The 115,343-nt window shown below is 48.4% G+C and carries 51 protein-coding genes (2 of these 51 cut by a window edge); 49 read left to right on the top strand and 2 right to left on the bottom strand.

Annotated elements, in window-relative coordinates:
* From AC2CGA_RS02650 to mutL, 35 genes are all read left to right on the top strand, one after another.
* Positions 1–1,056: the 3' portion of a M16 family metallopeptidase gene (locus AC2CGA_RS02650; RefSeq protein WP_003154178.1), read on the top strand. The gene continues 180 nt to the left of window position 1, outside the view; 1,056 of the gene's 1,236 nt are visible here — the last part of the coding sequence; the start codon falls outside the window, past its left edge; its stop codon occupies positions 1,054–1,056.
* A 78-nt stretch (positions 1,057–1,134) separates the two neighbouring features.
* Positions 1,135–1,392 carry a YlmC/YmxH family sporulation protein gene (locus AC2CGA_RS02645; RefSeq protein WP_003154176.1) on the top strand — a complete coding sequence of 86 codons (258 nt, stop codon included), beginning with the start codon at positions 1,135–1,137 and terminating at the stop codon, positions 1,390–1,392.
* 156 nt (positions 1,393–1,548) lie between these two features.
* The gene (gene dpaA, locus AC2CGA_RS02640; RefSeq protein ID WP_003154173.1) at positions 1,549–2,439 is read left to right on the top strand and encodes a dipicolinic acid synthetase subunit A; all 891 of its coding nucleotides are present in this window, start codon (positions 1,549–1,551) and stop codon (positions 2,437–2,439) included.
* A 2-nt stretch (positions 2,440–2,441) separates the two neighbouring features.
* Positions 2,442–3,032, top strand: coding sequence for a dipicolinate synthase subunit B (dpaB, locus tag AC2CGA_RS02635; RefSeq protein ID WP_003154171.1), 591 nt, complete (start codon positions 2,442–2,444; stop codon positions 3,030–3,032).
* A 134-nt stretch (positions 3,033–3,166) separates the two neighbouring features.
* Complete coding sequence (gene asd, locus AC2CGA_RS02630; protein WP_003154169.1) at positions 3,167–4,207, top strand: aspartate-semialdehyde dehydrogenase; 1,041 nt, start codon at positions 3,167–3,169, stop codon at positions 4,205–4,207.
* Between the two features lie 88 nt (positions 4,208–4,295).
* Complete coding sequence (gene dapG, locus AC2CGA_RS02625) at positions 4,296–5,510, top strand: aspartate kinase (RefSeq protein ID WP_003154168.1); 1,215 nt, start codon at positions 4,296–4,298, stop codon at positions 5,508–5,510.
* A gap of 30 nt (positions 5,511–5,540) precedes the next feature.
* The gene (gene dapA, locus AC2CGA_RS02620; RefSeq protein WP_003154166.1) at positions 5,541–6,410 is read left to right on the top strand and encodes a 4-hydroxy-tetrahydrodipicolinate synthase; all 870 of its coding nucleotides are present in this window, start codon (positions 5,541–5,543) and stop codon (positions 6,408–6,410) included.
* 178 nt (positions 6,411–6,588) lie between these two features.
* Positions 6,589–8,256 (top strand): ribonuclease J2, encoded by a 1,668-nt coding sequence (gene rnjB, locus AC2CGA_RS02615; protein WP_003154163.1) that lies wholly within the window; start codon positions 6,589–6,591, stop codon positions 8,254–8,256.
* 115 nt (positions 8,257–8,371) lie between these two features.
* Positions 8,372–9,109 carry a ClpP family protease gene (locus AC2CGA_RS02610; protein ID WP_003154162.1) on the top strand — a complete coding sequence of 246 codons (738 nt, stop codon included), beginning with the start codon at positions 8,372–8,374 and terminating at the stop codon, positions 9,107–9,109.
* Entirely contained in the window at positions 9,106–9,315 is a 210-nt protein-coding gene (locus AC2CGA_RS02605; protein WP_003154161.1) for a YlzJ-like family protein, read from the top strand. The genes AC2CGA_RS02610 and AC2CGA_RS02605 overlap by 4 nt, the downstream gene beginning before the upstream one ends.
* Before the next feature lie 134 nt (positions 9,316–9,449).
* Positions 9,450–11,810 carry an FtsK/SpoIIIE family DNA translocase gene (locus tag AC2CGA_RS02600; protein WP_015388225.1) on the top strand — a complete coding sequence of 787 codons (2,361 nt, stop codon included), beginning with the start codon at positions 9,450–9,452 and terminating at the stop codon, positions 11,808–11,810.
* A gap of 124 nt (positions 11,811–11,934) precedes the next feature.
* Positions 11,935–12,660 carry a GntR family transcriptional regulator gene (locus AC2CGA_RS02595; protein ID WP_003154159.1) on the top strand — a complete coding sequence of 242 codons (726 nt, stop codon included), beginning with the start codon at positions 11,935–11,937 and terminating at the stop codon, positions 12,658–12,660.
* 111 nt (positions 12,661–12,771) lie between these two features.
* On the top strand, positions 12,772–14,001 hold the full coding sequence (gene bcbE, locus AC2CGA_RS02590; protein WP_003154158.1) for a bacillibactin exporter BcbE: 1,230 nt from the start codon (positions 12,772–12,774) through the stop codon (positions 13,999–14,001).
* A 106-nt stretch (positions 14,002–14,107) separates the two neighbouring features.
* Positions 14,108–14,563 (top strand): MarR family winged helix-turn-helix transcriptional regulator, encoded by a 456-nt coding sequence (locus AC2CGA_RS02585; RefSeq protein WP_060657304.1) that lies wholly within the window; start codon positions 14,108–14,110, stop codon positions 14,561–14,563.
* Positions 14,563–17,682, top strand: coding sequence for an MMPL family transporter (locus tag AC2CGA_RS02580; RefSeq protein ID WP_484480119.1), 3,120 nt, complete (start codon positions 14,563–14,565; stop codon positions 17,680–17,682). The genes AC2CGA_RS02585 and AC2CGA_RS02580 overlap by 1 nt, the downstream gene beginning before the upstream one ends.
* Before the next feature lie 151 nt (positions 17,683–17,833).
* A complete protein-coding gene (gene yfmF, locus AC2CGA_RS02575) occupies positions 17,834–19,114 on the top strand; it encodes an EF-P 5-aminopentanol modification-associated protein YfmF (RefSeq protein WP_014305019.1) in 1,281 nt (426 codons plus the stop codon).
* Positions 19,111–20,397 (top strand): EF-P 5-aminopentanol modification-associated protein YfmH, encoded by a 1,287-nt coding sequence (gene yfmH / locus AC2CGA_RS02570; RefSeq protein ID WP_003154152.1) that lies wholly within the window; start codon positions 19,111–19,113, stop codon positions 20,395–20,397. Before yfmF ends, yfmH begins: the two co-directional genes overlap by 4 nt.
* A gap of 58 nt (positions 20,398–20,455) precedes the next feature.
* The gene (ymfI, locus tag AC2CGA_RS02565; RefSeq protein WP_014305021.1) at positions 20,456–21,184 is read left to right on the top strand and encodes an elongation factor P 5-aminopentanone reductase; all 729 of its coding nucleotides are present in this window, start codon (positions 20,456–20,458) and stop codon (positions 21,182–21,184) included.
* 75 nt (positions 21,185–21,259) lie between these two features.
* On the top strand, positions 21,260–21,517 hold the full coding sequence (locus AC2CGA_RS02560; RefSeq protein ID WP_003154150.1) for a DUF3243 domain-containing protein: 258 nt from the start codon (positions 21,260–21,262) through the stop codon (positions 21,515–21,517).
* A gap of 127 nt (positions 21,518–21,644) precedes the next feature.
* Positions 21,645–22,436 (top strand): DUF3388 domain-containing protein, encoded by a 792-nt coding sequence (locus AC2CGA_RS02555; RefSeq protein WP_003154149.1) that lies wholly within the window; start codon positions 21,645–21,647, stop codon positions 22,434–22,436.
* Between the two features lie 18 nt (positions 22,437–22,454).
* Positions 22,455–23,354: a helix-turn-helix domain-containing protein gene (locus AC2CGA_RS02550; protein ID WP_014305022.1), complete on the top strand. Its 900-nt coding sequence runs from the start codon at positions 22,455–22,457 to the stop codon at positions 23,352–23,354.
* A gap of 74 nt (positions 23,355–23,428) precedes the next feature.
* Positions 23,429–24,010, top strand: a complete 582-nt coding sequence (gene pgsA, locus AC2CGA_RS02545; protein ID WP_003154147.1) for a CDP-diacylglycerol--glycerol-3-phosphate 3-phosphatidyltransferase — start codon at positions 23,429–23,431, stop codon at positions 24,008–24,010.
* Between the two features lie 17 nt (positions 24,011–24,027).
* Positions 24,028–25,278: a competence/damage-inducible protein A gene (locus AC2CGA_RS02540; RefSeq protein WP_052585947.1), complete on the top strand. Its 1,251-nt coding sequence runs from the start codon at positions 24,028–24,030 to the stop codon at positions 25,276–25,278.
* Between the two features lie 170 nt (positions 25,279–25,448).
* The gene (recA, locus tag AC2CGA_RS02535; RefSeq protein ID WP_003154145.1) at positions 25,449–26,492 is read left to right on the top strand and encodes a recombinase RecA; all 1,044 of its coding nucleotides are present in this window, start codon (positions 25,449–25,451) and stop codon (positions 26,490–26,492) included.
* Positions 26,493–26,660: 168 nt separating this feature from the next.
* Entirely contained in the window at positions 26,661–27,842 is a 1,182-nt protein-coding gene (locus tag AC2CGA_RS02530; protein WP_003154142.1) for a serine hydrolase domain-containing protein, read from the top strand.
* A gap of 292 nt (positions 27,843–28,134) precedes the next feature.
* On the top strand, positions 28,135–29,694 hold the full coding sequence (rny, locus tag AC2CGA_RS02525) for a ribonuclease Y (RefSeq protein WP_003154140.1): 1,560 nt from the start codon (positions 28,135–28,137) through the stop codon (positions 29,692–29,694).
* A gap of 60 nt (positions 29,695–29,754) precedes the next feature.
* The gene (locus tag AC2CGA_RS02520; RefSeq protein ID WP_139885279.1) at positions 29,755–30,549 is read left to right on the top strand and encodes a TIGR00282 family metallophosphoesterase; all 795 of its coding nucleotides are present in this window, start codon (positions 29,755–29,757) and stop codon (positions 30,547–30,549) included.
* A 199-nt stretch (positions 30,550–30,748) separates the two neighbouring features.
* Positions 30,749–31,009, top strand: a complete 261-nt coding sequence (spoVS, locus tag AC2CGA_RS02515; RefSeq protein WP_003154135.1) for a stage V sporulation protein SpoVS — start codon at positions 30,749–30,751, stop codon at positions 31,007–31,009.
* Between the two features lie 258 nt (positions 31,010–31,267).
* On the top strand, positions 31,268–32,314 hold the full coding sequence (gene tdh, locus AC2CGA_RS02510) for an L-threonine 3-dehydrogenase (RefSeq protein WP_024085310.1): 1,047 nt from the start codon (positions 31,268–31,270) through the stop codon (positions 32,312–32,314).
* A 12-nt stretch (positions 32,315–32,326) separates the two neighbouring features.
* Complete coding sequence (locus AC2CGA_RS02505; RefSeq protein WP_088037143.1) at positions 32,327–33,505, top strand: glycine C-acetyltransferase; 1,179 nt, start codon at positions 32,327–32,329, stop codon at positions 33,503–33,505.
* Positions 33,506–33,647: 142 nt separating this feature from the next.
* The gene (miaB, locus tag AC2CGA_RS02500) at positions 33,648–35,177 is read left to right on the top strand and encodes a tRNA (N6-isopentenyl adenosine(37)-C2)-methylthiotransferase MiaB (protein ID WP_003154116.1); all 1,530 of its coding nucleotides are present in this window, start codon (positions 33,648–33,650) and stop codon (positions 35,175–35,177) included.
* 2 nt (positions 35,178–35,179) lie between these two features.
* Positions 35,180–35,611, top strand: a complete 432-nt coding sequence (ricA, locus tag AC2CGA_RS02495; protein WP_003154113.1) for a regulatory iron-sulfur-containing complex subunit RicA — start codon at positions 35,180–35,182, stop codon at positions 35,609–35,611.
* A gap of 252 nt (positions 35,612–35,863) precedes the next feature.
* Entirely contained in the window at positions 35,864–36,409 is a 546-nt protein-coding gene (cotE, locus tag AC2CGA_RS02490) for an outer spore coat protein CotE (RefSeq protein ID WP_003154111.1), read from the top strand.
* 118 nt (positions 36,410–36,527) lie between these two features.
* Complete coding sequence (gene mutS / locus AC2CGA_RS02485; RefSeq protein WP_003154108.1) at positions 36,528–39,113, top strand: DNA mismatch repair protein MutS; 2,586 nt, start codon at positions 36,528–36,530, stop codon at positions 39,111–39,113.
* A gap of 15 nt (positions 39,114–39,128) precedes the next feature.
* Entirely contained in the window at positions 39,129–41,006 is a 1,878-nt protein-coding gene (gene mutL / locus AC2CGA_RS02480; protein ID WP_003154106.1) for a DNA mismatch repair endonuclease MutL, read from the top strand.
* 463 nt (positions 41,007–41,469) lie between these two features.
* On the opposite strand, the gene AC2CGA_RS02475 is transcribed toward mutL, so the two are convergent.
* A complete protein-coding gene (locus AC2CGA_RS02475) occupies positions 41,470–41,679 on the bottom strand; it encodes a hypothetical protein (protein ID WP_003154104.1) in 210 nt (69 codons plus the stop codon).
* 1,070 nt (positions 41,680–42,749) lie between these two features.
* Here AC2CGA_RS02475 and AC2CGA_RS02470 point away from each other — a divergent pair.
* From AC2CGA_RS02470 to AC2CGA_RS02410, 13 genes are all read left to right on the top strand, one after another.
* The gene (locus tag AC2CGA_RS02470; protein ID WP_003154103.1) at positions 42,750–43,427 is read left to right on the top strand and encodes an MBL fold metallo-hydrolase; all 678 of its coding nucleotides are present in this window, start codon (positions 42,750–42,752) and stop codon (positions 43,425–43,427) included.
* A gap of 314 nt (positions 43,428–43,741) precedes the next feature.
* Complete coding sequence (gene fabD, locus AC2CGA_RS02465) at positions 43,742–44,611, top strand: ACP S-malonyltransferase (protein ID WP_043867142.1); 870 nt, start codon at positions 43,742–43,744, stop codon at positions 44,609–44,611.
* A 136-nt stretch (positions 44,612–44,747) separates the two neighbouring features.
* Entirely contained in the window at positions 44,748–45,722 is a 975-nt protein-coding gene (locus AC2CGA_RS02460; RefSeq protein ID WP_003154101.1) for an acyltransferase domain-containing protein, read from the top strand.
* Position 45,723: 1 nt separating this feature from the next.
* On the top strand, positions 45,724–47,964 hold the full coding sequence (gene fabD, locus AC2CGA_RS02455) for an ACP S-malonyltransferase (protein WP_044053217.1): 2,241 nt from the start codon (positions 45,724–45,726) through the stop codon (positions 47,962–47,964).
* A 65-nt stretch (positions 47,965–48,029) separates the two neighbouring features.
* Positions 48,030–48,278: an acyl carrier protein gene (locus AC2CGA_RS02450; RefSeq protein ID WP_003154099.1), complete on the top strand. Its 249-nt coding sequence runs from the start codon at positions 48,030–48,032 to the stop codon at positions 48,276–48,278.
* A 51-nt stretch (positions 48,279–48,329) separates the two neighbouring features.
* Positions 48,330–49,592, top strand: a complete 1,263-nt coding sequence (locus AC2CGA_RS02445; RefSeq protein ID WP_003154098.1) for a hydroxymethylglutaryl-CoA synthase family protein — start codon at positions 48,330–48,332, stop codon at positions 49,590–49,592.
* The gene (locus tag AC2CGA_RS02440) at positions 49,589–50,362 is read left to right on the top strand and encodes an enoyl-CoA hydratase/isomerase (protein ID WP_024085319.1); all 774 of its coding nucleotides are present in this window, start codon (positions 49,589–49,591) and stop codon (positions 50,360–50,362) included. The genes AC2CGA_RS02445 and AC2CGA_RS02440 overlap by 4 nt, the downstream gene beginning before the upstream one ends.
* A gap of 9 nt (positions 50,363–50,371) precedes the next feature.
* Positions 50,372–51,121, top strand: a complete 750-nt coding sequence (locus AC2CGA_RS02435; protein WP_003154094.1) for a polyketide synthase — start codon at positions 50,372–50,374, stop codon at positions 51,119–51,121.
* 39 nt (positions 51,122–51,160) lie between these two features.
* Positions 51,161–65,827, top strand: coding sequence for an amino acid adenylation domain-containing protein (locus AC2CGA_RS02430; protein WP_484480118.1), 14,667 nt, complete (start codon positions 51,161–51,163; stop codon positions 65,825–65,827).
* Between the two features lies 1 nt (position 65,828).
* Complete coding sequence (locus AC2CGA_RS02425; RefSeq protein WP_484480117.1) at positions 65,829–79,253, top strand: SDR family NAD(P)-dependent oxidoreductase; 13,425 nt, start codon at positions 65,829–65,831, stop codon at positions 79,251–79,253.
* Between the two features lie 17 nt (positions 79,254–79,270).
* Entirely contained in the window at positions 79,271–89,815 is a 10,545-nt protein-coding gene (locus AC2CGA_RS02420; protein WP_484480116.1) for a type I polyketide synthase, read from the top strand.
* A complete protein-coding gene (locus AC2CGA_RS02415; RefSeq protein WP_484480115.1) occupies positions 89,805–106,103 on the top strand; it encodes an amino acid adenylation domain-containing protein in 16,299 nt (5,432 codons plus the stop codon). The genes AC2CGA_RS02420 and AC2CGA_RS02415 overlap by 11 nt, the downstream gene beginning before the upstream one ends.
* 13 nt (positions 106,104–106,116) lie before the next feature.
* Entirely contained in the window at positions 106,117–113,574 is a 7,458-nt protein-coding gene (locus tag AC2CGA_RS02410) for a beta-ketoacyl synthase N-terminal-like domain-containing protein (protein ID WP_484480114.1), read from the top strand.
* Positions 113,575–113,707: 133 nt separating this feature from the next.
* Here the strand turns inward: AC2CGA_RS02410 and AC2CGA_RS02405 are convergent, their stop codons facing one another.
* Positions 113,708–114,919 carry a cytochrome P450 family protein gene (locus AC2CGA_RS02405; RefSeq protein WP_484480113.1) on the bottom strand — a complete coding sequence of 404 codons (1,212 nt, stop codon included), beginning with the start codon at positions 114,917–114,919 and terminating at the stop codon, positions 113,708–113,710.
* A 288-nt stretch (positions 114,920–115,207) separates the two neighbouring features.
* Here AC2CGA_RS02405 and AC2CGA_RS02400 point away from each other — a divergent pair, with 288 nt between their 5' ends.
* Positions 115,208–115,343: the start of a NucA/NucB deoxyribonuclease domain-containing protein gene (locus AC2CGA_RS02400; RefSeq protein WP_003154085.1), read on the top strand. Its footprint extends 299 nt past the window's final position; only the first 136 of its 435 coding nucleotides appear in the window; the start codon lies at positions 115,208–115,210; its stop codon lies beyond the right edge, outside the window.

Genomic DNA, 115,343 nt, shown 5'->3' with positions numbered 1-115,343 from the left:
GCACGTGAAATCGCAGAATCCTTCGATCGGATAGGCGGCCAAGTGAATGCCTTCACTTCAAAAGAATATACGTGCTATTACGCCAAAGTGCTGGATGAGCATGCAAACTACGCACTTGATGTGCTGGCTGATATGTTCTTTCATTCTGCTTTTGACGAAGATGAGCTCAAAAAAGAAAAGAACGTCGTATATGAAGAAATCAAAATGTATGAAGACGCACCGGATGACATTGTCCACGATCTGCTGAGCAAAGCGACATACGGCAATCATTCGCTCGGATACCCGATTCTCGGGACGGAGGAAACGCTTTCGTCGTTTAACGGCGATTCTCTCAGACAGCATATGGATGACTTTTACACGCCGGACCGCGTCGTCATTTCTGTCGCCGGAAATGTAACGGAACAATTCATTAAAGACGTGGAGAAATGGTTCGGTACATACGAAGCGAAGGGCAAAGCAAGCGGCATCAGCGAGCCTGAGTTTCATTATGAAAAGCTGACGAGAAAAAAAGACACCGAACAGGCGCATCTCTGTCTCGGTTTCAAAGGCCTGAAAGTCGGAGATCCGGACATTTACGATTTGATCGTCTTAAACAACGTGCTTGGCGGAAGCATGAGCAGCCGTCTTTTCCAGGATGTGCGCGAAGATAAAGGACTGGCCTATTCTGTATACAGCTATCACAGTTCCTATGAAGACAGCGGTATGCTGACGATTTACGGAGGCACCGGCGCGAATCAGCTCGGACTTCTGTCTGAAACCATTCAGGAAACGTTATCGGTTCTAAAACGTGACGGTATCACCCCGAAAGAGCTGGAAAACAGCAAAGAGCAAATGAAGGGGAGCTTAATGCTCAGCTTAGAAAGCACAAACAGCAAAATGAGCCGGAACGGGAAAAATGAACTCCTGCTCGGAAAGCATAAGACTATGGATGAAATTATCGCTGAATTAAATGCGGTCAGCCTGGAAAGCGTCAACGGCCTCAGCCGCCGCTTATTTACGGATGATTACGCACTATCGCTCATCAGCCCGACCGGCAATATACCGGCCTCGTCTTAAGCTGCAAAGCAGTCTGCCTCTGTACGGGGCAGGCATTTTTTTTTGCTCCGGGTCATATAGTACAAGGGGGTGGCTATCATGAGGCTCAGTGAACTGTCAGGTAAAGAAATTGTGGACATTAAACGGGCAGAGCGGCTCGGCGTGCTCGGCCAGACCGATTTGGAAATTAATGAACAGGACGGACAAATTACCGCGCTGTTGATACCGACGGTAAAATGGTTCGGACTGCGAAAACAAGGCCACGACATCCGCGTCCCCTGGAACCATATCCAAAAAATCGGGTCAGACATGATCATTTTAGACGTTCCGGGGGAGATCACGCCTCCCGAAGAGTAGATCTTATTCATTTTTTGCAAGCACCGGCTCATACAGCCGGTGCTTTTTTTATGAAAAAGACGCTGTACATTCACCGCCCTTTCTCTTTGCACATACGATGAAGAGGAGGATGACACTTAAAGGATCCAGTAACTGTAAAGAAGGTGAACGTTTCAGATGTTAACCGGATTAACAATTGCGATCATTGGCGGTGACGCAAGACAGCTTGAGATTATAAGAAAGCTGACAGAACAGCATGCCGATATTTATCTTGCAGGGTTTGACCAATTGGATGACGGTTTTACAGGAACCGTCAAATGCAAAATTGATGAGATTCCCTTTCAAAAAATAGACAGTATCATCCTGCCTGTATCGGCAACGACCGGAGAAGGCGTTGTTTCCACGGTTTTTTCAAATGAAGAAGTGGTATTAAAGCAGAGCTATCTTGAGCGGACACCGGAGCATTGCGTCATTTATTCAGGCATTTCCAATGCATATCTTGAGGGGATCGCCAGCGAAGCCGGCCGTAAGCTTGTGAAATTATTTGAGCGGGACGACATCGCGATATTCAACTCGATTCCCACTGTTGAAGGAACAATCATGATGGCGATTCAGCATACGGATTATACCATTCACGGATCAAATGTCGCCGTTCTCGGCATGGGGCGCACCGGTATGACGATCGCCCGGACGTTTGCAGCGTTAGGGGCGAAAGTAAAAGTGGGCGCGCGGAGTTCGGCTCATTTAGCCCGTATATCGGAAATGGGGCTTTCTCCTTTTCAACTTGAAGAGCTTACTGATCATGTAAATGATATTGATATCTGCATTAACACCGTACCGAGCTTGATTCTGAATCAAAGCGTTTTATCGCGCATGACGCCGAAGACCTTGATTTTGGATTTAGCATCCCGTCCGGGCGGAACGGATTTCAAATATGCTGAAAAACAAGGCATTAAAGCGCTGCTTGCTCCGGGTCTTCCGGGAATTGTGGCCCCGAAAACAGCCGGACAGATTATTGCGAACGTATTGAGCAAGCTTTTGGCAGACTTAAAGAAAGAGGGGAAATAACCATGTCTCTGAAAGGGAAAAGAATTGGATTCGGATTAACCGGCTCGCATTGCACATATGAGGAAGTGTTTCCGCAAATAGAGGCGCTTATCAGTCAAGGAGCTGAAGTCCGGCCGGTCGTGACATCAACCGTTCAATCGACCGATACCCGCTTTGGGGAGGGGGGAGATTGGGTCAGAAAAATTGAAGAAACAACAGGCTTTGAGGCGATTGATTCCATCGTAAAAGCGGAGCCACTCGGGCCGAAACTTCCGCTCGACTGCATGGTCATCGCCCCTTTAACCGGAAATTCAATGAGCAAACTCGCAAATGCGATGACCGACAGCCCCGTCCTTATGGCTGCGAAAGCCACGATCCGCAACGGCCGCCCGGTCGTGCTCGGAATTTCAACAAATGACGGACTCGGTTTAAACGGAACGAATTTGATGAGGCTGATGTCCGCAAAAAACATATATTTCATCCCGTTCGGCCAGGATGACCACGTGAAAAAACCGACATCGCTCGTCGCCAGAATGGATCTCCTTCCGATTACGGTAGAAAAAGCTCTTTTGCACCAGCAGGTTCAGCCGGTGCTCGTACACCATCATGAATAAAAAATCATGATGACAGAAAATCATTCCGGAATAAAAAAATTCGGTCAATCCGTGACTATTCTATGGTAAAATAAAACGTAAAATGCAAAGTCAATTCAACAAATGATGCTTAATTGGCGGAAGGAGTTTTACAGATGGGAAGAGGATTACACGTAGCAGTTGTCGGAGCGACGGGAGCCGTAGGACAGCAAATGCTGAAAACACTGGAAGACAGAAACTTTGAAATCGAAACACTCACACTACTATCCTCAAAGCGTTCTGCTGGTACGAAAGTAACGTTTAAAGGCGAAGAATATACAGTGCAGGAAGCTGTTCCTGAAAGCTTCGAAGGCGTTCATATCGCGTTATTCAGCGCCGGCGGAAGCGTATCACAAAGCTTGGCGCCTGAGGCTGTAAAACGGGGAGCCATCGTGATTGACAATACGAGCGCATTCCGTATGGACGAAAATACACCGCTCGTGGTGCCTGAGGTGAACGAAGGTGATCTGCACAAACATAACGGCATTATCGCCAACCCTAACTGTTCAACGATTCAGATGGTGGCTGCGCTTGAACCGATCCGCAAAGCGTACGGTTTGAAAAAAGTCATTGTATCTACTTACCAAGCTGTGTCCGGAGCCGGCAATGAAGCGGCGAAAGAATTGTACAGCCAGACAAAGGCGATTTTAAACAATGAACCCGCAGAACCGTCCATTATGCCGGTTAAAGGCGACAAAAAGCATTATCAAATCGCATTTAACGCCATTCCGCAAATTGATAAATTCCAAGACAACGGCTATACGTTTGAGGAAATGAAAATGATTAATGAAACGAAAAAAATCATGCATATGCCGAAGCTGGAAGTGGCTGCGACATGTGTAAGACTGCCGATTGAAACAGGGCATTCAGAATCTGTTTACATTGAGCTTGACCGTGATGACGCAACCGTTGAAGATATTAAACAGCTTTTAAAAGAAGCTCCGGGTGTTACGCTTCAGGATGATCCGGCGGAGCAGCTTTACCCGATGCCTGCTGATTGCGTCGGCAAACGCGATGTATTTGTAGGAAGAATTCGGAAAGATTTGGACAGAGCAAACGGTTTTCATTTGTGGGTTGTTTCTGATAACCTGTTAAAAGGCGCCGCTTGGAACTCAGTTCAAATCGCGGAAAGCCTGCAAAAACTGAACCTCGTATAAAACAAACGTATTTTCTATAGGCGAACAGAAGAGAGTAAGGCTCTGCCTGCTCTCTTCTGTTACGTCAGACTAATTTGGAGTGAAAATAGTGAAGATCATTGTTCAAAAATTCGGCGGAACATCCGTAAAAGATGACAAAGGCCGCAAGCTTGCGCTAGCACACATAAAAGATGCCATAAGTGAAGGTTATAAGGTTGTCGTTGTCGTATCGGCGATGGGAAGAAAAGGAGACCCGTACGCGACAGATTCTTTAATCGGGCTCCTTTACGGCAGCCAGTCCGACATTTCTCCGAGAGAGCAGGATATGCTTCTGTCTTGCGGAGAAACGATTTCGTCCGTTGTTTTTTCCAGCATGCTGAAGGAAAACGGCATAAAAGCCGCAGCTTTAACAGGAGCTCAGGCCGGCTTTTTAACCAATGCCCAGCATACTGACGCCAAAATTATAGAAATGAAAACAGAGCGGCTTTTCGCTGCACTCGCCAGCCATGATGCCGTCGTTGTCGCAGGCTTTCAGGGAGCGACTGAAAAAGGCGACACGACGACGATCGGCAGAGGTGGAAGCGATACATCAGCGGCGGCGCTCGGCGCGGCGGTTGATGCTGAGTTTATCGACATTTTTACGGACGTGGAAGGTGTTATGACAGCCGATCCGAGAATCGTGGAAAATGCTAAGCCGCTTCCGAATGTCACATATACGGAAATCTGCAACCTTGCTTATCAAGGCGCGAAAGTCATTCATCCGCGCGCGGTGGAAATCGCCATGCAGGCAAAGGTGCCGATCCGCGTGCGCTCCACTTATTCAAAAGACAAAGGCACTTTGGTGACGTCCCATCATTCGTCTAACATCGGCAGCGATGTATTCGAACGGCTGATTACGGGGATCGCCCATGTGAAAGACGTGACGCAATTTAAGGTTCCCGCCAAAATGGGGCAATACAACGTTCAGACTGAAGTCTTTAAAGCAATGGCAAATGCCGGAATCAGTGTAGATTTCTTTAACATTACGCCGAGTGAAATCGTATATACCGTAGCCGGCAGTAAAACGGAAGCCGCGCGCAGCATTTTGGCTGAATTAGGATATGAGCCGACAGTGACGGAAAGCTGTGCGAAAGTGTCAGCGGTCGGCGCCGGAATAATGGGTGTTCCGGGTGTCACGTCAAAAATCGTCTCCGCACTTTCTGATAAAGGCATTCCGATTCTGCAATCTGCCGACAGCCATACGACGATCTGGGTGCTCGTTCATGAAAAAGATATGGTAACGGCCGTAAATGCGCTGCATGAAGTGTTTGAACTTTCAAAGTAAATGTGATTGAATCATGATGAGGTGAAAAAAATGAATGTCGGAAATATATCTACAGCGATGATTACCCCCTTTGACAGTAAAGGGAATGTAGACTTTCAAAAACTGTCTACATTAATCGACTATTTGTTGAAAAACGGCACGGATTCTTTAGTCGTCGCAGGCACGACCGGCGAATCCCCGACACTTTCAACGGAAGAAAAAATTGCACTCTTTGAATTTACAGTCAAAGAAGTGAACGGACGCGTGCCTGTTATTGCGGGTACGGGAAGCAACAATACGAAAGACTCCATTAAACTGACAAAAAAAGCTGAAGAAGCCGGCGTCGATTGCGTTATGCTTGTCACGCCGTATTATAATAAGCCTTCCCAAGAGGGGATGTACCGTCATTTTAAAGCCATAGCTGAAGAAACGTCTCTTCCTGTGATGCTTTACAACGTGCCGGGCAGAACGGTCGCTTCGCTTGCGCCGGAAACGGCCATCAGACTTGCGGAGATTCCGAATATCTCTGCGATTAAAGAAGCGAGCGGCGATCTTGATGCCATTACGAAAATCATTGCCGAAACACCGGAAGATTTTTACGTCTATTCAGGTGATGACGGGTTAACGCTTCCTATTCTTGCAGTCGGCGGAAGAGGAGTCGTGTCAGTGGCCAGCCATATTGTGGGTTCTGACATGCAGCAGATGATTAAAAACTATACGAACGGGCAGACGGCAACCGCGGCACTGATTCATCAGAAGCTTCTGCCGATCATGAAGGAGCTCTTTAAAGCGCCTAATCCGGCTCCGGTCAAAACGGCGCTGCAGCTGAAAGGCCTTGATGTCGGATCTGTGCGTCTTCCTCTTATCCCGCTGAATGAAGATGAACGTCTGAGCCTGAGCAGCGTCATCAGCGAACTGTAAGAAGAAATTTATACAGTTGAAATACGCGGTCATTCTCATTTTTATCGTGAGTTTGACCGTTTTGTATACATATTGGTTTTCCCTAAACCTTCCGCTTCTTCTTGTTTTCTAAAATTGATATCAGTTATAATAGGAACAAGTGATGATGGACGGGTATGAGACTAGGAGGATACAGATTTTGAAAAAGAAAAATACAGAAAACGTCAGAATTATCGCCCTTGGCGGCGTCGGAGAAATTGGGAAGAACCTATATGTCATTGAAATTGACTCAGACATATTTGTAGTGGATGCGGGGCTGATGCACCCTGAAAATGAAATGCTCGGTATTGATGTCGTCATTCCGGATATTTCCTACTTAGTAGAACGGGCTGACCGCGTGAAGGCCATCTTTCTGACACACGGGCACGATGAAAACATCGGGGGCGTCTTTTATTTATTGAACAAGCTGTCGGTGCCGGTATACGGGACGAAGCTTACGCTTGCATTACTGAGAGAAAAACTCAAGCAGTACGGGCATAATCGAAAAGCTGATTTACGTGAAGTTCACTCTAAATCAGTCATTACATTTGAATCAACGAAAGTATCGTTCTTTAAAACGATTCACAGTATTCCGGATTCAGTGGGAGTCAGCTTCAAAACATCACTTGGCTCTATTGTATGCACGGGAGACTTCAAATTTGACCAGACGCCTGCTTATCATCAATCATGTGATATTGGCGAAATTGCCAAAATCGGAAACAGCGGCGTGCTCGCCCTGCTTTCTGACAGCGCCAATGCGGAGCGCCCGGGGTATACTCCGTCAGAAGCATATGTAAGCGGTGAAATTTCCGATGCGATGAACAATTCAGAAAACCGTGTCATCATTGCTGTATTCGCGTCTAATATCAACCGGATTCAGCAAGTGATACAGGCTGCCGTCCAGAACGGACGCAAACTTGCAATCGCCGGAAAAAATCTGCAAAACGTGCTTCAGCTTGGACGCAAGCTCGGCTATATTGAAGCCGAAGATGAAATGTTTATTCCTGTGCAGGATGTGAAAAAATATCCGAAGCGGGACGTGGCAATTGTTACAGCCGGAAGCCATGGTGAGCCGCTGGCCGCTCTTACGCGAATGGCCAAGCAGGCGCACAAGCAGCTTAACATTGAAGAAGGAGACACGGTTGTCATTGCATCAACACCGATTCCGGGGCATGAATTGATATATTCCAAAACCGTCAACCTGCTTGCCCGCGCCGGCGCTCAAGTCATTTTCGCCCAAAAACGAGTGCATGTGTCCGGTCACGGTTCGCAGGAAGAATTGAAACTCATGCTTAATTTGCTGAAACCGAAATATTTAATTCCGGTTAACGGTGAATTCAGAATGCAAAAAGCGCATTCCAAAATCGCAGAAGAGATCGGCATGAAACGCAGCGACATTTTCTTGATTGAAAAAGGTGATGTCGTTGAATTCCGCGGCCAGAATGTGAAAATCGGGGATAAAGTCACATACGGAAACGTTCTGATTGACGGCCTCGGAGTCGGCGACATCGGCAACATCGTGCTGAGAGACCGCCGCTTATTGTCACAAGACGGCATTCTCATCGTCGTGATTTCACTCGATAAGCAGAAGAAGAACCTTGTTTCAGGCCCTGAGATCATTACGCGCGGTTTCGTGTATGTCAGAGAATCAGAGGGGTTAATTGTACAAGCTACTGAGCTCGTCCGCTCTATCGTGACTGAAGCGACGGAAACATCTGCCGTAGAATGGTCCACGCTGAAACAAGCAATGCGTGATGCGCTGAATCAATTCCTTTATGAAAAAACAAAACGCAAGCCGATGATCATTCCGATTATTATGGAAGTATAATGTATACAAAGCCGGAGCGCATGATGCTCCGGCTTTGTTTTTGTTCATGTCCCGGATGGAAATCATCATCTTTGTTCATAATACAAAGAGACATTCGGAAAGGGTGAAAGATAAAATGGATCATCGTATGGAAAACACCGAAGAACAGCAGCCCGAAAAATCAGATGCGAAAGACAGCATTATGAGCAAAATTCAGCAGCTGGGAGAGACATCTCTGCCGCAAATGTCCCAAGATACCAATATTCACTGCCTGACGATCATCGGCCAAATTGAGGGGCACGTACAGCTCCCGCCGCAAAATAAAACAACCAAATATGAACATGTCATTCCGCAAATCGTCGCCATTGAGCAAAATCCGAAAATCGAAGGACTTCTGATCATCTTAAACACCGTCGGAGGCGATGTGGAAGCGGGGCTTGCGATTGCGGAAATGCTCGCATCCTTATCAAAACCGACCGTCTCAATCGTACTCGGCGGGGGCCACTCCATAGGTGTGCCGATCGCCGTGTCATGTGATCATAGTTTTATCGCGGAGACAGCGACAATGACCATTCACCCCGTTCGGCTTACAGGTCTGGTTATCGGCGTTCCGCAAACGTTTGAATATCTGGATAAAATGCAGGAGCGGGTCGTCAACTTTGTGACCCATCATTCAAATATTTCCGAAGAAAAATTCAAAGAGCTGATGTTTTCAAAAGGAAACTTAACCAGGGACATCGGAACAAACGTAGTCGGCAAAGATGCGGCTGATTACGGATTAATTGATGCCGTGGGCGGCGTCGGACAGGCGATAAAAAAGCTGAATCAGCTGATTGAGGAACGAAAGGGCGAGGAAGGAAGGATGATTCAATGATCCTTTATACCGTCATGCCACAAGAAGTCGTTTACGGTCAGGATATAGAGCAAAGCGTGCATGAACAGGTAGATTACGCCGGCGTGCCGCTGCTGGTTGAGATGAAGGGAAATGAAGCTGAAGTCGTACAGATTTTAAGTACGAACCCGATGGATTTTCTGAATCCGGACATCGCTCCGGGACAAAAAATCAAGCTGAAAATCTAACCGGCATTCAGTCCGTTTCTCGGGGGCAAAATATGCTATAATAGGGGAATCCTACAGAAAAATGCAGCCGGCAAAAGGCTGCTTTTCTTCATGATGTATGATTTTACATTTTTTAACGCAGTAAGGTGATGAGTGTGGCAAAGAAAAAACGGAAATCTAAAAAGAAACAAGAGAGTAAGCTCAATCTAAAATACGAACTAAGCGGACTGCTCTGTGTTGCAATCTCGATTATTGCTGTTTTGCAGCTCGGCGTTGTGGGACAGACATTTGTGTACTTGTTCCGTTTTTTTGCCGGAGAGTGGTTTATTTTATGCTTAATTGCGCTCTTCCTTCTCGGAATTTCGCTGTTTTGGAAAAAGAAGAGTCCAAGCCTTTTAACGAGGAGAAAGGCAGGGTTGTACTGTATTATCGCCAGTATTTTGCTGCTGTCTCACGTGCAGCTCTTTAAAAATCTGTCTCATCACGGGTCGATTCGGTCGGCAAGTGTCATCGGCAACACGTGGGAGCTGTTTATGATTGACATGAAACAGCAGGCTGCTTCCCCTGATTTGGGCGGCGGCATGATCGGCGCGGTGCTGTTTGCAGCTTCCCACTTTTTATTTGCATCAACGGGTTCACAGATCATGGCGATCGTGCTGATCTTAATGGGACTGATTCTTGTAACGGGGCGTTCACTGCAGGAAACGCTCAAAAAGTGGACGAGCCCCGTCGGCCGGTTTATCCGCGGTCAATGGCAGGCATTTCTTGAGGATATGAAAACGGTCAGAACGAATATGTCTTCGCCGAAAACAAAAACCAAATCGGGCAAAAAACAAAAACGGGTTCAGAAGAAAAAAGAAATGCCTGAGCCCGAAGAAGAGGATGAGGAAATCATTTCGCCGATCATCCATTCAGAGCCGATTATTTCAAGCTTTTCAGACCGTCAGGAAGAACGCGTCGAACCGCTGATTCCGGAAAAAATGCAGGAGGCGGCGCAAACGGCAAAAGATGAGCCTTCCGGCGGCGTTCAAGACAGTGACGAAACGGCTGCGGCTCCGCCGATGACGTTTACAGAGCTTGAAAATAAAGATTATCAAATGCCTTCATTGGACATCCTGGCTGACCCGAAACATACCGGCCAGCAGACCGATAAGAAAAACATTTACGAGAATGCAAGAAAACTCGAACGGACTTTTCAAAGCTTCGGTGTAAAGGCGAAAGTGACCCAAGTTCATCTCGGCCCGGCGGTCACAAAATATGAGGTGTATCCGGACGTCGGGGTCAAAGTCAGTAAAATCGTGAATCTGAGCGATGACCTCGCGCTCGCGCTTGCCGCCAAGGATATCCGGATAGAAGCGCCGATTCCGGGCAAATCAGCAATCGGCATCGAGGTGCCCAATGCTGAAGTTGCGATGGTTTCGTTAAAAGAAGTGCTTGAATCCAAACTCAATGACAAGCCGGACGCGAAGCTTCTGATCGGCTTGGGACGAAATATTTCCGGGGAAGCCGTGCTTGCCGAACTGAACAAAATGCCCCACCTGCTCGTAGCGGGGGCAACGGGAAGCGGAAAAAGCGTCTGTGTCAACGGTATTATTACGAGCATTCTGATGAGGGCCAAACCGCATGAAGTGAAGATGATGATGATTGACCCGAAAATGGTTGAGCTGAATGTGTATAACGGCATTCCTCATCTGCTTGCGCCGGTCGTGACAGATCCGAAAAAGGCCTCGCAGGCTTTGAAAAAGGTCGTCAATGAGATGGAGCGCCGCTACGAGCTCTTCTCCCATACGGGTACGAGAAATATAGAAGGCTATAACGACCATATTAAGCGGTCAAATGCCGAAGAAGAAGTCAAGCAGCCTGAGCTGCCGTACATCGTCGTCATCGTTGACGAGCTTGCCGATCTGATGATGGTCGCTTCTTCCGACGTGGAAGATTCAATTACGAGACTTTCACAGATGGCGCGGGCGGCGGGAATTCATTTGATTATCGCGACTCAGCGGCCTTCAGTCGATGTCATTACCGGTGTTATTAAAGCCAATATTCCGTCAAGAATTGCCTTCAGTGTCTCATCTCAGACCGATTCACGGACAATTTTAGACATGGGCGGCGCTGAAAAGCTTCTGGGGCGCGGAGACATGCTGTTTCTGCCTGTAGGCGCAAATAAGCCGGTGCGTGTGCAAGGGGCATTCTTATCCGATGAAGAGGTTGAGCATGTCGTCGATCATGTCATTACGCAGCAAAAAGCGCAGTATCAAGAAGAGATGATTCCGGAAGAAGTGTCGGAAACACACAGTGAAGTAACGGATGATCTCTATGACGAAGCGGTCGATTTGATTATCGGCATGCAGACGGCATCAGTCTCCATGCTTCAAAGGCGGTTCAGAATCGGATATACGAGAGCTGCCCGTCTGATTGACGCAATGGAGGAACGGGGCGTCGTCGGGCCGTATGAAGGAAGCAAACCGAGGGAAGTACTATTATCTAAGGAACAATATGATGAGCTCTCTTCTTAAAAAGGAGAGAGTTTTCACTGAAAATGATATCACCAAAATCATTCCTATTTATTTTTTTATTAAAACATGATATAGTTGTCCCAATTGTTCAATAATTTATGAAAGTGGTTTACGGAGGGGAAACATGTCTACAAAAGCTGACAATCGTCACTTGTACCTAAAAGTGATTGAGCGAATCAAAGAGGATATACAAAACGGAATTTACACCGAAAAGGAAAAGCTTCCTTCTGAATTTGAGCTTTCAAAATCTATGGGTGTCAGCCGGGCAACTCTGCGTGAAGCTTTGCGTATCCTTGAAGAGGAGCATGTGATTATCAGAAGGCACGGTGTGGGCACTTTCGTCCATACAAAACCGCTGTTTCTTTCAGGTATTGAACAGCTCAACAGCGTGACGAAAATGATTCAGCAGGCGAACATGGTGCCGGGTACGATTTTTTTGTCGTCTCAGGTCATCACGCCGTCTGAGGAAGATATCGCTAGATTCCGGCTTGAGCCTGAGCAGGAGCTTTTTTATTTGGAACGCGTGAGAACGGCAAGCGGCACTCCGGTCGTTTACTGTTTAGATACGATTCCGATGCACATTCTGCCGAATTCTTTCTGTCATGAACAGGAATCTATTTTTGATCTTTTGGAAAAAAACTCCGGGTCTGTGATCAGCTATGCCGTTGCTGATATCGAACCGATCGGATATCACGATACGATTTCACCGGTTTTGGAGTGCGAGCCGGAGACGGCGCTTTTATTGCTGAAGCAAACCCACTATAATCAGAATGATGAACCTGTGCTGTATTCATTAAATTATTTCCGGGCTGATAAGTTCAGTTTTCATGTTGTAAGAAAACGTTTTTAAGACAGACGCGTCATGTGTCTGTTTTTTTATTTGCCGCTTCAATACATACTTTGTTTTCCGCAAGGCACAATAAAACAGGAAACAACCAAGTATAGTGAATGGGTGAATAAGTTGAGTAAGAAGAAAAATGGAACAAAAAATATCATTGCTCTGGCTTCTGTACCGCTCGTGATGACACTCGGGAATTCCATGCTGATTCCTGTGCTTCCGATGATTGAAAAGAAGCTGTCCATATCGTCTTTTCAAGTATCGTTAATTATAACGGTCTATTCGATTGTGGCGATTATTTGTATTCCGATTGCCGGATATTTGTCCGATAAATTCGGAAGAAAAAAGGTTCTTCTGCCTTGTCTTCTCATAGCCGGTGCGGGCGGAGCGCTTGCCGCGATAGCTTCCACCGCGTTCAAGCATCCTTATCCCATTATCTTGGCGGGGCGGGTGCTGCAGGGAATCGGTTCGGCAGGGGCGGCTCCTGTAGTGATGCCGTTTATCGGTGATTTATTCAAAGGGGATGATGAGCGGATTACCGCGGGGCTCGGCGACATTGAGACGTCAAACACGGCCGGGAAAGTATTAAGCCCGATTCTCGGGTCGCTCTTGGCTGCATGGTTTTGGTTTATGCCGTTTTGGTTCATTCCGTTTTTTTCGCTCATCAGTTTTTTTCTCGTATTGTTTTTGGTGGCAAAGCCGGAGAAACAAAAAGAAGCGCCTTCTATTTCCGAATTTGTGAAAAATGTCGGCCGCATATTTAAGCGTGACGGACGCTGGCTCTTTACGGTATTTATCATCGGCTGCGTGATTATGTTTTTGCTGTTCGGGGTTCTTTTTTATTTATCAGACTCACTGGAGAAGAAATACGGAATTGACGGTGTGGCTAAAGGAGCGCTTTTGGCAATCCCGCTTTTATTTCTATCCGTCAGTTCATATATATCAGGCAGAAAAATCGGGAAAGACCAAGGCAAAATGAAGTTCTGCATCGTTTTCGGAATGAGTGCCGTGACACTGTCGTTTATCGGCCTATGGTGGAATCACAGTTTTTATTTATTATTTATCTTTTTGTGTGTCAGCGGTATCGGTATCGGAATAGCATTACCGGCATTAGACGCTGTCATCACAGAAGGCGTAGACAACGAGGAATCGGGAACCATCACCTCATTTTATAACAGCATGCGGTTTATCGGAGTAGCGGCGGGACCGCCGATCTTTGCTGCCCTGATGTCAAATGCAGGCTGGCTGATTTTTATTTTATCCGCTTTTTGCGGCATTGTGTCTGTATTTTTAGCGCTGTTAAATATCTCATCACAAGCAAAAGAAAAAAAGGAATCATTAAAGACGGTGTAATCTGCACTGTCTTTTTTTATTTTATTTTGAAGATTGACATGATATCGTCAAGTCGTTATCCTTTTTAATAGTTAAACATTTTAACTATTGGAAGGAGGGGGAAAAGATGCATGAAGAAAAAGTAAAGCAGCTGATTCAGCGTTATTCCGATGTATACCTGCACGTCTTAAAAAAAATTGACAGCATTATCGCTGAAAAAGTGAACAAAGAGCTGACATTGGATCAATATTACATACTCCGCTATATTATGCTCAATCCGGATTGCAAATCAATTGAACTGGCCGCGGTGTGCCACGTCAACAAAAGCGCCATTACATCGATGACGAACCGCCTGTATGAAAAAGGCTACATCAATAGAGAACGCAGCCAAAGCGACCGCCGGAGCATACTTTTAAATGTCACGGAAAAGGGGACGGAAGTATTTCACCGTGTGGAGCGGCGGATTGAGGAACTCGTCCGTTCATATATTATGTATTTTGATGAAGACGAGGCGGAGATGTTCGTTAATACATATGAAAAATTATATCGATTGATGATGACAGAGGAGGGTCAGCAGACATAATGAAAAACATTATCCGAGCCCGCTGGATCATCGCCGCGGTATGGATCGCCGCAACGGTGATATTTATGCTTACAGCGCCTGATATGGCTGAATTGACACGGGAGAAAGGGCAGATTTCCGTACCGGACGGATATTCCTCTTCTTATGCCCATGAATTGCTTGATGAAATGTCTGATTCAGATGCACCGTCTTCTTCTGCCGTCATCGTATTTCACGAAAAAGGCTTAATGACAGACAAAAAAGATCGTCTGGAAGAAGCCGTCAGCACTTTGTCTGAACAGAAAAAAGCGCTTCAGATTAAAACGGTGACTTCATACTTCGGGGAGAAAAATGACGACATCAAAAAACAGCTGCTGTCAAAAGACAGACAAACGATGCTCGTTCAGCTGCAGCTTGATACATCCAAAAACGATATCCTCGAAATCAAAAATAAAATTGATAAAGAGCTGAAACCGTACGGCGTATCATACGGCATAACAGGCCAGTCGCTGATCGATGAAGATGTGTTAAAAAGCTCACAGGACGGATTGAAAAAGACTGAATATATAACGGTCGCTTTTATCCTGATCGTGCTGATCCTTGTATTCCGGTCAGTGGTCGCTCCGTTTGTGCCGCTTTTATCTGTATTGATATCTTATTTAGTCAGCCAGTCGATTGTCGCATTTTTAGTCGACCAGCTGAATTTTCCGCTCTCAACTTTTACGCAGATTTTCATGGTTGCGATTATGTTCGGAATCGGCACAGACTACTGCATTCTGCTTCTCAGCAGATTTAAAGAAGAACTGTCGCATGGCGCTGATATAAGAGAGGCGATCGTCGTCACCTACAAAACGGCCGGAAAGACAGTTTTGTACAGCGGCGGTGCGGTGCTGATCGGATTTGCCTGCATCGGATTTGCGACATTTAAGCTGTATCAGTCGGCAGCCGCCGTTGCGGTCGGTGTCGCGGTGCTGCTGCTTGCGCTCATGACGATCGTGCCGTTTTTTATGGCTTTTTTAGGAAAAAGACTGTTTTGGCCCGTTAAGGGTGATATTTCCCATCCTCAAAGCAAAGCTTGGGAAACGGCAGGGCGGTTTTCATTTAAAAGGCCGCTCATCAGTCTTGCAATCGTTGCGGTATTCACCGTCCCGCCTATCCTTCTTTACAAAGGATCGCTATCTTACAACAGCCTTGACGAAATCGGGGATAAATATGAATCCGTCCGCGCGTTTAATACGATTTCAGACGCATTCGGCCCGGGGGAGCTTCTTCCGGCCACAGTCGTCATCAAAAATGATGAGCCTCTAAATACCGAAAAACACCTGATTGATATCGAAAAAATCAGCAGAGAACTTGAAAAAACAGAGGGTGTAAAAACGGTCAGAAGCGCCACGCGCCCTGCCGGAAACGGATTGAATCAATTATTTGTCACAAATCAGGCAAAGCAGCTTCAAGAAGGGCTTGATAAAGGCAATACAGGACTTGAAAAAATCACGGACGGATTAGGGCATGCCGCAAAGTCGTTAGCTGATTCACAGCCGCAGATCGAAGAGTCGGGGAAAAGCGTCAATCAGCTTATTAACGGAACATTGTCTCTGAAATCCGGGCTTTCTGATATAGGCGAAAACCTGAATAAACTGCAGGCTGGCGTGAATGAGAATAAAGCCGGCGTCGCCCAGATGAGAAAGCAGATTGAAGAGCAAAAAAAAATGCTGACTTCACAGCTCAAACAAAACAGCGGTCTCGCTTCAGAAACGCAAAACGCTTTAAAATTGGTAAAAACCGTCCTGCCGATGAAAGATGAAGCCAGCAGACAGCTTGCCGATTTGAACAAGCAGCTTGCCCGGCTGCCGTTTGCAAAATTGGAAGCGTCAATACCGTCAGTCAAAACCGATCCCTCTTACAAAGAAATCAAATCGGCCTTTACGGGTGTACAGTCAGCCGTTTCCAAGGCAAACGCGGATGCAGAAGCGTTTTCTAAACAGGTCGACAGTCAAAAGGATCATCTGCAGCAAGCGGAAAAACAATTTGCCCGGCTGGCAGCCGCTCAAAAAAAGATCGACACTCAAATTAACGCAATGATCAACGGTCTGACCAGTATTGAAAACGGTCTGCAGCAAGTGTCAGACGGACAGGGGGCTCTGGCAGGACAAATGCCGCGCCTTGAATCGGCGGCAGGACAGCTCGCGGAGGGCCAGAAAAAAATGAAGAGCGGTCTCGGTGATTTTTCTTCCCGGCTCAGCGATCTTTCTTCAGGCCTTAACGATAGTGTAAAAGGGCTTAAGAAAGTATCAAGCGGCATGATGGGGGCGAATGATTACCTGGGTGAGCTTCACAAGGCCTCAGATAAAGAAATGACAGGCTGGTTTGTGCCGAAAGACGCGTTGACAAACAGTGATTTCACAAGCGTGTTTAATACGTACATGTCAGATGACAGAAAAACGACAGAATTGACCGTCGTTCTTTATAACAATCCTTATTCAAATACGGCCATTCAAGATATTCAAGCGATCAAAGCGAGCGTAAAAAGAGCCATTCCGAACACGGATCTGAAGAATGCCTCTTTCGGCGTTTCGGGAGTCTCCAGCATGAATGCCGATTTGAAAGAAATATCGGATTCAGACTTCAAACGGACGGCAATGTTTATGCTGGCGGGAATTTTTCTGATTCTCATCATAATGCTGCGCTCTCTTATTATGCCTGTTTATTTAGTGGCGTCGCTCGTACTGACGTATTTCGCATCCATCGGCGTGACGGAATACATCTTTACACACTTCTTCGGGTATCCGGGCGTAAACTGGGCCGTGCCGTTCTTCGGCTTTGTCATTTTGATGGCTCTTGGTGTGGATTATTCCATCTTTTTAATGGACCGCTTTAATGAGCTGAAAAAAGAAGGAACGGAACCCGCAATGATCAGCAGTATGAAAAATATGGGTTCCGTCATCATTTCTGCGGCGATTATTTTAGCGGGAACCTTTGCGGCCATGCTGCCGTCAGGCGTTCTTTCCTTATTACAGATTGCAACCGTGGTATTAACAGGCCTTCTCATGTACGCAATTGTCGTCCTTCCGTTTTTTGTACCGGTCATGGTGAAAATATTCGGAAGAGCCAACTGGTGGCCTTTCAATTTAAAAAAATAACGTTCAATGCCTCTGCCTGTTTTCGGGCAGAGGTTTTTTGTTTCCTTATAAATCCTCCAGTTGATATAATTACATCTGCGCACTCTTTTTTGCGAATCCTGAAATTTGGCCATAATACATACTATTAAAGAATGAACGAAGGAGGTTTCACATGACTTACGTAAATGAAATGAAGTCAAAGCACGGCGGGATCACCGCCCACATCGTAAAGACTGAGAAATTTAAAACCGTTTCGCTGACGTTTAAAATGCTGGCTCCTTTAACGAAAGAGCTCGTAACAAAAAGGGCGCTGTTTCCGCATGTGCTTCTGCGCGGAACAGAAAGCCGCCCGAAAACCGCTGATCTGCGTTCTTATTTTGATGAGCTGTACGGCACATCCGTTTCAGCTGATCTGACAAAAAAGGGAGAACGTCATGTCATTACGTTCAGACTTGAGATTCCTAACGAAAAGTATCTGAAGGACCGCACACCGTTATTGGAAAAAGGCCTTCAGCTTTTATCAGAGCTTGTCTTTTCGCCCGCTTTGGAAAACGGCGCCTTCCTGCCCCTTTATGTCACGCAGGAAAAACGGACGCTGAAACAGCGGATTCAAGCCGTATATGATGATAAGATGAGATATTCTAATCTGCGTCTCGTTCAGGAAATGTGCAAAAGCGAACCGTATGCCCTTCACGTCAACGGCGAGTTCGATGATGTCGAACACATTACACCGCAAGATTTGTATGAAGCCTATCAAAAAGCCATACGCGAAGATCAGCTGGACCTGTACGTCATCGGCGATGTTGATTCAGATCAGGTGAAAACGGCCGTTGATACGTATTTTAAAACGGAAGAACGGGAGCTGCAGCCTTTTGAAAGAAGCGCGGCGAATGAACAGCCCGATCCGAAGGAAGTCATTGATGAAGAGGACGTCAAGCAGGGCAAGCTGAATATCGGATTCCGGACCAATACGACATATACAGATCCGGATTATCCGGCATTGCAGGTGTTTAACGGGCTGTTCGGGGGTTTCTCTCATTCAAAGCTGTTTATAAATGTCCGTGAAAAAGCAAGCCTCGCCTATTATGCAGCCTCAAGGGTGGAAAGCTTCAAAGGGCTTTTGATGGTCATGTCGGGCATTGAGGTGAAAAATTATAAGCAGGCCGTCACCATTATCGAAGAACAATTTCAGGCTATGCAAAACGGTGACTTTTCAGAGGACGATATCGCCCAAACGAAAGCCGTTATTAAAAACCAAGTGTTAGAAACGATTGATACGGCATACGGCTTAGCGGAATTTCTGTATCAGCAGGCTTCAGCCCAAGTGGAAATACCGATCGAAACTTTCCTCGACAATATCGAGAAAGTGACAAAAGAGGACATTATCAATGTCGGAAAGAACATTAAGCTGGATACGACTTATTTCTTAAAAGGGACGGGGGGAGCATCTTGACTAAACCGATAAATTTCGAACAGCTTCAGGAAACGCTGTATCATGAAAAAATGGCAAACGGCCTTGATGTCTATGTGCTGCCGAAACAGGGTTTTAATAAAACATACGCCGTGTTTACGACAAAGTACGGTTCCATTGACAATCAATTCGTTCCTTTAAATAAGGAAGAAATGGTACACGTGCCTGACGGAATCGCGCATTTTCTGGAACATAAACTGTTTGAAAAAGCGGACGGCGACGTGTTTCAGGACTTCAGTAAGCAGGGGGCGTCGGCAAATGCCTTTACATCATTTACACGAACCGCTTATCTGTTCTCCAGCACTTCTAATGTAGAGAAAAACCTGGAAACACTCGTGGATTTTGTTCAGGATCCGTATTTCACGGAAAAATCAGTTGAAAAAGAAAAAGGCATCATCGGCCAGGAAATCAATATGTATGATGATAATCCGGATTGGCGGCTGTTTTTCGGCCTTATCGAAAATATGTATAAAGACCACCCTGTGAAAATTGACATTGCCGGAACGGTGGAGAGCATCTCTCATATTACGAAAGATCTGCTGTATGAGTGCTACGAAACGTTTTATCATCCGAGCAATATGCTGCTCTTTATCGTCGGTCCCGCAGATCCTGAAGCGATCATCAGCCAGGTGCGGAAAAACCAGGAGAAAAAGCCGTTTACAGACCAGCCTGAAATCAAACGTAAAGAGGTTCAGGAGCAGGAAGCGGTTTTCCGCCGGGAGCAGGAATTAAAAATGAACGTGCAAGGCTCAAAATGTCTTGTCGGTTTAAAGGCGAAAGACCCTTATAAAACGGGGCGGGAGCTGTTGAAGCACGAGCTCAGCATGAACCTCATGCTTGAATGTCTCTTCGGAAAAAGCTCACCGCATTACGGCAACTTGTACGATAAAGGCTACATTGATGAAACCTTCAGCTTTGATTACACGGCTGAATACGGATTCGGCTTTGCCTCTGTCGGAGGAGATACACCGGAGCCGGATAGGCTCGCTGACGAATTAAAACAGATGCTTCTTGATGCAGAATCAGCCGTGACTGCGGAAAAACTTGACCTTGCGAGAAAAAAGAAGATCGGGTCATTTTTAAAAGCGCTCAATTCACCTGAATACATCGCCAACCAATTCACACGCTACGCCTTTTTAGATATGAGTCTGTTTGATGTCGTAACCGTACTGGAGCAGATCACCCTGGAAGACGTAAAGCGGGTCATTAAAGAAGAAATATCAGAAGACAGGCTGACAGTCTGCAAAGTCGTGCCAAAATCATAACAAAACATCCCTCACGCCCTGAGGGATGTTTTTCTGGGGAAAGAAGGAGTATTGATTGATGAAACAGACAGCGCTCGTAACCGGAGCAAGCGGCGGAATCGGACAAAGTATAAGTGAAGTCCTCGCAAAAAACGGATATGACGTCCTTTTGCATTATCATTCTAATAAGGAAGCCGCAAACAGGCTTGCGGAAAGGCTGAGCGCATCATTCGGCGTAAAAGCCTCCGCTATCCAGGCTGATCTGTCCTCACCGGATGGCGCGGAGACACTCAGCCGTTCCGTTAAGCAGCCTGTGGACGCTCTGATATTAAACAGCGGCAAAAGTCATTTCGGCCTGATTACGGACGTTACGGATGACACGGCGCGGGAGATGGTGCAGCTGCATGTGACGAGTCCGTTTCTTTTGGCGCGTAATCTGGTGCCCGGCATGATCCGGAAAAAATGCGGGGGCATTGTCGCGATCGGTTCCGTCTGGGGAGAAACAGGTGCATCGTGCGAGGTATTATACAGCATGGTCAAAGGAGCGCAGCATTCGTTCGTCAAAGCGCTTGCCAAAGAGCTCGCTCCGAGCGGCGTCCGCGTGAATGCGGTCTCCCCGGGTGCCGTTGATACAAATATGCTTGATCAATTCACGTCTGATGAAAAAGAAGCGTTGGCAGAGGAAATTCCCGCGGGCCGGCTGGCAAAGCCGGAGGAAATCGCCGAAGCGGCGGCCTTTTTATTATCGGACAAGGCTTCCTATATTACGGGGCATATATTATCCGTAAACGGCGGCTGGCACTGCTGAAAAAAATGTGTGTATAGTTTGCATCTGCACGGACAAAATAATTTTGTAACAACAGATGAAATGGAGGAACCCAACATGTCAGTATTAGAAAACTGGGATAATTGGAAGAATTTCCTTGGCGACAGATTGAACTATGCGCAGGAAAAAGGGATGAGTGATGAAACGATCACTGACCTCGCGACAGAAATCGGCGGTTACCTTGCGAACGAAGTCGACTCGAAAAACCATCAGGAAAAAGTGCTTGCTGATCTTTGGAGCGTTGCTTCTGAAGATGAACAGCGCGCCATCGCAAATATGATGGTGAAGCTTGTTGAAAATAACAGCACTCATTAAGAGGGGGGATTTCTCCTCTCTTTTTTTATGTTTTCCTCTATAGAGCAACATTCTTCTTTCTAATTAGAGAAAAATGTTTTATGATAAAGGAAGGTAAAAATTTGCCACAATGGAGGGGGTATATCATTTGGCAAAGCTCGAATGGTATTTTGAATATGAAATTCAAGTGAACCGCCCCGGCCTGCTCGGGGATATTTCATCTCTTCTCGGGATGCTGTCAATTAATATTGTCACAATTAACGGTGTCGACCTTTCCAGAAGGGGAATGCTGCTCAGATGCCGGCATATAGATCAAATTAAACGATTGGAATCAATTTTAAAAACAATGGAGACCATTAAAGTAACGAAGCTGAGAGAACCGAGGCTTCGCGACCGTCTTGCAGTCCGCCACGGAAGATACATTCAGCGTGATGCCGATGACAAAAAAACCTTCCGTTTTGAAAGGGACGAGCTCGGTCTTCTGGTTGACTTTATGGCCGAGCTGTTTAAAAAAGAAGGGCACAAACTGATCGGAATCCGCGGAATGCCGAGGGTCGGAAAAACGGAGTCCATCGTTGCGTCAAGTGTTTGTGCCAGCAAAAGATGGCTTTTCGTATCATCAACGCTGCTAAAACAAACGATCCGGAGCCAGCTGGTTGCCGATGAATACAGCACGGAAAACGTGTTTATCCTCGACGGCATCGTTTCGACAAGACGGGGATCTGAGCGCCATCTTCAGCTCGTCAGTGAAATTATGCGGCTTCCGGCGACAAAGGTCGTGGAGCACCCCGATATTTTTGTTCAAAATTCGGAGTATACGCTCGATGATTTCGATTATATTATCGAACTCAGAAATGATCCTGACGAAGTCATTACATATGAACATGCAGAAGAACCGCAAATGTTTGACCAGACCGGTTTTTCAAGCTTTGATTTTTAATATTGGAAGGTGTTTGTTGTGACAGAATTAGCAATCCGGCTTAAAGAAGCCAGAGAGGAAAAAGGGATGTCATTGGATGAACTCCAGGCGGCGACGAAAATTCAGAAAAGATACTTAACCGCTCTGGAAGAAGGCAATTATGACGTCATTCCCGGCAATTTTTATGTGCGGGCGTTTATCAAGCAGTACGCTGAAGCTGTCGGGCTTGATTCAGATCAGTTATTTGAAGAATATAAAAAAGACATCCCTAACACGTACCATGACGATGTGTCGGAAAAAATCTCCGGTCTCGCCATGCAAAGGGAGCTTCCTAAGTCCGCTTCAAAGGCGGCGGAATGGCTTCCGACCGTCCTTGTCGTCATCGGTGTCATTATCGTCATCGCGATCATTTATGCGATTATTCAGTTCGGAATGAGCAAATCCGGGCAGACAGACGGAGATAAGACCGTCACCCAAAGTGAGAGCAAGTATGAGATTCCTAAGGATTCTGCGCTGAAAAACGACGGCAATACAAACGACGAAGCGCAATCTGACAGCAAAAAAGACAAAAAAGACACAAAAGCGTCAGAGCAGAAAAAGAAAGAAAAAAGCAGTGAAAAGACGGAGATCAAAGCGGCCGGAACGGAAGGCTCGGCTTCTTCATACAACGTCTCCGGGGCAGATAAGTATAAGCTTGAACTGATTGCTTCTGACAGCGCGTGGATCCGCGTCCGTGATGACAGCGGCGGTTCTTTAAAAGAAGGAACCCTGCAAAAAGGCGAAACCTTTAAAAAAGACGTCACGGATCAAAAGCAGATTGAAATCCGCACGGGCTATGCCCCTAACCTGAAAATTAAAATCAACGGAGAGGTTCTGTCCTATGAACTCAATCCGCATGATGTGATGGCGCAGACCATCACAATCAAGATGAAAAAATAAAAGGGGAAAAAGTCATCTGAACGATTAAGATGACTTTTTCTTCACGTCCGAGTACATATTATTGGAGGGGCTTTATGTTTAACTTACCGAATAAAATCACACTGGCAAGAATCGCTTTAATTCCTGTATTTATGATTATCATGCTTGTTCCTTTTCATTGGGGCAGCGTTCATATAGGGGATGAATCGATTCCGGTCGCGCATCTTACGGGAGCTGTTTTGTTCATTATCGCATCAACGACTGACTGGGTGGATGGCTACTACGCCAGAAAACTGAACCTCGTGACAAACTTCGGGAAATTTTTAGATCCGCTGGCTGACAAACTGCTGGTGTCCGCGGCATTAATTACGCTTGTGCAATTTGACCTTGCGCCGGCGTGGATGGTCATCATCATCATCAGCCGCGAATTTGCCGTAACGGGATTAAGACTTGTGCTGGCGGGAACGGGGGAAGTTGTAGCCGCCAATATGCTGGGGAAAATTAAAACATGGGCCCAGATCATCGCTGTTGCCGCGCTTTTGCTGCATAATCTTCCGTTTGAGCTCGTTTCTTTCCCGTTCGGCGATATCGCTTTATGGGTGGCCGTGCTCTTCACAGTCATTTCCGGCTGGGATTATTTTGCGAAGAACTGGGATGCGTTAAAAACATCTAACTAAGGAAGAAGGACTTAAAGATGGAAATAGCAAAAAAAGCAGAAATCATTGCGGTCGGCTCGGAGCTTCTGCTCGGCCAGATCGCCAATACGAACGCGCAGTTTATCAGTAAAGAGCTGGCGGAAATCGGTGTAAACGTGTTTTACCATACCGCTGTCGGTGACAATCCGGAGCGGCTTAAGCAAGTCATCCGCATTGCCGAAGAGCGCTCAGACCTGATTATTTTTTCAGGCGGTCTCGGACCGACCAAGGACGATTTGACGAAAGAAACCATTGCAAACACACTGGGGCGCCCGCTCGTTCTGAATGACGAAGCGTTCCGGTCGATCGAAGAATATTTCGCGAAAACAAAACGGACCATGTCGCCGAATAACCGCAAACAGGCGCTCGTCATTGAGGGCTCGGACGTTTTGGCGAATCATTTCGGTATGGCACCGGGAATGCTTGCAGAGCACGGCTCAAGGCTTTATATGCTGCTTCCCGGGCCGCCGAGCGAGCTGCGTCCGATGTTTGAAAATGAAGCGAAACCGCTGCTTCTTAAAAAGCTTGGTTCTAATGAGAAAATCGTTTCAACCGTGCTGCGGTTTTTCGGAATCGGTGAATCCCAGCTTGAAGCTGATTTAGAAGATATCATTGACGCGCAGACGAATCCGACGATTGCGCCGCTTGCTGCTGACGGCGAGGTCACGCTGCGTTTAACGGCGAAACATGCTGACGAAAAAGAAACAGAACGGCTTTTAAAAGAAACGGAAGCCGCCATTTTAGAACGTGTCGGTGAATTTTTCTACGGATATGATGATACGTCCCTGGTGAAGGAGCTTTCAAAAGCATGCAGACAAAACAAAATCACGATTTCTTCTGCCGAAAGCTTTACAGGCGGCCTGTTTTCAGAGTGGGTGACTGATTTAAGCGGTGCGTCTCAACTATTTGCAGGAGGCGTTGTCTGCTATTCCGACAGCGTGAAACAGCATGTGCTCGGCGTGAAAGCTGAGACGCTCGCAGAAAGCGGAGCGGTCAGCAAAGAGTGTGCGAAAGAGCTTGCAGCCGGTGTGAGAAAGCTGACCGGAAGCGATATCGGCATCAGCTTTACCGGGGTCGCGGGTCCCGACCCGCAGGAAGGGCATGCGCCGGGCCGCGTCTTTATCGGCATATCAACGGAAGGAAAAGAAGAGGTGCACGAATTTCACTTTGCCGGCTCAAGAACCGGAATCAGAAAGCGCGCCGCTAAATACGGCTGCCATCTCATTTTAAAAATGCTGGATCAAAAATAAAGTTTTAAAGAGCTTTTTTCTCTGATTTTTAAGTTTTATAAGGGAAATTATGCTCTTTTGCAGAAAAGCGAACGCGGAAAAAATCCGAATATGCGTTCGCTTTTTTCTTGGCAAATGCCAATAAACAAGGTATAGTATATGTAGTGGCAAGATAAAGGAGGAAAAAATAAATGAGTGATCGTCAGGCAGCCTTAGATATGGCTCTTAAGCAAATAGAAAAACAATTCGGCAAAGGTTCCATCATGAAGCTCGGAGAAAAAACGGATACAAGAATTTCAACGGTGCCAAGCGGCTCCCTTGCACTTGATACCGCTCTCGGAATAGGCGGATACCCGCGCGGACGGATTATTGAAGTATACGGACCTGAAAGTTCAGGTAAAACGACTGTAGCGCTTCACGCAATCGCTGAGGTTCAGGAAAAAGGCGGACAGGCAGCATTTATTGATGCTGAGCATGCTCTTGATCCTGTTTACGCGCAAAAGCTCGGTGTCAATATCGAAGAGCTTCTGCTTTCTCAGCCGGATACGGGAGAGCAGGCGCTTGAGATTGCTGAAGCGCTGGTGCGAAGCGGAGCTGTTGATATCGTAGTCGTTGACTCTGTTGCGGCGCTTGTTCCAAAAGCTGAAATTGAAGGTGACATGGGTGATTCACACGTCGGTTTACAGGCGCGTCTTATGTCTCAGGCGCTCCGTAAGCTTTCCGGCGCTATCAATAAATCTAAAACAATCGCAATCTTTATTAACCAGATTCGTGAAAAAGTCGGCGTTATGTTCGGAAATCCGGAGACGACACCGGGCGGCCGCGCGCTGAAATTCTATTCTTCCGTGCGTCTTGAAGTGCGCCGTGCCGAGCAATTAAAGCAGGGCAACGACGTGATGGGGAATAAAACGAGAATTAAAGTCGTAAAAAACAAAGTCGCTCCTCCGTTCCGTACGGCTGAAGTGGACATTATGTACGGTGAAGGAATCTCCAAAGAAGGGGAAATCATCGACCTTGGAACTGAACTGGATATCGTGCAAAAAAGCGGTTCGTGGTATTCTTATGAAGAAGAACGCCTCGGTCAGGGCCGTGAAAACGCCAAGCAGTTCTTAAAAGAAAATAAAGACATCATGCTGATGATTCAGGAACAAATCCGTGAATATTACGGTTTAGACAATAACGGTGTAACGGACAAAGCGGAAGAAGTTCAGGAAGAGATGGAATTAGAAGAATAAAAACACGATCAAAAGAGCGGAATAAGCAATTTCCGCTCTTTTTTTTTGTATGTTTCAAAAAAACACTGGCTGTGCGGAAAATTTTATCTGGAATGTTACAACTTTTTTCACCCTTCACTCGTCTAACATCATGGCGAAAGTTGAAATTATATCTGAGGAGGAAAAAAGATGACGAGCCCCCGCCGCACAAGAATAAATAAAAAAAGAAAGAAGAAGCTGATGAAAACGGGAGGGCTGTTTCTTTTTCTGCTGCTTGTCACTGTTTTTATTATGATCTGGACCGTCACAGCGCATCATCGGGAGAAGGAATCCGTTAAAAACGCTCCCGCCGCTCAATCTGATACTTCAAAAGACCAGACTCAACAGAAAAAAGAAAAGACGCAAAAAGAGAAAACACCTAAATCAATCGATCACAATAAACAGATCAGCAATTACTTGCAACAGATCGGGTTCAGCGGCACAGCAATGATCGTAAAAGATGGAAAAGTTGTGCTGAAAAAAGGCTTTGGCTATGCAGACCGAAAACAAAAAATTAAAAACAATCCGGAGACATCATATTATATCGGTTCTTCACAAAAAGCGTTAATCGCGACGGCTGTCCTGCAGCTTGAAGAAAAAGGGCTGCTGCAGACGAGTGACCCCGTCAGTACATACTTGCCGAATTTTCCTAACGGCACGCGCATCACATTGAAAAACCTGCTCAATCATACGTCCGGCATAAACGGGCATATTGAGGGTCGGGGACCGATTTCTCCAATTGATTTAATCAAGGATATAGAATACCGCGGAATTAAAAGGCAGCCCGGGGTTTGGGATTACAGGGATTCCAACTATTCAGTGCTTGCTTATATCGTATCTCAGGTCAGCGGGGAGTCTTATGAACAATATATAAAAGAACACGTGTTCAAACCGGCCGGAATGAAGCACGCCGGATTTTACAAAACATTTGCTGAAGCCAAATATCCTGCCGTCGGCTACAAAGTCGATGAGAGCGGCAGTCTTGTAACGCCGCACCTTTTGGACTTATCGCAGCTTTACGGGGCGGGCGACATGTATATGAGCGCTGAAGATCTTTATAAATTTGATAAAGCGATCGTAAACGGCACGCTCCTTTCAAAAGAAAGCTTCACAAAAATGTTTACAGCAGGAAGCAGTGCCGCTTACGGGATGGGGTTTTACATTGATCCGGGCAGCTATTCCAATCACGGTGTTATGCCCGGTTACAACATTTTAAACAGTTTCAGCCATTCGGCAAGCAAATATGTCATATTACTGTCAAACATTCAGAATAACGCCAAATTAGGACAGGTAAACAATAGAATTTACCAATTGCTTAACCAGGCGGACTGACAGAGCCGTCATTCACGAAAAGCGGATGAAGGTATGGTATGATATATACATGGGCGGCGATCCGAGCTGAAGGCGAATCGTTAAGCTGGCAAGCTTGACAAGTATTTCCGACACAATTACAATGAAGTTGTAACATTTGTTTTTTTAACATGATTGTTAAACCATTTAAACTTGACAAGGGCATGAGAGACTCATTCCCTGTGAAGGTTCTGTATGTTGAGAAAATCAGACAATGTACATGCCGGCACTTATTTAAGCAAAAACCAAGTTCATAGCAAGAGGAGGTGAAAGTATGACCCCAATGACGGTTCTCATCTCCATTTTGCTGACTCTGCTCGGTTTAGTTGTTGGCTACTATGTTCGTAAAACCATTGCCGAAGCAAAGATTGCGGGCGCACGCGGTGCTGCCGAGCAAATCCTTGAAGATGCAAAGCGTGATGCTGAAGCACTGAAAAAAGAAGCTCTGCTTGAAGCAAAGGACGAAATCCATACACTTCGAATAGATGCTGAACAGGAAGTTCGTGAAAGACGAAATGAGCTTCAAAAACAAGAAAACCGTTTACTTCAAAAAGAAGAAAATCTTGACCGTAAACATGAAGGAATTGATAAACGGGAAGCGATGTTGGAGAAGAAAGATCATTCTCTGAATGAACGACAACAACATATTGAAGAGATGGAAAGCAAAGTGGATGAGATGATTCGTATGCAGCAGTCAGAACTCGAACGCATTTCGAGCCTGACACGGGATGAAGCGAAACAAATCATTCTTGACCGGGTTGAAAATGAGCTTTCACATGACATCGCCATCATGACAAAAGAAACCGAAAACCGTGCGAAAGAAGAGGCAGATAAAAAGGCGAAAAACATTCTGTCGCTTGCTTTGCAGCGCTGTGCAGCAGATCATGTTGCCGAAACGACGGTATCGGTCGTCAATCTTCCGAATGATGAGATGAAAGGACGTATCATCGGCCGTGAAGGGCGTAATATTCGTACGCTTGAAACGCTTACAGGTATTGACCTGATTATTGATGACACACCTGAAGCAGTCATTCTTTCCGGATTTGATCCGATCAGACGGGAGACGGCAAGAATCGCTCTTGATAAACTCGTTCAGGATGGCCGTATTCATCCGGCGCGAATTGAAGAAATGGTTGAAAAATCCCGCCGTGAGGTTGATGACTATATCCGGGAAATGGGTGAGCAGACGACGTTTGAAGTCGGCGTTCACGGACTTCACCCGGATCTGATCAAGATCCTCGGCCGGTTGAAATTCCGTACAAGCTACGGGCAGAATGTACTGAAACATTCTATGGAAGTTGCGTTTTTAGCCGGTTTAATGGCTTCCGAGCTTGGAGAAGATGCAAAGCTTGCCAAGCGGGCCGGTCTTCTGCATGACATCGGAAAAGCAATTGACCATGAAGTGGAAGGAAGCCACGTGGAAATCGGAGTGGAGCTTGCGACCAAATATAAAGAGCATCCAGTCGTCATTAACAGTATTGCGTCACACCACGGAGACGAAGAGCCGACTTCCATTATCGCCGTTCTGGTCGCTGCCGCTGATGCACTGTCAGCCGCAAGACCGGGCGCGAGAAGTGAAACGCTCGAAAACTATATCCGCAGACTTGAAAAGCTTGAAGAAATCTCCGAGTCTTACGAAGGTGTTGAAAAATCATTTGCGATTCAGGCCGGCCGTGAAGTTCGCATCATGGTGAAGCCGGACTCCATTAATGATTTAGAAGCCCATCGTTTGGCGCGTGATATCCGTAAACGAATTGAGGACGAGCTTGATTATCCGGGACACATTAAAGTGACCGTGATCAGAGAAACTCGAGCCGTAGAGTATGCAAAATAAAGTGATGCTTAGCGCATCACTTTATTTTTTTGAGTCCCTGAAAAGGAAGGAATGGAATGTATGAGAATTTTATTTATCGGAGATGTTGTCGGTTCCCCGGGCCGCGACATGGTAAAAGAATATGTCCCGAAACTGAAAGCGAAACATAAACCGCATTTTACAATTATTAACGGAGAAAATGCAGCACACGGAAAAGGACTGACGGAAAAGATCTACCACAGCCTGATGGAAGCGGGAGCCGACGCCATTACAATGGGAAACCATACGTGGGATAAAAGAGAGATCTTCGACTTTATTGATGATGTGCCGCATCTTGTCCGGCCGGCGAATTTCCCGGTAGGTACGCCGGGCAAAGGCATTACTTATATTAAATCGAACGGAAAAGAGCTTGCCGTCATTAATTTACAGGGGCGGACGTTTCTTCCGCCGCTTGATGATCCGTTTGCTAAAGCGGATGAATTAATAGAAGAAGCGAAAAAGCGCACACCGTACATTTTTATTGATTTTCACGCGGAAGCGACAAGCGAAAAAATTGCGATCGGCTGGTATACAGACGGAAGAGCCTCTGCCGTGGTAGGCACCCATACACACGTGCAAACGGCAGATAACCGCATTTTGCCGAAAGGAACGGCATATATTACTGATGTAGGCATGACGGGTCCGTATGACGGAATTCTCGGTATGGACAGAGAAACGGTCATCAAGCGGTTTAAAACCAATCTTCCCGTCCGGTTTACGGTGGCGGAAGGTAAAACTACGCTGAGCGGAGTGCTCATTGACATCGACGATCAAACGAAAAAGGCCGTAAATATCGAACGGATATTAATCAATGATGACCATATGTTCTTTGAATAGGTGATCATGTGTTTATTTTATAAAAATATTAAAAGGAAAAGCAGGAATATAGCAACTTCTTAGTGAATATAGTAGAAATGGAAGGTAGCCCGCTATTTTTGAAAAGCATTGTGGGGATGGCTTTTTGGATAGCAACATCTAATAATGATTGTTCTAATGAACACTCACTTATCCATTGTAAAACTAAGGGGGAGCAGAAATGGAAATCTTAAAAGTTTCAGCAAAATCAAGTCCAAATTCAGTAGCAGGCGCGCTTGCCGGCGTATTGAGGGAACGCGGAGCCGCCGAAATTCAAGCAATTGGGGCGGGTGCCTTAAACCAGGCTGTTAAAGCGGTTGCGATTGCCAGAGGCTTTGTCGCGCCAAGCGGCGTAGATTTGATTTGTATTCCGGCTTTTACAGATATACAGATTGACGGAGAAGAAAGAACGGCGATTAAGTTAATCGTCGAACCCCGTTAAAAACAAAAACATGTACATTCTCCACCTGCTTGCGTAAGGCAAGCAGGTTGTTTTTATTGCTGTCATATTTTCTCACAATATTATATTGATAGTACGAAGAGATGATAAATGGCTTTATTCATATAATATTCAAAAAAAATCCCGCCCATTTTTCCGGACGGAAGCAGTTGTTTTCCTCGAGTGGACACTGGTGTTTACCTCCTTTTTATCTCATGTTACAATCCAGTTATTACAGTGTTTTTTCGAGGAGGAGTGTACATGTTGGGAGGAAAGATGAAAGCTATCGTTAAAAATGAAAACGCTTTCGGAGCAACGCTGAAAGAAATTCCCATACCTTCCATTAATGAGAATGAAGTTCTCATTAAAGTACAGGCCGCATCTATATGCGGTACAGATGTGCATATTTATAATTGGGATCAATGGGCGCAGAAACGAATCAAAACACCTCAAGTATTCGGACATGAATTCAGCGGTATCGTAGCGGAAACGGGCAAGCACGTCACAAATGTCAAAATAGGTGACTACGTTTCGGCTGAAACCCACTTCGTCTGCGGTACTTGTGTCCCGTGTTTAACAGGAAAACATCATGTGTGCACCCATACAAAGATCCTCGGGGTAGATACAGCCGGCTCCTTCGCTGAATATGTCAAAGTGCCGGCCCGAAATGTTTGGAAAAACCCCGCTGATATGGACCCCGCCGTCGCCTCTGTTCAAGAGCCCCTTGGCAACGCGGTGCATACGGTGCTGGAAAGCAGCGGGCTTGCGGGCGGTTCCGCTGCAATTATCGGCTGCGGACCGATCGGGCTGATGGCGGTGGCGGTGGCTAAAGCGGCCGGTGCATCCCGTATTGCGGCCATTGATAAAAATGATTACAGGCTGGCTCTTGCGAAGAAATTGGGAGCTGCGATCACCATTTCAGCTGACGAGGAAGATCCGCTTGAGGTGATCGACACCTTAACAGGCGGAGAAGGGATCGACCTTGTCTGCGAAATGTCAGGCCACCCGGCAGCCATAACACAAGGATTAAAGATGGCGGCCAACGGGGGGAGGTTCCACATGCTGAGTCTGCCGGAACGTCCGGTGACGGTTGACCTGACAAATGACGTGGTGTTTAAAGGACTTACCGTCCAAGGCATCACAGGCAGAAAAATGTTTGAAACATGGCGGCAGGTATCGCACCTGCTTGAATCCGGCCTTGTTGATCTGACGCCGGTGATCACGCATCAGTTTCCGCTTGAAGACTTTGAAAAAGGGTTTGACCTGATGAGAAAGGGACAGTGCGGCAAAGTCATTTTGATTCCATAAGGGGAGGGTTCTATAATGAAAGAATTTGAATTTCTAAAAGCAGAGCTTGATAAAATGAAAGAAAATAAAACGTGGCAGCAAATGAAACAAATTGAAACGAAGCAGGGTCCGTCGGTGGAAGTCAAAGGGGAAAACGTGATACAGCTTTCATCGAACAATTATCTCGGTTTGACGTCGCATCCGAGACTTGTCGAAGCGGCCAAACGCGCCGCGGAAGAATTCGGAGCGGGTACGGGGTCCGTCCGTACAATCGCCGGAACATTCACAATGCACAATGAGCTGGAGAAAAAATTGGCAACCTTTAAAAAAACAGAAGCGGCACTTGTTTTTCAATCGGGGTTCACAACGAATCAGGGCGTCTTATCAAGCATTCTTACAAAAGAAGATATCGTGATCTCTGACGAACTGAACCATGCTTCCATTATTGACGGGATCAGGCTGACAAAAGCAGATAAAAAGGTGTACCGCCATGTTGATATGGACGATTTGGAAAGGGTGCTGAAAAAATCAATGAATTACCGCATGCGCCTGATCGTCACCGACGGCGTATTCTCAATGGACGGCAACATCGCTCCTTTGCCTGACATCGTCAAACTTGCCGAGGCGTACGATGCCTTTGTGATGGTCGACGATGCGCATGCTTCCGGCGTACTCGGAAAAAACGGAAGGGGGACGGTTAATCACTTCGGGCTTGACGGAAGAGTCCACATACAGGTGGGCACATTAAGCAAAGCCATCGGAGTGCTTGGCGGTTACGCCGCAGGGTCGCAGGTTCTGATCGATTACCTGCGCCATAAAGGGCGTCCTTTCTTATTCAGCACTTCTCATCCGCCTGCAGTAACGGCCGCATGCATAGAAGCCATTGACGTCCTGCTGGAAGAGCCTGAGCATATGGAAAAGCTATGGGAGAACACGGCGTATTTCAAAGACAAACTGGTTCAAATGGGGCTGACCCTCACAAAAAGCGAAACACCGATCGTGCCGATATTAATAGGGGAGGAAGAAAAAGCCCAGGCATTATCAGACCTTTTATTGACCCGCGGCGTGTTTGCACAAAGCATCGTGTATCCGACGGTCGCCCAAGGAAAAGCGAGAATCCGCACCATTATTACGGCGGAGCATACAAAAGAGGAGCTTGACCGGGCCCTTGAAGTAATCCGTTCAGCCGCAAAAGAGCTTCAGCTTGTGTAAGGGGGAAATGATTCCCTCTTTTTTATTTCTTATTGATTCTTATTCTCAATAAGGTGTACAATAATAGGCTGGCGGTTGTGCCAAACGCTTTTAACCAGTATACTTGAGGGTGGAAGTTTCGGTTGAAAGGAGACATTCGAACATGAATGAAAAGCAAAAGCAGGAAAGCGGACAAGTGAATCCGGCGGACAAAAAATCCGAAAAGGATTACAGCAAGTATTTTGAAGCCGTATATATTCCGCCTTCTTTAAAAGATGCAAAAAAACGGGGCAAAGAATCCGTTCAATATCATAACGATTTTAAAATCTCTGAAGAATTTAAAGGCCTTGGTGAAGGCAGGAAATTTTATATCCGCACGTACGGATGCCAAATGAACGAGCATGATACGGAAGTCATGGCGGGTATTTTTATGGCGCTCGGTTATGAAGCGACAAATTCGGTAGATGACGCGAACGTTATTTTATTAAACACTTGCGCCATCCGGGAAAACGCTGAAAACAAAGTGTTCGGAGAGCTCGGCCATTTAAAGGCGCTCAAAAAAAATAACCCGGACTTGATTCTCGGCGTCTGCGGCTGCATGTCACAGGAAGAATCAGTCGTAAACCGCATCCTTAAGAAGCACCCGTTTGTCGATATGATTTTCGGCACGCACAACATTCACCGTCTGCCGGAACTGTTATCAGAGGCATATTTATCAAAAGAGATGGTCATTGAAGTGTGGTCGAAGGAAGGGGATGTCATTGAGAACCTTCCGAAAGTCCGCAACGGAAAAATTAAAGGCTGGGTCAACATTATGTACGGCTGCGACAAGTTCTGCACATACTGCATCGTACCGTATACCCGCGGAAAAGAACGAAGCCGCCGTCCTGAGGAAATTATCCAGGAAGTCAGAAGACTTGCAAGCGAAGGCTATAAAGAAATCACGCTGCTCGGTCAAAACGTGAATGCGTACGGAAAAGATTTTGAGGATATGACGTACGGTCTCGGTGATTTAATGGACGAACTGCGTAAAATTGATATTCCGAGAATCCGATTCACGACGAGTCATCCGCGTGACTTTGATGATCATCTGATCGAAGTGCTCGCCAAAGGCGGCAACCTTTTAGACCATATCCATCTTCCGGTTCAATCAGGAAGCTCAGCGATGTTAAAAATGATGGCCCGTAAATATGACCGAGAACGCTATCTGGAGCTTGTCGGAAAAATTAAAGCGGCGATGCCGAACGCTTCACTGACGACCGATATTATTGTCGGTTTTCCGAATGAAACCGATGAACAATTTGAAGAAACGCTTTCGTTATATCGCGAAGTGGAATTTGACAGCGCATATACGTTTATTTACTCTCCTCGTGAAGGCACGCCGGCAGCGAAGATGAAAGACAATGTTCCGATGAGGGTCAAGAAAGAACGTCTTCAGCGCCTTAATGATTTGGTGAAAGAAATTTCAGCCAAAAAAATGAAGGAATATGAAGGCAGGACTGTCGAAGTATTAGTTGAGGGAGAAAGCAAAAATAACCCTGACATTCTTGCCGGCTATACGGAAAAAAGCAAGCTCGTCAACTTCAAAGGGCCGAAAGACGCCATCGGCAAGATTGTACGCGTCAAAATCGAACAGGCGAAAACATGGTCGCTTGACGGTGTGATGGCAGGAGAAGCAATCGAGGTGAAATAATAATGACGCTTTACTCAAAGAAAGACATTGTACAGCAGGCTAGGAACCTTGCGAAAATGATTTCTGAAACAGAAGAAGTTGATTTTTTCAAACGCGCCGAGGCGCAGATTAACGAAAATGAAAAAGTCTCTGCGATTATTAATCAGATTAAAACCCTGCAAAAGCAAGCCGTTAACCTGAAGCACTACGAAAAGCTTGAAGCGCTGAAACAAGTGGAAAGTAAAATTGACGCCCTGCAGGAAGAGCTTGAAGGGATTCCGATCATTCAGGAATTCAGAGATTCCCAGATTGAGGTCAATGACCTTCTTCAGCTTGTCGCACATACGATCTCAAATCAGGTGACAAACGAAATTATTACATCTACCGGAGGCAACCTGCTGACGGGAGAAACCGGTTCAAAAGTAAAACATTCGAATAACAGCTGTTCTATTTAAACACGGGGCCTTCATCGGCCCGTGTTTTTTTCTGTTTGAGAACTAATTGTAATATGTACTAAATTTTCATTGTCTCAACGTTTTGTCCTATTTTTACTGGAAAGTTTTATCATACTTAAAAGTAAAGTTTCTGGGCAGGGCTGCATACAATGAAACAGAAACTTTGTATTTTTATATTTTTATTATAAAAATGCACATGAGACAAATGCCCAGCATAAGATAACACGAAGAAGAACAAGGAGGCCTGCCGGAATGTCTGAATACAGGGAAATTATTACGAAAGCGGTAGTTGCGAAAGGAAGAAAATTCACCCAATGCACCAACACGATCTCGCCTGGAGAAAAACCGTCAAGTATACTGGGCGGCTGGATTATCAACCACAAGTACGATGCCGAAAAGATCGGGAAGACTGTAGAAATTGAAGGGTATTATGATATAAACGTCTGGTACTCTTACGCCGATAATACAAAAACGGAAGTTGTAACCGAGAGAGTAAAGTATGTCGATGTGATTAAACTCAGATACAGAGATACAAATTACTTAGATGACGAACACGAAGTCATTGCCAAAGTGTTGCAGCAGCCGAATTGTCTTGAAGTCACCATTTCTCCTAACGGAAATAAAATCGTGGTTCAGGCAGAGAGGGAATTTTTAGCAGAAGTGGTCGGTGAAACGAAAGTCGTCGTCGAAGTCAATCCTGACTGGGAAGAAGACGATGATGATGATTGGGAAGACGATCTTGACGAAGAATTAGAGGACATTAACCCTGAATTTTTAGTCGGAGATCCTGAAGAATAAGTTGAGGCTAGGGGAGTTTAACACCCCGAGTCTCTTTTTTATATATAAAGATATCACTCTTTTGTTTATGTTATAATGGGATTCGGATAAGAGAAGATACATAGTGAGGGATTAAATGATGGCTAGTTACACGCCTATGATACAGCAATACTTGAAGATAAAGGCAGAGCACCAAGATGCCTTTTTATTTTTTCGGCTTGGTGACTTTTATGAAATGTTTTTTGAAGATGCAAAAAAAGCGTCGCAAGAGCTTGAAATTACACTGACAAGCAGAGACGGAGGTTCGGCTGATAAAATTCCGATGTGCGGCGTGCCGTATCATTCCGCGGCGGCTTATATTGAACAGCTGATTAAAAAGGGCTATAAAGTGGCGATCTGTGAGCAGACGGAAGATCCGAAGGCGGCTAAAGGCGTTGTAAAAAGAGAAGTCGTCCAGCTGATCACCCCGGGAACCGTGATGGATGGAAAAGGCATCCATGAGTCGGAAAACAACTTTATCGCTTCCGTTTCCGAATTTCGTAACGGATACGGTCTCGCTTTATCAGACTTAACGACCGGAGAAAACCTGGCCGTATTTATTGAGCGGATTGAAGATGTCATGTCAGAAATTTACTCAGTCGGCGCAAAGGAAATTGTCGTATCAAGCAAGTTTAACGAACATACAGCTGCTCAGCTGAAAGAACGGTGCGGCGCAACGATTTCTATCGAAGACGGGGAAATAACAGAACGCATTGAAATCGCAAAGCACTTGCCGGGCGAAGAGCTGACAGAGACGTTTATGCGTTTATATACGTATTTGCAGAAAACGCAAAAACGGAGCCTGGATCATCTGCAGCCGGTTCAAGTATATGAATTGGAAGAAGCGATGAAAATTGACCTGTATTCAAAACGGAATCTTGAGCTGACGGAAACGATCCGTTCGAAAAGCAAAAAAGGGTCATTGCTTTGGCTTTTAGACGAGACGAAAACAGCAATGGGCGGCCGGCTTCTCAAACAATGGATTGACCGCCCGCTGATCAGGGCATCCCAAATCGAAGAACGCCAGGAAATGGTCGAGACGCTGATCAATCATCTGTTTGAGCGTGAAGATCTGCGCGAGCGCCTGAAGGAAGTATACGATTTAGAACGTCTGGCGGGCAGGGTCGCATTCGGAAACGTCAACGCAAGAGATTTAATCCAGCTGAAAGAATCTTTAAAACAAGTGCCGAGCATTAAAGAGCTTGTAGGATCTCTTAACCATAAAAAAGCAAAAGAACGCGCCGGCTTGATTGATCCGTGCGGAGATTTGCTTGACCTGTTAGAAGAAGCCCTTCATGAAAACCCGCCGTTATCGTTAAAAGAAGGCAACTTAATTAAAGACGGCTATCATCAGAAGCTCGATGAGTACCGTGACGCCAGCAAAAACGGTAAAGACTGGATTGCCAGACTGGAGCAGCAGGAACGCGCTTATACGGGCATCCGTTCATTAAAGGTCGGTTTCAATAAAGTGTTCGGCTATTATATTGAAGTCACAAAAGCAAACCTTCATCTGCTTGAGGACGGGCGGTATGAGCGGAAGCAGACCCTCACAAACGCCGAACGGTACATTACGCCGGAATTGAAGGAAAAAGAAGCGCTTATTTTAGAAGCGGAAAACAACATCTGCGAGCTGGAATATGAGCTTTTTGCCGGTCTGCGTGAAAAGGTCAAACAATTTATTCCGCGTCTGCAGCGTCTTGCCAAACAAATGAGTGAGCTGGATGCGTTGCAATGCTTTGCTACGATCAGTGAAAACAGGCATTACACAAAGCCCGTCTTTTCTGATAATGAAGTAAAAGTCATTGAAGGGAGACACCCCGTCGTTGAAAAGGTGATGGACAGTCAAGAATACGTGCCGAACAACTGCTTGATGGGCGATTCGCGGGAAATGCTCCTGATTACAGGTCCGAATATGTCAGGTAAAAGCACGTACATGAGACAGATCGCACTTCTATCGATCATGGCCCAGATCGGCTGTTTTGTGCCCGCAAAAGAAGCGGTTCTGCCGATTTTTGATCAAATCTTCACGAGAATCGGGGCAGCGGATGATTTGATTTCCGGACAAAGCACCTTTATGGTGGAAATGCTGGAAGCGAAAAACGCGATTGTGAACGCCACAAAAGACAGCCTGATCCTGTTTGATGAAATCGGCCGCGGGACATCAACGTACGACGGAATGGCGCTGGCACAGGCGATTATTGAATATGTTCATGATCATATCGGCGCTAAAACACTGTTCAGCACGCATTATCATGAGCTGACGGTGCTTGAAGATAAGCTTCCTCAGCTGAAAAACGTTCATGTGCGTGCAGAGGAATATAACGGAACGGTCGTGTTTCTCCATCAAATCAAAGAAGGAGCCGCAGATAAAAGTTACGGCATTCATGTCGCCCAGCTTGCGGAGCTCCCGGACGATCTGATCAGCCGCGCGCAGGAGATTTTGAAACAGCTTGAGCAGACGGGAGATAAACCGGAGCTTCCGGCGGCACCTGAGAAAAAGCCCGCCGTCAAAGAAGAACCGGCACAGCTGTCCTTTTTTGCTGACGGTGAAAAAGAACAGAAGGCACCGGCGGTTTCTAATAAAGAAAAACAAGTGCTTGAAGCTTTTAAGTCAATCAATATTCTCGATATGACGCCGCTTGAGGCGATGAATGAAATGTACAAGCTGCAAAAAAAATTAAAATAGAAAGAGGTGACGGACTTGGCAAAAGTCATCCAGCTGTCAGATGAACTTTCGAATAAAATAGCGGCCGGCGAGGTGGTCGAACGGCCTGCCTCAGTCGTTAAAGAATTGGTGGAAAACGCCATTGACGCAAACAGCACAGTCATTGAGATCGACATAGAGGAAGCGGGGCTTTCGTCGATTCGGGTGCTCGATAACGGCGAAGGGATGGAAACCGATGATTGCAAGCGGGCTTTCCGCCGCCACGCGACCAGTAAAATCAAAGATGAAAACGACCTGTTCCGGGTGAGAACACTCGGTTTCCGCGGAGAAGCTTTGCCAAGTATCGCGTCTGTTTCTCATCTGGAAATCAAAACGAGCATCGGAGAGGGGGCGGGAACCCATCTCATTCTTCAGGGCGGGAATATCATTTCTGAGCAGAAATCCTCCAGCAGAAAAGGAACGGAGATTATCGTTACCAACCTGTTTTTCAATACGCCCGCCAGATTGAAATATATGAAAACCGTGCATACGGAGCTCGGCAATATTACGGATGTTGTCAACCGGATTGCTCTTGCGCATCCGGAAGTATCCATCCGTCTGCGCCATCAGGGGAAAAATCTGTTGCAGACAAACGGTAACGGGGACGTGCGCCATGTGCTGGCCGCAATTTACGGGACGGCGGTTGCGAAAAAAATGATACCGCTCCATGTCAGCTCGCTTGATTTTGAAGTCAAGGGCTACATCGCGCTTCCGGAAATCACGCGTGCATCCAGAAACTACATGTCATCTGTCATTAACGGAAGATACATTAAGAATTTCCCGCTTGTAAAAGCGGTGCATGAGGGCTATCACACACTTCTGCCGATCGGCCGCCATCCGATTACGTTTATCGAAATTACGATGGACCCGATTTTGGTCGATGTCAATGTCCATCCGTCGAAGCTTGAAGTCCGCCTCAGCAAAGAGACGGAGCTGCATGAGCTGATCCGTGACGGGATAAAGGAAGTGTTTCAAAAGCAGCGGCTTATTCCGAGCGCCCAGCTCCCGAAAAAAACAGCGCCGGCACCGGCCAAAAACGAACAGCAATTTATGACATTCGAGGAAAGCGCGCCTGAGCGGAAACTTCCTGAAAAAACGCCGGAGCCGTCTTACTCACCGATGAAGCTGAGTTCGGTCGTAAAAGAGCCGGAGCCGGTCATAGAAGAAGAGTCCCTGCCGGATGAAGCGGGTCACGGAGTGCCGCCGGAACTCGGCATGCCGGTAACGGAAGCGCCTGTTTCCGATATTCCGGAGCCCGAAGAGGAAGCTGACTCTGAAGAAATACGGGAAGAAAGAGTTCCGGTGATGTATCCGATCGGCCAAATGCACGGGACATATATTTTAGCCCAAAACGAAAACGGCTTGTATATCATTGACCAGCATGCGGCGCAAGAACGGATTAAATACGAATATTTCCGGGAGAAAGTCGGGCAGGTCGAGCCTGAAGTGCAGGATATGATCGTGCCGCTCACCTTTCATTATGCGGCAAATGAAGCGCTGATCATTGACCAGCATCAGCATGAGCTTGAAAGCGTAGGAGTATTTTTAGAAGCATTCGGCACGAACAGCTACATCGTCCGCTGCCATCCGGCCTGGTTTCCAAAAGGGGAAGAAGCTGAACTGATTGAAGAAATCATTCAGCAGGTGCTTGACGCCAAACAGATCGATATTAAAAAACTCCGGGAGGAAGCGGCCATTATGATGAGCTGCAAAGGCTCAATCAAAGCGAACCGCCATTTGAGAAACGACGAAATCAAAGCGCTCTTGGACGACCTGCGCCGAACGACAGACCCGTTCACATGCCCGCACGGCCGGCCGATCATTATCCACCACAGTACGTATGAAATGGAGAAGATGTTTAAGCGTGTGATGTAATAACAACGTTTATGTGAGACTAAACTGTTATTTTCCCACAAGCAGCCTTACTAGTTTGAATGACCCAGCCTTTCAGAGATAACTTTTGAGTTCTGGCATAATTGTTGCATGGTATACCGTAAATTATGAAGATAATTTGTTTAACATCCAGCTGCTTTTCTGTCATATAAAAATTGTTTATGGGTAGTAATTGGGGTTGGCGATGTAGTATCCTGTGTTTTGTGGAACCGTCTATATCATCAATTGGCTGCATTAATAGTGAAATAATGGAGAAAACGTTTCCTGAAACTCATGTTATTTGGGAAGGATCCCTTAAGTACAAGATGATTACTCTGTATGTGGGTACCTGCTTTTGCAAAGTCACAGGGAAGAGATAGGGAAGAATTTAAATAAAATTGGAATTTGGCGGGTTATACTATCCGCAAGTTAGTCAAGGGGGACTAGTGATTAGTCCCCCTTACATTTAGTTCTTTCTGCGGTTTTTTCTATTTTTGATCAAACTGAAAACCACTAAGAGAACCACACCAACAGCAACAATATAAAATGAAATTTCCGCTGCGGCGGTGTTAATATTCTTAAGAACAAGGATAAGCCCTATTAAAAATATAGGAATGATGTAAGTTAGAATTCTTATAGCTTTCGGGCTCGGTTCAGCATTACTTTTATCTTCCATAGTTACCTCCGATCTTAAACACTTTAGAAAATAATCACTTTAAAGCTTAACACAGGATAAATTTGTTAAACACCAACAATAGCCCCGTTTAAAGGAAAAGCATAAGAGTTTTAGTAACCCACAAAGTTGCTGCCGGGTTGCCAGTTACTTTTAGAGCATCCGCATAGCACGCATCTTCAACTGCACCAGTAAAATTGTCAATGATATTAAGAATTATTTCAAAACCGCCGATTCCACCCATAGCAGCTTTAACTTTAGTAGGTATTGCGTCCCGAGCTGCTCTCAGTGCTTTTATAGCTCAGGACAAATCACCTTGAGCAGTAAACTCCGACCCATATAACATAGTCTATTTGTCTAAATCTTAATATTTACTTTTTACACTTAATGATTTTATGTTAGTTTTGTTTTTGCACAGTAAAAAGATAACTTTATTTAGCCCTAACAAAAACATCTGAGCTCCTTGTCAATAATCAAATATAAATCGTCTTCAACTGACGTCTTTTTTCATGCGCGACGCTTTCGTGAATTGTTGCAGCTAGACTTGTTTTTGAACGGTTTTCTCGCAAAAGAAAAGAGTGTAAATTAAGCCGTACTTTTCTCAGTTCAATTATGTTAATGTCAACATAACGTTGAATTCGGTGTAAGAACTAAGGTATTCTGATATATTTCGAGAGCCCGTGTGGTTTAGTTTATCTGAAGAAAAGGATTGAAATAATAATCTTAATTGCGGGTCATTTCTAAAAACTGATTATCTCCTCCGGCCGCTTCTGTAATTGCTTCTCAAAACAAAAGCTCAATTTGTTTTCTTTTTATCCGAAACTCATATTCATCCTTCATTTTCTGAATAAAATTCCCTAAAGAATTCATCTGAATTAATATTCTGATTTCCTTATATATCAGCATAGCAATTTGTAAAAAAGGCCCAGACTGGTGCTTTTGGCGGGAGCAGAAAGTTTTTTAAACTTTACCGGAAAATCCATGGAAAAACGTGGTGCCATCTGGTAAAGTGGTTACAGTCGGCTGGGCGGCGGCAGCAGTCTGCCCGGATCTTTTAAATGGGAATGGTGACAATGGATCATACATATGAAGTGCATCAAATCAAAACTTATCACCAGATGTGGTCCAACTATTGTTATATTATCGCAGACCGCTCAAAAAAATCTGCGATAGCGGTGGACCCGTCCTGGGAAATCGATAAAATAACCGATAAACTGCATGAATTGGATGTTGATTTATCAGCTATTTTATTAACACATTCGCATTATGACCATGTAAACTTGGCGGAGCCGCTTCAGCAAATCTATCATTCTGATATATATATGTCGTCGGCAGAAATCGATTTCTATCAATTCCGGTGCAGAAACTTAATAGCGCTTGAAGACGGACAAACCTTTGCGGCCGGAGGGTTTATCATCAGAAGTATATTGACCCCGGGACATACGGCCGGGGGAATGTGCTATTTGCTATCTGATCACCTTTTTACCGGTGATACCGTGTTTACAGAAGGGTGCGGTATATGTGAGGACAGGGGCAGCTCAGCTGAAGATATGTTTCACAGTATACAGAGGATCAAAGCCTCTATTCCGCCGCATGTGCGAGTGTATCCGGGGCACTCCTTCGGGGAGAAGCCGGGTCAAAAAATGGAGAGTCTTTTGAAAAACAATATTTACTTTCAGATTGAAAAAAAAGAACATTTCGTGAACTTCCGCAACAGAAAAAATCAAAAAGGGCTGTTTCACTTTAAGTAGCGTATAATTTGGTTCTATCTAACTAGTTTTTCTTTTAGGCCACGGAACTTCTGAATTGAAATGATAGTCATTGCTCGCTTTTTGGTGATGAATGGCTGAGTAACGGTAGTTTGCGGATAAAAGCGCCGGGCAGGCCGAATGGGACATTCTGCTTATGTCTATTCCAAAAGCCCTGAGTCCGCCTTCCGTCAGGGAAAAATAGGCATTATTCAGGATTCCGCATAGGATAAATTAACTTGACATGGTATTTTTGTGAAGTTACTATCAACTTGAACATGCTTCTTAACTGAATCCGAGAAAGGATGGCTGAGAAAATGATCACATACATATTCCCCGGACAAGGTTCTCAAAAGCAGGGAATGGGAAGCTCATTGTTTGATGAATTTAAAGACTTAACGGAGCAGGCTGATGAAACACTCGGATATTCCATGAAACGGCTTTGTCTTGAGAATCCGTATTCCAACCTTCACAAGACGCAGTTCACCCAGCCTGCTTTATATGTTGTAAACGCGTTAAGCTATTTGAAAAAAATCCAAGACAATGACATAAAGCCGGATTATTTGGCCGGCCACAGTTTGGGAGAATATAATGCGCTGTTTGCAGCAGGTGCTTTTGATTTTATTACCGGCCTGCAGCTTGTCCGTAAAAGAGGCGAATTAATGAGTATGGCCACTGACGGAAAAATGGCCGCCGTTATGGGGTTAACCGCAGCTCAAGTGTCGGACGCCCTTCAAACGCACGGATTACATACGATTGATATTGCCAATATGAATTCTCCTCACCAAGTTGTCATATCCGGACGCAAAGAAGACATTGAAAGAGCCAAAAGCGTATTCGAAGGAATAAAGGACGTTACGATGTTTCATCCGTTAAACGTCAGCGGCGCTTTTCACTCGAGATATATGAGCGAAGCAAAAAAAGAGTTCGAAAAATTTTTACAGTCATTTCATTTTTCTGCTATATCAATTCCTGTCATTTCTAATGTGCATGCCAGACCTTATGAGCAAGACGGAATCCACTCCGTTCTGGCCGATCAGATCGACCATTCAGTGCGATGGAACGACAGCATGCGCTATCTGCTGGACAAAGGGCGGATGGAATTTGAAGAAGTCGGCCCGGGCCATGTGCTGACAGGACTTATTCACCGCATCAAAAAAGAAACTGAAGCTTCACCCGCCATGTAGCGGAATGCAAGTCAAAATTCTTATCTCACATAATAGTGCCAGCCATACAACATCACGACCACTTCACCTGCACACAACATCAAGAAAAACTTACAAATCAATATTTTAAAAAAATAAAGAGCAAAAAGGAGAACAAATGAACCAGCCAATTGTTTTCATGTTTTCTGGACAGGGTTCCCAATACTATCAAATGGGGAAAGAGCTGTTTGCACATAACGCCGCTTTTCGGCAGAAAATGCTTGACTTGGACGATTTTGCAGTCAGCCGTTTCGGTTACTCTGTCCTGAAAGAGGTTTATCATACAGGCAATCGTCTGTCTGATCCATTTGACCGCCTTCTTTTCAGCCATCCTGCCATTTTTATGGCTGAGTACGCACTTGCATATGCTTTGGAGCAAAGAGGCATACGTCCCGATTATGTGATCGGAGCAAGCCTTGGAGAGTATGCAGCGGCCGCTGTGTCGGGTGTGCTGAGCGCTGAGGATGCTTTAGATTGCGTGCTGGAACAGGCCCGAATCATTACGGAAACTTGCCGTAACGGCAGCATGCTTGCGATACTGGGTGATCCGGCTTTATATCAAGATGATCCGCTGCTCGGCGAACATAGTGAATTGGCATCTGTAAACTATCATTCTCACTTTGTCATCTCGGGAGAGCGGGAACATATCAAAAAGATCATGGACGATCTGAGAGAAAAGCAGATTCCTCATCAGCTATTGCCGGTATCTTACGGGTTTCACTCAGCGCTGGTTGATCAGGCGGAACAGCCGTACAAGCGCTTTTTAGCTCAGAAATCAATCCGGACTCCGTTTATACCGTACATCTCCAGTGCGACCGGAGAGGCTGAGACCGATATACAAGCGGACTTTTTCTGGGATATTGTAAGAAAGCCGATTCGATTCCGCGAAGCGCTTCAATTCGCAGACAGCCGCCAAAAAGGATTGTATATCGATGCCGGGCCTTCCGGAACATTGGCCGCATTTGCCAAACAGATTCTTCCCGCAGGATCGGCTGAACGCATCCGTGCCATTATGACGCCGTTTCATAAAGAACAAACCCATTTGCAGCAAATAGAAGACAGCATTTTATCACCGCCCGGAAGGAGACTGTAAGATGATCAGCTTTGTTTTTCCAGGCCAAGGCTCGCAAAAAATAGGGATGGGAGAGGACCTGTTCGGCCGCTATCCTGAATTAACCGCAAAGGCCGATCACATTCTCGGATATTCCATTCAGGAGCTGTGCCGGGACGGAGAACGTCTCAATCAGACTCAATTCACTCAGCCGGCGCTCTATGTCGTCAATGCCCTCAGTTATTTGAAAAAAACAGAAGAAACCGGCTTGAAACCGGATTTTACCGCCGGACACAGTTTAGGCGAATATAACGCGTTATACGCCTCGGGCGCTTTTGATTTTGAAGAAGGCCTACAGCTGGTCAAAAAAAGGGGCGACCTGATGAGCCGCGCAAAAGGAGGCGGCATGGCAGCGGTGATCGGCCTGACTCATGAGCAGGTGACGGACGTTTTAAGAGAATATCACTTGCATACGATTGATATCGCCAACATGAACACTCCGCAGCAAATTGTCATTTCCGGATATAAAGAAGATATTGAAAAAGCCGCATCCGTTTTTGAAGCCGTAAACGGCGTAAAAATGGTTCACCGCTTAAATGTCAGCGGCGCCTTTCATTCCAGATACATGCTGGAAGCGAAGGAGGAATTTTCACGGTTTATTGAAACTTTCCATTTTAAGCCGCTGTCCATTCCGGTCATTTCAAATGTGACGGCAAGACCTTATGAGCAGACCGAGCTGAAAAAGACACTCACAGGACAAATAACGGGATCGGTGAACTGGACAGACAGCATCCGTTTTTTAATGGGAAGAAAGAACATGATCTTTGAGGAAATCGGTCCCGGAAAAGTGCTGACGGGGCTGATTCAAAGAATTACGGCTGAAGCGGAGCCGATAACAGATGAAATCAAAGTCCCGGCTGAAGCTGGAAAAAGCTCAATTACGGCGGAGTCTTTAGGAAATGAAGAGTTTAAGCGCGATTATCAATTGAAATACGCCTACTTGGCCGGCGGCATGTACCGCGGAATTTCTTCGAAGGAAATGGTCGTCAAACTGGCCGAAAAAGGAATGATGGGCTTTTTCGGAACGGGCGGTTTGAACATCGCGCACGTTGAGGACGCCATTTTGTCAATTCAGCATGAGCTTCGTGACGGCGGTTCCTTCGGTATTAATGTTGTACATAACATGAAACATACAGATTCAGAAGAAAAAATGATTGATCTTTTACTGAAGCATGGGGTTCAGAACTTGGAAGCATCAGCATTTTTAACGGTTACTCCTGCTTTAGTAAGGTTTCGCGCTAAGGGGTTAAAACGCGGTGCCGGCGGACAAATAATAGCGCGTCAGCGGATTATCGCAAAGCTGTCCCGTCCGGAAGTAGCGGAAGCATTTCTCAGCCCGGCGCCTGATCACATTCTGCAGAAACTTGCAGCCGAAAACAAAATTACCGCTGAAGAAGCAAGTCTGATGAGAGAAATACCCGTTGCGCATGACATCTGCGTAGAGGCTGATTCAGGCGGCCACACTGACGGCGGAGTTGCTTACAGTCTCATGCCGGCGATCATCCGTTTACGAGATGACATGATGAAAAAATACCGATACGGCAAAACCGTCCGCATCGGAGCCGCAGGGGGAATCGGAACGCCTGAGGCTGCTATGGCCGCATTTATGCTCGGCGCTGATTTTATTGTGACCGGATCCATTAACCAATGCACCGTTGAAGCAGCGACGAGCGGCCTTGTAAAGGATCTCCTGCAGCAGATGAATGTACAGGACACGGCCTACGCGCCGGCCGGCGATATGTTTGAATCAGGCAGCAAGGTGCAGGTATTAAAGAAAGGGCTGTTCTTTCCGACCCGGGCCTCTAAGCTGCATGAACTGTATCAGCGTCACCGCTCAATTGAAGAAATTGATGAAAAGACACTCAGACAAATAGAAGAGAAGTATTTTAAGGCAAGTGTAAGCAGTATTTATGACAAAGTGAAGGCTCATTATTCGAATGAAGACATTTCAAAAGCCGAACGGAATCCGAAACAGAAAATGGCGCTCATATTCAAATGGTATTTCAGGCAAAGCTCTGCTTCGGCGATTAAAGGAGACCCGGATGCCAAGGTAGACTTCCAGATTCATTGCGGCCCGGCATTAGGCGCCTTTAATCAATGGGTGAAAGGTACGGAGCTGGAGTCCTGGAAAAACCGCCATGCCGATGGTATCGGCCTTCGTCTTATGGAAGAGACGGCCTCGCTTTTGAATCAGAAGTTAGGCTCATTTCTGCAAACGTGTTGACAAGACGAAATGATAGATTGAAAACATGGAATATTCATAAAAGATGAAACAGGGAGGAACTGACAATGAGTGAAGAAAGAATCTTTGAATTGCTGCAGAACACAATCTACGAGGTTTTGCCTGATTTAGAAGGCGAACAGCTTTCAAAGGAAGACCGGTTAGTTGATCTGGGGGCGGACTCAGTGGACCGCGCCGAAATTATCACGATGATGCTTGAAGAATTATCACTGCAGATCCCGCGTGTTGAGCTGACGGGAGTGTCAAACATCGGCGAATTGGCGGCAAAGCTTTATGAAAAGGTACAGGCTGTCTGATAAAACGGTGAAAAAATCGGAAACTCAAAATTCATATTGGAGGCGAAGTTCATGGCGGCTGCCGGAATAGAAGCGATAAATGTGTTTGGCGGGACGGCATACCTTGATGTCATGCAGCTGGCGGAGTACAGAAACTTAGACCCTGCCAGATTTGAGAATTTACTGATGAAAGAAAAAGCGGTGGCGCTTCCGTACGAAGACCCCGTCACATTCGGCGTTAATGCGGCAAAGCCGATTATCGACCGATTGACAGAGGCTGAAAAAGACAGAATCGAGCTGCTGATTACCTGCTCGGAGTCCGGCATCGACTTCGGAAAATCACTCAGTACATATATTCATGATTACTTAGGCCTCAACCGGAACTGCCGTTTATTTGAACTGAAGCAGGCCTGTTATTCAGGAACGGCGGGTTTGCAGATGGCGCTTAACTTTATTTTGTCGCAGACATCCCCCGGAGCGAAGGCGCTTGTCGTCGCGACGGATATTTCCCGGTTTTTAATTGCCGAAGGCGGCGATGCGTTAAGCGAGGATTGGTCTTACGCCGAACCGAGCGCCGGAGCGGGTGCCGTCGCCTTATTGATCGGTGAAAACCCAATCGTATTTCAGGCGGATGCGGGCGCCAACGGCTATTACGGCTATGAGGTGATGGATACATGCCGTCCGATCCCGGACAGTGAAGCCGGTGACGCCGACTTGTCATTGATGTCTTATCTCGATTGCTGCGAACAGACATTTCGCGAGTACAAAAACCGTGTGCCGGGCGCTGACTATAAAGAGACGTTTCACTATCTTGCCTTCCATACACCGTTTGGCGGCATGGTCAAAGGAGCTCACCGGACGATGATGCGTAAGCTTGCAAAAGCGAAAAACGCTGAGATCGAACAGGATTTTCAAACCAGGGTAGAGCCGGGGCTCCGCTACTGCCAAAGAGTCGGAAACATTATGGGGGCAGCCTCTTTACTGGCTCTTGCAAGCACGATTGACCAAGGGGCTTTCGACACTTCTAAGCGGATCGGCTGTTTCTCGTACGGCTCCGGATGCTGTTCGGAATTTTACAGCGGCGTTGTGACGCCTGAAGGACAAACGCGGCAGCATTCTTTCAAAATAGAAGAGCATCTGAACAACAGATACAGGCTGTCCATGGAAGAGTATGAAGAACTGTTTAAAGGCAGCGGTCTGGTGAAGTTCGGAACCCGGAATGTCAAATTGGATATGAATATGATTCCGAACATTTTAGACCATCATGCCGGGAGCCCTCGTTTATATTTGGAAGAAATCACGGAATTTCATCGGAAATACAGGTGGATGCCGTGACCTATGAGACGATCAACGTCCGTTTTCAGCAAAATGTCTGCTTCATCACCTTTGATCGGCCTGAAGCCAACAATACGATTAATGAGCGTTTAGTGGAGGAATGCCTGCACGTTCTTTCTGAATGTGAAGACTCCGTGACCTCCGTAGTGCTTGAAGGGCAGCCGGAGGTATTTTGTTTCGGGGCGGATTTTGATGAGATGTACCGGAAAATGAGGCAGGGAATGCAGCATGCGGAATCGCAGGAGCCGCTTTACCGTTTGTGGCTGGCATTAAAATCCGGGCCGTACATCACAATCGCCCGCGTCCGCGGAAAAGTAAATGCGGGAGGTGTCGGTTTTGCCGCCGCGTGCGATATCGTCATAGCAGAGGAGAGTGCTTCGTTCAGTTTATCTGAACTGTTATTCGGACTTTATCCAGCCTGCGTTCTGCCGTTTTTAATTCAAAGAATCGGATTTCAAAAGGCGCATTATATGACGATTATGACAAAGCCCGTGCCGGCGCATCAGGCGCTTGAATGGGGACTTTGTGACGTATGCGTTCCGGACTCAGCAACAGAGCTGAGAAAGCATTTGCTGCGTCTTCGCCCGCTGTCGAAAAAAGCAGTCATCCGCTATAAAAAATACATGGATTCCTTAAACGACCTTGTTCATCGTTCGAAATCCATTGCTTTAGCCGAAAATCAAGCGATGTTTTCAGATCCGGATAACCAATCAGCCATTTTCCGTTATGCAGAAACGGGGCGGCTTCCTTGGGAAACGGAGAACAGTTAGGAGGATATCATGCCGAACGCCGCAGTTGAACTGCTCGAAATTGAACCGGATATTATCCAAGTGACAATGCAGGATAAAGCCCATAAAAACGCCTTCTCCAAAGAACTGACGGATGGATTGATGGAAGCATTCACCCGTATAAAAAAATCGTCAGTCTATAAAGCTGTGATTTTAACAGGATACGGCCATTACTTTGCTTCCGGAGGCACACAGGAAGGTCTGCTCAGGATTCAGCAGGGCATCACGAAGTTTACGGAAGACCGCATGTATTCTTTGGCGCTGGAATGTGATATCCCCGTTATTTCAGCCATGCAGGGCCACGGAATCGGAGGCGGGTTTGTCATGGGGCTTTTCAGTGATTTTGTCATTTTAAGCAAAGAAAGCGTGTATACCGCAAACTTTATGAAATACGGTTTCACTCCCGGAATGGGGGCTACCTTTATCGTTCCGGAGAAGCTTGGGGCAAGCCTCGGCCATGAAATGCTGTTAAACGGCGGCCACTACCGCGGCGGTGACCTGGAGAAAAGAGGAGTGCCTTTTCCGGTGCTTCCGCGGCAGGAAGTATTAGACTATGCGCAGGAATTGGCCCGTGAGCTTGCGGAAAAACCGAGAAACTCTTTAATTACATTGAAAAGGCACTTGGTGACGCCGTTTCGCGAGCAGCTTCCGGCTGTCATTGAGAAGGAGTTAATCATGCACGATGAGACGTTTCATGATGATGAAGTGAAAAAACGAATCACGACGATGTACGGAGTATAAGACATACATCTTACATACAGATGAAATGGAGGCAGCTCTATGAAAAGTGATATGAAGGCAAGCGGGTTACTCAAGCCATCTGTCAGCTACGGAAAACCATTGCGGCTTTCAGCGGATCAGCCGATGACGATTCCTGAAGTCCTGCACAAAACCGCCGCGGCAGCGGGAGATCAAAAGGGCATCACATATATACAGCCTGACGGCACCAAAGTGTACCAGACTTACAGCGGCCTGAAAAAGATCGCTCTTTCGATTGTGAAAGGGCTCCGCCAATCAGGAGTGAAGGCTCAGGATGAAGTCATATTACAGCTCAGTGACAATTCCCAGCTGATTCCTGCGTTTTGGGGCTGTGTTTTTTTAGGAGCGATCCCGGTTCCGCTTGCGGCCGCTCCGGCTTATACAGAAATGAACAGCGGGACGCAAAAACTGAAAGACGCCTGGACGCTTTTGAATCAGCCGTATGTCATCACAAGCCGTGAAGTGCTGCCGGAGATGACTGAATGGGCGGAGGAGCAGGAGCTTTCCGGGTTTTGCGCTTTGGCGGCAGAAGATCTCAGTGCGCATGAAATGGATACGGACTGTCATCATCCCCGTCCGGAAGATTTGGCGATGCTGCTTTTGACCTCGGGAAGCACGGGCACGCCGAAAGCCGTGATGCTCAGCCATGAAAACATCGTCTGCATGGTCAAAGGAAATATTCAGATGCAGGGCTATACAAGTGAGGATGTCACGTTTAACTGGATGCCTTTTGACCATGTCGGCGGCATCGGAATGCTTCATCTTCGTGATGTTTATCTCGGATGTGAGGAAATCAACATACCGAGCGAATCCATTTTGATGGATCCTTTAAAATGGCTCGACCTGATTGATCATTACCGCGCTTCGGTCACGTGGGCCCCCAATTTTGCCTTTGGGCTGCTTGCCGATTTCGCAGAAGAGATTCAAACACGGAAATGGGACTTATCTTCCATGCGTTATATGCTGAACGGCGGGGAGGCCGCGGTGGCGAAAGTCGGACGCAGAATTATGGAGCTTTTAGAGCCGCACGGTCTGCCGGCTAATGCCATCCGTCCCGCATGGGGAATGTCCGAAACGTCTTCGGGCGTTATTTTCTCAGATGAGTTTACACTGGAAAACACGAGTGACGACGATCGTTTCGTCGAGATCGGTCTGCCGATCCCGGGGTTTAATATGAGAATTACGGATGACCGCAATCAAGTGGTGGAAGAAGGAGAAATCGGCCGCTTTCAAGTGTCCGGTCTGACTGTAACGAGCGGATATTATGAGCGCCCGGACTTAAACGAGAGTGTCTTTACAGAAGACGGCTGGTTTGAAACGGGAGATCTCGGATTTCTGCGTGAAGGCCGCCTGACGATAACGGGGCGCACGAAAGATGCCATCATTATCAACGGTGTGAATTATTACAGCCACGCCATTGAATCAGCCGTTGAGGAATTGCCGGAAATTGAAACGTCATATACAGCGGCATGCGCCGTCCGGCCGAATCAAAGCACGACAGATGAGCTGGCGATTTTCTTTGTTACGTCTGTTCCATTGGATGAGAACCGCATGACGAAGCTTCTTCATCACATTCACCAGCACGTGACACAGAGAATCGGCGTTACCCCTGATTATCTGCTTCCGGTCGCAAAAGAAGACATTCCTAAGACGGCAATCGGGAAAATCCAGCGCACTCAGCTGAAACATTCATTCGAACAAGGGCAATTTGATTCATTACATAATAACAGACAAGAAGGCGGCAATTCAGCCCCGGCTTCTGCAGAGAAAGAAATTGAACGGGATTTTATCCGTTTTCTGAAAGAGGAACTTTCCATCGCGGATGAGCTTGTTGATCCAAATACACCGTTTCAAAGCCTTGGCGTCAATTCCATCAAGATGATGAAACTCGCCAGATCAATTGAAAAAACGTATCACATCCGGCTGACGGCAAGAGAGCTGCACAAAAACCCGACGATTGGCGCTTTAGCGGCTTATACTGCTGAAAAAGCGGCAAACATGTCAGCGGAGCATCATTCCCAAAAAGCCGAACCGCCGGCAGAACGGCAGAGACGGCAAACGGCGCCGGCGCTTTCAGAAGTCCAAAAAGGGCTGTGGACATTGCAGAAAATGTCGCCTGAAACGACTGCATACCATGTCCCGCTCTGTTTCCGATTCACAACCGGAATCGACAAAGAGAAACTGAAACAGGCGTTTCAGCTCGTATTAAAGCAGCATCCGATGCTCAAAAGCGCCGTGAATGAAACAGACGGCGGGTTTTATTTCATAGAAGCGGCAGATCCTTTTGTATTCTCGGAAGAAGATATTTCTGACGTCAATGAATCACAAATACCCGCTCTGATACGGAAAAAAGTGAAAGAGCCGTTTGTCAAAGAAGGCGGGCCTTTGCTGCGCGTGCGGCTGCTTTCAAAATCCGCCTCAGAACATTATCTTTTGACGGTCATTCACCACATCGTGTTTGACGGCATTTCATCCATTACATTTATTCACAGTCTGCTGGATCACTATCAGGCGCTGCTGGAGGGAAAAGAAGAGCTTACGGCCGCCGTCCCCGGTATTCATCCCGATTTCGCGGCTTGGGAAAAGCGGTATTTAGCGGGTGAAGAAAGCAAAGCTGCCCGCGCTTACTGGATGAAACAGCTCGGGGGCGATCTGCCTGACCTTCAGCTTCCGCCGATGCGCACGGACAGCAGCGTTCCGGAGTTTACAGAAGATACGCTGACACGCCGTCTTCCCGAACGGCTGCTGAATAATCTAACGGCGTTTGCCGCATCCCGTTCGATTCATTTGTCTACCGTTATGCTGAGCTGCTATATGGTGCTTTTAAGCAAATATACGGATAAGGAAGATATTGTGACAGGCATGCCTGCAATGGTCAGACCTGAAGAACGCTTTGACGGAGTGGTCGGCCATTTCCTCAACATGCTTCCTATACGGAGCAGAGCCGGACGAAAAGAAACATTTGCTGACTTTGTTCAAAAGGTGCAGGATGCCGTTCTGGACGGACTGGATCACTCCTTTTATCCGTTTCCGAAAATGGTGCGTGATGTGCATGCGAAACCCCTGCAGAACGGTTCGCCTGTTTTCAGCAATGCCTTTTTCTATCAGAACTTTCTGCAGCATTCAAGCTATCAATCGATGCTGGATGAATACAAGGAATTCTCCTGTGAGTTTGTAAAAGACATTCATCAGGAGGGGGAATATGATCTTGTATTTGAAATGTGGGAAGAAGCATCAGGCATGGATCTTACGATTAAATACAGCACCGAATTATTCGACGAAGCAGGGGCGGCCAGACTTTTCAGCCAATTTGTACAGGCCGCTGAAGCTTTGACGGCGAATCCGGATATGCCGCTTGAGAACGTTTCTCTCATGACAAAAAGAGAGGAGCACATGATTCTTAAGACTTGGAATGAGACAAGCCGTGAATATCCGGATGCCTGCTTCCATGAATTATTCGAACGTCAGGCGGCAGAAACGCCGGACGCTTGTGCGGTCGTGTATGAACAGCAAAAGCTGACATACCGTGAGCTTGATGAAAAAAGCACGAAGCTGGCGCTCTATTTGCAGGCGCACGGTGCAGGCCCTGATGATCTCATCGGCATTTATACAGACCGTTCATTGCATATGGCTGTCGGCCTTCTCGGCATTTTAAAAGCCGGGGGAGCGTATGTGCCGCTTGATCCTTCTTATCCCGCTGACAGATTGGAATATATGGTCGACGACAGCAGGATTTCAATGTGTCTGACGACAGCTGATTTAGAGCACTCCTTGAACTGGGGAGGCGTGCAGACAACTGCCATTGACCGCGATTGGTCTCGTATTGAAAGTACAGCCGCGGAAAGAACGTCGCTGAAGCGGTTAGTGACACCTGACGATCTGGCGTACGTCATTTACACGTCGGGCAGCACGGGCAAACCGAAGGGCGTGATGATTCCGCACCGGGCGCTGACCAATTTCTTAATCTCGATGGCGAATGAACCGGGGCTTACGTCCGAAGACAAACTGCTTGCCGTCACGACATATTGCTTTGATATCGCGGCACTGGAGCTTTACCTCCCTTTAATCAAAGGAGCAGAGTGCAACATCTGTAAGACAGAATTCACAAAAGACGCACGGAAGCTGAAAGAGCTGATTCAAGAGTACAAACCGACGATCATGCAGGCGACGCCGTTTACGTGGAAAATGCTCTTTCATTCCGGATGGTCAAATGAAGAAAAAGTGAAAATCCTTTGCGGCGGAGAGGCGCTTAGCGAACAATTGAAGCAGCAGTTTCTCGATACGAAAAGTGAGGCTTGGAATATGTTCGGGCCGACAGAGACGACAATCTGGTCCGCGGTGCAGCGTATAACGGAAAATGAGAGCGCGCTTACGATCGGGCGCCCGATCGCCAATACCCGTGTGTATATTATGGATTCCGCTCTCAACCCTGTTTTAGAAGGGATGCCGGGAGAACTTTGTATTGCGGGAGACGGATTGGCAAGAGGGTATTTCAACAAGCCTGACCTGACAGATAAAGTTTTCGTCAGCCACCGGCTCGAACTGGGATCAAAGCTTTATAAAACAGGCGATATGGCGCGTTTTCTTCCCGGCGGCCGCATTGAATACATGGGACGGATGGACACCCAAGTCAAAATCCGCGGCTACCGGATTGAACCCGGAGATATTGAGAGCCGGCTGAATGCCTATCCGGCCGTACAGGAAAGCGTAGTGGTTGTGAACAATCACTCCGGAAATGAAAAACTTTGCGCATTTTATATCCTGAAAAACGGAGAGCCGCTTCCGTCTGCAAAGGAATTGCGCAATCATTTGAAACAAGCGCTGCCGGCCTATATGACGCCAGCTTCGTTTATCCGTCTTGAAGAGCTGCCGCTCACACCGAACGGAAAAGTTGACCGCAAGCTTCTTGCTGCGCGCGATCTGACGGAAAAGCAGCCGGACACACAAACATTTTCATCATCTCATATCCAGCAGGCGGTGCTGGCGATTTGGCAGGATGTATTGAAAAGCAAAGATATAGAGCTTGATGACCGCTTTTTTGATGCGGGGGGAGATTCGCTTCTTGCCGTGACTGTCACTGACCGGATGACGCAGGAACTGGATTGTGAATTCAGTGTAACGGAGCTGTTTGAATACGCGACGGTAAAAGACATCAGCCGGTACATCACAGAACAAAAACTGAAAGAAACCGTTTTGGCTCCTGTGCCGCAAAAGAAAGTGAATACAGAAGACCGGGAACACCCAGCGGGAGAAATTCCCGATTATTATGAGGACAGTGTCGCGGTTATCGGTATATCCTGTGAGTTTCCGGGAGCAAAAGATCATTATGAATTTTGGAATAACATCAAAGAAGGCAAAGAAAGCATCACCTTCTTTTCAAAAGAGGAGCTCCGCCGATCCGGTGTTTCTGAAGAACTGGCTGATCATCCCGGCTTCGTTCCGGCTAAATCAGTTTTAGAGGGGAAAGAAATGTTTGATCCCGGTTTCTTCGGCTTTTCACCGAAAGATGCGGAATATATGGACCCTCAGCTGAGAATGCTTTTGCTCCATTCATGGAAGGCAATCGAGGATGCGGGATATATCTCAAAAGAAATTCCGGAAACAAGCGTGTATATGTCTGCAAGCACGAACTCTTACCGCAGCCTGCTGCCGGAGGAGACGACAGCACAGCTGGAAACGCCGGATGGCTACGTATCATGGGTGCTTGCCCAAAGCGGCACGATTCCGACGATGATTTCTCATAAACTCGGGTTGAAAGGGCCGAGCTATTTTGTCCATGCCAACTGCTCATCTTCGTTAATCGGCCTGCATTCGGCTTTTCAAAGCCTGCAGTCCGGCGAAGCCAAGTATGCCCTTGTCGGCGGTGCGACCCTTCATACGGAATCAAGTGCCGGATATGTTCATCAGCCGGGGCTGAATTTTTCAAGCGACGGGCATATTAAAGCGTTTGACGCGGCTGCTGACGGAATGATCGGCGGTGAAGGAGCCGGCGCCGTGCTCTTGAAAAAAGCGTCGGATGCCGTTAAGGACGGCGACCATATTTACGCGCTGCTGCGCGGAATCGGCGTCAATAACGACGGAGCGGATAAGGTCGGATTTTATGCGCCGAGCGTCAAAGGACAGGCTGAGGTCATTCAGAAGGTCATTGATCAGACCGGCATCCATCCTGAAACGATCGCGTACGTCGAAGCTCACGGCACAGGAACAAAACTCGGCGATCCGATCGAACTGTCCGCACTTCAATCGGTGTACGGCCGATATACAGATAAAAAACAATACTGCGGCATCGGTTCAGTCAAAACAAATCTCGGGCATTTGGATACAGCGGCCGGAATGGCGGGCTGCATCAAGGTTGTCATGAGCTTATATCATCAGGAAATCGCGCCGAGCATCAATTACAAAGAGCCGAACCCGAATCTTCATTTAGAAGACTCTCCGTTTTACGTAGCGGGAGAAAAGAAAGAGTTAACCCGTGAGAACAGAGCGCACCGCATGGCTTTAAGCTCTTTCGGTCTTGGCGGAACAAACACACACGCGATTTTTGAACAATATCCGGATGCATCCGAAGCAGCAGACGCTGCCGGTCCGTTCATCATTCCGTTGTCTGCCAGAAAAAAAGATCGTCTGAAGGAGTACGCAAAACAGCTGCTGGCTTTTCTGGAAAGAAAAACGGACGCCGGCCTCGCTGATCTTGCCTACACGTTCCAAGTCGGAAGGGAAGCGATGGAAGAGCGCGCGGCCTTTATCACAAGCGGCACTGCGGAGCTCAAGCGGCAGCTTGCCGATTTTATCAATGATAAGCCGGCTGTAACAGGCTGCTTTAGAGGAGAAAAACAGCAGGCAAAAGATATTGCCTGGCTTTCTGATGATGATGACAGCGCTGAACTCATTGAGAAATGGCTTGCGAAAGGAAAAGGAACGAAGCTCTGTGAAATGTGGAGTAAAGGTGTCGCCATTAATTGGCACAAGCTTTACAAAGACAAGCATCCGAAACGGATCAGCGTGCCGGTCTACCCGTTTGCAAAGGAGCCGTACTGGCCGAAAAAAGCAGAAAAGAAAACATCTGCCGCACACACCGGAGTCTCAGTTTTACACCCGCTTGTGCAGCAAAATACGTCAGATTTGGCCGTTCAGCGGTTCAGCTCACGGTTTACAGGCTCAGAATTTTTCCTGAAGGATCATGTGGTCAGGGAAAAAGCGGTGCTGCCGGGAGCGGCATATTTGGAAATGTCTTATGAAGCGGTAAAACGGGCGCTTGGCGGCTTATTAAAAGACCAAGACAGAATAACGCTCCATCATACCGTCTGGATGAAACCGATCGTCGTTCACGAACAAGAGCGCCAAGTCCATATCGCGCTGTTTCCTGAAGAGGACGGCATCATCTCATATGACATTTACAGCGTAAACGCTGACGATGAAGAAGTGCTGCACAGCCAAGGACGGGCTGAAATCATAAAGGCTGAACGAGAGCCTGAGGCCGACCTTTCTGCCATACAAAACAGATGCACAGCGGACATTCTTGATCCGGCGGCCTTTTATCGGGAAGGCCGGAGCAGGGGGATGTTCCACGGAAAAGCCTTCCAAGGCATTAAGTCCGCCTTTATCGGCGAGAAAGAAGTGCTTTCGGATATACAGCTTCCGGATTCTGTTTCTCATACGAACGGACAATTTACGCTTCATCCGAGCATCATTGATTCGGCTATTCAGACGGCGACGATCTGCATTATGCAGGAGTTTTCCGGACAAAAGCTGATTCTGCCGTTTGCGCTGGAATACCTTGAAGTCATCAAACCATGCACACCGACTATGCGGGCGCATGCACGCTTCAGCGAAGGATATCAAACCGGTGATTCCGTGCAGAAAGCCGACATTGACCTGTTCGACGAAACAGGAGCGCTTTGCGTGAAGGTGAGAGGATTCTCTACAAGAGTGCTTGAAGGCGATGCAGAATCGGCTCAGCGGCCATCAGGCTCGGAAAAGGTCTTGTTTGCACCGGTTTGGAAAGAAGCCGCCGCATCCGAGAAAGCTTCTGTCAATGCTGATGAGCATTTGATCATACTTTGTGAAGATGCCTGCCGTATAAAAGATGAAGCGGCATCCGGCCTGAAAGACGCCGAGCTGCTGATTGCAGAAGGTGAGGGAGAAACAGCCGCTGAACGCTTCCAAAGCTATGCGCAGACAATCGCCGAACACATCCGGCGGATCATCAGCGAAAAAAGGCAGGGCCGCATTCTGATTCAGACTGTTATTTCAGCAGACGGCAGCCAGCAATTGTTTGCGGGGTTAACAGGTTTGTTAAAAACAGCCGAGCTGGAATACGGAAAACTTGACTGTCAGCTCATCGAGATGGAATCAATCGGCGAAATGCCGGCTGCCGCTCAAAAACTGAAAAACGACAGCCATCGGCCGCATGATAAACATATCCGTTATACAGGAGAAAAACGGTATGTGAAGGCTTGGGAAGAAATGCATCCTGCAGGTGGCGGCGCCGTTTGGAAGGACGAAGGCGTATATCTGATTACCGGAGGCGCAGGAAGCCTGGGGTTGATGTTCGCAAAAGAAATCGCTGGTCGCGTAAAACACCCGAAAATCATTCTGACCGGCCGCTCAAATCTGGCAGAAGCCAAACAGCGTGAACTTGCTATGCTTCAGGACTCAGGCGCAAATGTCGTCTACAAAAAGCTGAATGCGGCAGACCGGCGGGAAAATGAAGCGCTGATAAAAGAGATTACGGCGGAATTCGGGGAGCTTAACGGAATTATTCACGCAGCGGGCGTGATACAAGACCGTTTCCTGCTGCAAAAAACGAAGGAAGAGTTCAGGGAAGTGCTTGATCCGAAAGTCATCGGCACCGCTTATTTAGATGAAGCCAGCAAAGACTGCAATCTTGACTTTTTCGTATTGTTCTCCAGTGTTTCCGGCGTTCTCGGCAATGTCGGGCAGGCTGATTATGCCGCCGGCAACGCGTTTATGGATGCATACGCCGCTTACAGGCAATCCCTTACGGAGAATGGCCTGCGGCACGGAAAAACGATCGCCTTTAACTGGACGCTGTGGAAAGATGGCGGTATGCAGGCGGGAGACGAGACGGAAAGAATGATGAAAAAAGCTTTCGGCATGGTTCCGCTTCAAAAGGCGTCAGGCCTGGCTGCATTTTATGAAGGAATGGCTCAGGAAAGGCCGCAGCTTTTAGCAGCTGAAGGACACGCAGCAAAATTAAAACAGTCGTTCCTGTCCGTTTCTGAAACTGAAAAGCCGCAGGTGGAGAAAATAGAGCCTGTATCCGCCGTTTCGGGAGACAAATGGCACGGTGCGCTTATCAGATTGGTCAGTTCAATTTTAAAAGTCGGCCAAGACGAGATTGATATTGATACGGAACTGAGTGAATACGGTTTTGATTCCGTATCCTTTACCGTCTTTACGAATCAATTAAATGAAGCGTATCAGCTGGAGCTGGCGCCGACGATTTTCTTTGAGTACGGAACGATCAGTAATCTCGCCGGATATTTGGCAAAAGAACATCCGGGCCGTTTCGGCGAAAAGAAGAAGGAGTCTCCGAAAAAAGAGCAGCCAAAAGCCCAAAAACCGAAAACGCATCGGAAAAAGCGTTTCGCAACGGTGATGAACGCTAGGGCAGCGACACAAGAGCCGCGCCGCTTGGACCCGGTTGCCATTGTCGGAATCAGCGGCCGATTCCCGGGCGCGAAGGATATAGAGGAATTTTGGCGCAATCTGAAAGAAGGAAAAGATTCTATCACAACCATTCCGAAAGAACGCTGGGATTGGCAAGCGTTTGATGGCGACCCGAATCTTGAAAGGAACAAAACGAATATTAAGTGGGGCGGCTTTATCGACGGAATAGCTGAATTTGATCCGCTGTTCTTTGGGATTTCACCGCGGGAAGCCCAATATTTAGATCCGCAGCAGCGGCTGTTATTGACTTATGCATGGCGGGCGATAGAAGATGCGGGCTGTAAGCCGGAAAGCCTTTCCGGCACAAATACGGGTGTCTTTATCGGCACCGGAAATACCGGTTATAAAGATTTGTTCACAAGGGCAGGTCTTGCGCCGGAAGGACATGCGGCGACAGGCAGCATGATTCCTTCCATCGGTCCGAACCGTTTAAGCTATTTGTTAAATCTTCACGGGCCGAGCGAGCCGGTTGAAACGGCATGTTCAAGCTCGCTTGTTGCGATTCACCGGGCGGTATCCGCTATAGAAAACGGAGAATGCGACATGGCGATCGCCGGGGGAATCAACACGATTCTGACGGAAGAAGCGCATATCAGCTACAGCAAAGCAGGCATGCTCAGCAAAGACGGAAAATGCAAAACCTTCTCCAAAGATGCCAACGGGTATGTCAGGGGAGAAGGCGCGGGAATTCTGATGCTGAAGAAACTGACAGATGCAGAACGTGACGGCAATCCGATTTACGGCGTGATCCGCGGTACGGCTGAAAACCACGGCGGCCGGGCGAATACGTTAACCTCGCCGAATCCGAAACTGCAGGCTGATTTATTGGTGAAAGCATATCGGAAAGCGGGAGTGGACCCGAGCACCGTCACGTATATTGAAGCGCACGGTACAGGAACGGAATTGGGCGACCCGATTGAAATAAACGGTTTGAAAGCGGCGTTTCACGAGCTGGCGAAAACAAATCAAGAGCCTGAAGTCTCCGATCACCGCTGCGGCATCGGTTCGGTCAAGAGCAATATCGGCCATTTAGAGCTTGCCGCGGGAGTATCAGGCGTCATGAAAGTGCTTTTGCAAATGAAGCACAAAACGCTGGTGAAAAGCCTGCATTGCGAGACGATCAATCCGTACATTCAGCTCGATGACAGTCCTTTCTACATCGTGCGGGAAAATCAGGAATGGACGGCAGCGAAAGATAGAAACGGAAATGCCATTCCGCGCCGGGCCGGGGTCAGCTCATTTGGCATCGGCGGGGTCAACGCCCATATCGTCATTGAAGAGTATGTCCCGAAAGCAGCCGCTCTGCCTGAGCACAGCCCGGAAAATCCGGCAATCATCCTTTTGTCCGCCAAATCAAAAGAAAAACTGTTTGCACAGGCGCAGCAGCTGAAAAAAGCGATCCGTCAAACGCCGTATACAGATCAAGACTTGGCGGGCGTCGCTTATACGCTGCAAACCGGAAGGGACGAAATGGAAGAGCGCCTGGCCATTCTTGCAGCGACGATGGCGGAATTGGAAACAAAGCTGGAAGCATTTACGAAAAATGAGAAAAACATCGCGGGGCTGTATACCGGCCAGTCTCACCGCAATAAAGATACATTTGCCTTGTTCACGGCAGATGAAGATATGGACATCGTCATTGACGCCTGGATTAAAAAAGGAAAATTCGCCAAGCTGGCAGAGGTATGGGTGAAAGGCGGCGTGTTGAATTGGAACCGGCTGTATGAAAAGGGTACGCCGCGTTTACTCAGTCTTCCGTCTTATCCGTTCGCAAAAGACACGTATTGGGTGCCTGAGAATCCTGACAAAAATAAGGTCCATACAGAGGAACGGATGAAACGTATTCTGACAAAACAATGGGAACCGAGCCCGCTCGAACTGCGTGAACCGTGCCCACGTTCCGTTGCGATTTTGACAGGCGGGGACACGATCAATCTCGCAGAAGAGATCGCAGCGCATATGCCGAATCACCGTATTATCACAACATCAGACCTTACCGGTGAATATGACTGGCAGGCGTTTGGCGGAGTCATCGACCTTCTCGGCGCAGCGAAAGAAGAAGCTTCTGGAGATATGACCGGTATCAAATGGCTTCAGCAATTGATTGAGCATGGGCATAAAGAAGGGATAACACTGCTTTGTGTCACGAAAGACCTTGAGTCAATGGGGAAAGAGGCCAATCAAATAACGGGAGCAAAACGGGCCGGGCTGTACAGAATGCTGGCATGCGAGTACAGTCATCTGTCTTCAAGGCATCTCGACCTTGAAGGAGCGCTTTCGGATGACAAACTGGCGAAGCAGATTGCCGATGAGTTTTATGCCCGTACTGATGACGCGGAAGTTTGCCGGAGGGACGGCTTGCGCTACCGCGCCGTATTGAGCGGATCAGAAAATATGAATACGCAAGGCGAGAGAATTGATTTTCCGGACCACCATGTGCTTCTGATCACCGGAGGGACGAGAGGGATCGGCCTTTTATGCGCACGCCATTTTGCCGAACATTACGGAGTGAAAAAACTGGTGCTTACAGGCCGTGAGACCCTTCCGCCGCGAAGTGAGTGGACGGGCGGACTGAATGGGGTGACGGCTTCTGTAAAAGCGAAAATTGAAGCTGTTCTCGACTTGGAGTCCAAAGGTGTACAAGTGAAGGTATTGTCAGTCCCGTTAGCTGATGAAGCCGGGCTGAGACAGGAATTGAGTCAGATCAAACAGACGCTCGGACCTATCGGCGGCGTGATTCACTGTGCGGGTGTGACCGATAAAGAGACGCTCGCATTCATCAGAAAAACCGATGAAGACATACAGCGCGTGCTCGAGCCGAAAGTAGACGGGCTTCAGGCGTTATACAGTGTGCTCAGCGAAGAGCCGCTGAAGTTTTTCGTCTTGTTCTCTTCCGTGTCAGCTGCGATACCGGCGCTTTCGGCAGGACAGGCCGACTATGCCATGGCCAATGCGTATATGGACTATTTTGCAGACTCATACAAAGAGCAGCTGCCGATCGTAAGCATTCAGTGGCCGAACTGGAAAGAAACCGGAATGGGCGAAGTAACAAACAAAGCTTATAAAGAGAGCGGGCTATACAGCATCACGAATGCAGAAGGGTTACAGCTCCTTGACGGCATACTTCTTGAATCAGCAAGGGGCCCGGTGCTGCCGGCCGTTCTGAATCCTAAGCTGTGGAAGCCGGAGCGATTCCTGCGGCGGAGCAGGCAGGATCAGCCAATGAGCCCGGCTATGGTAAAATCGGCGGAAAAAACCGCTTATACTGCCGCAGACAACGCTCACTTAACAAGGAAAACAGAAGAATGGCTGAAAGAATTATTTTCTGAAGAGCTGCGGATTGACCAGGATCAGCTTGAGACAGACGTATTATTCCAAGATTACGGAGTGGACTCCATTATCCTTGCTCAGCTTCTGCAGCGGATCAATCGGAATCTCTCGGCATCGCTTGACCCGTCCATTCTGTATGAATATCCGACGATTCAATCTTTCGCAAAATGGCTTCTCGAAGGATATACAGAAGTTTTGTCAGAACGGTTTGATTTGGCGGCGGCTGAGCCTGTTATGAAGAAGCCGGCTGAGCCGGTAATTGTAACACAAGCCGTTAAGGTGCAAGAAGAGGCGGCCGAAAAACAGATTCACCGGGAAGATATCGCGGTCGTCGGCATGTCCTGCCGGTTTCCGGGGGCGGCTTCCTTAGAGGCGTACTGGTCGCTTTTGGCTGAAGGCCGTTCGGCTATCGGTCCTGTTCCGGCTGAGCGATGGGGGGTGAAGACGCCTTATTACGCGGGAATGCTTGATGGAATTCATCAATTTGATCCGGACTTCTTTTTACTGGCTGAAGAAGATGTAAAGGCAATGGACCCTCAAGCTTTGGCCGCTCTGGAAGAATGTCTTAACCTGTGGTATCACGCGGGCTATACGCCGGATGAGATAAAGGGAGAAGCAATAGGTGTGTACCTCGGGGGACGCAGCCGTCACAGACCGGGTGAAGAGAAACTGCTGGATGCGAAAAACCCGATCGTCGCGCTGGGCCAGAATTATTTGGCCGCCAATCTCTCTCAATATTTTGATATGCGCGGCCCGAGTGTTGTCCTCGATACGGCTTGTTCTTCTGCTTTAGTCGGAATGAATATGGCCGTGCAGGCTCTTGTAACAGGAGAAATAAAAGCGGCCGTCGTCGGCGGCGTGAGCCTGTTTGAATCAGAAGAAACCCATAAATTATTTGAACAGCGCGGCATATTAAGTAAAGCGCAGTCGTTCCATGTATTTGACGAACGCGCCGATGGAGTCGTGCTGGGCGAGGGAGTCGGAATGGTTCTTTTAAAAACCGTGTCTCAGGCCATTGCAGACGGAGATTCTATTTATGCCGTAGTGAAGGCGGCATCCGTCAATAATGACGGAAGAACGGCAGGCCCGGCTACGCCGAGTCTGGAAGCGCAAAAATCCGTCATGAAGACGGCTCTTGAAAAAAGCGGAAAACAGCCGGAAGACATTACTCATATTGAAGCGAACGGTTCAGGCACGGTCGTGACGGATCTGTTAGAACTGAAGGCCATTCAATCCGTCTACCGTTCAAAAGACGCCGGCCCGCTCGGAATCGGATCTGTGAAACCGAACATCGGGCACCCGCTTTGCGCGGAAGGAATTGCAAGTTTCATAAAGGTTGTTCTCATGCTGAAAGAAAAGAGCTTTATCCCGTTTTTATCAGGTGAGCATGAAAACACACATTTTGATAGAGAAAAGGCCAATATTCAGTTCAGCCGCACTCTGGCAGACTGGCCGTCACCAATACCGGCGGCAGGAATTAACTGCTTTGCCGACGGCGGAACAAACGCCCACGTCATTGTGGAAGCGTGGCAAGAAGACGAAGGGCGCCGAATCAAGCGCCACCCTTTAACACCGCCTGCATTAAATAAGCGGCTGATTTCGCCGGACAGCAAAGACGAAAAAGCTGCGGCAAACATCTGGGATACCTATGAAGTGGAGGTTTAACGTGAAGAACTTCAATAAGCAAATCACTTTATCGCTGAAAAATCCGTTTATTTTACATCATGACGTTTACGGACAAAAAGTCCTTCCGGGATTGGCTTATATTGATATGTTTTATCAGATTTTCAAAGAGCGCGGCTATTCATACGACGGGCTTCAGCTGCGCCATTTATCCATATATCAGCCGCTTATCGCGAAAGAAGACAGCGCCGTCAAGCTTACGGTTGAATGTACAAAGGTAAAAGAAGGGCGCTGGAAACTTACCGCAAAAGGGGCTGAGGTCAGCGGCGGACGAGTCCAGCCGGAAGAACGTATTTACGTCAAAGCGGAAATGCACGAGACGGCACCCGCAGTTTTCAGTGACACGCTTGATCTTGACTCTGTCAAACGCGAGGCGGAACACACCATCGATTTAAATGAGCTGTATGCCCAATGCAGAAGCCAGGAATTGGTTCACAGCGGATATATGAAAGCGGAAGGAGAAGTGTTTGAGGAGCGGGACGGCGTCACCTTTGATGTATCGCTCGGAAAAGACGCGATGGGACAGGCCGAAGGGTTTTTGTTCCATCCGACTCTTCTTGACGGAAGCGGCGTCGGCGCAAACCTATTGATCTCCTCGCTGTTAAATGGGGAAAAGAGGCTGTTTCTGCCTCTTTTCTACGAATCTTTTACAGCTTCCGAACCTTTGCAGGCCGGCTGCATCACGAGGATCAAACGTTCGTCGCTTCGGCAGGAAAAAGAGCTCATTTACATTACACTGGAGTTTTTTAACACATCCGGCCGAAAAGTAGCCGAGCTGAAAGATTTCACAAGCAAGCTCGTGCGGGATGCCGAGCTGATCAATACAGACCGAAAGACTGCTGAGAAGCCTCCTGAAAAATCCGGTTTACCGGAAGTTGCGGCATCGCTTGAAGGCGGACACCCGCATGAGGAAGCAGAACGGTATGTCATGAATCTGATGGCTGAAAAAATCGGCAAGCCGCTTGAACAGATTGATTCTCAAGTCGGCTACTATGAAATGGGGCTGACATCGTCCGGACTGCTTGACGTCGTCGAAACGATCAGTGAAAAAATCGGCGAAACCCTTTCTCCGACTTTGCTGTTTGAATATACGACGGCATCAGAGCTGGCGGCTTTCCTGACAGAGCAGTACGGAAGCCATTTCAGCGCGTCTCCTGCAAAAATAGAGAAGCAGGTTGAGAAGCAAACAGAAAGAAGACGGAAAAGCAGTGTTCCGCAAGATGAAGATATCGCGATTATCGGCATGGCCGGCCGCTATCCGCAGGCCGAAAATATTCATGAATTCTGGGAAAACCTGAAAGAAGGAAAAAACTGTGTCACCGAAATTCCGGAGTCTCGATGGGACTGGCGCCGGTTTGAAAATGTAAAGTCGCCTTCCGGAAAGAGCATTTCAAAATGGGGCGGATTTATTGATGATCCGGATTGCTTTGATCCCCAATTTTTCCGGATTACGCCGCGGGAAGCTGAAACAATGGACCCTCAGGAACGGCTGTTTTTACAAACATGCTGGGAAACGATTGAGGATGCCGGATATACGCCGAAGTCGCTCGCAGAGGCGCGCGGACGGAATAAGAGACAGCGCGTCGGCGTCTTCGCAGGGGTGATGCATAAGGATTATACGTTGGTCGGGGCGGAAGCTTCTTCTGAAGATCATGTATTCCCGCTTTCTCTTAATTATGCGCAAATCGCAAACAGAGTTTCATATTTTTGCAATTTTCACGGGCCGAGCATGGCGGTCGATACGGTCTGTTCATCCTCGCTGACTGCGGTTCACCTTGCTGCGGAAAGCATTCGGCGCGGGGAATGTGAATCGGCGGTTGCCGGAGGGGTCAACTTGTCGCTGCATCCGAATAAATATCTGACATACGGTTTATGGGACATGTTTTCAACAGACGGGGTTTGTCATACATTCGGGAAAGACGGAGACGGCTATGTACCGGCTGAAGGAATCGGTGCCGTTTTATTAAAACCGCTGCGAGAGGCGGTAAAAGACGGAGACCGGATTTATGCGGTGATAAAGGGCAGTGCCGTCAACCACGTGGGGACAGTGAGCGGAATTTCCGTGCCGAGTCCTGTCGCGCAGGCCGATTTGATTGAAGAATGCCTGGACAAAGCGGGCATCGATCCGCGCACGGTCAGTTATATTGAGGCGCACGGGACGGGAACTTCTCTCGGCGATCCGATTGAGGTTCAAGGCCTTGTCAAGGCGTTCCGCCAGTACACACAGGACAAACAGTTCTGTTCGATCGGATCAGTGAAGTCCAATATCGGCCATGCGGAATCGGCGGCGGGCATCAGCGGCTTAAGCAAGGTTGCCCTGCAGCTTCACCATAAAACTTTGGTGCCGTCTCTTCATTCCGAGGAGCTGAATCCGTATTTAGATTTTGAACAATCACCGTTTTACGTCCAGCATCATACCGAAGCATGGCAGCAGCCATCAGTGACGGAAAACGGAAACGAGACCGTATATCCCCGGCGTGCGGGCATCAGTTCTTTCGGGGCGACAGGTTCAAACGTGCATCTCATTCTGGAGGAATTTATCCCTGAAGAATCACAGAGAACAGCGTATGAACCGGCAGAAGAACAGACTTTCATTTTCCCGGTTTCCGCCCGGAATGAAGAACGGCTAAAAGAGTATGTTGCGAAGCTGTCTGCATTTATTCATCCCGGCCTGCCGCTTGAGGATGCGGCGTATACACTTCAGATCGGCCGTGAACAGATGGAGGAGCGGGTTGCGTTCACCGCTCAGAATATGACACAGCTCAAAGAGCGGCTGGAAGGCTTTCTGGCGGGTAAAACGGTCAGCGGATGCTGGCGGAACCGAGCCGATAAAAGCAATCAGGCAGAGCTTGCTCCGGACTTGATACATAAATGGCTTTCTTCCGGGAGTCTGGAGATGATTGCCGAAAAGTGGACCGGCGGAGGAACGATGGATTGGAATCTCTTGTACGGTGAAAACAAACCGAATCGGATCAGCCTGCCGACATATCCGTTTGAAAAAATCCGGTATTGGGTGCCGAAGGCGGAGAAAAGAGAATCGCTGCCGCAAAAAAGGGCAGGCATGCTGCATCCGCTCCTTCATGAAAATGTATCAAACATGTCAGGTGTTCGTTTCCGGTCCTCTTTTAGCGGCGGAGAATTTTTCCTGAAAGATCACGTCGTCAAAAACGAGCGGACGTTACCGGGCGCGGCTTATCTGGAAATGGTCCGGGCGGCCGTTGAACACGCGGCAGAAACGAAGGAAGAAGGAACAGTCCGTCTGAAAAACGTCGTATGGATACGTCCGTTTACAGCGGCGGATGAATCCGCAGAACTGTATCTCCGTCTTTATGATGAAGAAAATGGGGAGATGGGCTTCACGGTTTACGGTGAATCGGCTTCCTCGGAACAAGAGCCCGTTCTCTATGCGCAAGGAAGCGCGGCGTTTGTCCGAGGGGGCGAACCGGCCAAAATCGAGATTGACAAATTAAGAGAGTCACGCCGTCTGATCACACCTGACGCTTGCTATCAGGCATACAAACAGATGGGGATTGAATACGGGGATGCTCACAAAGCGGTCACGAAAATCTATGCAAAAGACAGCAAAGTGCTCGCGAAGCTCTCACTCCCGTCATCTATTTCTCATACAAAAGATCAGTTTGTCCTCCATCCGAGCCTTTTGGATGCGGCTTTCCACGCGACAATCGGGTTAATGCTTGACAGAGACGGGAATGACATAAGGCCGATGCTGCCGTTTGCTCTCGAACAGATTGATGTGTTGAAAAGCTGTAAAAGCGATATGTGGGTTTCCATTGCGTACAGCGGCGAAAGCAAGCCAGAAGATGCCGTGCAGAAGCTGGATATTGATGTATGTGACGAACAAGGCAATGTATGTGTGAAAATGACTGGTTATTCCGCACGGGAAATTGAAACGGATAAAACAGATACACTATTTTTTGAACACGTATGGGAAGAGAAGGCCGCTGTACATGAAAAAGCGCCGACTCATTTCAAAGCCCGTCACGTGATGATATCAGACCGGTTTACGGATCAAATGAACAGCATACAGACAGACTTCAGCTGTCACGTGCTCCGTGATCAGCATAAGAGTGAAGACGACCGGTTTGAAGCTTGTGCGCTTCAGGCGTTCGAAGAAGTGAAGAAAATTCTCGCTTCAAATTCCGGCGGGCGCGAGCTCATTCAGATTGTCGTGCCTCAAGAAGCGGATACGCAGCTCCTTTGCGGCTTAACGGGGCTTTTGAAAACAGCGGCGCTTGAAAACCCGAACCTGACCGGCCAGCTGATTGAATTGGAGCCGGACGTCAAGGCAGACACGCTGTCCCGATATGTAAAAGAATGCAGCGCTCATCCTGATGACAAACATATTCGCTATGAAAACGGCAAGCGCTATACGGCACAATGGCAGGAAACAGGGCTTGAACAGTTCGGCGCCGAAAAGCCGTGGAAGGATAAAGGTGTTTATCTGATCACAGGCGGCGCGGGCGGACTCGGATTTTTATTCGCCAAAGAAATCGCCCGGCATGCAAAAGACGCCGTGCTTATTTTAACGGGGCGTTCTCTGTTGGATAACCGTAAAAAAGACCAGCTTCAAGAACTGTCCGATCTCGGCGCGGAAGCCGTGTACAAACAAACGGACATGACGGAAAAACAAGAAGTTCAATCGCTCACAGCGGACATCTGCCGGCAGTACGGCGGATTAAACGGTATCATACACAGCGCGGGAACGATAAAAGACAATTATATTCTGAAAAAGCACAAAGGTGAAATCCGTGATGTGCTGGCGCCGAAAGTCTCCGGACTGGTTCATCTTGATGAAGCGGCAAAGGACATTGAGCTTGATTTTCTGATTCTTTTCTCTTCCGGAGCCGGAAGCGCCGGAAGCGCGGGCCAGGCTGATTATGCGATGGCCAATGCGTTCATGAACGCCTTCAGTGAAAAAAGAAACCGTAAAAAAGCCCGAAATGAACGCTATGGACACACCCTTTCAATCTGCTGGCCGCTTTGGAAAGACGGCGGCATGACGGTTGATGCTGAAACGGAAGCGATGCTGACAAAAGAAAGCGGCATGGTCCCTATGAAAACAGAAAACGGCATCCATGCTTTGTACCGCGGGTGGGCGGCAAACACATCCCAAATCATGGTGACGGAAGGCTACGCCGCAAAAATCCGGGCGTTTCTGAAAAAATCAGCGGATGATCAGCCGGATAAGGGCAGCGAAACGGAAGAACCGGCAGGTCTTACGGCAGACGGAGAGAACATGCTTGCAGAAAAAACGGAGCATTTCTTGAAACATGTGCTTTCGGAAGTAACAAAACTTCCTGTCGGCAAAATTGACGCCAAGGCGCCTATGGAAGATTACGGAATTGATTCGATTATGATTATGCATTTGACGGGCCGGCTGGAAAAGAGCTTCGGTTCATTGTCAAAAACATTGTTTTTCGAATATCAGAATATCGAATTGCTGGCGCAGTATTTTATGAAAGCACACCGGGACATGCTGCTGGAAGTGACCGGGCTGAAAACAGAAGAAACCTCTGCAGCCAAACCGGCGCTGTCTGAGAAAGCCGAAATAAAGCCCGTTTCCAAACGGAATGAAGCCAAAAAAGGCTTTGCGCAAGTCCGCACAGACACGCGGAAAAATCCAGTGACGGAGCGTGAAGATATCGCGATTATCGGTATATCAGGACGATATCCGCAAGCCGAAAATCTTCAGGAATTTTGGAAGAACTTGAGTGAAGGCACTGACTGCATAACTGAAATTCCAAACGATCGCTGGGATCACAGTCTTTATTACGACGCTGATAAAGATAAAGAAGGCAAGACGTACGGAAAATGGGGAGGATTTTTGAAAGACGTGGACAAATTTGATCCGCAATTCTTCTCTATTTCGCCCCGGGATGCAAAATTGATGGACCCGCAGGAGCGGTTATTCCTGCAATGTGTCTACGAAACGATGGAAGATGCCGGTTACACGCGCAAAAAGCTCACGGAAAAATCGGGTGATTTGCTTGGCGCCAATGTCGGTGTTTACGTAGGCGTCATGTATGAGGAATATCAGCTTTACGGAGCCGAAGAACAGGCGCGCGGAAAATCGCTTGCGCTGACCGGAAATCCGTCATCTATTGCGAACAGGGCTTCCTATGTATTCGGTTTTAACGGTCCGAGCATGGCGCTGGATACGATGTGCTCTTCTTCTTTAACAGCCATTCATCTGGCATGCCAAAGCTTGCGGAACGGGGAATGCGAGACAGCATTTGCCGGGGGCGTCAATGTATCCGTTCATCCGAATAAATATTTGATGCTCGGCCAGAACAGATTTTTATCAAGCAAAGGCAGATGTGAAAGTTTCGGTGAAGGCGGGGACGGTTATGTGCCCGGTGAAGGAGTGGGAGCGGTACTCCTTAAGCCGCTTTCTAAAGCGAAAGCGGACGGTGATCATATTTACGGCCTGATCAAAGGAACGGCCGTGAACCATGATGGAAAAACAAACGGGTATTCCGTACCGAATCCGAACGCCCAAGCTGCGGTGATCAAACAGGCGTTAAAAGACGCGGGAACCGATCCGAGGGCGGTCAGCTACATCGAAGCCCACGGCACCGGGACTTCACTCGGTGATCCGATTGAAATCACGGGTCTGATAAAAGCCTTTTCAGAACAAACACAAGATAAACAGTTTTGTGCCATCGGCTCAGCAAAATCCAATATCGGGCACTGTGAAAGCGCGGCGGGCATCGCGGGTCTGACGAAGGTGCTCCTGCAAATGAAACATAAGAAACTCGCACCGTCACTGCATTCCCGGACGCTTAACCCGAATATTGATTTTCTCGCTACGCCGTTTAAAGTGCAGCAGACGCTTGAAGAGTGGAAAAGACCAGTCATAAATGAAAACGGAATAAATAAAGAACTGCCGAGAACCGCGGGGCTTTCCTCATTCGGAGCCGGGGGCGTCAACGCTCATATCGTCATCGAAGAATATACCGCTGATGAGGATAAGGAGACGGCTTTTGCCGCACCTCATCCGTCGATGATCGTCCTTTCCGCGAAAAATGAACAACGGCTTCAAAAACGGGCGGAACGTCTTCTTGATGCGCTGCGGAGCGGGCGTTACCGGGAAGCGGATCTGAGCCGGATCGCATATACGCTTCAAATCGGACGTGAACCGATGGAAGAGCGTCTCGGAATGATTGTCAGCAATTTGCGCGAGCTTGAAGAAAAGCTTGACGAATTTACGGGCGGCAAGGAGTCAATTGACCGGCTCTACCGCGGACAAGTCAAACAGAATAAAGACACGATGGCGCTGTTTGCGGCTGATGAGGACATGGAAAAAACCATTGAGGCATGGCTTGAAAAAGGCAAAGCCGCAAAGGTATTAGAGCTTTGGGTGAAGGGCCTTCCGCTGAATTGGGATAAGCTGTATCAAATGGGCAGACCGCAAAAAATCAGTCTCCCGGCCTACCCGTTTGCAAAAGACCGTTATTGGATCGACACATCAGCTGATGCAGCTGTCAAAAGACCGGCCGAAACACAGTCTGCGCCGATCGCACCGGCGGCCGTCCCGGAACCGGTCATTGAAGTAGCAACTCTTCATGAGGAGACTGCCAAAGAAAAACCGTCAAACATTTCATTGCAGCCTTTGAGCGGCGTGAAACCGAAAAGAACCGTACAATCTGCTTCCCGTCCGGCGGTATCCGCTGAAAAAGTAAGTGCCGAATTAACGGAAAGGTTGGCGGACGTGTTATATATGGATGCCGACGATATCGACGCAGATGACACATTTATTGATATCGGCATGGATTCAATCACAGGTCTTGAATGGATAAAGGCCGTTAATAAAGCGTACGGCACGTCCCTTACGGTGACGAAAGTATATGATTATCCGACAATCCGCCAGTTTGCGGCCTTCTTGCAAAAAGAACTCGGGACAGAACCGATCCTTGAGGAAGCAGCCGAACCGCAGAAAACAGAGGCCGTAAAAAAACCGTCAAACATACTGCTGCAGCCTTTAAACGCTCATAAGCAGCATGTGATACAAGCAGAAGCGGATATTCTGGAGGCGATGTCTGAAACGGCAGCTTCCGCCGAACCGGAAGAACCGATTGAAGCGGTGCATGACGAGTTATCAAAAGCACTGGCTGATGTATTGTACATGGAGCGGCATGAAGTGGATATTGATGAGGCCTTTATTGACCTCGGTATGGATTCGATTACCGGTCTTGAATGGATAAAGGCCGTCAATAAACGGTACGGCACGGACTGTAACGTAACGAAAGTGTATGATTATCCGACAATCCGTCAATTTGCCGATTTTCTGCGTACGCAGCCGTCCGTCCGCGGCAGAAAAAAACAGGCGGTTCCCGTACGTCCAAAGCCGCTTACACAGCAAGCCGCCCCGCAGGAGAAAACACCTGCCGAGCCGGAGAGATTAACGGTTCAAAAGGAACCTGAACCGGTGCAGGCCAAACGGGAGCCTAAAGACGAGATAGCGGACGCGATAGCCATCGTCGGCATGTCGGGCAAGTACCCGGATGCGCCGGACCTAAAGACATATTGGGACAACTTAGCCCGTGCGAAAAACGCCATTCGCGACATCCCGCTTTCCCGCTGGGATGTAAACAAATACTATGATCCGGCCTTAAACAAGAAGGGCAAAGTATACTGCAGATCAATCGGTATGCTTGACGGCATTGAAGAGTTTGATCCGCTGTTCTTTAATATTTCTCCGTCTGAAGCGGAACTTATGGACCCGCAGCACCGGATATTTTTACAGGAAGGTTTTAAAGCCTTTGAAGATGCGGGTTACAGCTCAAAAGAATTAAACGGAAAAAATTGCGGCGTTTATTTGGGGATTATGAACAATGAATACGGAATGATGTTAAACAAACATCAGACAGGAGGAAGCGCGACGGGCAACAGTTTCAGCATCGCGGCGGCCCGCCTTCCTTATTATCTCAATTTGAAAGGGCCGGCCATTCCGATCGATACGGCATGCTCTTCATCTCTCGTCGGGACTCATTTGGCTCGTCAGGCGCTGTTGAATCATGAAATTGACATGGCCCTTGTCGGCGGCGTCACCTTGTATTTAACGCCTGAATCATACATCAGCATGTGTGAAGCCGGAATGCTGTCTCCTGACGGCCAATGTAAAGCATTTGATAACAGTGCGAACGGATTTGTGCCTGGCGAAGGCGCGGGGGCGCTCGTTTTGAAGAGGCTGAAAGATGCGGAAGCCGATCAAGACCATATTTACGGAGTCATTATCGGATCTGGAATTAACCAAGACGGAAAAACCAACGGCATTACCGCACCAAGCGCGAAAAGCCAAATGGATTTAGAGCGTCAAGTGTATGAAGCGCACAACATCCACCCTGAGAGCATCACCTATGCGGAAATGCACGGCACCGGCACAAAGCAGGGGGATCCGATTGAATTAGAAGCCTTATCTTCTGTATTCAAGGAAAAAACGGACCGCAAACAATTTTGCGCCATCGGTTCGGTTAAATCGAATATCGGGCATACGTCGGCGGCGGCAGGTGTAGCAAGCGTACAGAAGGTTCTGCTGTCGATGAAGCACCAGCAGCTTGTGCCGACCCTTCATTTCAGCACGCCGAATGAACATTTTGATTTCGATGACTCGCCTTTATTTGTCAATACCGAACTTAAACCTTGGGAAACAGGCGGAGCACCGCGGCGGGCCTGCGTCAGCTCATTCGGCTACAGCGGCACAAACGCTCATCTCGTTATCGAAGAGTATCAGCCGAAAGACAGGGGAAGCCGCAAGTCTGATGAGACAAACATTTTTGTGCTGTCGGCGAAAAAAGCGCCGCAGGTAAAAACCTATGCTGAGTCTGTGATCGAATTTGCAAAAGCCAATCAGAATATCAATCTTTCGGATATGGCATACACGCTTCAGACCGGGCGTGATGCGATGGATTACCGTCTTGCGGTTACAGCCGGTTCGAGAGAAGAACTGATCAGCCGTTTAACCGATTTTGTAAACGGAAATACGGGTGAAGGGATATATGAAGCCCACATCAAAACGGCAAAAAAAGAAATCAAAGCATTTGAAACGGACGATGATCTGAAGCAGCTTGTCAGGTCGTGGTTCGATAAGAAAAAATACGCCAAAATAGCGGAATTGTGGGCCAAAGGGCTTCAGACGGACTGGGACAGACTCTATCAAGGCGAAAAACCCCGCAGAATCAGTCTGCCGGCTTACCCGTTTGCGAAGGAGCCGTACTGGCTGCCTGAGCCGAAAGCCGTACCGCAGGAAACAGAAGACCGGCGCAAGGCTGTGCTTTTAGAAAAGCAATGGGTTCCGTGTGAGATCGATTCGGCCGGTGAGAAAAGCGGCAGGACGGTCATGATTCTGGCTGATGCAAGAACAGCGGAACTTGCCGAAGAGACTGCGAAGCATTTCGCTGACTCGTTCATTCTCCCGGCCGCTGACGCTGACACTGCAGCTAGCGATTGGAATCACATAGATGGCGTAATCGATCTGACGGGATGCGGAGACGAAGACCCTTCACTGGAAGGGATCAGCCGGCTCCAGACTCTGATTGATACAAGCCGCCGGCAAGCGCGGCCGCTGACGCTGCTATATGTAACAAAAGGCTTGGAGCCATTTCAGCAGAAAACGATTCATCTTGCAGGAGCGGCAAAAAGCGGCCTGTACAGAATGCTTCAAAATGAGTATCAAAACGTGACGTCCAGACACATGGATGCCGATACAGATACGGATCAGCAGACGCTTGCCAAACAGATTGCAGATGAATTTTCGGCGGACAGCACAGAACCGGAAGTCTGCCGCCGAAACGGACAAAGATACCGTGCTTTGTTCAGCGAGATTCCAAGCGGGAAGCGAGCAGAACATAAGCCAGCACCGTTTCCTGAAGACCATGTGCTTTTCATTACCGGAGGGACGAGGGGACTGGGTCTCTTATGCGCCCGCCATTTCACAGAAAAACACGGCGTGAAAAAAGTAGTGCTGACAGGCAGGGAGCCGATTCCTCCCCGTCATAAACGGTCAGCCGTTAATACGAGGCTGAGAGAGAAGATACGGGCGATTGAAGAGCTTGAAGCAAAAGGAGTGCAAGTGGCGGTGATCAGTCTGAAATTGTCTGATCATGACGCGGCGGCAGCGGAAATTGAAACGATCCGGCGCACGATGGGACCGATCGGCGGCGTCATTCACTGTGCGGGATCGGTTAATTCAGTAAATCCGGCGTTTATCAGAAAGACTGCCGACGACATACAAGAAGTGCTTGAACCGAAAGTCGCCGGGCTTCAAACATTAAGCAGCCTTTTCACAAATGATCCTTTGCAATTTTTTGTCTTATTTTCTTCAGTATCTGCAGTCGTTCCGGCGCTCGCGGCGGGACAGTCGGATTATGCGATGGCAAATGCGTACATGGATTATTTCGCGGCGGCTCATCAGCATCAATATCCGTTAGTCAGCATTCAATGGCCGAACTGGAAGGAAACCGGATTGGGTGAAGTCCGCACAGAAAACCTGAAGCAGACCGGGCTGCTGGGACTGTCCAACGCGGAAGGACTTGACTTGCTGGACCGCATTTTATCTGAAAACATCCGCCCGTCCGTTCTGCCGGCTATCGTTGATCGGAGCGAATGGCATCCCGACAGGCTGCTCTGTCAAGAGAAAAAACAAAAAGAGACTGAAGCCGTAATAAACGGCAAAGACGCGGAAAAACATTCAGACAGAGAACTGCTTCTTGATACGAAGGCGTGGCTTGTGAAACTGTTTTCCGATGAGCTGAAAATCGCTCCGGATGAACTGGAAACAGACGAACCGTTTCAGGATTACGGGGTTGATTCGATCATTTTAGCGCAACTTTTACAGCAAATGAATCAAGCGCTCAAAGAGGATTTAGATCCGTCTGTCTTATATGAACATCCGACGATTGACGCGTTTGCCGAATGGCTTGTATCCAATGGGCAGCCGCTGCTTGCAGAAAGGGAGGAACCTGATACGGAAATGTTGGTTCCGGCTGCCGTACAAACGGTTCACACTGAGCAAAAGCGTGCTGCTGTAACTGAAGACATTGCCGTCGTCGGAATGAGCTGCCGTTTTCCGGGAGCGGAATCGTTAGAACAATATTGGGACTTGCTGAGAAGCGGCAGGTCCGCAATCGGCTCCGTCCCGGCGGAACGTTTCGGATATGCAAATCAATATGTTGCGGGATTGATTGACAATATGGATCACTTTGATTCCGAATTCTTTTTCATTCCGGAAAACGACGCGAAAGCGATGGACCCTCAGGCGTTGGCGGTGCTGGAAGAGAGCTTGAAACTTTGGTGCCATGCCGGCTATAACCGTGAAGAAATCAAGGGCATAGAGGCCGGTGTGTATATCGGAGGCCGCAGCCAGCATCAGCCTGATCCTGAAAGTCTTGCGAATACCCGCAACCCGATTGTTGCGGGCGGGCAGAATTATTTAGCGGCAAACGTTTCGCAATTTTTTGATCTGCGCGGGCCGAGTATCGTGCTTGATACGGCTTGTTCATCAGCTTTGACAGGAATGAACATGGCCGTTCAGGCACTGAGAAGCGGCGATATCAAAGCGGCGGTAGTTGGCGGCGTCAGCCTGCTGAACACGGATGCGGCGCACCGGATGTTCCAAGAGCGCGGGCTGTTAAACGAGAAACCGGCATTTCACGTATTTGACAAGCGTTCAGGCGGAGTGGTCCTCGGTGAAGGCGTCGGCATGGTGCTGTTAAAAACAGTAAGCCAGGCGCAAAAAGACGGCGATACGATACACGCGGTCATTAAGGCTGCCGCCATGAACAATGACGGCAGAACGGCAGGCCCGTCAGCCCCGAATATGCAGGCGCAAAAAGACGTTATGCAAAGCGCGCTTTTCAAAAGCGGCAAAAAGCCGGAAGACATCAGTTATATCGAAGCAAACGGATCGGGTTCCGCGGTGACTGATTTGCTTGAGCTGAAGGCGATTCAATCCGTATACCGCTCAGGTCCGCATGTTCCGCTCGGCATCGGGTCAATCAAGCCGAACATCGGGCATCCGCTTTGCGCAGAAGGCATCGCAAGCTTCATTAAAGTCGTATTAATGCTGAAGCATAAACAAACGGTTCCGTTTCTCTCAGGAGACGAACCGATGCCGCATTTTGATATAACAAAGACAGATTTTCACTTTCATAAAACAGCCGGCGAATGGGATGCAGCCAGACCGTCAGCAGCCATCAACTGCTTTGCCGACGGCGGAACGAACGCCCACGTCATTCTGGAAGCTTGGGAAGAAAAAGATACCCGATTGAAAAGAAAGCCGCTGCCGGTACCGTCATTAAGACGTAAGGCTCTGGTAAAAGAACCTGTCGTACGAGCGGAGAAACAAGAGCTTCCTGCGAAAAAAATGTTTTGGAAAGCATTTAAATAAGAGAGGAGTGGGAAGGAATGATATCGGAAAAAATCAATATCTCACTGGATCATCCCATCATGAAGGGCCATATGGTCTTTGGTGAAGCGGTATTGCCCGGTCTTGCTTATATCGATTTGATTTATCAGGTTTTTCAGGAACACGGTTATGTATACAATGAGCTTGAATTGAAGCACGTTACGATTTATCAGCCTTTAACCGTCAGTGAAACGGCTGCAATCATTCTGACCATTCAATGTTCTGATAGCGGAGATGGAAAGTGGCTCATCTCCCTTTCAGGGCAGAAACAGCAAGGTGACGAGCTGTCAGACAATATACAATATGCGACGGCTGAGATGGTGAAAAGAGACGCTGTGACATTTGACGAAATCATTGATCTCGGCGATGTGAAGCAGTCAGCCAGGTCTCGGAATCTTGATGACATGTATAGCCGCTGTCTGGATCATGACTTGGTTCATTCCGGGATGATGAAATCAAATGGACGATTGTACGAAACAGAAAGCGGCATGCTGGCTGAGCTTTCTTGCGAAGAAGGAAAAGATTTCTTTTTATTCCATCCGGCCCTTTTGGATGCGAGCGGAATCGGGGGGAGCGGTTTGCTTTCAGAAACAAACCGGCTTCACCTGCCTTTATATTATGAATCGTTCACGGCCGCTGACAGGCTTCAATCAGAGTGCACGGCGCGTATCGCCGCTTCCGGCGTCCGTCAGGAAAAAGAACTCACAACGATGACGATCGAGTACTTCAGCCGATCCGGACAAAAGGTGGCGGAGCTTAAAAACATTACGGGAAAAGCGGTTCGGCTCGAAGAAGACGCGAATACAGCCGAACAGAATCAACAGGCTGCAGCTGAGCCGGAAAGCGCAGATGAAAAAGACATCATTCTGTTTTTAAAGAAGCTTTTGGCTGATAAGCTTGGGCAGCCTTGGGAGACGCTGGACGTTCTTGCAGGCTACTACGAGCTTGGACTGGATTCATCTTCTTTGCTTGAGATTGTACAGGATATCAGTAAAAAGACGGGTGCGGACCTCGCGCCCACTCTTCTCTTTGAATATACAAATATAAAAGAACTCGCAGCCTTTCTGAAAAAGACTGGTTCATTTGAATATGCGGAGGAACGTGCAGCCGAATCATCACGGTCTGAAGCTGAAGCGCCGGACGCGCCAGAACATCATAAAAACACCGGAGACATCGCGATTATCGGAATGGCCGGCCGCTATCCGAAAGCGAAAAGTGTGGCGGAGTTTTGGGAAAACCTTAAGGCAGGCACGGATTGCATCACTGAAGTTCCGAAGTCCCGATGGGATTGGAAAACATATCAAAACGTAACGTCCCCGTCCGGAAAAACAGTATCAAAATGGGGCGGTTTCATTGATGATGCCGACTGTTTCGATCCGCAGTTTTTCAGAATCTCACCGCGTGAGGCGGAAACGATGGATCCGCAGGAGCGCCTGTTTTTAGAAACATGCTGGGAAACGATTGAAGATGCGGGGTATACGCCTGAAACGCTGGGGAATAAAGGGGAGAAACAGCATCCGATCGGCGTATTTGCAGGGGTGATGCATAAAGATTATTCCTTAATCGGCGCAGAACAATTATCTGAAGCTGATCCTTTTCCGGTTTCACTGAATTATGCGCAGATCGCCAACAGAGTGTCCTATTATTGTGACTTCCACGGGCCGAGCATCGCGGTGGATACCGTTTGTTCCTCATCATTGACCGCCGTTCATCTGGCCATTGAAAGCATCCGCCGCGGCGAATGTGAAGCCGCGCTTGCGGGAGGGGTGAACTTGTCGCTGCACCCGGCGAAATATCTCAGCTACGGAAGCGTAGGGATGCACTCAAGTGACGGCCGCTGCCGCACATTCGGCGAGGGCGGGGACGGCTACGTTTCCGGAGAAGGAGTCGGTGCGGTCTTGCTCAAGCCGCTGGAAAAAGCCGAACAAGACGGCGACCGCATTTACGCGGTCATTAAAGGAAGCGCCGTTAACCACGTCGGGAAAGTAAGCGGAATTACCGTCCCGAGTCCTGCTGCACAGGCAGAAGTCATTAAGGCCTGTCTGAAAAAAGCAGGTATCAGCCCGCGGACCGTCAGTTATGTGGAAGCCCATGGCACGGGTACTTCGTTAGGAGACCCGATTGAAATTGAAGGTCTGTCAAAAGCGTTCAGCCAAGGGACGCAGGATCAGCAATTTTGTTCCATCGGTTCGGTCAAATCAAATATCGGTCACGCAGAATCAGCGGCGGGGATCAGCGGGTTAACAAAAGCGGCGCTGCAGCTTCATCACAAAACGCTTGTCAAATCACTGCATTCTGCGGAATTAAATCCTTACCTGAAATTTGAGGGATCTCCTTTTTACGTACAGCAGCAGACTGCTCCGTGGAAGCAGCCGGCAGCCGAAGAAAACGGAAAAGTCACACATTATCCGCGCCGGGCCGGACTCAGTTCCTTCGGTGCATCAGGTTCGAACGCCCATATCATTTTAGAAGAATACATTCAGCCTGAACAAAAAGCGCCTGCACCTGAGAACAATGCAGCAAAACTCATCCCGCTGTCAGCAAGAAATAAAGACAGGCTTCTGGCCTATGCGGAAAAACTAGCCCGATCGCTTTCAGAAAAGACGGTGCTGTCTGAACTGGCTTATACACTTCAGACAGGACGTGAAGCAATGGAAGAGAGAGCTGTCTTCCTTGTAAATGACATCCGCGACTTGAAAGAAAAGCTGAATGATTTCGTAAAAGGAAACGAAAACATCCCCGGTCTTTGGCGCGGACAAGCCGAGCTGCCGGAACTGAGCGAAACCGCTCCTGAGACGGACGATCCGATACGGCTTGCCGAGTTATGGGCAGAAGGGAAAATAATAGATTGGAATAGGCTGTACGCTTCGGGTAAACCGCGTAAAACAAGCGTTCCGACGTATCCGTTTGCAAAAGAACGCTATTGGATTCCGCAGCAGAAAAAACAGGAGAAAAGCCCGTCAGGCACAGTGCTGCATCCGCTTTTACAAGAAAACACGTCAGATTTTTCGCAGCAGCGCTTCACGTCTCTTTTTACTGGAGATGAATTTTTCCTATCTGACCATGTCGTCAACGGACAAAAAATACTGCCGGGCGTTGCCTATTTGGAAATGGCCAGAGAGGCGGTTAAAAAGGCTGCTGCCGTGACGGAAAAAGACCATAGCGTCACACTCAGGCAGGTTGTTTGGGTCCGGCCGGTCATGATTGAAGACAAACCGAAGGAAATACATATTGCCCTTTACCCAGAAGATAATGGTGAGATTACCTATGAAATATACAGTGAGGCAGAAAACGGCGAAGATCCGGTTATTCACAGCCAGGGTGAAGCGGTCATTACCGAACCGGGAAGCGCCCAGATTGATATCGAGTCTGTCAAAGCTTCCTGCAATTCAGGGACCGTGACTGCGGAAGAATGTTACGGTGCTTTTGAGAAGATCGGTCTGGATTACGGAGAGGCATACAGAGGCGTACAGCAATTGCTGATCGGAGAAGACCGATTATTGGCCCGTATTTCACTCCCGGCTGCCGTACATGACAATAAAGAACAGTATACGCTTCACCCGAGTATGATGGACGCCGCTTTTCACGCCTCCGTCGGTCTGCTTGTCCGCTCAATACATGACGATGCAGACAGCCACGAGCTTTCTCTGCCGTTTGCGATGCAGGAAGTGGAAGTGTTCGGGCCGTGTCCTGAACATATCTGGTCATATATCCGGTACACAGAAGGCAGCAAAGCAGATGACAACGTAAGAAAATTTGACATTGATATGTGCGATGATGCCGGTACGGTTTATGTCCGGATGAAAGGCGCGTCCGTCCGGGCGCTTGACACAGGCCAAACAGCGGGCGGAGAAACCCCGGAGGCGCCTGTCGGCCATACGATGCTGATTCCGGCATGGGAGCCCGTTGCACTTGAAAAAACGAAGAAAGCAAAAACAGCGGAAAAGCAGACTGCGGTTTTCGGTGAAACTGACAGAACGCATACGCGCATAAAAGAACATCTGCCGAACGCTTCCTATTATCCGATCAGAGGTACGGATGATATCACATCTCTTACGCACATGCTTGAAGGACAAAAAGAACTGGAGCAAATCATTTGGCTTGCTCCGCAGGCTGAGAGTGCTTGCAGCCTCAAGGAACAGGAAAGAAACGTTCTTCATGTGTTCAAGCTGATGAAAGCATTACTTGCCTTGGGGTACGGAGAAAAACATTTGGACTGGTGCATCGTCACAGCAAATGCCCAGCCGTTTTCCGATCAAGACAGCGCCGACCCGTCACAGGCCGCAGTCAGCGGACTTGCCGGAACAATGGCGAAAGAATATCCGCATTGGAATATCCGCATGATTGACACGGAAACGGACGGCAGCTGGCCGGTCAAAGAGGCGCTCAGTCTTTCTGCCGGAAAAAACGGTCAAATTTGGGCGTACCGCAATCAGCAGCTGTTTGAGCGGCAGCTGATACCGCTTGACAATATGCCGAAAAACGGCACGCTGTACCAAACAGGCGGGGTTTATGCCGTGATCGGAGGCGCCGGATATCTTGGCGAGGCATGGAGTGAATACATGATCCGCCGCTACAAAGCACATATCATTTGGATCGGAAGAAGCACACTGAATGATTCCATACAGGCGAAACTCGACCGGCTCAGCGCATTCGGCCCGGCGCCTGAATATGTTTCCGCCGATGCCGCTGACAGTGCTTCCTTAGAACGGGCTTATCAGTTCATAAAAGAGCGTCACACAAAAATGAACGGAATCATCCACTCGGCAATGGATCTGTCTGAGCAAAGCTTAAATAATATGAAGACAGAAGAGTTCAAATCGGTGCTGCGGGCAAAAGCCGATGTCAGTGTGTCCATGGCGGAGGTATTTGGACGGGAGCCGCTTGACTTTGCGCTCTTCTTCTCCTCGCTTGTGGCATTTATCCATAACGTGAAACAAAGCCACTATGCCGCAGGATGCGCTTTCAGTGACGCATTTGCGAAAGAACTTGATCAGACGTGGAATTGTCCGGTCAAAGTCATGAATTGGGGCTATTGGGGCAACAGCGAAGCGGCTGAAGACGGCAATTTTATTCAGCTGATGGATCAGATCGGATTGGGATTGATCGAACCGGACGCTGCAATGGAGGCGCTTGAAACCCTTATGACGCTGCCGGTTGATCAAGCGGCTTTCATTCATACGACAAAACCGGTCGCAGTCGAAGGGATGAGTGAAACAGAAAAAATTTCCGTTTATCCGTCTCAGCCGCTTGTCTCTTCACAACAGCTGAAGGCCGCTCCGCCCGGCGCACGTCTTGTAAAAGAGGCTGAACATCAAAAGCTCGATGATTTTCTGTATCAGCTTTTGATCGCCCAGCTTAAAGAAGCAGACTTGCTGACGCCGCAAAGCCTTAAAGCGTATGAGCCCGAACACGAATATTTTAAAAAATGGCTCAATCAAACGATCGCTTTCCTTCTGGAACATGGTTATCTGGAAGGGAATGCGGATTCATATAAACTGTCGGCCCGTGCCGAAGACACAACCGCCTCGCTATGGCAAAAATGGGAGCAGGAAAAAGAGGAATGGCTCAATAACGCCGATACAAAAGCGATGACTGTTTTAGCCGAGACGATGCTTAAAGCACTGCCGGACATTCTGCGCGAAGATGTGCCGGCGACTGACATCATGTTCCCGCACTCTTCAATGGAACTTGTTGAAGGAATTTATAAGCACAATCAAGTCGCGGATTACTTTAACAGCGCCCTGTCAGATACATTAACGGCTTATGTGAAAGAAAACATCAGCAAACATTCAAAAGCCGAGATCCGCATACTGGAAATCGGAGCGGGCACAGGCGGCACAAGCGCAGGCATATTTGAAAAGCTTAGGCCGTATCAAAACCATATAAAAGAATACTGTTACACCGATGTATCGAAAGCTTTTCTCGTGCATGCGGAGACGGAATACGGCAAACGGAATCCTTATCTGACGTATAAGCTTTTTAACGCAGAAGCGCCGCTTGCCGGCCAGGACATAGAGCCGGGCGCATACGACATCGTCGTTGCCGCCAATGTGCTCCACGCGACGAAAGACATCCGCCAGACGCTGAGAAACGCTAAAGCCGTCTTAAAAGACAACGGTTTGCTGCTCTTAAATGAAATGGCGGGAAACAGCCTGTTCCCGCATATTACTTTCGGACTGCTTGAAGGCTGGTGGCTGCATGAAGATTCTGCCCTTCGTATTCCGGGGTGCCCGGGCTTGTATCCGGAAAGCTGGAAGCGCGTGTTAGAAAGTGAAGGCTGGCATTCTGTCTTCTTCCCGGCAGAAGCGGCACATGAATTAAGCCATCAGATTATAGCGGCAAAAAGCAACGGCGTTGTCCGCCAAAAAACGCTTAAAGCAGGGGCCGGAAAACGGACCGCTCCGCCAAAAGCAGCACAAGCGCCGGAATTTAAAGCGCCGCAAACAACGGTGCAAAAAGGCGACACGTCTTTAACAGAAAAAAGCACCGAGTACTTGAAAACGTTAATCGGAGAAACGTTAAAAATTCCGCCGGCTCAAATTGATCCGAAAGCGCCGCTTGAAAAATACGGAATTGATTCTATCGTCGTCGTACAGCTGACAAACGCGTTACGAAATGTATTGGACCAAGTCAGCAGCACTTTATTTTTTGAATATCAGACGATCGAAGCGCTCGTCGCTCACTTAATCAAAACGAAAAAAGACGCGATGATCAAACTGACGGGACAAACGCCTGTTCAGGAAGAACGGAAGGCATCACCAGAACCGCAGGCTGTACAGCCGGCCAAGCCGCTTCGCACTGACTGGCGGCGGAGGGAAAAGCGGGCAGCCAGAGAGACCGTCCGGCAAAGTTCGGTTCGCGACGTGGCCATCATCGGTGTTTCAGGACGCTACCCGCAGGCAAAAACAGCGGCTCAGCTTTGGGCCAATATTAAAAAAGGAAAAAACTGCATAGAAGAAATTCCGCGGGAACGCTGGAACTGGCAGGATTACTATGATGAAGAGAAAGGTAAAGAAGGCTCTATTTATACGAAATGGGGCGGCTTCATTGAGGATATGGACAAGTTTGATCCGCTGTTCTTTCAGATTTCTCCTTTGGAAGCGGAGCGAATGGACCCGCAGGAGCGATTATTTTTAGAAACGGCGTATGCGAGTATCGAGGATGCCGGCTATACGCCTGACAACCTGTGCCAAAGCAGAAAAATCGGTGTTTTTGCCGGCGCGATGAACAAAAACTACCCGACAGGCTACGGCTACTGGTCCATTGCCAACAGGGTATCTTACCTTTTTGATTTCCAAGGGCCGAGCATTGCCGTTGATACAGCCTGCTCCTCTTCTTTGACAGCCATTCATCTGGCGCTTGAGAGCATATACAGCGGTTCAAGCGAATGCGCGATTGCCGGGGGCGTAAACATAGTGACCGACCCGATTCATTATATGAATCTGTCAGTCATGAACATGCTTTCCGCAAGCGACACGTGCAAATCGTTCGGAGACCGCGCGGACGGTTTTGTAGACGGAGAAGGGGTGGGCGCTGTCGTATTAAAGCCGTTGGAGCAAGCGATTGCCGACAACGATCACATTTACGGTGTGATTAAAGGAAGCGCCATTAACAGCGGAGGCAAAACGAACGGATACACCGTTCCGAATCCGAATGCGCAGGCCGCCTTAATAAAAGAAGCTTTCGAAAGGGCAAACGTCCCGGCGCGCACCGTCAGTTATATTGAAGCCCACGGCACGGGGACCGCATTAGGGGATCCGATTGAAATCGCCGGATTAACGAAAGCATTTGAAGAGGATACAACAGACAAACAGTTTTGCGCCATCGGCTCAGCAAAATCAAATATCGGCCATTGCGAAAGCGCAGCGGGCATTGCGGGTCTGACAAAAATATTATTCCAGCTCAAAGACCGCCAAATTGCGCCGTCCCTGCACGCGGAACAGCTGAACCCAAATATTGATTTCGCGTATACGCCGTTTGCCGTTCAGCAGGAGCTCGGTGAGTGGAAACGTCCCGTCATTGGCGGCAAAGAGCTTCCGAGAAGGGCGGGGTTAAGCAGCTTCGGCGCGGGAGGAGCAAACGCCCACCTCATCATAGAAGAATATACGGCAGACAAAGAGCCTGATGAGACGCCGGCAGATCAGCCCGCCATCATCGTCCTGTCCGCGAAAAACAGCGAACGGCTCACTGAAAAAGCAAAACAGCTCAGAGACGCCATCCGTGAAAAAAGATACAGCGGCCGCGATCTTATGAGCATAGCCTTTACTCTCCAGACTGGCCGGGTGCCGATGGAAGAGCGTCTCGGCTTTATCGTCCATTCACTTCATGAACTTGAGGAAAAACTGAACGGATTTATCGCCGGACAAAACAGCGCCGGACTGCACCGTGACGGCACGGAAGAAAACAAACGGATGCTTGCCGTATTTGCGGCCGATGATGACATGGAAACCATCATAGACGCTTGGATCAGCAAACGGAAATATTCTAAGCTGCTTGAGCTTTGGGTAAAAGGATTGGACATCAATTGGGCGAAATTATACGGAGACCGTCCTCCGGTCCGCATCAGCCTGCCTGCTTATCCGTTTGCGAAAGAACGCTTCTGGCATCAGCAGCCTGTACAAAGCAAGGCCGCGCCCGTTAACGCGCCGGCTGATGAAAGTGATCCGGCGGAGCAGTTTGAAGTAATGGCTTTTAGAGAAGTTCTTAAAGAACAGGCTCTGCCGGCTGCCGGAGAAAAGCAAGTCAAAACGGTGATTTCTTTCTTAACTGATCAGAAGAAGCAGCAGGAAGCCGTCTCTGTGATCAAATCGTATGACAGTGACATTGACGTTATTTTTATCGCTCAGGGAGACCGGTATGAGGCCTTGTCCGCCGGCCGCTGCCAAGTGGTGCGGGAAGATCCGCAATCATATGTGAACGCTTTTGCGGATATTCAAAAAGAGTACGGTGAAGCTTCTGCCATTTTGTATTTATGGGCGCTTGAAGATAAAAGCTGCATCGAAGATTATTCATGTATTGTCCATATTCTCAAAGCAATGGCTGAGACCGGTCTGCAGCCGGAAAGGCTGTTATTGGCGGGGGAATATGCATCCGGTCTGGAAAGGTGCTACTTGGAATCATGGATCGGCTTTGAGCGTTCGCTCGGCATTGTTCTTCCGAAAACAAGTGTTACCGGCCACTTCCGAAAAGCCGGCGCGGCCATAACGGACTGGATGAGAACCATTTGGGACGAGCTGAAAGCTGAAACAGACCATACCGTTTTCTTGGAAGAGGGAAAACGATATGTCTATCACACCGAACCAACCGGACTAACGAAAGAAAACGGCAGGATCAGAACCGGCGGAACATATCTCATTACAGGCGGATTAGGAGGGCTCGGCTACTTATTTGCCCGCCATCTCGCCCGGAACTACCAGGCAAATGTCATTCTCACGGGGCGGTCGCCGATCAATGAAGAAAAGAAAGAAAAAATGAAAGACCTGGAAAATCTCGGCGCGGGTGTTCTTTACGCCGAAGCCGATGTTTGTGATCCGATCGGAATGGGCGACTGCATCAAGCGCGCGAAAGAACGATTCGGAGCTATTCACGGCGTCATTCATGCGGCGGGCATCGAAAGCAGAACATCCGTCTTTGAAAATGAAATCGGGAATTTCCGCAGTACGCTTGAACCGAAAATAAACGGGAGCCTGCTTCTTGACGAGTGGCTGAAAAACGAAACGCCTGATTTCATCTGCTACTTTTCATCCACATCTGCTGTTTTAGGAGATTTCGGCTGCTGTGATTACGCGGTCGCGAACAGGTTCCAAATGGCGTATGCCCGCTATAAAAACGAACAATCCGAAAGCGGAAACGCTTTTGTCATAAACTGGCCGGTCTGGAAAAACGGCGGAATGGCCGTCGGCGGTGAAGAGACGACGGGCATGTACCTGCAATCAAGCGGACAGCGCCTGTTAGAAACAGATGAAGGCATTGAGCTGTTTGAGCGCATCATTTCTCAAGACAACACCCAGTGCCTTGTCATTGCCGGCAAAAGAAGCCGCGCCGAACGATTTTTAGGCATACGGCGGGACGATTCATCAAAACCGGATGCGCTTTTGGAAACCGTGAGCCGCCGCATCCCGGAAGAAAGCACGGAAAAACGGCTCGAAGCGGATTTGAAAGAGCTGATACACAGTCTGCTGAAAATATCTAAAGATAAACTCGTCCTGCATAAAAACTGGGCGGAATTCGGATTTGATTCCATCTATTTAGCCAAATTTGCCGCTCTTTTGTCGAGTCATTACGGCATTGAAGTCACTCCGGCGTTATTTTACAGCTATGCCACGCTCGGAGACGTCATCAGCTATTACCTGACAGAACACAAAGAAACGATCGAAACGTTTTACCGAACGGAAGAAACCGAAACAAAAGCCGCCGCTCCGGGTAACAAGGAGTATACGGATCAGGAGATCATCGCCATGATGAAACAGGTCTCTGAGGGGACATTAGATTTTAAAAGAGTGCAAGACATCATAGAAGGGAGTAAGACCTATGAATCATAAAGAACTTCTCGATGCCTACAGATCAGGAACGCTCACCATCGCTGAAGTAGAACAAAAGCTTCAGGCTTTCAAGCGGACAACTGCAAAACGTCCGCTTTCTGAAGGCCAGAAAGGTTTGTGGATGCTTCAGAAAATGTTTCCGGAGATGAGCGCATATAACATTCCGTTATGCTTTCGTTTTCAAAAGCTGGATATCGAGACATTCAAAAACGCCCTTTTGTCCGTGCAGCGCCAGCACCCTATTTTGACCAGTGTGATAAAAGAGGAAAACGGCCTTCCGTATCAGATAGAAGATACGGATCGGCATTTTCCGATTGAAGAAATGGATCTTTCTGAATTAAGCGGACGTGACGCTCTTTCGTTTATTAAAGAAAAAGCAAAAGAACCGTTCGCGCTTGAAACCGGGCCGCTCCTGCGTGTTCATGTATTCCGGCGGGCGAAGCGGGAGCCGATTGTGTTAATCACCATTCACCATATCATTTTTGACGGCGTCTCTCTTATGACGTTTATGTCGGCGCTGCTGGACGCTTATGTAAAAGCAAGTGAAGGCAAAGAACCTGTCATGGTTCAGCAGGCCGCAGATTATCATGACTTTGTGAAATGGGAAAAAGAGCTGCTGGAAAGCGAAGCGGGAAAAACGCATCTCTCTTATTGGAAAAAGCAGCTGGAAGGACCGCTGCCGGTGCTTGAGCTTCCGTCGGATTATCCGAGATCATCGGTTCAAACTTGCAAAGGGCAGGCGTATCAGCGCTTGCTTCCTGATGAACTGAACCGGCAGATTAAAGTGTGCGCCCAAAAACATAATGTCAATGAATCCGTTGTGTATCTCGCTATTTTCAAAGGACTGCTCTATCAATATACGAATCAGGAAGATGTCATCGTCGGCATGCCGACGATGGGGCGCTCTGAGGCTCAATTTGAGTCTGTCATCGGATACTTTATTAATATGATCGCGGTCAGAAGCAGGGCGACGGGCGCCAAATCCTTTACGGCGTTTTTGAAGGAGCTGCAGCTGACACTGGCAGAAGGGCTGGACCATGCCGCGTATCCGTTTCCCGCGCTTGTCAAAGAATTGAAGACGGAACGCTCGCCTGCGGTTTCGCCTGTTTTTCAAACCGCGTTTTTCTATCAAAACTTCTTCCGGACAGAAGGAGCGGAAAAGCTGGCGGAACTATATCAATCACTCGGCATTGAAATGATAGAAGACATTCATCAGGAAGGCGAATTTGAGCTTGCGCTTGAAGTCTATAAAAAAGAAACGGGAACCGTCCTGCAATTTCTGTACAACCCGGATGTCTACAGCCCTTCTTTCATCGAACGGATGGCGGAGCATTATATGAAACTGGCAAAAAAGGTGCTTTCTGATCCGGAGATCACTTTTGAAGCCTGTTCCGGCCTGCTCAATCAAAAACGTGAAGCAAGCCGATCTCATCAGCCGAATGAGCGCTGCATTCATGAAGTGTTTGCGGAAAAAGCCGGACGCCACCCTGACAGAGAAGCCGTCACATACGGTGAAAACAGTCTTACATATCGCGAATTAGATGAACGAAGCACGGCGCTCGCCGTGTACCTGCAAGAAAAGGGCGTCACACCGGAATGCCCGGTCGGCATTTGTACGGAGCGTTCTTTTGAGATGGTCATCGGCATCCTCGCCATTTTAAAAGCAGGAGGCGCGTATGTGCCGCTGGACCCGGCTTTTCCAAACGAACGGATGGCGCACGTGTTGACTGACAGCGGCGTTTCAATCGTATTAACGCAAGCAAATACGCGCGGCATGATTGAACAGTTGGCCGTCGGCGGTGTGAGCACGGTGGAAATTGAAAAGAGCGGACGTTCTGTCAGCGGGGCAAAACTGACGCCGCGTTCAAAACCGCATCATCTCGCTTATATTCTATATACGTCCGGAAGCACGGGAAAACCGAAAGGCGTCATGGTTGAGCACAGGGCCATCATGAATACGCTGCAGTTTTTGGAAGCTGAGTATCCGGTCGCACAAGAGGATGCCTATTTGTTAAAAACGAATTACGTATTTGACGTTTCGATTTCTGAATTATTCGGCTGGTTTATCGGAAACGGACGGCTTGTCATTTTGCCGCCTGGTGCAGAAAAAAACCCGCAGCTTTGTATGGAATACATCCAAACCCACCAGGTCACGCATCTGAATTTTGCTCCCGCCGTGTTTAATGTATTTCTGGAAACGGTAAAGCGGCATACGGCATTTACAGAAGACGGCCCTGTGAAATATGTGATGGTGGCCGGTGAGGCATTTCCGAAAGATTTAGTCAAAAAGGCCGTTTCCATCTTCAAACATGCCAGAATTGAAAACATATACGGCCCGACGGAAACATCTATTTATGCCGCTTACTACAGCTGCGGCCAAAAGGAAATCACAAGCAGGAATACGCCGATCGGGAAACCGATTCACAATACGCGGCTTTATATCGTCGATGAAAAGCTCAGCCCCGTCCCTGACGGTGTGGCCGGCGAGCTTTGCGTGGCCGGCGCCGGTCTGGCCAGAGGCTATTACAATCAGCCTGAGCTGACGGCGGCATCATTTATTGATAATCCGTTTAGTGAAGGAGAAAAGCTTTACAAGACAGGTGATTTGGCCAGATGGCTGCCTGACGGAAATATAGAATATGCCGGCCGGATTGACAGTCAGGTGAAAATTCGCGGCTTCCGCATCGAATTGGGAGCGATTGAAACGAAATTGAACGAACATCCGGACATTCTTGATCAGGCGGTTGTTGTTCAGGAAAAGAACGGACATAAAAAGCTGATTGCTTATTATACGGCCCGCTCCGGTCATACGGCAGATGAAAAAGCGCTCCGCAACCATCTTTTATCGAGTCTGCCGGATTATATGGCGCCTGCCCATTTTATCCGTCTGGATGCGCTGCCGTTAACACCGAGCGGAAAAGTGAACCGCAAAGACCTAAAACAGCGCAAGGTAATTGTTCACCGGTCTGAAAAGACGGGCAGACTGCCGTTATCAGAAGCGGAAGCGAAAGTGACCGCAATATGGGAAGACCTGCTGAATACGGCGGGCATCAAAACAGAAGACGGCTTTTTCGATGTGGGAGGCGACTCGCTTTTGGCAGTTGCGGCGGCAGAACGCATTAAACAGGAGCTGGAATGCGATTTTACCGTCACGGATTTATTCGAACACTCTACCATTCAGGCGATCAGCCGATTTATTGTTGAAACTAAACAGACGGCTGAATCAGAGGCATCAGGCCAAGATGAAAGAGAAAGAGAACAAACACCGCAAAACGGGGTGCCGTCTTACTTTGACGACAGTGTGGCGATTGTGGGAATTTCCTGCCAGTTCCCCGGCGCGAAAAATCATCATGAGTTTTGGAAGCAGTTAAGAGAAGGAAAGGAAAGCGTCCGGTTCTACTCGGAAGAAGAACTTCGGGAAGCCGGCGTGCCTGAAGATTTGATCGAAAATCCCGACTATGTGCCGGCATTATCGACGATAGAAGGAAAAGATCTCTTTGACCCTGAGTTCTTTCACATTTCTCCGAAAGACGCAGAATTTATGGATCCTCAGCTTCGGCTTCTGCTGCTACATTCTTGGAAAGCCGTCGAGGACGCGGGATATGTATCCAAAGAGATTCCGAAGACAAGCGTATATATGTCGGCAAGCAATAATTCGTATCGGTCGCTTTTACCGGAAAAAACGACAGAAGGCCATGAATCTCCCGACGGCTATGTGTCATGGGTGTTAGCGCAGAGCGGCACGATTCCGACGATGGTTTCCCATAAGCTCGGATTAAAAGGGCCAAGCTATTTCGTTCATTCCAATTGCTCATCATCATTAGTCGGTCTTTATTCAGCCTATAAAAGCATCACGAGCGGGGAATCGGAATACGCGCTCGTCGGCGGAGCAACGCTGCATGCAGCGACAAGCATCGGCTATGTGCACCAAAACGGATTGAATTTTTCAAGCGACGGGCATGTCAAGGCATTTGACGCTTCAGCCGACGGTATGGCGGGCGGAGAAGGAGCTGCCGTCATTCTGCTGAAAAAGGCGTCGCAAGCCGTTCAGGACGGAGATCACATATACGCCATGCTCAGAGGCATCGGTCTGAACAATGACGGAGCGGATAAAGTCGGTTTTTACGCACCGAGTGTAAAAGGTCAGACTGACGTCATCCAGCATGTTTTAGACAGCACGAATATTCACCCGGAGACGATTTCCTATATCGAAGCGCACGGCACAGGAACGACATTGGGTGATCCGATTGAAATGTCCGCGCTGCAGCAAGTGTATAAACGTTACACGGACCGGGAGCAGTATTGCGGAATCGGCTCCGTAAAAACGAATATCGGACATTTGGATACAGCAGCAGGTCTGGCCGGGTGCATCAAAGTCGCCATGAGTTTATATCATCGGGAGCTGGCGCCTACCATTAATTACACGTCACCGAATCCGAATATCAAATTCAGCGGTTCGCCGTTTTATGTGGCGGATAAGAGAAAACCGCTTCCGGAGAGAGAGACGCCGCACCGGGCAGCGTTAAGTTCATTCGGACTCGGAGGAACAAACGCACACGCCATTTTTGAACAGTATGAAAACAAAACGATCAGCGGATCAAATGACGGACAGCCGCCTTATATCGTTCCGCTGTCAGCGAGAAATAAGCAGCGTCTTACTGCCTATGCAACTTGTTTATCCGGCTTTCTGGATGAAGCCGAAAACGATGTTTCCTTGCATGATCTGGCATTTACGTATCAGACCGGACGTGAAGCGATGGAAGAGAGAGCCGTTTTTATCAGTCATGATCGTCACGATCTGAAGCGTCAGCTGCAGGATTTCATCAACGGCAATGACCAAAACATCTTACGGGGCGAAAAAGTGAGAAGCAGAGAAGTGTCGGCTCAGGAGATGGAAGAGCTTGCGGCATGTCAGACACGTGATGAAAAGCTGAAAGCACTTGCGGCGCTCTGGATTGAAGGAGCGCGTGTTGATTGGGGCTTATTGTATCAGGATTCCGCGCCGCGAAGAATCAGTGCGCCGACCTACCCGTTCGCAGAGGAGCGCTTCTGGCCGGAAGAAACTGTGAAGCAAACAGATGCGAAGTTTTTGCATCCGCTGGTACATCAGAATACATCCGTCTTGCAGGAGCAGCGGTTCAGTTCGGAATTTACGGGAAAAGAGTATTTTATTGCCGAGCATATCATTAAAGGAATGGCGATCGTGCCGGCTGCCGTCACCCTTGAGATGGCACGGGCCGCGGCGGAGAAAAGCATCGGCGGGGCAACAGAGGATTCTCTCGGCCTGCGCTTAAAGAATATCGTATGGGTCCGCCCGGTGATAGTCGATCAGGACGCTGTCCGTGTCCATATCGGACTTTATGAAGAAGAGGACGGACAGATTCAATACAGAATGTACGGCGGTAACGATTCTATCGGTGAAGAAGCTCCTCTTTATAATCAGGGCATCGCTGAAATCATCCGGAAGGAACCGGAGGAAGCGGCGGATATTGAGCAGCTGAAGCGCCGGTGCACGCAGGGAACAATCGAATCTCAAGCGTTTTACAAAGGAATGATCGGAGCTGATTACGGGCCGGGCTACAAAGGTGTCCAGCTTGTATACAAAGGCGAAGACCGGCTGCTTGCTAAATTGAAGCTTCCTGAATCCGTCTCCCATACGAAAGCTGATTATATCCTTCATCCGAGTATGATGGACGGTGCGCTTCAGGCCGCCGAATATTTGCAAAACGTGACGAGAGCGCTGCTGGCAGAAAGCGGGGAACCATTCAAAGCCGCATTGCCGTTTGCTTTAGAGGAGCTGGACATTCTGAATCCGTGCGCTGATGATATGTGGGTGCACGTCACATTCAGTGCGAACAATAAAGCCGGCGATCCTATCCAAAAAGCCGATATTGATTTATATGACAGTTACGGCGGGCTTTGTGTGCGGATGAGAGGTTTCTCAACGCGGATCATGGAAGAAAACGCGGGTGCCGGCGTTTCGGTCAGCCGTACGGACACATTGTTCGCTGAACCGGTCTGGAAAGAGCAGACGGCACCGGCCGATCATGCGCCTTCGTATGAAGAGCATATCATTTTCCTTTGTGAGTACGATGAAGCCGTTAAACAAGCTGTCGAAGCAAAGCTTGAACATGCACGCGTCATTATCCTGGACGATCGTCCCGCATCTATTGCAGAGCGGTATCATTCTTATGCGGGTCAGCTGTTTGGCCATATCAAAACCATAATGAAAAGCAAGCCGAAGGGCCGCGTTCTTTTTCAGGCTGTTACGCGGTCAGCAGGCTTACAGCAGGTGTTCTCAGGCATTACCGGCCTCTTCAAAACCGCATGTCTTGAACATTCCAAGCTGATCTGTCAAATGATCGAAGCCGAGGAGAAAGAAAGTGCTGAAGGCATCGCGGAAAAAGCGGCGGAAAACCGTATGCATGCCGAAAGCGTCCATGTGAAATATGAAAACGGCAAGCGCTTTGCCGCTGATTGGGAAGAGATGGGTATTTCTCAAGCGGAGCCGGACATTCCGTGGAAAGACGAAGGCGTTTATCTCATTACAGGAGGTGCCGGAGGTTTAGGTCTGATTTTTGCAAAAGAGATCGCAAACCGTACAAAAGACGCCGTCATCATACTAACCGGCCGATCCGCTCTCGGAGAAAAGCAGAAAGACATGCTGGAAACAGTACGTGCTGCCGGCGCTTCTGTTTTCTACGAGCAGACCGATGTCACGGACGAAGCAGAAGTATACCGATTGATCCGCAATATCCGTAAACGGCACGGCAAGCTGGACGGGATTGTTCACAGTGCCGGCATTATAAAAGACAACTACATGGTGAAGAAGACGGCAGAGGAATTCCAACACGTTCTCGCTCCGAAAGTGAAGGGCCTTGTGTATCTTGATGAAGCGTCACAACATGAGAAATTAGATGTCTTTATTGTCTTCTCATCCTTATCAGGTGTGCTTGGAAGCGTCGGCCAGGCTGATTATGCGTCTGCAAATGTCTTTATGGAGATGTATGCCGAGTACCGCCGTTCTTTACAAGCCGCAGGACAAAGATACGGAAAGACGCTTTCTGTCAGCTGGCCGTTATGGAAAGAAGGCGGAATGCAGGCAGGAAAGCAGACGGAAGATATGCTGATGCAGCAGGCGGGAATCGCACCGCTCGGCACAGATGCCGGCATCAAGGCTTTATATCAAGGCTTGATGAGCGGGACAGCCCGGATGACGGTTTTTGAAGGAGATGTGAAACACATGAAAGCAAAACGGTTCCGCAAAGAGAATGATCATCCGGAAGCAGAGACCGGCGTACGTCATGACATTGATGCTGACAGCCTGCTTGAAAAAGTGAAGCATCTGTTAAAACAGCAGACGGCCTCGCTGTTAAAAGTAAACATTGACAAAATTGATCCTCATGAAGAAATGACAAAATACGGGCTGGATTCTATCTCGATGACTGAGTTTACGAACCAGTTAAACAAAACGTACCGGCTTACGTTAACGCCGACGATTTTCTTTGATCATCCGACAATCCATGAATTTGCCGTTCATTTAATCAGTGAATACGAAGAGGAATTTGCCGGACGGTTTGCGGTAAATACAAAAACGATTCAATCGGCAAGACCGGTAAAAGAGACTCAAATTACGCGCCCGGCCGTTAAGCGACGCCGCACTCTGCCTGAGACACTTCCGCAGACAGTGCAGCGGGACCAAGGGCCGGAACCGATCGCAATCGTAGGCATCAGCGGGATTTTCCCGATGGCAGAAGACATTGAAGCTTTCTGGCAGAACCTGAAAGAAGGCAAAGACTGCATGACCGAGATTCCGAAAGACCGCTGGGACTGGCGGGACTATTACGGGGATCCCGCAAAAGAAGCCAATAAAACAAACGTCAACCAAGGCGGGTTTATTGACGGAATTGCTGAATTTGATCCGTTGTTTTTCGGGATTTCACCGCGGGAAGCGGAGCAAATGGACCCTCAGCAGCGCCTCTTGCTGACGTATGCGTGGAAAGCGATTGAAGATGCCGGATATGCGTCAAAGAGTCTCTCAGGCACAAAGACAGGTGTGTTTATCGGGACCGGAAACACCGGCTACGGTTCTCTTTTAGCCAATGCCGATGCGGCGATTGAAGGGTCATCCGCGGCGAATACAAGTCCGTCTGTCGGACCGAACCGTGTCAGCTATACGCTCAATCTGCACGGGCCGAGCGAGCCGATTGATACCGCCTGCTCAAGCTCACTCGTTGCCATACACCATGCCGTTTCTTCAATTGAAGAAGGGACGTGCGACATGGCTTTGGCGGGAGGAATCAATACGATTGTTCTTCCGGATGTGTATATCAGCTTTGACAAAGCGGGCGCGCTGAGTAAAGAAGGAAGATGCAAAACGTTCTCCGATCAGGCTGACGGTTTTGCCCATGGTGAAGGAGCCGGGCTCTTTTTCCTTAAAAAGCTGAAAGCCGCTGAGGCGGATGGGGACCATATTTACGGCGTCATTAAAGGAAGCGCGGTGAATCACGGCGGCCGTGCGGCATCTTTAACAACGCCTAACCCGAAACAACAGGCGGAAGTCATTAAAGCCGCATACAAAAAAGCGGGCATTGATCCGAAAACAGTCTCTTATATCGAAGCGCACGGCACCGGAACAGAATTGGGAGATCCCGTTGAAATTAACGGCCTGAAACAAGCGTTCAGCTCGTTTGCAGACGGAAAAGAGAAAGCGGCCGGCTATTGCGGCTTAGGGTCGGTCAAAACGAATATCGGCCATTTATCCCTTGCCGCGGGAGCAGCGGGCATTATTAAAATTTTGCTGCAGATGAAGCATCGCACATTAGTCAAAAGTCTCCACTGTGAGACGGTAAATCCGTACATTCAGCTTGAAGACAGCCCGTTTTATCTGGTGCGGGAGACGATGGAATGGAAGACGCAGACGGACGAACGCGGAAACGAACAGCCGCGCCGCGCGGGCATCAGCTCATTCGGCATCGGAGGTGTAAATGCCCACGTCGTCATCGAAGAATACATTCCAGAAGACAGAGAGGAAGCAGATGATTCTCATATCGACCCATGTCTTTTCGTTCTGTCCGCCAAAAATGAAAAACGCCTGAAAGAGCAGGCAAAACAGCTGAAACGTGCGCTTACTGAAAAACGGTACGATCATTCCAGCCTCGTTTCTATGGCATATACTCTCCAAATCGGAAGGGACGCCATGGAAGAACGCCTGGCGGTTATTGCCGGATCCGCAGAAGAACTGCAGGAAAAACTGTCACAGTTTATCACTGGAGATAAGCATGCGGATTTGTACAGAGGAAGAATAGACAAAGGCACGCTGCAAATGCTGACGGAAGATGAAGAAATTCAAGAAGCCGTTGAAAAATGGATGGCACGAGGCAAATACGCGAAGCTGCTTGAATTATGGGTCAAAGGGCTGAACGTCGATTGGGCGAAGCTGTATGGAGACCGGCCGCCTAAACGCATGAGCCTGCCGTCGTATCCTTTTGCAAAAGACCGCTATTGGGCGGCGAAACACACCGGAAAACACGAAAAAACAAGCACTGTATCTGCCGGAAAACAAGACGCGCTTCATCCGCTTCTGCACAGAAATACTTCAAACCTTGCAGAACAGCGGTTCAGCTCAATCTATACAGGAGAAGAGTTTTACCTTGCGGATCATGTTGTAAAAGGCGTGCCGATTTTACCGGGTGTGGCACATCTTGAAATGGCGCGCGCAGCAATGGAACAGGCATCTGAAGTTCCGGCCGGACAAGGAAGCGTCAAGCTTAAGAATACGGTTTGGGTGCGGCCGATTACCATTGAAGACGAGCCGGTTCATGTCAACATCCGTCTCATTCCCGAAACGGCAAATGACGTTCAATTCGACATTTACTGCGGCCGGGAAACAGATCAGCCGTCCGTTTACAGCCAAGGGGCAGTATCAGTCCGCCCTGACGCAAAGGCTCCGGTCATTGATCTCCAAAAACTGAGATCACAATCCGCCGAGACACCGTTTTCTGCAGATGAAGTGTACGATATGTACCGCAAAATCGGTTTTGATTACGGCCCGGCTTTCCGGGGAGTCAAAGCGATTTATACAGGTGATGATTTCGTATTGGGCAGACTGTCTCTTGATGCGGCTTGTGCGGACACGGTACAGGAGTATGTCATGCATCCGGGATTAATGGACTCTGCATTGCAGGCATCAAGCATATTAACCGGAACAAATGATGAACAACTGATGCTTCCGTTTGCGGTTCAGGAGCTTGAAGTATTCAGCGCATGCGCTGCCGAGATGTGGGTTTACGCCAGACTTTCTGAAGACCACAAAGCCGGCCAGGTTGAAAAACGCGATCTTGATATTTGTGATGAAAATGGCAAGGTTTGCGTAAGGCTGAAAGGTTTGTCATTCAGAACGGCTGAAAAAGAACCTGAGAAAAAAGAAAAAGCTCCGGAAACGCTCATGCTTGAGCCGGTATGGACACGAAGCGATGAAACTGCCGTTCAAACGGAACCCGTTTTTGCCCGGCATATCGTAATGCTTTGTGACACAGACGCCGGATTAAAACAAGCCGTTGAAGCCGCGGGAGCTGAATGTTTTGAAATGACCTCCCCGCACGGGAAAGCGGCGGCGCGCTTCCGTGATTATACAGGACGGATATTGGAGACGCTGCAAAAACTGCTGAAGGAAGAGACGGAAGGAGACGTCCTTATCCAGACGGTTCTCTCTAAAACAGATAAGCATCAGCTGCTCTCAGGGATTTCAGCTCTGCTAAAAACAGCCGGCCTGGAACATAAAAAACTGAAAACCCAGCTGATTGAAATAGAACCGGCGGAAAACGGCAGAATCACAGGCATCATCAGAGAAAATAAAACAAGGGCTGATGACAGCCATATCAAATATGAAAACGGCATCCGATACAGCGCAGATGTCAAAGAAACGGCCGTGTCCGGCGGCAAAATACGCATTCCGTGGAACGACGGAGGGATTTATCTCATTACCGGAGGAGCCGGGGGCCTCGGCTTTATTTTCGCGAAAGAAATCGCCCGGAAAGTCAAAGAGCCGACGCTGGTTTTGACAGGCCGTTCCGCATTAAGAGAGAATCAGCGGAAGCAGCTGCAATCGCTTGAATCACTCGGAGCAAAAGCGGAATACAAACAGGCTGACGTAACAAACGCTCAAACTGCGGCAGACCTGGTCAAAACAATTGAAACGGAATATGGCGGCCTTCACGGCATCATTCATAGCGCGGGTGTGATGAGAGATCAATATATCGCGAAGAAAACAACCGAAGAGTTTTACAGTGTATTGGCTCCTAAAACGGACGGATTTGTCAACCTTGATGAAGCAACCGAGCATTTAGCGCTGGACTTTTTCATCGTTTTCTCATCCATTTCCGGTGTCACCGGGAATGCGGGACAGGCGGATTATGCGGCGGCAAACGCATTTATGGACAGCTATGCGGCATACCGCAACGCGCTGGTTACGGCAATGTACCGCCACGGTCACACATTGTCAATCAATTGGCCGCTTTGGAAAGACGGCGGAATGCAAGTCAATGAAGAAATGGCGAAGCTCACCGAAAAAAGAACCGGTGTAACGCCGATGCGCACTGAAACCGGAATAGAAGCTCTTTACAAAGCATGGAGCACGGGGAAAACAAGCGTGCTCGTTATGGAAGGAAACCGCGCCGTAATGCGGGAAAAACTGCTTCAAAAGACTCCCGCAGCCGCTTTTGCACCGGTTAAGAAAACGGAAGAAACACCTGCGCCGAAAGACCTGACGGCCAAACTTCAGGAATTGCTGGCAAAAGAAGTTTCCGGGCTTCTGAAAATAAACATTGAAGAAATCGATATCGAATTGGAGTTCAATCAATACGGATTTGATTCCATTACGCTGACGGAATTCGCCAACAAGCTGAATGACACTTATCAGCTTGATCTGACACCGACCGTATTTTTTGAATATGCGACGATTCAAGCCTTGGCGCATCATTTAGCAGAAGACTATCAAACGCAATTTGCCGGCAGCACACAGCCGAAAGAAGAAAAGAAAAGCGGTGTAACAGATGATGGCGGCATCAGACTGGCAGGGAACAAACGATTTGCAAAAACAGCCGTACAGCATGTTCAGACTGCGGCTGAACATAAACCGGAACCGATCGCCATTGTCGGCATGAGCGGAGTGTTTCCGAAGGCCGCAAATATTGATGAGTATTGGCGCAATTTAGAAGAGGGAAAAGATTGTATAACAGAGGTGCCGGCGGATCGCTGGGACTGGCGGGAGTATTACGGTGACCCGCTTAACGAAGCCAACAAAACAAATGTAAAGTGGGGCGGATTTATTGACGGAGTTGCGGAATTTGATCCGCTGTTCTTCGGAATTTCACCGCTGGAAGCCGAACAGATGGATCCCCAGCAGCGCTTGTTAATGATGTATGCGTGGAAGGCGATAGAAGATGCGGGATATTCCGCTAAAAGCCTTTCCGGCACGAAAACCGGCCTGTATATCGGCACGGGGAATACCGGGTACGGCTCACTGTTTTCCGATCTGGATATCGGTGGTGCGTCAGCCGCAAATATGAGTCCGTCAGCAGGGCCGAACCGCGTCAGCTATATGCTCAATCTGCACGGGCCGAGTGAACCGATCGACACGGCTTGTTCCAGCTCGCTGGTCGCGATTCATCACGCCGTATGCGCCATTGAAAACGGGAACTGCGAGATGGCGATCGCCGGCGGCGTGAATACCGTCGTCACACCGCAAGGCCACATCGCTTATGACAAAGCGGGTGCGCTGAGCAAAGAAGGGAAATGCAAAACGTTCTCCGACAGGGCGGACGGATTTGCCGTCAGTGAAGGTGCCGGAATTCTGTTTTTGAAAAAGCTGTCAGAAGCGGAAAAATCGGGCGATCATATTTACGGCGTCATTAAAGGCAGCGCGGTCAACCACGGCGGACGCGCGAACTCCTTGACGACACCGAACCCGAAAGCCCAGGCGGAAGTCGTCAGAACGGCTTATGACAAAGCAGGGATTGATCCGAGAACCGTCACTTATATAGAAGCGCACGGAACCGGAACGGAGCTTGGCGATCCGGTCGAAATCAACGGCCTGAAATCCGCCTTTCAAAAGCTGTACGAAAAAACAGGCGATCCCGCCGTTTACGCGAGTCACTGCGGTTTGGGATCGGCAAAAACCAATATCGGCCACCTGTCACTGGCAGCCGGTGTCGCGGGTGTGATCAAAGTGCTGATGCAGATGAAGCATAAAACACTTGCAAAAAGCCTCCACAGCGAGGTCATCAACCCGTATATCAAACTGAAAGACAGTCCGTTTTACATCGTACAGGAAAAAAGAGAATGGACAGCATTGAAAGACGAAAACGGCAATCATCTGCCGCGCCGTGCGGGAATCAGTTCTTTCGGCATCGGCGGCGTAAACGCCCATGTCGTCATTGAAGAATATATCCCGAAGGAAGAAAGAAAAACAGCTGTTTTCACACACCCTCAAATCTTTGTGCTGTCGGCCAAAGAAGAAGAACGTCTGCAGGAACAGGCGCAACAGCTGGCGCAAGCTTCTTTTACGGATGCGGATCTTGCCGATGTTGCTTACACGCTTCAGCAGGGGCGTGATGCGATGGAAGAAAGAGCGGCCATTATCGCTTCCTCGGCCGCAGAACTGCGGGACAAGCTAAAGAGCTGTGCGAAAGGGCGTTATGACAAAGCGGGCATTTATAAAGGAAAAGCGGGTAAAATCCCGCTGAAATCCATTATGGCAGGCGCAAACGGCGAAGCGGATATCGAAGAGCTGATAAGCCGCCGAGAGAATGACAAGCTTGCGGAATTATGGGTGCAGGGCGCGGATATCAAATGGGACGGCTTATATTCTGATATCAAGCCCCAACGGATGAGTCTTCCTGCTTACCCGTTTGCGAAAGAGCGGTACTGGATCACGGACAACCGGCCGAAAGCAGAAAAACCGCAAGCTGTGCCGACGGCGCGGGTGCTGCACCCGCTGCTTCACGAGAATGTATCGGATTTAACAGAGCAGCGGTACCGATCCGAATTTACGGGACAAGAGACGATTTTCACCGATCATCTTATTAAAGGCAAGCCGGTCATGCCGGGCGTCGCCTACTTGGAAATGGCCAGGGCGGCGGTTGCTCAGGCAGTCAAAGGGCAAAAGGAAGTTCCGTCTGTCATCCGTCTGAAAAACATTGTTTGGGTTCGGCCGATCGAAGCGGGAAACCGCCCGATTGAAGCGCAAATCAGCCTGAACCCGAGGGAAAACGGTGAAATCGTGTATGACATTTACACGGATTCACAAGCAGAAGCAAGCGGCAGGCAGATACACTGTCAGGGGGCTGCCGGCATTCTCGGCGCCGGGGAGGCTCCGCACCGTGATATAGGCGCACTGAAAGCTCAATGCGGCCTCAGTATGCTGACTTCTGAACAGTGTTACGGCTTATTCAGCAAAATCGGCATTGACTACGGTCCCGGACAACAAGGAATTCAGCACATTCATATCGGAAGCAATCAAGCATTAGCTGAGCTCCGTCTGCCTTCCTTCCTCGAAGAAACGGCAGATCAATACGTTCTTCACCCGTGTATGCTTGATTCAGCTCTGCAAGCGACAATCGGACTGAAGCTGCATGCAGATGATAACCAGCTGTCACTGCCGTTCGCCCTTGAGGAACTGGACATTTTCAGCCCGTGCACGACCAGCATGTGGGCGTATGTCAGCTCCCGGGGAACGGATGAAAAAATACAGCGGCTGGACATTGACTTATGCGATGAGACAGGCCGGGTCTGTGTCAGGATTAAAGGGATTTCTTCCAGAATGATGGAAGGCCCGGCGCCGGAAACATCATTAAATGGAGCAAACCTTCTGGCTCCGGTATGGGATCTTGCGGAATTCCGTGACCAAAGCCCGGCATATAAGACGGAAGAGGTTGTCTTTATCGCAGGGGATGAGGAAAGCGAGGCTTTTCAATTGCATCATCCTTCTGCGAAACGGCTTCATATCAACCCGGAGGATGAAATAGAGGCTGTTGCGGCTGAATTGAAAGCAAGAGGGTCTTTCGGGCATATCGTATGGATCGCTCCTTTTCACAGCGATGGTGACATGGTGAAAGCTCAAGATGCGGGCGTCATCCAGATGTACAGAGTGATTAAGGCGATGCTTGCTTTAGGATACGGAAGCAAGCGAATCAGCTTGACTGCAGTCACAATAAAAACACAGTCCGTACAGCCGGCGGACATCATTGATCCGGCTCATGCAGGCATTCACGGTTTGATCGGTTCGCTCGCAAAAGAGTATCCGAACTGGCAAACACGGCTGATTGATGCCGGATGTCCGGAAGATGTTTCAAAGGCGGAGCTGTTCTCAGCGCCGTTTGATGAGCAAGGCAATACATGGGCGTACCGCAACAATCACTGGTACAAACAGCGCCTCATCCCTGTACAGCAGCCGGTGTCAAGCCGGCCCGCTTACCAAAAAGGCGGCGTTTATGTCGTCATTGGCGGCGCGGGGGGCATCGGCGAAGCATGGAGCGAATATGCCGTGAAAACGTATCAGGCGCGAGTCGTTTGGATCGGCAGACGAAAACATAACAGCGCCATCCAGGAAAAAATCGACAGACTCAGCCAATTCGGGCCGGCGCCGATTTATATTGAAGCTGACGCGGCAAACCCGGATGAGCTCACACGGGCGTATGAAACGATCAAACGCACGCACCCGCAAATTAACGGAATCATCCATTCCGCAATTGTTTTAGAGGATCAGAGCCTGGCGAATATGCCGGAAAGCCGTTTGAGAAGCGTGCTCGCTGCAAAAGTCAATGTCAGCGTGAATATGGCCCGCGTGTTCCAAAATGAGCCGCTGGACTTTGCTTTGTTCTTCTCATCCGTTCAATCATTTGCGCGAGCGGCCGGACAAAGCAATTATGCTGCCGGGTGCAGTTTCAAAGATGCCTTTGCCGCTCATTTGGCTCAAGTTCGGCCGTATTCGGCGGCAGTGATGAATTGGAGCTACTGGGGCAGTGTCGGAATCGTATCATCTGCCGAATATCAAGAACGGATGAAACAGGCGGGAGTCGGATCAATTGAAGCGCCGGAAGCAATGGCGGCGCTTGAACGATTGCTCGGCGGCCCATTGAATCAGTTCGTCATGATGAAACAGGCGGAAGAGCCGGAGGAAAAACCGGAAGAAATGATAGAAGTATACCCTGAACATCACGGCTCGGCGATGCAAAAACTGCGAAGCTATCAGCCTAAAGTAACAAGACATGTACAACAATTGAGTTAAGGAGGGGACGGCTTTGCAAAACACTGAAGATCTTCTTTACAAACTATTGGCAGGCCAGCTGAAATCTGTCGGATTTTTTACGGAAAACGAAACGCAGCCTGTTATGCAGGGGTTTTACGGCAGGTGGCTGGAAGAAAGCATCTCCATCTTGGTGCAAAAAGGCTTTTTGAAACAGTCTGGCAGTACGTATGTGTTAACGGGTCCGATAGAGCGTGCGGACGTTCTGTGGCAAGAATGGGATGAAAAGAAAGCTCCTTTGCTCAAGGACAGCAGCAAACGGGCGATGATCACCTTAGTGGAGACCGCTCTCAGAGCTTTGCCGGATATTTTATCCGGCAGAGTTTCTGCCACTGATGTTCTGTTTCCTGATTCCTCAATGGAATTGGTTGAAGGAATCTATAAAAACAATGAAACGGCAGACTACTTTAATGAGGTGCTCGCTGACACATTGACGGCTTTCATTGAAGAACGCCTGAAAGAAGACCCGAACGCGGAAATCCGGATATTAGAGATCGGAGCGGGGACGGGCGGGACGAGCGCGGCCGTTTTCAAAAGATTAAAAGAGGTCAAACATCATGTGAAAGAATATTGCTACACCGATCTGTCAAAGGCCTTTTTCATGCATGCTGAAAAAGAATACGGTCCCGACAATCCGTATTTGACTTATAAGCGGTTTAATGTGGAAGAGCCCCCGGCTTTGCAGGGTATAGAGGCGGGTGCATATGACGCGGTAATTGCGGCAAATGTGCTTCACGCGACAAAAAATATTCGGCGGACACTTCGCAATGCCAAAGCGGTGCTTAAAAAGAATGGGATTTTGCTATTAAATGAGATCAGCAGCCATTCGGTTTATTCTCATCTGACATTCGGTCTTTTGGAAGGCTGGTGGCTGTATGAAGACGCCAAACTGCGTATTCCCGGATGCCCTGGGCTGTATCCTGAAGCGTGGCAGTCTGCGCTGGAAAGCGAGGGATATCGGTACGTTACATTTATGGCGGAATCGTCACATCACCTCGGCCAGCAGATCGTGGCGGCAGAAAGCGACGGCGTCATCAGGCAAAAGCAGCCGGACGCGCCGGCGGTTGAAGAAATTGCGGCTTCCAAAGAGCCGGCTGATTTCACAGAACCGTCTTTCTCAGTCACAGACCGGACGGTGCAATTCATAAAAGAAACGTTAGCCAAGTCCATAAAGCTTGCTCCCGAGCGCATTCAGCCGGAAACCAGCTTTGAAAAATACGGCATCGACTCCATTTTGCAGGTGAATTTTATCCGTGAACTGGAAACATTGACGGGCGAGCTGCCGAAAACGGTCTTATTTGAACACACGAATACGAAAGAACTTGCCGAGTATTTGCTGGAAACTTACCCGGATAAGCTGCAACAGGCATTCGGAGCCGATCAAGCGCCTCCTGAAACGGAGCATCCGGAACCTGCAATGAATGAACCGGTGCCGCTTGTCACGGAAACGCGGCGATTTATCACTGAACAAAAAGAGCCAAAAGCGCCAAAGCCGGAAACAGAAAACGTCACCGATAATCGCTCAGATCGTGACGACATTGCCATTATCGGCATCAGCGGCCGCTATCCCGAGTCTGAAACCCTCGATGAGCTGTGGGAGCATTTAAAAGCCGGAGACAGCTGTATTACGGAAGCTCCGGAAAACAGATGGAAGTCCGGTCTTCTGAAAACGATGGCAAAAGAAACACGAAAAGAAGAACGCAAAACACGGTACGGCGGATTTCTGCAGCATATTGACGCTTTTGACCATCACTTGTTTGACATCCGGGAAGACCATGTGATGGAGATGACACCTGAGCTCCGTCTAAGCCTTGAAACCGTATGGGAAACATTTGAAAACGGCGGCTACTCGTTAGAGAGAGTAAACGAATGGCAGGAATCAGACAGCGGAATCGGTGTATTTATGGGCAGTATGTACAATCAATATTTCTGGAATATCCCGTCATTGGAAAAAGCTGCGCTCAGCTCTAACGGAGGGGATTGGCATATCGCCAACCGCATTTCCCACTTTTTCAATTTAACGGGTCCGAGCATGGGCGTTACGACCGCATGCTCCAGCTCACTGAGCGCCATTCATCTCGCCTGTGAAAGCCTGAAGCTTAACAGCTGTTCCATGGCGATTGCCGGAGGGGTCAATCTCACGCTTGAACCGTCTAAATATGATGCGCTCGAACGGGCGAATTTGCTTGAACAGGGAAGTGAAAGCAAAAGCTTCGGAACCGGCACGGGTCTGATGCCGGGAGAAGGAGTCGGTGCGGTGCTCTTGAAGCCGCTCTCCAAAGCGGTTGCCGACAAAGACCATATTTACGGGGTCATTAAAAGCAGCGCGTTGTGCCATAGCGGCGGAAGGCAGATGTACACGGCTCCGGATCCGAAACAGCAGGCGAAGCTCATGGCGGCTTCCATTGACAAAGCCGGAATCAATCCGGAAACAATCAGTTATGTTGAATCAGCGGCGAACGGCTCTGTATTGGGAGATCCGATTGAGGTCATTGCCCTTACGAACGCGTTCTCGCAATATACCGATAAAAAACGATTTTGTGCGCTTGGATCCGTCAAGTCAAATCTCGGCCATTTAGAGGCGGCCTCCGGGATGTCCCAGCTCGCGAAAGTGCTGCTGCAAATGGAGCGGGAAACATTAGTTCCGACCATTAACGCAAAACCGCAAAATCCGAATATCGCGCTTGAACAAACGGCCTTTTACCTGCAGGAGAAAACCGAGTATTGGGAGCGTCTGAAGGATGCCGAGACGGGAGACATCGTACCGCGGAGAAGCATGATCAATTCCTTCGGGGCAGGCGGGGCATATGCAAATCTCATCGTAGAAGAATATATCAGCCCGAATTCCGATCAGGCCCGTCACGGCGATGAGGAATATATTTTCCCTGTGTCAGCGAAAACAAAATGGAGTTTTGAAGCCTATCTTGAGAGACTTGCGGCCTTTTTAGAAAAGACGCCATCTCTTCATCCGGCCGCCATCGCATCTGCGCTGCAAAAAAGAACGCATCATCCGGAGTATCGGGCGGCATTTACGGCTGCTTCCGTTCAGGAACTGCTGGAAAAACTGGCCGCTTACCGCATGGATCAGCGGAATCTCAATTTCTCCGATTCTGATATCGGCCGGCGTGCGCGGCAATGGGAAAAAGGAGAGAATATCACGTTTGATCAGTTGCAGCAAGAGCACGCCGTTCATCTGCCGGCCTACGCTTTTGACCACGGGACTTCTTTTCATTTCGGTGAATCAGAAAACGCTGCCGGCGTTCAGGCGGTATACAGTGATGACGACCCATACGTGAAAGGGCATCAATTCGGCGGAGAACCGGTACTCGTCGGCGCTACATATAACAGTCTGGCAGTCGATCATTTTTGTGACCTTTTTCCTGAAGCGGAAGGAGGACATATTAAAAAACTGAATTACGTCAGCCCCATTACCGTAAAAAAAGGCGATCACATCGAGCTGAAAACAGAATCGAAACAAAACGGGGATGGATTTGAACTGAGCATAATGCACCGCAGCCGCACGTCTCCTGATTGGAGCATAGCGGCGTATGCCGAGTGCAGCCCGTATCCGTTTCAAAAGCAGCACGCAGATCTGGCGGCCATTCAGCGCTCTTACCGGGAAGTGGGCCGGATAGATGAGTTATACGGAGACGGAACGGGAACCGTCGTGTGGGGAGAAGAATTTAAAACGATCACCCGTCTGTACAAAGGCACTGATGCCGTTTTAGCGAAAGTGAACCTGAACAATAGCGACTCACAACAAGCGCATCATTATGCCATAAATCCATTAATCGCCAACAGTGCTTACTTGGCCTCGCTTTCTTTATTGGACCAAACAGAGACGGAAAGCTATCTGCCGTTCGGCATTAATTCCGTCACCTTCAGCAGCCCGGAAAATCTTACCGATTGCTGGCTGCACATCAAGCTGGCTAAACAAACGGGGGAAATGATTCTGATTAACGCAGATGTCATCAGCAGCCGATCGGAAGTGGTGATGCGTTTTGAAGGCTATGCCCTGAAACGGTTCCGCCCGAAAACCGAACAGATGAATCAGCCGGCCCGAACGGCTGTTAAGAATGCGGGAGCACCGATTTCTGCCGGCAGTCTGACAGATGATATCCGCAGCTACATCTTTGGCAAGCTCGCCAAGATGATGGATGAACCCGCGTCATCTCTTCGTTCTAATGCGAATATCATGGAATTGGGACTTGATTCAGCGAGTCTGATCGGGCTGACAAAAGAGATCGGCCAAGAGGCGGACATCGATGTGAATCCAACATTGTTTTTCGAGTATCCGACGGCGGAGGAGCTGACCCGCCACTTCGCGTCAGCATATGAGAGCAAGTTTTCTCAATTGCTTGCCGATCATAAGCATTCAGAAGAGGCCGGGGTCATGGAAACAGAAGAGCGCACTTTACCGAAGAAACAGCATACGCCTTGTGATAACGCCGATGTCAAGCAAGGAATCGCGATTATCGGTATGTCAGCTCAGTTTCCGCAATCCCCGGATATCCAGTCTTTTTGGGGGCACATCGTAAACGGGGATCACTGTATTACCGAAATTCCGGCGGACCGCTGGGACTGGCGCCGTTACGCCGGCGATGAGAATGACACGAGTCTCAGATGGGGCGGTTTTATTGACGGTGTCGGCGAATTTGACCCGCTCTTTTTCGGAATTTCTCCTAAAGAGGCATCACAAATGGGGCCGGAGCAGTTTCTGCTTTTGATGCATACATGGAAGGCAATGGAGGATGCGGGCCTGACAAATAAGGCATTATCAAGCAGACCGACAGGCGTTTTCGTTGCCGCGGGCAACAGCGATCCGAACAATGGAACAGCCATTCCGTCCATCATTCCGAACAGGATATCATATGCCTTGAATTTACAAGGACCGAGTGAATATTACGAGGCTGCCTGCACGTCAACGCTGGTGGCATTGCACAGGGCGGTTCAATCAATCCGTCATAACGAATGTGAGCAGGCTGTCGTGGGCGCCGCCAATATTCTGCAATCGCCGAAAGGTTTTATCGGTTTTGACTCGATGGGATATTTAAGCAAAAACGGTCGGGCGAAATCGTTCCAAAAAGATGCCGATGGCTTTGTCAGAAGCGAAGGGGCGGGCGTTATCATCATCAAACCGCTTGAGGCGGCAATTGAAGACGGCGATCATATTCACATGGTCATTAAAGGAACAGGAGTGTCTCACGGCGGTAAAGGCATGTCGCTTCACGCACCGAATCCGGCGGGAATGAAGGCCGCGATGAAAAAAGCGTACGAAGACACCGATGTTGATCCGCAAACCGTCACTTATATTGAAGCGCACGGCATTGCCTCCGAAATGGCAGATGCGCTGGAGTTTAATGCAATCAAAGCGGGTTACGGCGAGTCTGCAAATCAAGAGGAAAGCGCGCCTTGTTATATCAGCACCGTGAAACCTTGCATCGGGCACGGCGAACTCGCTTCCGGACTGGCCGCCCTTATAAAAGTAGCGATGGCCATGAAGCATCATACCATCCCGGGCATTCCCGGATTTACAGCTGCAAATGAGCAAATGGTTATTCAAAAAAGCCGCTTCCGTTTCACCGAAGACAATCAGGAATGGTCACAGCTCACCGACCATAAGGGCAGACCGATCCCGCGCCGGGCCGCAATTAACAGCTATGGCTTCGGCGGCATGAATGCGCATGTCGTCTTGGAACAGTACAGTCCGAGCCATAAAGACAAAGAATCTGCGCATGACTCGCAGCTTATCGTGCTTTCTGCTAAGAGCGAAGGGCGTCTTAAGGCGGCCGCAGGTCAGCTGGCTGATTTTGTGAAAACTGGAGATACTCCGTCACTGCGGGATATTGCTTATACGCTTCAGACCGGCCGTGAGGCGATGAACTGCCGCTTGGCACTCGTTGCCCGCAATCAAGATGAATTGCTGGAAAAACTGAAAGAGTACAGAGCATTTTCCGAAGAAAGCAATGGAATGAAAAGCTTCTTTACAGGCAGTCAGCAGACTGGATCAGGAGATATCGGCGTTTTACTGGAAGGGACTCTCGGTACAGTCGTCACGGAGACGCTGTTGGCTGAAAACAATCTGGAAAAGCTTGCATTTTGCTGGGTGAAAGGAGCGGATATACCGTGGGACAGACTCCACCAAGGCAAATCTGTTCAAAGAGTGCCGCTTCCGACATATCCTTTTGAACACCACAAGTATTGGAACGGCGGTCAGCCAGAAGACATCAGCCTTGCGCCGGTTTCCCAGGACCCTCAGCTCCGCCGCGAGAGCGCAGCTGACATTGTGGCTGACATTTTGGGGATGAAGGCAGCGGAAATTGATCAAAATAAGCCGCTGACTGAATACGGCTTTGATTCAATCTCCTCTATTCAGCTGCTGAAAAAACTTGAGGGCGGAGACAGCCGCATCAGTCTGGAAGCTCTTCAGAAATGCAGCACTCTTCAGGAGATCGGCATGCTGTTAAAAACGAACCAGCCGCATGAGGCGGGCCGGAATTTTCCCGAACTCGTCAAGCTGAATGAAAGAGAAAAAGGCCGTCCTGTTTTTTGGTTTCACGGCGGAACAGGAGGCGTTGAAGCATACCAGCCATTCGCCAAAAAGAGTCAGCGTCCTTTTTACGGCATCCAGGCAAGAGGTTTGACAGGGAAAGAGCCGCTGCAAGGAATCGAAGAGACGGCCGCTTCTTATATGAGAATCATCCAAGCGGTACAGCCGAAAGGCCCTTATGACCTCGGCGGATATTCCTTGGGCGGGATGCTTGCTTATGAAACCGCGCGCCTCTTGCAGGAGGAAGGTCATACAGTAAAAAGCGCCGTCATGATCGACACCCCGTACAGTGAAAAATGGAAAGAGAGAAAACCATCTGTTAAGTCAGTCATGCTGCAAACGATCAATACGATGCTTACGGCATATCTTAAGCCTGAAAACCATGAAGAGGCATTAATCAGCAGAGAAGACATTACCGTCCAGGCTGAGGAAGAAGAAGTATTGAAAGAATTGATCGGCCTTGCCAAAAAGCGCGGTCTGCCAAAATCCGAAGAAGCGATCCGGATGCAGCTGGAGCAAATGATGAAGACGCAGCTCGCTTACGGAATGGAAGAGTATGACATGAAGCCGCTGCCTCATCCGGAAGCGCTGCAATGCTACTACTTCCGTAATAAAAGCGGTTTGTTTCTCGGAGATCTTGAACGTTATCTGACAGCAGAGGAAGAACAAATTCCGTTAGACCATGATGCGTATTGGAAAGAATGGGAACACCAGATAAAACACTTTCACCTGCTGGACGTCCACTCTTCCAATCATGTCACAATGCTGTCGGAACCAAAGCCGCAAAACGCCATTAAGGCATTCTGCGAAAAACTGTACGCAAACAAAGGAACGATAAGCGCAAATTTCCTTAAATCTTTCAAAAAAAAGCTGGACGAAACAAATGAGTTGGTAAAACGGTAATAGAGAACGGCCGGAGCAATCCGGCCGCTTTTTTTACAAATAGAACTAAATACACTATGTACTAAATATTCACTATTATATTGATTTCCTGTTTATAAGATATTAAAAAACCCCCGATAAACAGGGGGCGATATTAAAATCTGACAGGCAATGTTTCAAGCCCTCTCAAAAACACGTTTTTTCTCCACGTTACATCCTCGTGCGCGCCTTTCAGCTCTATATTCGGAAACCGTTTTAAAAGAGAAGTAAAGGCAATGGATGCTTCCATCCGGGCGAGCGGAGCCCCGAGACAAAAATGAATGCCGAATCCAAAAGAGATATGACGGTTCGGTGTTCTCGCTATATTTAATGTATCAGGATCATCGAAATATTCCGGGTCCCGATTGGCTGAACCGATGCCGATAAATATCATATCGCCTTTTTTAATAGAAACATCTTTATAGGTGAAATCTTCAATCGCCCATCGATTCGCCATCATGATGACGGGAGAGGTGTAACGCAAAAGCTCTTCGACCGCCGTCTGGATATTTTCGTGCTGCCGCTTTATCTTCTCCATCTGGTCTTTATGCAGAAGAAGCGCCAGGGTGCCGGAGCCGAGAAGATTAACCGTTGTTTCAAGCCCGGCAACGACTAACAAAAACAGCATGGAATACAGCTCTGATTCACTCAGCTTTTGGCCGTCCTCTTCAGCGTAAATAAGCTTGCTTGTCAGATCTTCAGCCGGATGTTTTCTTTTTTCTTCGATCAGTGTTTTCATATATTGTTTAAATTCTTTGAGAGCCTGGTTGGTCGCATCTTGTCCGCTCTCTGACGTGTCGACCATCGCGTTTGTCCATACTTGAAATTTGGCGCGGTCCTCTTTCGGAATTCCGAGCAGCTCGGAAATGACGATAAACGGAAGCGGTGCCGCGAAATCTCTCATGATATCAGGGTCTGCTTTTGTTTCCATTTCATTCAGCAGCTCTTCTGTGATCTGCTCTATCCCGGTGCGAAGCTGCTCAATCATCCGGGGAGTGAACCCCTGATGCACCAAAGATCGAAGACGTGAATGATCCGGAGGGTCTTTTGCCAGCATATGCTCTGAGACAAAATCGATATCTTCGCTGACATTCAGCTTCGCGATCAGCTCCTTCGGCATAACCCGTTTTACATCTCTCGTAATTCTGCCGTCTTTTAAAAACGCCATACAATCATCATAACGCGTGATGAGCCATGCCGGAAAGGTGCCTCCGAAACGCTGCAGTTCGAATTTATGTATGGGGTCCTGCTCTCTGAATCTGCTTAAAACCGCAAAAGGGTCTTCGTGAAACTCGGGTGAGTGTGGGTGAAACATTGTTTTTTCCATCTGGATTTCCCCGCCTTCATGTTTTTGAAAAGACATAACCAACAGCCGGTGCCTGCCGACCGGACGGCATTCCTCCTTTTATCTGCCGAAGACACTGATCACAACGGCTCATAAGTATGTCTAAAATATATAAGGAAACAGAAGCCGGTTCAATAGACAAATCGTAAAGCCGCCATTTTCGTTGATTATCAACAAAACAGCAAACTTTTTTTGCCATTTCATCATGTGTGTTAAATCCGGCTAATATACATATTTACGCTTCATATCAACTTCTTAAGGAGGATGTGAATGAATGCGTTTATGAAATGGGCGGCAAGTCTGCTTTTGGTGATCTCTCTTCAGTTCGGCCTTACGGGCGCCGGCATCCATTCGGACAGTGCTGCTCATGCTGCATCCCGATACGATCAGGTGCTGTATTTCCCGC

Source organism: Bacillus sp. SYZHCR11, assembly GCF_057196865.1.
Note: the sequence above shows the minus strand (reverse complement) of the source record. Positions and strands in the feature narration are given on the sequence as shown.

Bases quoted from the DNA above. Each gene is read 5' to 3' on its own strand.
- AC2CGA_RS02645 (WP_003154176.1), top strand. From the start codon at position 1,135: ATGAGGCTCAGTGAACTGTCAGGTAAAGAAATTGTGGACATTAAACGG.
- dpaA (WP_003154173.1), top strand. From the start codon at position 1,549: ATGTTAACCGGATTAACAATTGCGATCATTGGCGGTGACGCAAGACAG.
- dpaB (WP_003154171.1), top strand. From the start codon at position 2,442: ATGTCTCTGAAAGGGAAAAGAATTGGATTCGGATTAACCGGCTCGCAT.
- asd (WP_003154169.1), top strand. From the start codon at position 3,167: ATGGGAAGAGGATTACACGTAGCAGTTGTCGGAGCGACGGGAGCCGTA.
- dapA (WP_003154166.1), top strand. From the start codon at position 5,541: ATGAATGTCGGAAATATATCTACAGCGATGATTACCCCCTTTGACAGT.
- AC2CGA_RS02610 (WP_003154162.1), top strand. From the start codon at position 8,372: ATGGATCATCGTATGGAAAACACCGAAGAACAGCAGCCCGAAAAATCA.
- AC2CGA_RS02605 (WP_003154161.1), top strand. From the start codon at position 9,106: ATGATCCTTTATACCGTCATGCCACAAGAAGTCGTTTACGGTCAGGAT.
- AC2CGA_RS02595 (WP_003154159.1), top strand. From the start codon at position 11,935: ATGTCTACAAAAGCTGACAATCGTCACTTGTACCTAAAAGTGATTGAG.
- AC2CGA_RS02585 (WP_060657304.1), top strand. From the start codon at position 14,108: ATGCATGAAGAAAAAGTAAAGCAGCTGATTCAGCGTTATTCCGATGTA.
- AC2CGA_RS02580 (WP_484480119.1), top strand. From the start codon at position 14,563: ATGAAAAACATTATCCGAGCCCGCTGGATCATCGCCGCGGTATGGATC.
- yfmF (WP_014305019.1), top strand. From the start codon at position 17,834: ATGACTTACGTAAATGAAATGAAGTCAAAGCACGGCGGGATCACCGCC.
- ymfI (WP_014305021.1), top strand. From the start codon at position 20,456: ATGAAACAGACAGCGCTCGTAACCGGAGCAAGCGGCGGAATCGGACAA.
- AC2CGA_RS02560 (WP_003154150.1), top strand. From the start codon at position 21,260: ATGTCAGTATTAGAAAACTGGGATAATTGGAAGAATTTCCTTGGCGAC.
- pgsA (WP_003154147.1), top strand. From the start codon at position 23,429: ATGTTTAACTTACCGAATAAAATCACACTGGCAAGAATCGCTTTAATT.
- AC2CGA_RS02540 (WP_052585947.1), top strand. From the start codon at position 24,028: ATGGAAATAGCAAAAAAAGCAGAAATCATTGCGGTCGGCTCGGAGCTT.
- recA (WP_003154145.1), top strand. From the start codon at position 25,449: ATGAGTGATCGTCAGGCAGCCTTAGATATGGCTCTTAAGCAAATAGAA.
- AC2CGA_RS02530 (WP_003154142.1), top strand. From the start codon at position 26,661: ATGACGAGCCCCCGCCGCACAAGAATAAATAAAAAAAGAAAGAAGAAG.
- rny (WP_003154140.1), top strand. From the start codon at position 28,135: ATGACCCCAATGACGGTTCTCATCTCCATTTTGCTGACTCTGCTCGGT.
- AC2CGA_RS02520 (WP_139885279.1), top strand. From the start codon at position 29,755: ATGAGAATTTTATTTATCGGAGATGTTGTCGGTTCCCCGGGCCGCGAC.
- spoVS (WP_003154135.1), top strand. From the start codon at position 30,749: ATGGAAATCTTAAAAGTTTCAGCAAAATCAAGTCCAAATTCAGTAGCA.
- tdh (WP_024085310.1), top strand. From the start codon at position 31,268: ATGTTGGGAGGAAAGATGAAAGCTATCGTTAAAAATGAAAACGCTTTC.
- miaB (WP_003154116.1), top strand. From the start codon at position 33,648: ATGAATGAAAAGCAAAAGCAGGAAAGCGGACAAGTGAATCCGGCGGAC.
- ricA (WP_003154113.1), top strand. From the start codon at position 35,180: ATGACGCTTTACTCAAAGAAAGACATTGTACAGCAGGCTAGGAACCTT.
- cotE (WP_003154111.1), top strand. From the start codon at position 35,864: ATGTCTGAATACAGGGAAATTATTACGAAAGCGGTAGTTGCGAAAGGA.
- mutS (WP_003154108.1), top strand. From the start codon at position 36,528: ATGGCTAGTTACACGCCTATGATACAGCAATACTTGAAGATAAAGGCA.
- AC2CGA_RS02475 (WP_003154104.1), bottom strand. From the start codon at position 41,679: ATGGAAGATAAAAGTAATGCTGAACCGAGCCCGAAAGCTATAAGAATT.
- AC2CGA_RS02470 (WP_003154103.1), top strand. From the start codon at position 42,750: ATGGATCATACATATGAAGTGCATCAAATCAAAACTTATCACCAGATG.
- fabD (WP_043867142.1), top strand. From the start codon at position 43,742: ATGATCACATACATATTCCCCGGACAAGGTTCTCAAAAGCAGGGAATG.
- AC2CGA_RS02460 (WP_003154101.1), top strand. From the start codon at position 44,748: ATGAACCAGCCAATTGTTTTCATGTTTTCTGGACAGGGTTCCCAATAC.
- fabD (WP_044053217.1), top strand. From the start codon at position 45,724: ATGATCAGCTTTGTTTTTCCAGGCCAAGGCTCGCAAAAAATAGGGATG.
- AC2CGA_RS02450 (WP_003154099.1), top strand. From the start codon at position 48,030: ATGAGTGAAGAAAGAATCTTTGAATTGCTGCAGAACACAATCTACGAG.
- AC2CGA_RS02445 (WP_003154098.1), top strand. From the start codon at position 48,330: ATGGCGGCTGCCGGAATAGAAGCGATAAATGTGTTTGGCGGGACGGCA.
- AC2CGA_RS02435 (WP_003154094.1), top strand. From the start codon at position 50,372: ATGCCGAACGCCGCAGTTGAACTGCTCGAAATTGAACCGGATATTATC.
- AC2CGA_RS02430 (WP_484480118.1), top strand. From the start codon at position 51,161: ATGAAAAGTGATATGAAGGCAAGCGGGTTACTCAAGCCATCTGTCAGC.
- AC2CGA_RS02420 (WP_484480116.1), top strand. From the start codon at position 79,271: ATGATATCGGAAAAAATCAATATCTCACTGGATCATCCCATCATGAAG.
- AC2CGA_RS02415 (WP_484480115.1), top strand. From the start codon at position 89,805: ATGAATCATAAAGAACTTCTCGATGCCTACAGATCAGGAACGCTCACC.
- AC2CGA_RS02405 (WP_484480113.1), bottom strand. From the start codon at position 114,919: ATGGAAAAAACAATGTTTCACCCACACTCACCCGAGTTTCACGAAGAC.